Annotated in this window: 108 protein-coding genes, 3 tRNA genes and 1 pseudogene (2 of these 112 running past the window's edge); 80 read left to right on the forward strand and 32 right to left on the reverse strand. The window is 70.8% G+C overall.

Going from position 1 to position 112,140, the window contains the following annotated elements; genetic code table 11:
* The 3 genes from dnaX to recR form a co-directional block, all read left to right on the forward strand.
* Window positions 1–908, forward strand: the 3' end of a protein-coding gene (gene dnaX / locus AACH11_RS14695) for a DNA polymerase III subunit gamma/tau (protein WP_341374991.1). The gene continues 1,654 nt to the left of window position 1, outside the view; only the last 908 of its 2,562 coding nucleotides appear in the window; the start codon falls outside the window, past its left edge; it ends in the stop codon at window positions 906–908.
* Between the two features lie 148 nt (window positions 909–1,056).
* Complete coding sequence (locus AACH11_RS14700) at window positions 1,057–1,383, forward strand: YbaB/EbfC family nucleoid-associated protein (RefSeq protein WP_341374992.1); 327 nt, start codon at window positions 1,057–1,059, stop codon at window positions 1,381–1,383.
* Window positions 1,384–1,411: 28 nt separating this feature from the next.
* Window positions 1,412–1,999 (forward strand): recombination mediator RecR, encoded by a 588-nt coding sequence (recR, locus tag AACH11_RS14705; protein WP_341374993.1) that lies wholly within the window; start codon window positions 1,412–1,414, stop codon window positions 1,997–1,999.
* Window positions 2,000–2,032: 33 nt separating this feature from the next.
* Here recR and AACH11_RS14710 read toward each other — a convergent pair whose 3' ends face one another.
* A complete protein-coding gene (locus AACH11_RS14710; protein WP_341374994.1) occupies window positions 2,033–4,093 on the reverse strand; it encodes a transglycosylase SLT domain-containing protein in 2,061 nt (686 codons plus the stop codon).
* Window positions 4,090–4,887 carry a hydroxyacylglutathione hydrolase gene (gene gloB / locus AACH11_RS14715; RefSeq protein WP_341374995.1) on the reverse strand — a complete coding sequence of 266 codons (798 nt, stop codon included), beginning with the start codon at window positions 4,885–4,887 and terminating at the stop codon, window positions 4,090–4,092. Before gloB ends, AACH11_RS14710 begins: the two co-directional genes overlap by 4 nt.
* On the opposite strand from gloB, the gene AACH11_RS14720 reads away from it, so the two are divergent.
* Window positions 4,886–5,764, forward strand: a complete 879-nt coding sequence (locus tag AACH11_RS14720) for a class I SAM-dependent methyltransferase (protein ID WP_341374996.1) — start codon at window positions 4,886–4,888, stop codon at window positions 5,762–5,764. The genes gloB and AACH11_RS14720 overlap by 2 nt on opposite strands.
* Window positions 5,757–6,197, forward strand: coding sequence for a ribonuclease HI (rnhA, locus tag AACH11_RS14725; protein ID WP_341374997.1), 441 nt, complete (start codon window positions 5,757–5,759; stop codon window positions 6,195–6,197). Before AACH11_RS14720 ends, rnhA begins: the two co-directional genes overlap by 8 nt.
* Before the next feature lie 60 nt (window positions 6,198–6,257).
* Here the strand turns inward: rnhA and moeA are convergent, their stop codons facing one another.
* From moeA to AACH11_RS14740, 3 genes are all read right to left on the reverse strand, one after another.
* Window positions 6,258–7,580, reverse strand: coding sequence for a molybdopterin molybdotransferase MoeA (gene moeA, locus AACH11_RS14730; protein WP_341374998.1), 1,323 nt, complete (start codon window positions 7,578–7,580; stop codon window positions 6,258–6,260).
* A 43-nt stretch (window positions 7,581–7,623) separates the two neighbouring features.
* Window positions 7,624–8,769, reverse strand: a complete 1,146-nt coding sequence (gene moaA, locus AACH11_RS14735) for a GTP 3',8-cyclase MoaA (protein WP_341374999.1) — start codon at window positions 8,767–8,769, stop codon at window positions 7,624–7,626.
* Between the two features lie 113 nt (window positions 8,770–8,882).
* Entirely contained in the window at window positions 8,883–9,500 is a 618-nt protein-coding gene (locus tag AACH11_RS14740) for a C40 family peptidase (RefSeq protein WP_341375000.1), read from the reverse strand.
* Window positions 9,501–9,838: 338 nt separating this feature from the next.
* Between AACH11_RS14740 and AACH11_RS14745 the strand changes: the two genes are divergently transcribed.
* Window positions 9,839–11,767: a propionate--CoA ligase gene (locus tag AACH11_RS14745; protein ID WP_341375001.1), complete on the forward strand. Its 1,929-nt coding sequence runs from the start codon at window positions 9,839–9,841 to the stop codon at window positions 11,765–11,767.
* 177 nt (window positions 11,768–11,944) lie between these two features.
* Here AACH11_RS14745 and AACH11_RS14750 read toward each other — a convergent pair whose 3' ends face one another.
* The 4 genes from AACH11_RS14750 to AACH11_RS14765 form a co-directional block, all read right to left on the reverse strand.
* Window positions 11,945–13,666 (reverse strand): PhoH family protein, encoded by a 1,722-nt coding sequence (locus AACH11_RS14750; RefSeq protein WP_341375002.1) that lies wholly within the window; start codon window positions 13,664–13,666, stop codon window positions 11,945–11,947.
* A gap of 300 nt (window positions 13,667–13,966) precedes the next feature.
* Window positions 13,967–14,449 (reverse strand): peroxiredoxin, encoded by a 483-nt coding sequence (locus AACH11_RS14755; RefSeq protein ID WP_341375003.1) that lies wholly within the window; start codon window positions 14,447–14,449, stop codon window positions 13,967–13,969.
* A gap of 242 nt (window positions 14,450–14,691) precedes the next feature.
* Window positions 14,692–15,072 carry an Mth938-like domain-containing protein gene (locus AACH11_RS14760; protein ID WP_341375004.1) on the reverse strand — a complete coding sequence of 127 codons (381 nt, stop codon included), beginning with the start codon at window positions 15,070–15,072 and terminating at the stop codon, window positions 14,692–14,694.
* A gap of 78 nt (window positions 15,073–15,150) precedes the next feature.
* Window positions 15,151–15,504, reverse strand: coding sequence for a hypothetical protein (locus AACH11_RS14765; protein WP_341375005.1), 354 nt, complete (start codon window positions 15,502–15,504; stop codon window positions 15,151–15,153).
* Between the two features lie 116 nt (window positions 15,505–15,620).
* Here AACH11_RS14765 and AACH11_RS14770 point away from each other — a divergent pair, with 116 nt between their 5' ends.
* On the forward strand, window positions 15,621–15,833 hold the full coding sequence (locus AACH11_RS14770) for a hypothetical protein (protein ID WP_341375006.1): 213 nt from the start codon (window positions 15,621–15,623) through the stop codon (window positions 15,831–15,833).
* Window positions 15,834–16,039: 206 nt separating this feature from the next.
* Window positions 16,040–16,204, forward strand: a pseudogene (locus tag AACH11_RS24885) (hypothetical protein); the annotation flags it as partial.
* On the opposite strand, the gene AACH11_RS24890 reads toward AACH11_RS24885, so the two are convergent.
* From AACH11_RS24890 to AACH11_RS14810, 7 genes are all read right to left on the reverse strand, one after another.
* On the reverse strand, window positions 16,150–16,944 hold the full coding sequence (locus tag AACH11_RS24890; protein WP_479725256.1) for a major capsid protein P2: 795 nt from the start codon (window positions 16,942–16,944) through the stop codon (window positions 16,150–16,152). The pseudogene AACH11_RS24885 and the gene AACH11_RS24890 sit on opposite strands and share 55 nt — an antisense overlap.
* 162 nt (window positions 16,945–17,106) lie before the next feature.
* A complete protein-coding gene (locus tag AACH11_RS14785; protein WP_341375007.1) occupies window positions 17,107–17,253 on the reverse strand; it encodes a hypothetical protein in 147 nt (48 codons plus the stop codon).
* Window positions 17,254–17,303: 50 nt separating this feature from the next.
* Window positions 17,304–17,519, reverse strand: a complete 216-nt coding sequence (locus AACH11_RS14790; RefSeq protein WP_341375008.1) for a hypothetical protein — start codon at window positions 17,517–17,519, stop codon at window positions 17,304–17,306.
* Window positions 17,516–17,647, reverse strand: a complete 132-nt coding sequence (locus tag AACH11_RS14795; RefSeq protein ID WP_341375009.1) for a hypothetical protein — start codon at window positions 17,645–17,647, stop codon at window positions 17,516–17,518. The genes AACH11_RS14790 and AACH11_RS14795 overlap by 4 nt, the downstream gene beginning before the upstream one ends.
* Window positions 17,648–17,921: 274 nt before the next feature.
* Window positions 17,922–18,188 carry a hypothetical protein gene (locus AACH11_RS14800; RefSeq protein WP_341375010.1) on the reverse strand — a complete coding sequence of 89 codons (267 nt, stop codon included), beginning with the start codon at window positions 18,186–18,188 and terminating at the stop codon, window positions 17,922–17,924.
* Between the two features lie 64 nt (window positions 18,189–18,252).
* Complete coding sequence (locus AACH11_RS14805; RefSeq protein ID WP_341375011.1) at window positions 18,253–18,408, reverse strand: hypothetical protein; 156 nt, start codon at window positions 18,406–18,408, stop codon at window positions 18,253–18,255.
* 218 nt (window positions 18,409–18,626) lie between these two features.
* Entirely contained in the window at window positions 18,627–19,439 is an 813-nt protein-coding gene (locus AACH11_RS14810; protein WP_341375012.1) for a hypothetical protein, read from the reverse strand.
* Window positions 19,440–19,478: 39 nt separating this feature from the next.
* Here AACH11_RS14810 and AACH11_RS14815 point away from each other — a divergent pair, with 39 nt between their 5' ends.
* The 19 genes from AACH11_RS14815 (at window position 19,479) to AACH11_RS14905 (ending at window position 31,911) form a co-directional block, all read left to right on the forward strand.
* Window positions 19,479–19,610: a hypothetical protein gene (locus AACH11_RS14815; RefSeq protein WP_341375013.1), complete on the forward strand. Its 132-nt coding sequence runs from the start codon at window positions 19,479–19,481 to the stop codon at window positions 19,608–19,610.
* 116 nt (window positions 19,611–19,726) lie between these two features.
* A complete protein-coding gene (locus AACH11_RS14820; protein WP_341375014.1) occupies window positions 19,727–20,089 on the forward strand; it encodes a hypothetical protein in 363 nt (120 codons plus the stop codon).
* Window positions 20,089–20,433, forward strand: a complete 345-nt coding sequence (locus AACH11_RS14825) for a hypothetical protein (protein WP_341375015.1) — start codon at window positions 20,089–20,091, stop codon at window positions 20,431–20,433. The genes AACH11_RS14820 and AACH11_RS14825 overlap by 1 nt, the downstream gene beginning before the upstream one ends.
* A gap of 3 nt (window positions 20,434–20,436) precedes the next feature.
* Window positions 20,437–21,240 (forward strand): hypothetical protein, encoded by an 804-nt coding sequence (locus AACH11_RS14830; RefSeq protein WP_341375016.1) that lies wholly within the window; start codon window positions 20,437–20,439, stop codon window positions 21,238–21,240.
* A 1-nt stretch (window position 21,241) separates the two neighbouring features.
* Complete coding sequence (locus AACH11_RS14835; protein ID WP_341375017.1) at window positions 21,242–22,000, forward strand: hypothetical protein; 759 nt, start codon at window positions 21,242–21,244, stop codon at window positions 21,998–22,000.
* Window positions 22,000–22,584: a lysozyme gene (locus AACH11_RS14840; RefSeq protein ID WP_341375126.1), complete on the forward strand. Its 585-nt coding sequence runs from the start codon at window positions 22,000–22,002 to the stop codon at window positions 22,582–22,584. Before AACH11_RS14835 ends, AACH11_RS14840 begins: the two co-directional genes overlap by 1 nt.
* Window positions 22,581–22,772 carry a hypothetical protein gene (locus AACH11_RS14845; RefSeq protein ID WP_341375018.1) on the forward strand — a complete coding sequence of 64 codons (192 nt, stop codon included), beginning with the start codon at window positions 22,581–22,583 and terminating at the stop codon, window positions 22,770–22,772. The genes AACH11_RS14840 and AACH11_RS14845 overlap by 4 nt, the downstream gene beginning before the upstream one ends.
* Window positions 22,773–22,774: 2 nt before the next feature.
* A complete protein-coding gene (locus tag AACH11_RS14850) occupies window positions 22,775–23,131 on the forward strand; it encodes a hypothetical protein (protein ID WP_341375019.1) in 357 nt (118 codons plus the stop codon).
* A gap of 107 nt (window positions 23,132–23,238) precedes the next feature.
* Complete coding sequence (locus AACH11_RS14855) at window positions 23,239–23,412, forward strand: hypothetical protein (protein ID WP_341375020.1); 174 nt, start codon at window positions 23,239–23,241, stop codon at window positions 23,410–23,412.
* Window positions 23,405–23,560, forward strand: a complete 156-nt coding sequence (locus tag AACH11_RS14860) for a hypothetical protein (RefSeq protein ID WP_341375021.1) — start codon at window positions 23,405–23,407, stop codon at window positions 23,558–23,560. The genes AACH11_RS14855 and AACH11_RS14860 overlap by 8 nt, the downstream gene beginning before the upstream one ends.
* Before the next feature lie 142 nt (window positions 23,561–23,702).
* Window positions 23,703–24,251, forward strand: coding sequence for a recombinase family protein (locus AACH11_RS14865; RefSeq protein WP_341375022.1), 549 nt, complete (start codon window positions 23,703–23,705; stop codon window positions 24,249–24,251).
* A 107-nt stretch (window positions 24,252–24,358) separates the two neighbouring features.
* Window positions 24,359–25,591 (forward strand): pyridoxal phosphate-dependent aminotransferase, encoded by a 1,233-nt coding sequence (locus AACH11_RS14870; protein ID WP_341375023.1) that lies wholly within the window; start codon window positions 24,359–24,361, stop codon window positions 25,589–25,591.
* 46 nt (window positions 25,592–25,637) lie between these two features.
* A complete protein-coding gene (locus AACH11_RS14875) occupies window positions 25,638–26,954 on the forward strand; it encodes a homoserine dehydrogenase (RefSeq protein WP_341375024.1) in 1,317 nt (438 codons plus the stop codon).
* Between the two features lie 35 nt (window positions 26,955–26,989).
* The gene (gene thrC, locus AACH11_RS14880; RefSeq protein ID WP_341375025.1) at window positions 26,990–28,417 is read left to right on the forward strand and encodes a threonine synthase; all 1,428 of its coding nucleotides are present in this window, start codon (window positions 26,990–26,992) and stop codon (window positions 28,415–28,417) included.
* A gap of 31 nt (window positions 28,418–28,448) precedes the next feature.
* Entirely contained in the window at window positions 28,449–29,822 is a 1,374-nt protein-coding gene (locus tag AACH11_RS14885; protein ID WP_341375026.1) for a molybdopterin molybdotransferase MoeA, read from the forward strand.
* Between the two features lie 151 nt (window positions 29,823–29,973).
* Window positions 29,974–30,225, forward strand: coding sequence for a MoaD/ThiS family protein (locus AACH11_RS14890; protein WP_341375027.1), 252 nt, complete (start codon window positions 29,974–29,976; stop codon window positions 30,223–30,225).
* A gap of 44 nt (window positions 30,226–30,269) precedes the next feature.
* On the forward strand, window positions 30,270–30,845 hold the full coding sequence (locus AACH11_RS14895) for a molybdenum cofactor biosynthesis protein MoaE (RefSeq protein ID WP_341375028.1): 576 nt from the start codon (window positions 30,270–30,272) through the stop codon (window positions 30,843–30,845).
* Window positions 30,846–30,851: 6 nt separating this feature from the next.
* Window positions 30,852–31,256 carry a fluoride efflux transporter CrcB gene (gene crcB, locus AACH11_RS14900; RefSeq protein WP_341375029.1) on the forward strand — a complete coding sequence of 135 codons (405 nt, stop codon included), beginning with the start codon at window positions 30,852–30,854 and terminating at the stop codon, window positions 31,254–31,256.
* Window positions 31,257–31,398: 142 nt separating this feature from the next.
* Window positions 31,399–31,911 carry a flavin reductase family protein gene (locus AACH11_RS14905; protein ID WP_341375030.1) on the forward strand — a complete coding sequence of 171 codons (513 nt, stop codon included), beginning with the start codon at window positions 31,399–31,401 and terminating at the stop codon, window positions 31,909–31,911.
* An 85-nt stretch (window positions 31,912–31,996) separates the two neighbouring features.
* On the opposite strand, the gene AACH11_RS14910 is transcribed toward AACH11_RS14905, so the two are convergent.
* A complete protein-coding gene (locus tag AACH11_RS14910) occupies window positions 31,997–32,563 on the reverse strand; it encodes a hypothetical protein (RefSeq protein WP_341375031.1) in 567 nt (188 codons plus the stop codon).
* Between the two features lie 296 nt (window positions 32,564–32,859).
* Here AACH11_RS14910 and clpB point away from each other — a divergent pair, with 296 nt between their 5' ends.
* Window positions 32,860–35,451, forward strand: a complete 2,592-nt coding sequence (gene clpB / locus AACH11_RS14915; protein WP_341375032.1) for an ATP-dependent chaperone ClpB — start codon at window positions 32,860–32,862, stop codon at window positions 35,449–35,451.
* A gap of 126 nt (window positions 35,452–35,577) precedes the next feature.
* On the opposite strand, the gene AACH11_RS14920 is transcribed toward clpB, so the two are convergent.
* A complete protein-coding gene (locus AACH11_RS14920) occupies window positions 35,578–35,871 on the reverse strand; it encodes a late competence development ComFB family protein (protein WP_341375033.1) in 294 nt (97 codons plus the stop codon).
* Between the two features lie 266 nt (window positions 35,872–36,137).
* Window positions 36,138–37,082 (reverse strand): AraC family transcriptional regulator, encoded by a 945-nt coding sequence (locus AACH11_RS14925; RefSeq protein WP_341375034.1) that lies wholly within the window; start codon window positions 37,080–37,082, stop codon window positions 36,138–36,140.
* 71 nt (window positions 37,083–37,153) lie between these two features.
* Between AACH11_RS14925 and AACH11_RS14930 the strand changes: the two genes are divergently transcribed.
* On the forward strand, window positions 37,154–38,458 hold the full coding sequence (locus AACH11_RS14930; RefSeq protein WP_341375035.1) for an MFS transporter: 1,305 nt from the start codon (window positions 37,154–37,156) through the stop codon (window positions 38,456–38,458).
* A 216-nt stretch (window positions 38,459–38,674) separates the two neighbouring features.
* Window positions 38,675–40,405 (forward strand): thiamine pyrophosphate-dependent enzyme, encoded by a 1,731-nt coding sequence (locus tag AACH11_RS14935; RefSeq protein ID WP_341375036.1) that lies wholly within the window; start codon window positions 38,675–38,677, stop codon window positions 40,403–40,405.
* An 89-nt stretch (window positions 40,406–40,494) separates the two neighbouring features.
* Here the strand turns inward: AACH11_RS14935 and AACH11_RS14940 are convergent, their stop codons facing one another.
* The 3 genes from AACH11_RS14940 to murI form a co-directional block, all read right to left on the reverse strand.
* Window positions 40,495–41,664, reverse strand: a complete 1,170-nt coding sequence (locus AACH11_RS14940) for an ABC transporter substrate-binding protein (protein WP_341375037.1) — start codon at window positions 41,662–41,664, stop codon at window positions 40,495–40,497.
* Window positions 41,665–41,849: 185 nt separating this feature from the next.
* A tRNA-Leu gene (locus tag AACH11_RS14945) sits at window positions 41,850–41,935 on the reverse strand.
* 72 nt (window positions 41,936–42,007) lie between these two features.
* Entirely contained in the window at window positions 42,008–42,904 is an 897-nt protein-coding gene (gene murI / locus AACH11_RS14950) for a glutamate racemase (RefSeq protein ID WP_341375038.1), read from the reverse strand.
* A 222-nt stretch (window positions 42,905–43,126) separates the two neighbouring features.
* Between murI and AACH11_RS14955 the strand changes: the two genes are divergently transcribed.
* The 4 genes from AACH11_RS14955 (at window position 43,127) to AACH11_RS14970 (ending at window position 47,803) form a co-directional block, all read left to right on the forward strand.
* Window positions 43,127–43,876, forward strand: coding sequence for an electron transfer flavoprotein subunit beta/FixA family protein (locus AACH11_RS14955; RefSeq protein WP_341375039.1), 750 nt, complete (start codon window positions 43,127–43,129; stop codon window positions 43,874–43,876).
* Between the two features lie 2 nt (window positions 43,877–43,878).
* A complete protein-coding gene (locus AACH11_RS14960; protein ID WP_341375040.1) occupies window positions 43,879–44,811 on the forward strand; it encodes an electron transfer flavoprotein subunit alpha/FixB family protein in 933 nt (310 codons plus the stop codon).
* Window positions 44,812–44,977: 166 nt separating this feature from the next.
* Window positions 44,978–46,771, forward strand: coding sequence for an acyl-CoA dehydrogenase family protein (locus tag AACH11_RS14965; RefSeq protein WP_341375041.1), 1,794 nt, complete (start codon window positions 44,978–44,980; stop codon window positions 46,769–46,771).
* Window positions 46,772–46,846: 75 nt separating this feature from the next.
* Window positions 46,847–47,803 (forward strand): NAD(P)H-dependent flavin oxidoreductase, encoded by a 957-nt coding sequence (locus tag AACH11_RS14970; RefSeq protein WP_341375042.1) that lies wholly within the window; start codon window positions 46,847–46,849, stop codon window positions 47,801–47,803.
* Between the two features lie 35 nt (window positions 47,804–47,838).
* On the opposite strand, the gene AACH11_RS14975 is transcribed toward AACH11_RS14970, so the two are convergent.
* Window positions 47,839–48,231 carry a hypothetical protein gene (locus AACH11_RS14975; protein ID WP_341375043.1) on the reverse strand — a complete coding sequence of 131 codons (393 nt, stop codon included), beginning with the start codon at window positions 48,229–48,231 and terminating at the stop codon, window positions 47,839–47,841.
* Window positions 48,232–48,484: 253 nt separating this feature from the next.
* Between AACH11_RS14975 and AACH11_RS14980 the strand changes: the two genes are divergently transcribed.
* The 5 genes from AACH11_RS14980 (at window position 48,485) to AACH11_RS15000 (ending at window position 56,117) form a co-directional block, all read left to right on the forward strand.
* Window positions 48,485–51,337 (forward strand): 2-oxoglutarate dehydrogenase E1 component, encoded by a 2,853-nt coding sequence (locus tag AACH11_RS14980; protein WP_341375044.1) that lies wholly within the window; start codon window positions 48,485–48,487, stop codon window positions 51,335–51,337.
* A gap of 240 nt (window positions 51,338–51,577) precedes the next feature.
* Window positions 51,578–52,840 carry a 2-oxoglutarate dehydrogenase complex dihydrolipoyllysine-residue succinyltransferase gene (gene odhB, locus AACH11_RS14985; protein WP_341375045.1) on the forward strand — a complete coding sequence of 421 codons (1,263 nt, stop codon included), beginning with the start codon at window positions 51,578–51,580 and terminating at the stop codon, window positions 52,838–52,840.
* Window positions 52,841–52,972: 132 nt separating this feature from the next.
* Entirely contained in the window at window positions 52,973–54,400 is a 1,428-nt protein-coding gene (gene lpdA, locus AACH11_RS14990; RefSeq protein ID WP_341375046.1) for a dihydrolipoyl dehydrogenase, read from the forward strand.
* A 152-nt stretch (window positions 54,401–54,552) separates the two neighbouring features.
* A complete protein-coding gene (gene zapE, locus AACH11_RS14995) occupies window positions 54,553–55,653 on the forward strand; it encodes a cell division protein ZapE (protein WP_341375047.1) in 1,101 nt (366 codons plus the stop codon).
* 113 nt (window positions 55,654–55,766) lie between these two features.
* A complete protein-coding gene (locus AACH11_RS15000; protein ID WP_341375048.1) occupies window positions 55,767–56,117 on the forward strand; it encodes a hypothetical protein in 351 nt (116 codons plus the stop codon).
* A 55-nt stretch (window positions 56,118–56,172) separates the two neighbouring features.
* Here AACH11_RS15000 and AACH11_RS15005 read toward each other — a convergent pair whose 3' ends face one another.
* The gene (locus AACH11_RS15005; RefSeq protein WP_341375049.1) at window positions 56,173–56,955 is read right to left on the reverse strand and encodes a PP2C family protein-serine/threonine phosphatase; all 783 of its coding nucleotides are present in this window, start codon (window positions 56,953–56,955) and stop codon (window positions 56,173–56,175) included.
* Between the two features lie 43 nt (window positions 56,956–56,998).
* Between AACH11_RS15005 and AACH11_RS15010 the strand changes: the two genes are divergently transcribed.
* From AACH11_RS15010 to AACH11_RS15020, 3 genes are all read left to right on the forward strand, one after another.
* On the forward strand, window positions 56,999–57,211 hold the full coding sequence (locus AACH11_RS15010; protein ID WP_341375050.1) for a DUF465 domain-containing protein: 213 nt from the start codon (window positions 56,999–57,001) through the stop codon (window positions 57,209–57,211).
* A gap of 101 nt (window positions 57,212–57,312) precedes the next feature.
* Window positions 57,313–59,502, forward strand: coding sequence for a DNA repair helicase YoaA (gene yoaA, locus AACH11_RS15015; protein WP_479725257.1), 2,190 nt, complete (start codon window positions 57,313–57,315; stop codon window positions 59,500–59,502).
* Window positions 59,503–59,648: 146 nt separating this feature from the next.
* Entirely contained in the window at window positions 59,649–60,254 is a 606-nt protein-coding gene (locus tag AACH11_RS15020; RefSeq protein ID WP_341375051.1) for a 2-hydroxychromene-2-carboxylate isomerase, read from the forward strand.
* Between the two features lie 45 nt (window positions 60,255–60,299).
* On the opposite strand, the gene AACH11_RS15025 is transcribed toward AACH11_RS15020, so the two are convergent.
* Both AACH11_RS15025 and AACH11_RS15030 read right to left on the reverse strand, forming a co-directional pair.
* Complete coding sequence (locus AACH11_RS15025) at window positions 60,300–60,617, reverse strand: hypothetical protein (protein WP_341375052.1); 318 nt, start codon at window positions 60,615–60,617, stop codon at window positions 60,300–60,302.
* A 238-nt stretch (window positions 60,618–60,855) separates the two neighbouring features.
* Window positions 60,856–61,716: an outer membrane protein assembly factor BamD gene (locus AACH11_RS15030; protein WP_341375053.1), complete on the reverse strand. Its 861-nt coding sequence runs from the start codon at window positions 61,714–61,716 to the stop codon at window positions 60,856–60,858.
* 205 nt (window positions 61,717–61,921) lie between these two features.
* Here AACH11_RS15030 and AACH11_RS15035 point away from each other — a divergent pair, with 205 nt between their 5' ends.
* The 20 genes from AACH11_RS15035 to AACH11_RS15130 all read left to right on the forward strand — a co-directional run bounded on the left by AACH11_RS15035 (window position 61,922) and on the right by AACH11_RS15130 (window position 84,495).
* Entirely contained in the window at window positions 61,922–63,028 is a 1,107-nt protein-coding gene (locus tag AACH11_RS15035; protein ID WP_341375054.1) for an RluA family pseudouridine synthase, read from the forward strand.
* A gap of 469 nt (window positions 63,029–63,497) precedes the next feature.
* Entirely contained in the window at window positions 63,498–64,298 is an 801-nt protein-coding gene (scpB, locus tag AACH11_RS15040; protein WP_341375055.1) for an SMC-Scp complex subunit ScpB, read from the forward strand.
* A complete protein-coding gene (locus AACH11_RS15045) occupies window positions 64,295–66,595 on the forward strand; it encodes a pseudouridine synthase (protein ID WP_341375056.1) in 2,301 nt (766 codons plus the stop codon). Before scpB ends, AACH11_RS15045 begins: the two co-directional genes overlap by 4 nt.
* A gap of 158 nt (window positions 66,596–66,753) precedes the next feature.
* Window positions 66,754–67,182, forward strand: coding sequence for a nucleoside-diphosphate kinase (gene ndk, locus AACH11_RS15050; protein WP_341375057.1), 429 nt, complete (start codon window positions 66,754–66,756; stop codon window positions 67,180–67,182).
* 120 nt (window positions 67,183–67,302) lie between these two features.
* Window positions 67,303–68,460 (forward strand): dual-specificity RNA methyltransferase RlmN, encoded by a 1,158-nt coding sequence (rlmN, locus tag AACH11_RS15055; RefSeq protein WP_341375058.1) that lies wholly within the window; start codon window positions 67,303–67,305, stop codon window positions 68,458–68,460.
* 232 nt (window positions 68,461–68,692) lie between these two features.
* A complete protein-coding gene (gene pilW, locus AACH11_RS15060) occupies window positions 68,693–69,472 on the forward strand; it encodes a type IV pilus biogenesis/stability protein PilW (protein WP_341375059.1) in 780 nt (259 codons plus the stop codon).
* 37 nt (window positions 69,473–69,509) lie between these two features.
* Entirely contained in the window at window positions 69,510–70,472 is a 963-nt protein-coding gene (locus tag AACH11_RS15065; protein WP_341375060.1) for a helix-turn-helix domain-containing protein, read from the forward strand.
* 113 nt (window positions 70,473–70,585) lie between these two features.
* Window positions 70,586–71,872: a flavodoxin-dependent (E)-4-hydroxy-3-methylbut-2-enyl-diphosphate synthase gene (gene ispG, locus AACH11_RS15070; RefSeq protein WP_341375061.1), complete on the forward strand. Its 1,287-nt coding sequence runs from the start codon at window positions 70,586–70,588 to the stop codon at window positions 71,870–71,872.
* 97 nt (window positions 71,873–71,969) lie between these two features.
* Window positions 71,970–73,274 (forward strand): histidine--tRNA ligase, encoded by a 1,305-nt coding sequence (gene hisS / locus AACH11_RS15075; protein WP_341375062.1) that lies wholly within the window; start codon window positions 71,970–71,972, stop codon window positions 73,272–73,274.
* 96 nt (window positions 73,275–73,370) lie between these two features.
* Window positions 73,371–74,069 (forward strand): YfgM family protein, encoded by a 699-nt coding sequence (locus tag AACH11_RS15080; RefSeq protein ID WP_341375063.1) that lies wholly within the window; start codon window positions 73,371–73,373, stop codon window positions 74,067–74,069.
* Entirely contained in the window at window positions 74,066–75,226 is a 1,161-nt protein-coding gene (locus AACH11_RS15085; protein ID WP_341375064.1) for an outer membrane protein assembly factor BamB, read from the forward strand. The genes AACH11_RS15080 and AACH11_RS15085 overlap by 4 nt, the downstream gene beginning before the upstream one ends.
* 80 nt (window positions 75,227–75,306) lie before the next feature.
* A complete protein-coding gene (gene der / locus AACH11_RS15090) occupies window positions 75,307–76,644 on the forward strand; it encodes a ribosome biogenesis GTPase Der (RefSeq protein WP_341375065.1) in 1,338 nt (445 codons plus the stop codon).
* Window positions 76,645–76,850: 206 nt separating this feature from the next.
* Complete coding sequence (gene hfq, locus AACH11_RS15095; protein ID WP_341375066.1) at window positions 76,851–77,093, forward strand: RNA chaperone Hfq; 243 nt, start codon at window positions 76,851–76,853, stop codon at window positions 77,091–77,093.
* Between the two features lie 181 nt (window positions 77,094–77,274).
* Window positions 77,275–78,570, forward strand: coding sequence for a GTPase HflX (gene hflX / locus AACH11_RS15100; protein WP_423228754.1), 1,296 nt, complete (start codon window positions 77,275–77,277; stop codon window positions 78,568–78,570).
* A gap of 169 nt (window positions 78,571–78,739) precedes the next feature.
* A complete protein-coding gene (gene hflK / locus AACH11_RS15105) occupies window positions 78,740–79,963 on the forward strand; it encodes an FtsH protease activity modulator HflK (protein WP_341375129.1) in 1,224 nt (407 codons plus the stop codon).
* 51 nt (window positions 79,964–80,014) lie between these two features.
* The gene (hflC, locus tag AACH11_RS15110; RefSeq protein ID WP_341375067.1) at window positions 80,015–80,914 is read left to right on the forward strand and encodes a protease modulator HflC; all 900 of its coding nucleotides are present in this window, start codon (window positions 80,015–80,017) and stop codon (window positions 80,912–80,914) included.
* Window positions 80,877–81,161 carry a DUF2065 domain-containing protein gene (locus AACH11_RS15115; RefSeq protein ID WP_341375068.1) on the forward strand — a complete coding sequence of 95 codons (285 nt, stop codon included), beginning with the start codon at window positions 80,877–80,879 and terminating at the stop codon, window positions 81,159–81,161. The genes hflC and AACH11_RS15115 overlap by 38 nt, the downstream gene beginning before the upstream one ends.
* A gap of 86 nt (window positions 81,162–81,247) precedes the next feature.
* On the forward strand, window positions 81,248–82,423 hold the full coding sequence (locus tag AACH11_RS15120) for an ATP phosphoribosyltransferase regulatory subunit (RefSeq protein ID WP_341375069.1): 1,176 nt from the start codon (window positions 81,248–81,250) through the stop codon (window positions 82,421–82,423).
* A gap of 136 nt (window positions 82,424–82,559) precedes the next feature.
* On the forward strand, window positions 82,560–83,912 hold the full coding sequence (locus AACH11_RS15125; protein ID WP_341375070.1) for an adenylosuccinate synthase: 1,353 nt from the start codon (window positions 82,560–82,562) through the stop codon (window positions 83,910–83,912).
* A gap of 61 nt (window positions 83,913–83,973) precedes the next feature.
* Window positions 83,974–84,495 carry a phosphoribosyltransferase gene (locus AACH11_RS15130; RefSeq protein WP_341375071.1) on the forward strand — a complete coding sequence of 174 codons (522 nt, stop codon included), beginning with the start codon at window positions 83,974–83,976 and terminating at the stop codon, window positions 84,493–84,495.
* 172 nt (window positions 84,496–84,667) lie between these two features.
* On the opposite strand, the gene AACH11_RS15135 is transcribed toward AACH11_RS15130, so the two are convergent.
* Together AACH11_RS15135 and AACH11_RS15140 are read right to left on the reverse strand one after the other, a co-directional pair.
* A tRNA-Leu gene (locus AACH11_RS15135) sits at window positions 84,668–84,752 on the reverse strand.
* 88 nt (window positions 84,753–84,840) lie between these two features.
* Window positions 84,841–84,925: transfer RNA gene (locus tag AACH11_RS15140), tRNA-Leu, on the reverse strand.
* 277 nt (window positions 84,926–85,202) lie between these two features.
* Here AACH11_RS15140 and rnr point away from each other — a divergent pair.
* Window positions 85,203–87,500 carry a ribonuclease R gene (rnr, locus tag AACH11_RS15145; protein ID WP_341375072.1) on the forward strand — a complete coding sequence of 766 codons (2,298 nt, stop codon included), beginning with the start codon at window positions 85,203–85,205 and terminating at the stop codon, window positions 87,498–87,500.
* A gap of 13 nt (window positions 87,501–87,513) precedes the next feature.
* On the opposite strand, the gene AACH11_RS15150 is transcribed toward rnr, so the two are convergent.
* From AACH11_RS15150 to AACH11_RS15160, 3 genes are read right to left on the reverse strand one after another with little or no spacing between them, the layout of a single operon-like run.
* The gene (locus AACH11_RS15150) at window positions 87,514–89,481 is read right to left on the reverse strand and encodes an NAD(P)H-hydrate dehydratase (RefSeq protein WP_341375073.1); all 1,968 of its coding nucleotides are present in this window, start codon (window positions 89,479–89,481) and stop codon (window positions 87,514–87,516) included.
* Window positions 89,482–89,519: 38 nt separating this feature from the next.
* Window positions 89,520–90,815 carry an FAD-dependent oxidoreductase gene (locus tag AACH11_RS15155; protein WP_341375074.1) on the reverse strand — a complete coding sequence of 432 codons (1,296 nt, stop codon included), beginning with the start codon at window positions 90,813–90,815 and terminating at the stop codon, window positions 89,520–89,522.
* 2 nt (window positions 90,816–90,817) lie between these two features.
* Complete coding sequence (locus AACH11_RS15160) at window positions 90,818–92,230, reverse strand: amidase (protein ID WP_423228755.1); 1,413 nt, start codon at window positions 92,228–92,230, stop codon at window positions 90,818–90,820.
* Between the two features lie 345 nt (window positions 92,231–92,575).
* Between AACH11_RS15160 and rpsB the strand changes: the two genes are divergently transcribed.
* The 16 genes from rpsB to AACH11_RS15240 all read left to right on the forward strand — a co-directional run bounded on the left by rpsB (window position 92,576) and on the right by AACH11_RS15240 (window position 108,683).
* Window positions 92,576–93,322, forward strand: a complete 747-nt coding sequence (gene rpsB, locus AACH11_RS15165) for a 30S ribosomal protein S2 (RefSeq protein ID WP_341375076.1) — start codon at window positions 92,576–92,578, stop codon at window positions 93,320–93,322.
* Window positions 93,323–93,486: 164 nt separating this feature from the next.
* Window positions 93,487–94,395, forward strand: a complete 909-nt coding sequence (tsf, locus tag AACH11_RS15170; protein ID WP_341375077.1) for a translation elongation factor Ts — start codon at window positions 93,487–93,489, stop codon at window positions 94,393–94,395.
* Window positions 94,396–94,710: 315 nt separating this feature from the next.
* The gene (pyrH, locus tag AACH11_RS15175) at window positions 94,711–95,421 is read left to right on the forward strand and encodes a UMP kinase (RefSeq protein WP_341375078.1); all 711 of its coding nucleotides are present in this window, start codon (window positions 94,711–94,713) and stop codon (window positions 95,419–95,421) included.
* A gap of 114 nt (window positions 95,422–95,535) precedes the next feature.
* Window positions 95,536–96,096, forward strand: coding sequence for a ribosome recycling factor (gene frr, locus AACH11_RS15180; protein WP_341375079.1), 561 nt, complete (start codon window positions 95,536–95,538; stop codon window positions 96,094–96,096).
* A gap of 16 nt (window positions 96,097–96,112) precedes the next feature.
* On the forward strand, window positions 96,113–96,868 hold the full coding sequence (gene uppS, locus AACH11_RS15185; protein ID WP_341375080.1) for a polyprenyl diphosphate synthase: 756 nt from the start codon (window positions 96,113–96,115) through the stop codon (window positions 96,866–96,868).
* On the forward strand, window positions 96,868–97,746 hold the full coding sequence (locus AACH11_RS15190) for a phosphatidate cytidylyltransferase (RefSeq protein ID WP_341375081.1): 879 nt from the start codon (window positions 96,868–96,870) through the stop codon (window positions 97,744–97,746). The genes uppS and AACH11_RS15190 overlap by 1 nt, the downstream gene beginning before the upstream one ends.
* A gap of 87 nt (window positions 97,747–97,833) precedes the next feature.
* On the forward strand, window positions 97,834–99,021 hold the full coding sequence (gene ispC / locus AACH11_RS15195) for a 1-deoxy-D-xylulose-5-phosphate reductoisomerase (RefSeq protein ID WP_341375082.1): 1,188 nt from the start codon (window positions 97,834–97,836) through the stop codon (window positions 99,019–99,021).
* Window positions 99,021–100,409 carry an RIP metalloprotease RseP gene (gene rseP, locus AACH11_RS15200; protein ID WP_341375083.1) on the forward strand — a complete coding sequence of 463 codons (1,389 nt, stop codon included), beginning with the start codon at window positions 99,021–99,023 and terminating at the stop codon, window positions 100,407–100,409. Before ispC ends, rseP begins: the two co-directional genes overlap by 1 nt.
* Window positions 100,410–100,418: 9 nt before the next feature.
* Window positions 100,419–102,722, forward strand: a complete 2,304-nt coding sequence (gene bamA, locus AACH11_RS15205) for an outer membrane protein assembly factor BamA (RefSeq protein WP_423228749.1) — start codon at window positions 100,419–100,421, stop codon at window positions 102,720–102,722.
* Between the two features lie 5 nt (window positions 102,723–102,727).
* A complete protein-coding gene (locus AACH11_RS15210; protein WP_423228756.1) occupies window positions 102,728–103,309 on the forward strand; it encodes an OmpH/Skp family outer membrane protein in 582 nt (193 codons plus the stop codon).
* A gap of 8 nt (window positions 103,310–103,317) precedes the next feature.
* Entirely contained in the window at window positions 103,318–104,418 is a 1,101-nt protein-coding gene (lpxD, locus tag AACH11_RS15215; protein ID WP_341375086.1) for a UDP-3-O-(3-hydroxymyristoyl)glucosamine N-acyltransferase, read from the forward strand.
* Window positions 104,419–104,610: 192 nt separating this feature from the next.
* A complete protein-coding gene (gene fabZ / locus AACH11_RS15220; protein WP_341375087.1) occupies window positions 104,611–105,063 on the forward strand; it encodes a 3-hydroxyacyl-ACP dehydratase FabZ in 453 nt (150 codons plus the stop codon).
* 95 nt (window positions 105,064–105,158) lie between these two features.
* Window positions 105,159–105,950, forward strand: a complete 792-nt coding sequence (lpxA, locus tag AACH11_RS15225; RefSeq protein ID WP_341375088.1) for an acyl-ACP--UDP-N-acetylglucosamine O-acyltransferase — start codon at window positions 105,159–105,161, stop codon at window positions 105,948–105,950.
* 7 nt (window positions 105,951–105,957) lie between these two features.
* Window positions 105,958–107,118 (forward strand): lipid-A-disaccharide synthase, encoded by a 1,161-nt coding sequence (lpxB, locus tag AACH11_RS15230; RefSeq protein ID WP_341375089.1) that lies wholly within the window; start codon window positions 105,958–105,960, stop codon window positions 107,116–107,118.
* Window positions 107,119–107,239: 121 nt separating this feature from the next.
* The gene (gene rnhB / locus AACH11_RS15235) at window positions 107,240–107,851 is read left to right on the forward strand and encodes a ribonuclease HII (protein WP_341375130.1); all 612 of its coding nucleotides are present in this window, start codon (window positions 107,240–107,242) and stop codon (window positions 107,849–107,851) included.
* 7 nt (window positions 107,852–107,858) lie between these two features.
* Window positions 107,859–108,683 (forward strand): TrmH family RNA methyltransferase, encoded by an 825-nt coding sequence (locus tag AACH11_RS15240; protein WP_341375090.1) that lies wholly within the window; start codon window positions 107,859–107,861, stop codon window positions 108,681–108,683.
* 72 nt (window positions 108,684–108,755) lie between these two features.
* Here the strand turns inward: AACH11_RS15240 and ppsR are convergent, their stop codons facing one another.
* Window positions 108,756–109,580: a posphoenolpyruvate synthetase regulatory kinase/phosphorylase PpsR gene (gene ppsR / locus AACH11_RS15245; RefSeq protein ID WP_341375091.1), complete on the reverse strand. Its 825-nt coding sequence runs from the start codon at window positions 109,578–109,580 to the stop codon at window positions 108,756–108,758.
* A gap of 316 nt (window positions 109,581–109,896) precedes the next feature.
* Here ppsR and ppsA point away from each other — a divergent pair, with 316 nt between their 5' ends.
* Window positions 109,897–112,140, forward strand: partial view of a phosphoenolpyruvate synthase gene (ppsA, locus tag AACH11_RS15250; RefSeq protein WP_341375092.1) — the 5' portion only. Its footprint extends 153 nt past the window's final position; the window shows 2,244 of its 2,397 coding nt (coding positions 1–2,244); it begins with the start codon at window positions 109,897–109,899; its stop codon lies beyond the right edge, outside the window.

The raw sequence follows: 112,140 nt of genomic DNA on the forward strand, positions 1-112,140 counted from the left end.
CTCCGGTGCCGGGCCGGCGTTCCGTTGACACGCCCGGGGCGCCGGCGCCCCGGCCGGTGCCGGTCGCTGCCGTGAAGCCGGCGCGGGTGGAGGACGACGGCCTGCCGCCCTGGCTGGACGACGAGCTGCCGGCAGCCGCCTACGACGGCCAGGACGCGGCGCTGGAGGACGACACCGATGCCCGGCCGGCGTCCTCGCGTGCCGCAGGCGTGCGCCGCGCACCGGCAGGCGCCCGCAGCGATGCCGTGCCCGCAGCCGCGCCGCGTGCGCCGCTGCGCACCGAGCGACGCCATGACGAGCCGGCCCGTTCTGCTGCGCCTGCTGCGGCCCGTCCGGTACCGGACGACGCCGGTGCCCCGCGGGCGTCCGCCGTCGAGCGTGATGCGTCCACTGGCGACGAGTTGGCCGAAGGCGCTCCGTCCGTCGGGGGTGTCCGCGGCGTCGCGGCGGCACAACCGGCCTGGGAGCCGACGCCGCTCGGCGAGCGCTGGAGCGCGTTGCTGCGCCCGGTGCTGGCCACCGGCAGCCTGGTCGCCCTGGCGCGCGAACTGGCGGTCCAGGCTGAACTGACGGCCGTGTGGGCCCGCGATGACGGTGCGCCGGGCCAGATCTGGACCCTGCGCGTCGAGCGTGAATCGCTGCGCAGCAGCGCCGCCCTGCGCGACAAGCTCTGCACGGTGCTCGGCGAGGCCTGCGGCGAGCCGGTCGAGCTCGAACTGCTGGCCGGCGTGGCGCAGGATTCGATCGCCCGGCGCGACGCGGCCGCCCGCGCGGCGGCCCAGCGTGCGGCCGAGGCCTGCGTGCAGGCCGACGAGGTCGTGCGCGTGTTGCGCCAGACCTTCCGCGGCGCACGGGTCGTGCCCGGCTCCATCCAGCCCGAGGCGCCCGGTCCGGCCAGCGCCGTTTGACACCGCTGATGCGGCGTGCGGCCGGCGGCCCGTGCCCCGGCCCCCGGTCCGGCCGTCGCCGCGATGGGGCCGCGCGGCGCCCCGATTTCCAGTCCACCACCCCACGGCCGCCACCCGCTCCGGGCCGGCCTGACACGAGGAACCCACGATGCTGAAGAACCAACTGGCCGGCCTGATGAAACAGGCCCAGGCGATGCAGGACAACCTGAAGAAGGCCCAGGAGGAATTGGCCACCATCGAGGTCACCGGCGAGTCCGGCGCCGGCCTGGTCAAGGTGCTGATGACCTGCAAGCACGACGTGCGCCGCGTGACCATCGACCCCAGCCTGCTGGCCGACGACAAGGACATGCTGGAAGACCTGGTTGCGGCCGCGATGAACGATGCCGTGCGCCGCGTCGAGACGACGACGCAGGAGAAGATGGGCCGCCTGTCCGCCGGCATGCCCAACATCCCGGGCCTGAAGTTCCCGTTCTGAGCCCGCATCCGCAGCGCCGGAGCGGCCGATGACCGAACGCCGGCTCGAGGGCCTGATCGAGGCGCTGCGGCGGCTGCCGGGCGTCGGGCAGAAATCCGCCCAGCGCATGGCCTATCACCTGCTGCAGCACGACCGCACCGGCGCCGAGCAGCTGGCCGCGGCGCTGCAGTCGGCCGTGCTCGGCGTGCAGCACTGCAGCCGCTGCCACACCTTCACCGAGGCCGAGGTCTGCGACCTGTGCCTGGATCCGCAGCGCGATGCGCGCCAGCTGCTGGTGGTCGAATCGCCGGCCGACTGTGCGGCGATGGAGCGCAGCGCCAGCTACCGCGGCCTGTACTTCGTGCTGATGGGCCGGCTGAGCCCGCTCGACGGCGTCGGCGTGGACGACATCGGCCTGCAGCCGCTGCTGGCGCGGGCGGGTGACGGCGTGGTCCAGGAGGTGATCCTGGCCACCAGCTTCTCGGCCGAGGGCGAGGCCACGGCCCATGTGCTGGGCCGGCTGCTGAAGGCGCGGGGGCTGACGGTCACCCGCCTGGCGCGCGGCGTGCCGGCGGGCAGCGAGCTCGAGTACGTCGATCTGTCGACGCTGGCGCACGCGCTGCACGACCGGCGCTGAAGGGCCGGTCGGCCCCTCCCTGGCGCTCCGCGCTCAGTTGTGCGCCACCCGCGTGCGCTGTGGCTTGTCCTGGGCCTCGGCGCGGCGCTGCGCCGTGTTGGTCGGGGTCTTGGCCTTGGTGGCATCCCGCCGCGAGGCGACCTCGGTGGCCCGGGGGCGTGCCGCCCGGGCCGTTTCGCGGGCGCTGCCCTTGCCGGCGGCGATCTTGCGCCGCGGTTCGCTGGCCTCGCGCCCGCCGCTGCGGCCCGCGGCGTCGGCCACGCGGCGCGTGCCCTTGGCGTTCGCGCCGCGCCGGTCCTCACGCGCGTCGCGTGCTTCCCGTGCGGCCAGTGCCGCGCTGCGGCTGTCCCGGGCCTTGTCGCGGGCGGACGTGCGTCGGTCGTCGGCGTCGTCGTCGCGGCGGGCCGTGGCGACCGGCAGTGGCGCATTGGCCGGCACCAGCACGGTGACGGTCGTGCCGCGGGCGAAGCGGCCGTTGATCCGCGTGTTGTTCCAGCGCGCGACCTGCTCGGCGTTGAGCCGGTAGCGCTTGGCCACCGCCTGCACCGTGTCGCCCTTGCGGCCGGCCACGAAACGCACCCGCTTGACCGGCGGAATGTCGGGTGCCAGGGCCAGCGCGGCGTTGTCGGCGACCTCCTCGGTCACGTCGCGACCGCGGCGCGGGTCGCGCGGCACCAGCAGCACCGAGCCCGACTTGACCAGCATGCGCGGCGGGATCGCGTTGACCTCGCGCAGCCGCTCCTCGCTCATGCCGACCTCGTGCGCGGCGTCGGCCGTCTTCATCGTCTTCGGCGCGACCCAGGCCGTCCAGGTGGCCAGGGCACCACGGTGCGCCGACATCGCCTTGACGAAGGCATTCGCGTTGTCATAGGGCAGCAGCACCTGCGGCGTGCCGGCGGCCAGGATGACCGGCTTGTTCATCTGCGGGTTCAGGTGCTGGAACTCGTCGAGCGGCAGCTGGGCGAAGCGCGCGGCCAGCTCGATGTCGATGTCCCGCTCGATGGCCACCGAGACGAAGTACGGGTGATTGCGCAGCGCGGCCAGCTCCAGCCCGAAGTCCTGCGGCCGTGAGACGATGTTCTTGACCGCCTGCAGCTTGGGGTAGTAGTTGCGCGTTTCCTCGGGCATGCGCAGGCTCAGGTAGTCGGTCGGCAGGCCGGCCTCCTGGTTGCGCTTGATCGCGCGTTGCACATTGCCCTGGCCCCAGTTGTACGCGGCCAGTGCCAGCCGCCAGTCGCCGAACATCTGGTGCAGGCGGCCGAGGTAGTCGAGGGCGGCGCGGGTCGAGGCCAGCACGTCACGCCGGTCGTCGCGGAACAGGTTCTGGCGCAGGTCGAAGTCGCGGCCGGTGGCGGGCACGAACTGCCACATGCCCGACGCCTTGGCGGTCGACATCGCGCGCGGGTTGAACGCGCTTTCGATGAAGGGCAGCAGGGCCAGCTCGGCCGGCATGCCGCGCCGCTCGACCTCGCCCATCACGTGGTACAGGTAGCGGCCACCGCGCTCGGTCATGCGGGAGACGTAGTCGGGGCGGCCGGCGTACCACTGCTCCCACTTGCGCACCAGCGCATCGTCCTGGTCGGCGATGGCGAAGCGCTGGCGCACGCGGGCCCAGAGGTCGCTCTCGGCGGCGGCGCTGTCGAGGTCGAGCGCGGCGTCGGGCTGCAGCGCGTCGAGGGCCAGCGGCGCGCCGGCCATCGCGGGCTCGGCCGTGCGGGTGGCGGGTTGGGCCGATGCGGCCACGCCGCCGCTGAGGCGGCCTGCGTCCGGGCTGTCCCAGGGCGGTGCCAGGCGCTCGCCCTGTCCGGCGGCACCGCGTGCACGGGCCACGGGTGCGGGGGCCACGGCCGTCCGGCCTTCGGCGTCGACGGCCGGTGCGGTGGCGGGGGCGGGCGGGGGCGCGGCTCGGCTGGGGGTCAGGTAGGCGGCGCTGCGTTCAGGCGCAGGCGTCAACTCGGCCAGCGGGGCGCAGGCACCCAGGCCGGCGCTGAGGGCGAGCACCAGCGCGCGCAGGCGCCAGCCATCGCGGTGGCCGGTGGTGGTGGTGGATGGCCTGCCGGCCTCCAGGGAGCAGGGGTGGGGCGGCTGGCTCATCGGAACCGGTTCTTCCATGTCCGCAGCGCGGCCAGAACGGCGGGCGCACTGTCGTCGGTGGCACCCTGGGCGCGGGCCGCGGCGATGACCGCCGGCTGTCCGCAGCGCAGGAACGGGTTGATCGCGCGCTCGCGCCCGATCGTGGACGGCAGCGTCAGCTGCCCCTGCTCGCGCCGCCGCTGCGCGTCATCCAGCGCGGCGGCGATGTCCGGGTTGTCCGGTTCGACCGCGCAGGCAAAGCGCAGGTTCGAGACCGTGTACTCATGGGCGCAGCACACCTTGGTGGCGTCCGGCAGGGCCGCGAGGCTCTGCAGGGAGTCGTGCATCTGCTGTGGAGTTCCCTCGAACAGCCGGCCGCAACCGGCCGAAAAGAGCGTGTCGCCACAGAACAGCAGCGGCGCCGGATCCGCACCGTCCGCGTGCCCGACGACATAGGCGACATGGCCGGCGGTGTGGCCGGGCACGTCCAGCACGCGCAGGCCGTGGGGCCGGGCCAGGCCCGGCAGGGGCAAGGGCAGGACATCGCCCTGGCTGACGGCCGCGCACGGCTCGTTCAGTGGCTCGCGGGCCGGCATGTAGAGGGGGCCGCGCAGATGGGGGCGCAGCGCGTCGAGGCCGCCGACATGATCGCGGTGGTGGTGCGTCACTAGAATGCCGGCGAGCCAGAGGCCGCGTTGCCGCAGGGCGTCGAGCACGGGCAGCGCATCGCCTGGATCGACGACCACGGCAGCACGGCCGTCATCGAGCATCCAGATGCAGTTGTCGTCGAAAGCGGGCAGTGCGGCGAGGTTCATGACGCGCGAATCAGCAATTATAGAGTTGGGGCCCTGGTGGCTCAGCCCGCCGGGCCGGCGCCTGCTGGCCTGGGAGCAGCAGTGCATGGACCGCACGGTGGTGGACCTGTTCGGCTTCCATGCGCTGCAGATCGGCTTGCCCGAGCTGCAGGCGCTGCGGGCCAACCGCATGCCGCACCGCTGGCTGGCGCTCGACGGCGTGGCGCCGGTGCCTCCTGAGCCGACGATGAGCGCGCCGGCGCTGGCGGCCCCGCGCGAGGCGGTGCTGCGGGCCCATTTCGATGCGCTGCCCTTCGCCTCCGGCACCCTCGATCTGGTCGTGCTGCCGCACACGCTGGAGCTGGCGCCCGATCCGCACGACACGCTGCGCGAGGTCGAGCGCGTGCTGCGGCCCGAAGGCCGCGTGCTGCTGGCCGGCTTCAATCCGCTGTCGCTGTGGGGGCTGCGCCATGGGCTGGGCCGGCAGGCCGGCCGCATCGGTCTGGGCGGCACGCCGCTGCTGCCCGGTGCGGGCGAGTTCATCGGCTACGGCCGGGCGCGTGACTGGCTGCGTCTGCTCGGGCTGGAGATCGAGCGCAGCCAGTTCGGCCTCTGGTCGCCGCCCTGGCACAGCGAGCGCTGGCTGCAGCGCTGCGCCTGGATGGAGCGCGCCGGTGCGCTGACCTGCCCGCGGCTGGGCGGCGTCTATCTGCTGCAGGCGGTCAAGCGGGTGCGCGGCATGCGTCTGGTCGGGCTGGCGCGGCGCCAGCGCGCGGCCTCGGCGCGGGCCGTGCTGACGCAGCGCGCCGCACCGGCCGAGGAGGCGACAATGCGCGCGCCGCAGGCGCTCGACAAGGCAGCGCCGGCCGCTTTCGCTGGAGGACAGACGATTGAGTGAACAGGTGGTGATCTACACCGATGGCGCGTGCAAGGGCAATCCGGGGCCGGGTGGCTGGGGTGCCTGGCTGCGCTGGGGCGCGCACGAGAAGGAGCTGTGGGGCGGCGATCCGTCGACCACCAACAACCGCATGGAGCTGACGGCCGTCATCGAGGCGCTGGCCCTGCTCAAGCGCCGCACGCCGGTGGCCGTCTACACCGACAGCAGCTATGTCAAGGACGGCATCACCAGCTGGATCCACGGCTGGAAGAAGCGCGGCTGGCGCACCGCCGACGGCAAGCCGGTGAAGAACGTCGAGCTCTGGCAGCGGCTGGAAGCGCTGGTGCAGGCGCACGAGGTGCAATGGCACTGGGTGCGCGGCCACAACGGCGACCCGGGCAACGAGCGCGCGGACGCGCTGGCCAACCGCGGCGTCGAGACGCTGCGGCGCTGAGCCTGCACGGGCGCCGTGCCGGGCGCCCTCCGCCGGAACCGGGGTCGGTCCCGGGCCCGGTCAGACCAGGCCGTGGAACGGCCAGACCTCGACGATCTCGCCGGCCGCCACCGAGCCCTGCTCATGGCCGAGCACGACCAGGCCGTTGGCCTCGCTCATGCTGCGCAGGATGCCCGAGCCCTGGGCGCCGGTGATGCGCACATGCCAGCGGCCGTCGGTGCCGGGGCTCAGGATGCCGCGCTGGAACTCGGTGCGGCCCGGCTTCTTGCGCAGCGGCGTGTCGCAGACCGCGTGCAGCGCCGGCAGCGGCGCTGCACGGGCGCCCGACATCGCCAGCAGCGCCTCGCGCACGAAGGCGTAGAAGGTGACCATCACCGCCACCGGATTGCCGGGCAGGCCGAACAGGATGGCGCCGGGCGCGTGGCCGTCGCTGGAGGCTTCCGGGTTGCCGCCGATGCGGCCGATGGCCATCGGCCGGCCCGGTCGCATCGCGATCTTCCAGAACAGCACCTCGCCGAGCTCGCGCATCACCGCCTTGGTGTGATCGGCCTCGCCGACGCTGACGCCGCCGGAGGTGATCACCGCATCGGCATCCCGCGCGGCCGTCGTGAAGGCCGCGCGCAGGGCCTGCGGATCGTCCCGCACCACGCCCATGTCGATCAGATCGACGCCCAGGCGCGTCAGCATGCCGTGCAGCGTGTAGCGGTTGCTGTCGTAGACGCAGCCGTCGTCGAGCGGCTCGCCGATCGAGCGCAGTTCGTCGCCGGTCGAGAAGAAGGCCACGCGCAGGCGGCGGCGCACCGGCACCTCGGCGCAGGCCAGCGAGGCCAGCAGGCCGAGGTCCGCCGGGCCCAGGATGTGGCCGGCCTGCAGGGCCGGCTCGCCGCGGCGCAGGTCCTCGCCGCGCAGGCGGCGGTTGTCGCCGGTGCGCAGCAGGCCGGCCGGGATGCACAGCCGGCCCTGCGCGTCCAGGCGGGTGAGCTCCTGCGGCACCACGGTGTCGAGCCCGGCGGGCATCGGCGCACCGGTCATGATGCGCACCGCCTGGCCGGGGCCCACGGGGGTGTCGAGGCGGCCGCCGGCCAGCACGGTGCCGCAGACCTCCAGCACGGTCTCGCCTTCGGTGCGCAGTGCGTGGCCGTGCAGCGCGTAGCCGTCCATCGCCGAGTTGTCGTGGGCCGGCACGTCGATCGGCGAGACGATGTCGCGTGCGAGCACGCGGCCCAGCGCCTGGCGCAGCGCCACCCGCTCGATGGTGCGCACCCGCGGCACCAGCTCGGCGATGAAGGCGCGGGCCTGGGCCACCGCGAGCGCCTCGGGGTCGTAGCCGGCGATGCGGGCGGCGATCTCGGACAGGCGGGGGGAGGCGGGCAGGTCGCTCATCGGGGTCGGGTGTCGTGCGGGGCGGTGCGCAGGCGAGGCCCGCTCAACCGCCGATGTAGCTCATCTCGATGCGTCGCCGTGCGCCGCCGCCCGCATCGGCGGCCGGCGGCAGGCTGGCGCGCAGCTCGGAATAGCGGTCGTCGCGGCGGCTCCACAGCGCGTCGATGACGCTGGTCAGCGTGGCATCGCTGGCGGCGTCACCGGCCTCGCCACGCAGCAGCGCGCGCAGGTCATGGCCGGACGAGGCGAACAGGCAGGTGTAGAGCTTGCCTTCGGTCGACAGCCGCGCGCGGTTGCAGTCGCCGCAGAAGGCCTGGGTGACGCTGGAGATCAGGCCGATCTCGCCCTGGCCATCGGCATAACGCCAGCGCTGGGCGGTCTCGCCGGGTGCCGTGGCCTCCAGCGGCTGCAGCGGCCAGTGGGCCTGCAGGCGCGCCTGCACCTCGGCCGAGGGCAGCACCTCGTCCATGCGCCAGCCGTTGCTCGCGCCGACGTCCATGTACTCGATGAAGCGCAGCACCGCGCGGCCGCCGTGGCGTTCGCGGAAGTGGCGCGCCATCGGCACGATCTCGTGCTCGTTGGTGCCGCGCTTGACCACCATGTTGACCTTGACCGAGGCGAAGCCCGCGTCGAGTGCCGCATCGATGCCGGCCAGCACGTCGGCCACCGGGAAGTCGACGTCGTTCATGCGGCGGAACACCGCGTCGTCCAGGCCGTCGAGGCTGACCGTCAGGCGCGTGAGGCCGGCGGCGGCCAGGCGGCGGGCCTCGCGCACCAGCAGCGAGCCGTTGGTCGTCAGCGTCAGGTCCAGCGGCTCGCCCTCGGGCGTGCGCAGCGCGGCCAGCATCGCCACCAGTTCGTGCAGGTGGCGGCGCAGCAGCGGCTCGCCGCCGGTCAGCCGGATCTTGCGCACGCCATGGGCGACGAACAGCCGGGCCAGCCGCGTGATCTCCTCGAAGCTCAGCAGCGAGGACTGCGGCAGGAACACGTAGTCGCGGTCGAACACCGCCTTGGGCATGCAGTAGCTGCAGCGGAAGTTGCAGCGGTCGGTCACCGAGATGCGCAGGTCGCGCAGCGGCCGGCCGCGTGCGTCATCCAGCCGTCCGGTGGCTGGCCGCAACACGTCCGGGATCACCGGCACGGCGGCCCGGTGTCGCAGATCGGCCAGTGGAATGATGGTCTCGCCCATGGTGGGTCGATTGTGCCCGTTGTGCCTGTGGCCGCCGTCCTGGCATCGGCCGGTGCCGGCCGGCCCGGGTGTGCCGGCCTGGAACGCAGGCGCAGGGCGCCGGCCGGAGCGCCTCAGCGCGTGGCGGTGGCCGGCCGCGGCGTGGCGGCGGCGCTCAGGTCCGCCCGGCGGGCGCCGTCGAAGCGGCTGGCCCAGTAGGACTGGCGCATGTCCTCGATGCGCACGGCCGCGCCGGTGCGCGGCGCGTGGATGAACTTGCCGTCGCCGACGTAGATGCCGACGTGCGAGAAGGCGCGCTTCATCGTGTTGAAGAACACCAGGTCGCCCGGCTTGAGCTCGGTGCGGTTGATGTCGAGCAGGCCGGCCGAGCGGGCCTGCTCCTCGGCCCGGCGCGGCAGCACCAGCCCGACGCTGTTCTCGAAGATGTGGCGGGTGAAACCGCTGCAGTCGAAGCCCGACTCCTCGGTGTTGCCGCCGAAGCGGTAGGGCACGCCGAGAAAGTTCATCGCCTGCATGACGAGATCGGAGGCCGTGTCGCGCACCGAGTCACGCAGGGATTGGATGGCCGCCACCGACGCACCGAGCGGGCGCAACAGGCCGCTCTCGTTCAGCAGGGACATCACCGGGGTGCCGGGCAGGGCCGGGGCGACGGGCGCCGGCTCGGTGGCCTCGGGCGCCGCCTGGACGGCGAAGGCGGCCAGCAGCAGCGCGGCGGCACCCAGTCGGCGCAACGAAGAAGCTCGCGGCGTGACAGGGTGCGCGAGACCGGCGATGGGAGGGGCGGACTTCGACATCGGCCGCGAGGATAGCAGGCTTTTTTGTGGGGAATTCTTGACGATCGTCGGTGTGGCATCAAGGATCGCCTTGATCGGCTCTTTGGATTGCCGATTTCGACCATCCCTGGAACGTGGGGGGGTCAGGCTGCGTCCAGCCAGCGTCAGTGTGCTGTCAGAGCCTGGGCCTGCAATCACGCTCCAGTCGCCGCCAGGCTGTGGGGACGCATGCCCGTCCGTCAGGCCTGCGCCCCACGTCGGGTCCGGCGAGCCCCGGTCAGCCCAGGAGACAAGCGATGAGCCAACCCGCACCGACCGCCACCGGCGGTCAGACGTATGCCGACTTCTACCGCCGCTCGATCGAGGACCGCGACGGCTTCTGGCGTGAGCAGGCCGCGTTGATCGACTGGGAGCAGCCGTTCGACCAGGTCTGTGACGACAGCCGGGCGCCGTTCGCACGCTGGTTCGTCGGCGGGCGCACCAACCTCTGCCACAACGCCGTCGATCGCCATGCGCTGGCGCATCCGGACCGGGCGGCCCTGATCTGGGTCTCGACCGAGGTCGACCGCGAGATCGTCTACAGCTTCGCCCAGCTGCAGGCCGAGGTCGAGCGCATGGCCGCCATCCTGGTCAGCCAGGGGGTGCGCCAGGGTGACCGGGTGCTGGTCTACATGCCGATGATTCCCGAGGCGGCCTTCGCGATGCTGGCCTGCGCGCGCATCGGCGCCTTGCATTCGGTGGTCTTCGGCGGCTTCGCCAGCCACAGTCTGGCCAGCCGCATCGACGATGCCGAGCCCACCGTCATCGTCAGCGCCGACGCCGGCAGCCGGGGCGGCAAGGTCGTGCCCTACAAGCCCTTGCTCGACGACGCGATCGCGCTGGCGCGGCACAAGCCGGCCGCGGTGCTGATGGTCGACCGGGGGCTGGTGCCCTTCGAGCGCGTGGCCGGCCGCGACCAGGACTACGCGGCCTTGCGCGAGCAGTTCCGTGAGGTCCGCGTGCCGGTGACCTGGCTGGAGAGCAGTGCGCCGAGCTACACGCTCTACACCAGCGGCACCACCGGCAAGCCCAAGGGCGTGCAGCGTGACACGGGCGGCTACTGCGTGGCACTGGCGGCCTCCATGCGCCACATCTATCAGGCCCGCCCGGGCGAGACCTTCTTCTCGACCAGTGACATCGGCTGGGTCGTCGGCCACAGCTACATCATCTACGGCCCGCTGATCAACGGCACCGCGACCGTCCTGTACGAAGGGCTGCCGACGCGGCCGGATGCCGGCATCTGGTGGCAGCTGGTCGAGAAGTACAAGGTGACGGTGATGTTCAGCGCGCCCACGGCCGCGCGCGTGCTCAAGAAGCAGGATCCGGCCTTCCTGACCAGGTACGACCTGTCCAGCCTGCGCTCGCTGTTCCTGGCCGGCGAGCCGCTGGACGAGCCCACCGCCACCTGGATGGCGCAGGCCATCGGCAAGCCGGTGATCGACAACTACTGGCAGACCGAGACCGGCTGGCCGATCCTGGCCGTGTGCAACGGCGTGGAGCCGGCGCCGACCAAGTTCGGCTCACCCGGCAAGGCCGTCTACGGCTTCGACGTGCGCCTGATCGACGAGACCACGGCCGAGGAGATCACCGAACCCGGCCGCAAGGGCGTGATCGCGGTCGAGGGCCCGCTGCCGCCGGGCTGCCTGCAGACGGTGTGGCGCGATGACGAGCGCTACGTGAAGACCTACTGGTCGAGCATCCATGGCCGCACCATGTACTCGACCTTCGACTGGGGCGTGAAGGATGCCGATGGCTACTTCTACATCCTCGGGCGCACCGACGACGTGATCAACGTCGCCGGCCACCGCCTGGGCACCCGCGAGATCGAGGAGAGCATCTCCAGCCACGCGGCCGTCGCCGAGGTGGCGGTGGTCGGCGTGGCCGATGCGCTCAAGGGCCAGGTGGCGGTGGCCTTCGCGGTGCTGAAGGATCCGTCGCGCGCGGCCGGCGACGAGGCGGCACGCGCCCTGGAAGCCGAGATCCTGAAGGTCGTCGATGGGCAGCTGGGCGCGGTGGCGCGGCCGGCGCGCGTGCGCTTCGTCCACGTGCTGCCCAAGACGCGCTCGGGCAAGCTGCTGCGGCGCGCGATCCAGGCGGTCTGCGAGGGGCGTGATCCGGGGGATCTGACGACGATGGAGGATCCGGGCGCGCTGCAGCAGGTCAAGGATCTGGTGCAGGCGGGCTGAGCCCTCCCGCGGTCATCGTCAGCGGCGCGCCAGAACGCCGCGGCGTCTGCTCGGGGACTCCTCCGCCTCCGTCGGCGGGGCTCGACAACGACGAAGGCCGGGCAGATGCCCGGCCTTCTTGCTTTTCGAGGTGACTGCGCCCGCCCCGGCATCGGCCGGGCGGGCGCAGGCCCTGCGTCAGAGCACCTCGGAGGCGTAGTCCGCCAGCCGTGAGCGCTCGCCGCGCGCCAGCGTGACATGGCCTGAGTGCGGCCAGCCCTTGAAGCGGTCGACCAGGTAGGTCAGGCCCGACGAGCCCTCGGTCAGGTAGGGCGTGTCGATCTGCGCCAGGTTGCCCATGCAGATGATCTTGGTGCCCGGGCCCGCACGCGTGACCAGCGTCTTCATCTGCTTGGGCGTCAGGTTCTGCGCCTCGTCGATGATGACGAACTTGTTGAGGAAGGTGCGCCCGCGCATGAAGTTCAGGCTCTTGATCTTGATCTTCGAGCGCACCAGATCCTGCGTGGCGGCGCGGCCCCACTCGCCGGCCGAGCCATCACCCTTGGCCAGCACCTCGAGGTTGTCGTCGAGCGCGCCCATCCAGGGGCCCATCTTCTCCTCCTCGGTGCCGGGCAGGAAGCCGATGTCGTCGCCGACGGGCACCGTCACCCGGGTGACGATGATCTCGGTGTAGCGGCGGTCATCGAGCACCTGGGCCAGGCCCGCGGCCAGCGTCATGAGCGTCTTGCCGGTCCCGGCGGTGCCGGTCAGGCTGACGAAGTCGATGTCCGGATCCAGCAGCAGATTGAGCGCGAAGTTCTGTTCGCGGTTGCGCGCGGTCACGCCCCAGGCGGCGTTCTTGGCGTGCGTGTAGTCCTTGAGCGTGCGCAGCACCGCGGTCTTGCCGGTGATCTCGGTGACGCGGGCGTAGAGCGCGGCCGCGCCCGGCTGCTCCAGGTAGACGAACTGGTTGATCATCAGCGCCGGGACCAGCGGGCCGCTGATGCGGTAGTAGGTGTGGCCTCCCTGCTGCCAGCTCTCCATGGTCTTGCCATGGCGCTCCCAGAAATCGGCCGGCAGCGGCAGCAGACCCGTGTAGAGCAGGTCCGAGTCCTCGAGCGTCTTGTCGTTGAGGTAGTCCTCCGCCGCCAGGCCCAGTGCGCGGGCCTTGATGCGCATGTTGATGTCCTTGGACACCAGCACGACCTCGCGCTCCGGCTGCTGCACGCGCAGGGCCTGCACCACGCCCAGGATCTGGTTGTCGGCCTTGCCCTGGGGCAGGCCCTCGGGCAGCTTGATGTCGATCAGCGTGGTCTGGAAGAACAGCTTGCCGGCGGCATCCTTGTGGCCGGTCTTGGCCAGCGGGATGCCGTCCTTGGGATCGGTGCCGCCGGCCGACTTGTCGAAGGCGGCCAGCGCATCCAGCTCCCGGCTGACCTGACGCGCATTGCGGGCGACCTCGCTCATGCCCTTCTTGTGGCCGTCGAGCTCTTCCAGCGTGATCATCGGCAGGAAGACGTCGTGTTCCTCGAAGCGGAACAGGCTCATCGGGTCGTGCATCAGCACGTTGGTGTCGAGCACGAAGAGCTTGGCCGGGCCGCTGTGGCGCGGCTTGCGGCTGCGCGGGGCGGCCGCCGTGCGCGTGCCCTGTGCCTCGACCTCGACCTTGGGCAAGGGCGGCATCTCGCGCGCCGGGGCCTTGGTCGGCAGGCCGCTGGTCGGACGCGCCGCCGGGGCCGGGGGCGTGATCGCGGGCATGGCGTCGGCCTGCGGGTCGCGCAGCTCCAGGGCATCGCTGGCCGCCTGGGCCTGGGCACGCGGTTTGGCGGCCTTCTTGCGGCTGCTCGGTGCGGCCTGGGCCTCGAAATCGGCGGTCGTCAGCAGGGCGGCCTTGGTGGCGGGCGGCTTGGGCAGGGGCATGAGCGGTCGGTCCGGCTGGATCAGGCGCCCGGTCCGGCCGCAGCACCGGACGCGTGCGCCAAACAAAAAGCCGCCCGGGTTGGCGGGCGGCTTCGGCGGGGCGGAGGCGTCAGACAGGCCGATCCGGAGGGATCCGGTTGCGGGGTGCCTGGGCGCGACAGCATGTGGACCATTATGCACAGCCGGATGACCCGTGCATGTCCGCGCGTGGTGCGGGGTCGTGGCCCCGGCACGAGGGGTGCCGGGTGATCATCGAGGGTCAGGCTGACCGGGCGCCGAGGCCCGGTCGGCGGGCCGGGTTCAGGCCGCCTTCAGGCTGTCGAGCGACTGCACCGCTTCGAGGACCTCGTCGACATGGCCGGCGACCTTGATGCCGCGCCATTCGGCCCGCAGCACGCCATTGCCGTCGATCAGGAAGGTGCTGCGCTCGATGCCCTTGACCTTCTTGCCGTACATGATCTTGTTCTTGACCACGCCGAACATGTGGCAGAGCTTCTCCTCCGTGTCGGCGATCAGCTCGTAGGGCAGCTCCAGGTTCTGCTTGAACTTGTCGTGCGAGACCATGTTGTCGCGCGACACGCCGAAGACCACGGCGCCGGCGGCCAGGAATTCCGGGTGCTTGTCGCGGAACTGCATGGCTTCCGTCGTGCAGCCCGGGGTGTGATCCTTGGGATAGAAGTACAGCACCACAGCCTTGCCGGCGAAGGCCTGCGGCGTGAACTTCACACCGCTGGTGGCGGATGCTTCAAAATCGGGCAGGGACTTGTTGAGGACAGGCGTCATGAGCGGGCCATCGGGTAAGCTCGGCCGAGCATGGTGCGGGGGTGGCGCGGCGCGCTCGGCGCGCGGGCGGCCCCGCGGGACAGCGGCCGGTGTCAGGGGGCAGCACCCCGGACACGCGGGCGCTGCATGCAGGCTCAAACGACGATTATAAAACCCTGGCCGCGGGGCTGTCGCCGGGCGGGCTTGCACGGTTGCCGCATCGCACCACGGCGTGTGGCACGCGGTGGTCTCGGACGGTCACTTCAGGCGGTCGGTACGCGCAGCAGCGCGGCCACCACCGAGCGGCCCTCGCTGGCCAGCACGTTGTAGGTCCGGCAGGCGGCGGCGGTGTCCATCGTCTCCACGCCGATGCCCGCACCGATCAGCCCGCGCAGCAGCGCCGGAGCGATGAAGCGCTGTCGCGGTCCGCTGCCGAAGATCACCACCTCGGGGCGCAGCGCCAGCACCGCGTCGAAGTGCGCGGCCTGCAGATCCTCGGGTACGGACGCGGACCAGGGCAGGGTGTCGCCGCGCCAGGGCACGATCAGGCTGTCGGTGTGGCGTGTGGCGCCGACCCAGATCTCGCCAGGACCCTGGCGCGTGATCACGTTGGTGCCGGGCAGGCTGTCGGGCTGGAATTTCAAGGCTGGGGTTCCGGAAGGCGGGCGGTCGCGCCGCGGTGGCGGCGGCGCGTGCGGGGCGCGGCGTTTAGCCGGCTAAAATTATTCATTGTGCCGTGCAAATGTCGGCAATTCCCTCTTACCACCGCGCAAAAGGTCAGCCGGCGCGGCTATCACGGGCAAGAGGGCCGTGACTTTTCGCGACCAGGCCTCCAGCGCTGCCCGCACAGCCGGGTCTTTCTCGCGCTCCAGACGAGCAGCCATCAACACCTGACCCGCGTCGATCTTGAGCACGTCGGCCAGGAGCAGCGCGAGCGGGTCGGACATGTTCCCGTGCTTCGCTGCGGCTATCGCCTGCTGCGAGTAGCCGAGCCGCTCGCCCAGTTCCCGATCGGACATCCGCCCCTCGGACATTGCCGCTTTCGCTGCGGCTATGTAGTCGCTACAGGTCTGCATGATTCCCTTTCAAGGTGGGTCAAGTTTACCAACGAAGACATGGTAGAGTCCGCTTTACCAATGTTTCATTGGTAAAGCGGGAGGGGCCTACTGTGACAGGATCAACGCAGATTGTGGTGCCGACGTTCTCAGCACTGCAGGGGACAGCTCAAGAGTCCGGGACCGGACTGTGGCGCGTCACCGTCCGGGTGCAGCGCCTGGCCATCGTCCACGAGTGGACCGGCTTTGCATCCAGCGCTGACCAGGCCAAGGGCCGCGGCATGACCGCTGCCCGTGCGGCCTGGCCGGGCTTCAGCTTCGTGCTGTCGAGCGCGGAGCGTGTCGCGTGAAACAGGCGATCGACACCCGCACGGCCGAGCTGTCCGGCCTGAGCTTTGATGAAACCGGCAACGCGCACCCGACCCCCAAGAAGGCCCGCGGCCCCTACCGCGGCGCCGTGCGGGTCGGATCGTCGAACCAGGCCGACCGCGCCCGCGCCGGCCTGACGCAGGAGGCGTGCGCCGCGCTGGCCGGCGTGAGCGTCCGGGCCCTGCGCATGTGGGAGCACTCGCGCAACCCGTCCCGGGAGTGCCCGAGGGTGCACGCCCGGGTGATTCACGTCCTGCTGCCGGCCCTGCACCGCGCCGGCCTGCGGACGACACCGCGCTACAGGGACAGCGCCACCGGCCAGACGTGGGCCGGCAAGGGGCTGATGCCCGCATGGCTGCGCCAGCGCCTGGACGCTGGCGCGCAGCTGTCCGACTTCGAGGTGAACTTCTTGTGCTCCAGCTGGATGAAACGGTTGTCCACGCACGAGATGCGGTCCCACACGGCCGTGCCGTTCTTGCGGACCTCGACGCGCTGGACGTTGCCGTTCACGCCGGCCGCCCAGTCGCTGCCGGCGTACGAGAAATGGATCCGCTGGACGATGGCGCCCTTGAAGTCGGGCATCCAGGTGACGGCCGTGCCGCCGCTGGTCGGGATCTGGTAGGCCAGCACTTTGCGGATCAGCTGCTGATCCGTGGCGGGGTTCTTCGGGTCGTACTGCAGGCCGGTGAAGCCACCCAGCGCGTACAGGGCCGGCGTTCCGGCGGAGGCGTTGTTGACGACCTCGACGAACACGTCTTCGTCGCCCAGCGCCGGCAGGTCGATGCCGCCGATTTCCTTGGCGACGACGGACAGCGCGTCACGCTCGGTCAGGTCGATGGTCAGGTGATCGGCCTGGTCGTAGACCCCGCGGTACTTGTTGAGCTTGTCCAGCTCGGTGCCGCTGATCGGGCCGAACACGACACGGGCGCCGACCTTGACCACGATTTCCGTGATGCTGGCCTTCGTGATGCTGTTCGCGCCCAGGAAGGCCAGCACGATGCGACCAAGGGTCATCTGCCAGCGCTGCACCTGCGTGGTCGAGCGCACGCCGTTGGCCACGGGATTGAAGGGGGGGAGATTCAGGTAGATCATTTGCCGGTTTCGCGCTGGGTGGATGGGCGGGCGGGGCCCTTACTTCGGCAGGAACTCGCCGACGACGGGGACGGCCATGACCTTGCGTTGGATGAACGCGGCGACGGCGAACGCGGCCAGGCTGACGCCTGCAATCTTCAGGTAAGCATTCACGGGTGGACCTCAGACAGGTGAAGGGACGGTGTTCGACTGCACCAGGCGCTTGAACGCTGGCACCTTGCTGATCACGTAGCTGGCCAGCAGGGTGGCCGCCAGGATCGTGATCAGCTCGCGGGACACCTCGGGGAGGGTGGGCAGGTAGCGGCTCACGGGGTGTGACTCTGTGCGGGGGCCTGCAGGGTGTGAAGGGCTGGCCGGGCCTACAGGCCGCGGGCCGTCTTGCCTGTAGGCGTGCGGCTCGCTTTGCCGGTTTGGCCTGCAGGCGATCGGCGCGGCGACCGACTGCCGGGGATTGACACCCGGCCCCAGGTGCGCAGCTTCTCGGCCTTCACGTACTCGATGAAATCGCCTTGCTTGAGCGCGTCGATGTCGTCGGCCGTGCACCCCATGTGAGCGGCGGCGGCCTGTCGCGTCATGTCGGGTCGATCCTCTGTTCCCGCTGCTGGCGGGTGGCCTCTGCGGCCTGGCGCTGCTCCAGCTCGGCCGCCAGGCGGCGGGCGCGGAACTCGCTGCGGATGTCGTCCAGGTGCAGGACCGCGGGCATCGCGACAGCTGCCACCAGGCCGACGACGGGGTGTGATGCCGTCTCGTGCCAGGTCCAGCTGCCGGGGGCTGCGGGCCGTCCGCGGGCGCTGCAGCGGGCCGCTCCGGCCGCATGCCGGCCAGCAGCATGGCTTCCTGGTTGCGGTTGCGGGCCGGGGCCATGTAGCCGCACCCGGGGCAGTGGTGAAACGCGAACTTGGCGTCATTGCGCTTGACATGTGCGCCCTCGAACTTGCACCAGGGGCAGGCGCGGCGGCCCAGCAGCTGCGCCATGGTCAGGACCCGGCCGGCATCGGCAGGCGGTCGGCGACCATCACCGCCAGGCGGTCGACCTTCTCGGCCAGGTGGCCGAACTCGGCCGCACCCGGCGGCAGCGCTGCAGCGGGGCCGTTCGCGGCCTCATCGGCCGCCAGGTTGCGGGCCTGTTCGATGCTGGTGCGCAGGCTCTGCCAGTGCGGCCAGCCCTCGTCACGGATCACGCCGCGCTGCTGCAGGTCTTCGGCCTGGTGCATCAGGGCGGTCAGGGTGTCGGTCAGGGTCAAGGGGATCTCCTACAGGGTGGGTTTCTGTAGGCGCCTCTGTAGAGCCGCCTACAGGGGGGACGGGTCAGGCCGACGGCAAGCCGGCGGCCTTCTCCAGGGCCGCCAGCCGGCGTTCTGCGGACTCCAGGCGGCGTTCTGCGGACTCCAGGCGGTCCAGCACGGCGGACAGCGGGGCCCGCAGGTACGCGGGGGCCAGGGCGATCAGGGCACGCAGGTTCATGACGCGCAGGTTGAGCGTCCAGGCGCCCCGCGGCCAGTGCCTGCAGGGTCGACCCGGGCCCGTCTGTGCAGACCGGGCCCGTTCTGCTAGCCGGCCCGATTCCCGGGCCTCTGGCGCGTTTTCTCGGCCGGGTCAGGGGTCAGGTGCCACCAGGGCCGAAAACGCGCGCCGTGGGTCGTTCTGGCCGATCCTGGCGCCCCTCAGTGGCGGGTAGGCGATCAGCCCGGGGCCAAGCTCCCACACTCAAGAGCCAACCCCTGCAGGCCGGCCGCCGTGATCGCCGGGCGCATCCCCGGTGGCAGGGGTAGGGGCCCCGCCTCCCCCCTTGGGGGGCTTGTGATGCCTTCGGCGGGTGAGGCATCCGCCTGAGCGGAGGCCGGGGGGCGCAGCCCCCGGGGGGCGTGCCCCGCAGGGGCGATGGACTGGCCCCCTTGGGGGCCCTCGATTCCCCCCGCGCCGCGGACCCGCGCCAGCAGCGCACGGGCCGCCGCACGGCCAGCGCCGGGGGCTGTGGACGGTGGGGGATTAGGGGGATGAATTTCCTCTTGAACCCCCTGTTGCTCCGTCTGTTGCTCCTCTGCGGCCGTCGGAGTGCAAACCGTTGTCGCGGCTTGTTTTTTTGGCTTCTCGGGTCTGTTGCTCCGTCTGTTGCTCTCGGCTGCGGGCGCACTGATGCCCACCCGGGTCGCGACTCGCAAAAAAAGCCCCTTACGCTTCTCGTTAGCGATGCGGTCGACGGTCACAAGGCGCATGCTCACCAGCTCGTCCAGGGCCGTGCGCAGGCGCTGCGCAGTCGGCCGGATAGCGCTGTGCGCCCCGGGCGCCTGGTCGAAGTCCGCCAGGGCTTCCAGCACGGCATAGCTCGTGCTGATCCGGCCCGTGGCGTGGTCAGCCATCGCCAAGAGCTCGATGTAGACGACGCGGGCCAGCCATCCCAGCTTGCGCAGCTGCATCAGCTCCAGGCCGGCCACCATGACGAAGTCCGGCGCGCTGTGGCGCGACAGGGCGACGGTGCGGACAGTGCGGCCCATCAGCGGATCCCGCAGTCCAGGTTCCACACGCTGGACTTCGTGCACGACAACGTGCACAGCTCCGCGCTGTCGACGATCGACGCCCGCGCGCTGGAGTTCAACCTGACGCTGGGCACCACGGACACCGTGCGCGCCATCGTCGAGTGCCTGGACCTGCCGCGCAACCTGTGACCCATTTCGTGTGATCGCGGGCAGGCCCCCGCCCTGTCAATCAGGGGGCCGCCGCAAGCCTTGCCGGGTCGGCGTCATAGACCCGGCACCCTTTCCACTCACACGACCAGGTCAACATGGACGAAGACGAAATCGTCGCCAGGATCAACGCCATGAGCCAGCCCGAGGAGGATTCGGGCGGCCTGCTGCAGGCGATCACGGCGACCGGCTCAAAGTACGTCGGGAGCGCGTTCGAGCAGGGTTCCTCCCTGCTGAGCGGCTACCTGTCCCGACGCATCGACATCGACCTGAACGCCCGCGCGCTGGCGACCGGCGGCACGTCGACGATGCGGGGCGATCAGCGCCCCATCAACGTGACCGCGACCGGCGGCCAGGTCGGCGCCGGATCGGTCACGGTCGGCTACAACTTCAAGGCCATGATGCCGTATCTCATCGTCGGCGCCGTCGTCTGGCTGGCGACGAAGAAGCGGGCCGGCTGATGGCTGCGGCGCAAAACGCCGCGCTCGCAGCGCAGCTCATGGGCGGTCCGGCGGCGGCCGCCAATCCCTATGCAGCGGCCGCAAGCGCTGCCGTGCAGCTGGGGTCCGCAGCGCTGGCGGGCCCCAACGAATCGGGGTCCGGCCAGTTCGACCTGCGGTCCAGCATGGACGGCAGCGGCTGGACGATCAGCACCGGCGGCAGCACGAGCAAGGCCGAGCGCACCACGACCGAGACGAGCGGGGCCACCGGCCAGGCGCAGCAGTTTGCCGGTTTGGGACTCGACAGCGGCATGGTTATGCCTGCCGCTTTCGGGCTGGTCCTGTTTCTCATCCTGAGGGGCTGAACCGTGGGCATCTTCTCCAAAAAAACGACGACGAACACCGCGTCGACGAACAACTACAACGACAACCGCACCAGCACCGTGAACGATGCCGGCGGCGGCATCGTCGGCTCACGCAACCAGTGGGACCAGTCCGTCAGCATGATGGACGGATCCGACAACAGCACGAACTACTCGGACAGCAGCACCACCAACAGCAGCAGCTGGGCCGACAACAGCCTGACGGACGCGAGCGTCCGCAGCAGCAGCACCAGCAGCCGGACCGACAACAGCCTGACGGACGCGAGCGTCCGCAGCAGCAGCACCAGCTGGTCCGACAGCAGCACCAGCAACAACAGCAGCAGCACGGTGAACAACGTGCAGGCGCTGGACGGCGGCGCCATTGCGGCCATGGGTGCCAGCGCTGCGGCGCAATCCGAGACGGCCCGCGCGATCACGCTCGCCGGCCTGGCCGCCGGCCAGGATGCGAACCGACAGGCCGTCGGCCTGGCAGTGCAGGCGCAGACCGACGCCGCCGGCTACAACGCCGCGGCGTTGGATCGGTCCTTCGGCCTGGCGCAATCCAGCCTGGCGCAGGTGGCGAAGAGCAGCGCGGATGCCATCGGCATGCAGCGCGAGAGCTTCGGACAGCTGCTGGACGTGTCGTCGCGCCTGGTCGACCAGGCGAACGAGCAAGCGGCGGCCGCGGCCAGCACGTCCGCGGCCGCCTACAGCACGGCGGCCGACTCCAGCACCGGAAACCGCACCGTCATCCTGGCGGGCCTGGCCGTCGTCGGCCTGGCCGCCGCTTTCGCATTCATGAGGCGCTGACATGCTCCAGAGCTACACCTTCAAGGGCGGCCGCCAGATCGATGCACGGGCCAACAATGTGCGCATCGAGTCCGTATCAGCTGCCGGCCGTGACGAGTCCGTCAACGTGCGTGCCGACGGTCAGGACCTGGGCATTTTCCTGCCTGGCGATGGTGTCGAATTGCCGGTTTCGGCGAAGTGCTGGCAGATCACGCCCGCAACGTCGGACGCCGTGGTCACCGTCCGCATCGGCGCCGGTCGGATCAATACCAACCGGGTGACGGGATCCGTTTCCGTCATCGACACGACCCGGATGATGGTGATGCAGAGCCGGCATTTCGTGAACTCCGCCAGCATCGCCCCGATCGCTGGGAAATTCGCTCAGGTGCAGCTGCGCAACGACTCGCAGAACCTGGGCGTTGCCATCAACTCGATCACGATCAACCCTCAGGCCACCGGCATGTGGGTCTCGGTGCACCAGCACACGGAAAAGCTCACCGGGCAGGCGGCCGGCGTCACCAGCAAGCGCATCACGAACCCTCCCGAGCAGCCCCACACGACCATCATGACCGTCAGAGAGACGTCGGCAGATTCGGAGACGCCGCGGGGCGGATCGTCCGTCCTCATGATGAACGTTATTGTGCCGGCGAACCAGTCGGCCTCCGTGCCCCTGGGTGGCGGGCCGATCGTCGTGGGCCCCAACTCAGCGCTGACGCTGTCGGCGACCGTTACTGGTGTCGTGCTGTCCGCCATCTTCGACGGCGAGATTTTCCCGTGGTGATGCGTCCGGGCTACGTGCTGGCCGCGCTGTCCGCGCTGGTGGCCCTGGCCTGGATCCGTCGTGAAACTGCAGATGAGGCAACGATGATCGACCGAGCTGAAGCCGCGCTGCGCGCGCTTTTCCCGTCCCCCGTCGACGATCTGACCACGAGCCCCGAGGGCCTGGAGCTGATTGCCGGTTTCGAGGGCCTGCGCCTGACCCCGTACCGCCTGGGCGACGGCGGCTGGACCCTCGGCCGCGGCCGCTACTTCCCCGACAGCGGCCCGCCGCCGCCGGCCCGCATCGACCTGGCGACGGCCGATCAGTGGTTCGCGGAAGACGTGGCCGACAAGGGGGAACGCTGGGTCCGCGCCTACGTCACCACGCTGGTGACGCAAGCCCAGTTCGACGCCCTGGTGTCCCTGGCCTTCAACCTTTCCCCGAGGTCGTTCCGCACCATCGCCGCAGAGGTGAACGCCGGCCGCGACCCTGAGGCCGCCGCGCTGCGCTACGTGCGCGCCGGCACCAACCTGGAACGCGGCCTGCGCCGGCGCCGCGCGGCCGAGCTGGCGATGTACCGCAGCGGATCGGAGACCCTCGCATGACCTTCAAGCCTGAACACCTGCTGTACGGCGCCGCCGGCCTGGCGGCCCTGGTGCTGGTGCTGAAGCCCAAGGCCCAGACCATCCCGACCAGCGCGGCCAACCGGGCCGCCCAGCAGCGCATGGACGCCGCCGCCCCGGCGTTCCGCGACAAGCTGTGGAAGAACTTGGACCCGGGCTTCTACATCTGACCATGGAACTGAAACCGGCATTTCTGCTGTACGGGGCCGCCGGCCTGGTCGTGCTCGGCCTGGCGGTGTACGTCGCAAAAAAAGGGGTGGCCGGTGTGGCTGTGGATGTGGTGGATGCGGCGGCTGATGCCGCTGCAGCGGTCGGCGGCAAGGCCGTGGACCTGGCCGCCGAATCCGTCAACCGCACCGGCGAAGCCCTGGGCATCCCGCGCACCGATGAGACCGAGTGCGAGCGCGCCATGCGCGAGGGCCGCACCTGGGATGCGTCCTTCGCCTGCCCGGCCGCCACGTTCCTCCGCTACGCCGTCACCGGCCAGGCCCCAGACGCCGGGCCCTATGGACAGACCGCCAAGCCCTGACACCATCCCGCCATGCTCAAGCACCGCCTACTGATGAACAGCGCCCGGAAGGGCGTCCCGCCGCGCCTGCCGGATACCGTCCGGCAGATCCTGAAGAAGGGGACCTGATGCGCTACGTTCTGTCTCGCCTGCGCGAGCCCTCCAGCTGGGCCGCGCTGGCCGCCATCATCGCGGCCGGCGCCGACGCCGCCGCCACCCGCGACCCGCAGGCCATCGGCGTGTGCGTCGCCGCTGTCCTCGGCCTGGTGCTGCCCGAGCGCCAAGGGGCCCGCCATGCATGACCCGATGACCTGGCTGAATCTGCTGCTGGTGCCCGCCGTCGGGCTGCTGCTGCTGATCCGCGACGAGCTGTCCACGCTGACCGCCATTCAGGCCACGCACACCGACCGGATCCGGAAGTTGGAGCGGGCGCAGCCCTGGCCCCGCTGACCTTCACAAACCGGCAATGCCCGTGTGCTAGGGGCGCGCATGTCGGGGAGCGGCAGCGGGCCCGCCAGGCCGTCACACATAGGATGCCCGCAGGGCCAGCCGATCACGCTGGCCGTTATGCTTTGTAGGGGGGATTCAATGTATGGCGCTGGTGGGGTACGCCCGGGTTTCGACGCAGGATCAGGACACGCGGGTGCAGTCGAGCGCTCTCCGCGCTGCCGGCGTGCGCGATGTGGTCAGCGAGACCCGCAGCGGGGCCGAAGCGCGCCCGGCGCTCGAAGCGCTGCTGACGCGTCTACAGCCCGGGGATGTCCTGATCGTCTACAAGGTGGATCGGCTGGCCCGCAGCCTGGCCGATCTGCTGCGCGTGCTGCAGGCCGTCACGTCGGCCGGTGCCACGTTCCGGAGCCTCACCGAGCCGCTGGAGACCGCCACGCCGGCCGGTCGCATGATGGTGCAGATGCTGGGCGCATTTGCCGAATTCGAGCGGGCCATCATCAGGGAGCGCTGCGCGGCCGGGATGGCCGAAGCGCGACGCGCTGGTGTGCGGTTCGGGCGGCCGCCGATTCTCACGTCCGCGCAGCGCGCGGAATGCGCCGATCTGGCCCGTCAGGGGGCCACGCTGAGCGCCATTGCTCGGCGGTTCGGGATCCATCCGGACACGGTCCGGCGCGCCATCGCCAAGGCCTGAAAGATCAGGCCCTGCGATGCTGGCAAAATCCATAGGTTTGCGGTCGTGCCCCAGTTTCCCGGTGCCGGCCGGTGTATGCCCCCGTTGCGAGCCGGAGCCCACGAGCCGTGAAGCCGATTGTCAAGTCCGCCAAGCTGTCCAACGTCTGCTACGACATCCGTGGCCCGGTGCTCGACAAGGCCCGCCAGATGGAGGACGAGGGCCACAAGATCATCAAGCTGAACATCGGCAACATCGCCGCGTTCGGCCTCGAGCCGCCTGACGAGATTGTGCAGGACATGATCCGCAACCTGCCGTCGCAGACGGCGGCCGGCTACACCGACAGCAAGGGCCTGTTCGCGCCGCGCAAGTCGGTCGTCCACTATTGCCAGGAAAAGCGCATCGCCGGCGTCACCGTCGATGATGTCTACCTCGGCAACGGCGCCTCCGAGCTCATCACGATGAGCATGAACGCGCTGCTCAACAGCGGCGACGAGATCCTGATCCCGGCGCCCGACTACCCGCTCTACACCGCCAGCGTCGCGCTGTCCGGTGGCACGCCGGTGCACTACCTGTGCGACGAGGGCAGCGACTGGTTCCCGGATCTGGCCGACATCCGCCGCAAGATCACGCCCGCCACCAAGGGCATCGTGATCATCAACCCGAACAACCCGACGGGTGCGCTCTATCCAGAGTCGCTGCTGCGCGAGATTGTCGAGATCGCGCGCCAGCACCAGCTGATCATCTTCGCCGACGAGATCTACGACAAGACGCTGTACGACGGCGAGCAGCACGTGAGCATCGCCTCGCTGGCCGAGGACGTGCTGTGCCTGACCTTCAACGGCCTGAGCAAGAACTACCGCTCGTGCGGCTACCGTGCCGGCTGGATGGTGGTCTCGGGCGACAAGCGCCACGCGCAGGACTACATCGTGGGCCTGAACATGCTGGCCAGCATGCGGCTGTGCGCGAACACGCCGGGCCAGCTGGCGATCCAGACCGCGCTCGGCGGCTACCAGAGCATCAAGGATCTGGTGGCGCCCGGCGGCCGTCTGGCGCGTCAGCGCGACCTGGCCTACGACCTGCTGAGCCAGATTCCGGGCGTCAGCGTGGTCAAGCCCAAGGGCGCGCTCTACATGTTCCCGCGGCTGGACCCGAAGATGTACCCGATCGCCAATGACCAGCAGTTCGCCTATGAGCTGCTGGCCGAGGAGAAGGTGCTGATCGTCCAGGGGACCGGTTTCAACTGGCCCTACCCGGACCACTTCCGCCTCGTCTTCCTGCCCAACTCCGACGACCTGACCGAAGCCGTCGGCCGCATCGAACGCTTCCTCGGCGGCTACCGCAAGCGCCACGGCGCCTGATCCGGCGCGCCCACCCTCTGACCGAACCACACTGGTGAACGATTCCATGAAACCCCTGAACGTGGGCCTGATCGGCCTGGGTACCGTCGGCTCCGGCGTCTTCCAGGTGCTCACCCGCAACCAGGCGGAGATCCGCCGCCGCGCTGGCCGCGGCATCGCGCTGGCCGCCGTCAACCGCCGCAACCTGGAGCAGGCGCGCGCCATCGTCGGCGACCAGGTGCCGGTGGTGGCCGACCCGATGGCCATCGTCAACGACCCGTCCATCGACATCGTGGTCGAGCTGATCGGCGGCACCACGCTGGCCCGCGAGCTGGTGCTGGCGGCGATCGCCAACGGCAAGCATGTGGTGACGGCCAACAAGGCGCTGCTGGCGGTGCACGGCACCGAGATCTTCGCCGCGGCCTCGGCCCAGGGCGTGATGGTGGCCTTCGAGGCCGCGGTGGCCGGTGGCATCCCCATCATCAAGACGGTGCGCGAGGGCCTGACCGCCAACCGCATCGCCTGGCTGGCCGGCATCATCAACGGCACCACCAACTTCATCCTGTCGGAGATGCGCGACAAGGGCCTGGACTTCGCCACCGTGCTGGCCGAGGCCCAACGCCTGGGTTACGCGGAAGCCGACCCCACCTTCGACATCGAGGGCGTGGACGCCGCGCACAAGGCCACCATCCTGTCGGCGATCGCCTTCGGTGTGCCGGTGCAGTTCGACAAGGCCCATGTCGAGGGCATCACCCAGCTGCAGGCGGCCGACATCCGCTACGCCGAGCAGCTGGGCTACCGCATCAAGCTGCTGGGCATCAGCAAGCGCCGCGACGACGTCGGCGGCATCGAGCTGCGTGTGCATCCGACGCTGGTGCCGGCCAAGCGCCTGATCGCCAACGTCGAGGGCGCGATGAACGCCGTCGTCGTCAACGGCGACGCCGTGGGCACCACGCTGTACTACGGCAAGGGCGCCGGCAGCGAGCCGACCGCCTCGGCCGTGGTGGCCGATCTGGTCGACATCGTCCGTCTGGCCACCGCCGATCCGGACCACCGCGTGCCGCATCTGGCCTTCCAGCCCGACGCGCTGTCCGACACGCCGATCCTGCCGATCGACCAGGTCGTCACCGCCTTCTACCTGCGCCTGCGCGTGGCCGACCAGACCGGCGTGCTGGCCCGCATCACCGCCATCCTGGCCGAGCACGACATCTCGATCGATGCCGTGCTGCAGCGCGAGAGCGCCGATGGCGAGAAGCAGACCGACCTGATCATCCTGACGCACGACACCGTCGAGGGCCGCATGCGCCAGGCGCTGGTGCAGATGCAGGCGCTGCCGACGGTGCTGACGCCCATCGTCAGCCTGCGCAAGGAAGAACTGAACTGATCCCGGAGGCCCGCCGCCGAGGCGGCCGCACGACCATGAAATACATCAGCACCCGAGGCGACACCACCCAACGCGGCTTCGCCGAGATCCTGCTGGAGGGCCTGGCGCCCGATGGCGGCCTGTACCTGCCCACGCACTATCCGAAGGTCGATGCGGCGACGCTGGCGCGCTGGCGTGGCGTCTACGGCGGCGGCCGTGCCGGCGGCTATGCCGACCTGGCCTTCGAGATCCTGTCGCTCTACATCGACGACATTCCGGCGGCCGACCTGAAGGCCCTGGTCGACAAGACCTACACCGCCGCCGTCTATGGCAGCGACGCCATCGTGCCGGTGCGCCGCCTCGATGGCGATCTGCACATCGAGGCCCTGTCCAACGGCCCGACGCTGGCCTTCAAGGACATGGCCATGCAGCTGCTGGGCAACCTGTTCGAGTACGAACTGGGTCGCCGCGGCCAGACGCTGAACATCCTGGGCGCCACCAGCGGCGACACCGGTTCGGCCGCCGAGTACGCGCTGCGCGGCAAGCGCGGCGTCAACGTGTTCATGCTGTCGCCCTACGGCCGCATGAGCCCGTTCCAGCAGGCGCAGATGTTCAGCCTGCAGGACGCCAACATCCACAACCTGTCGGTCGAGGGCGTGTTCGACGACTGCCAGGACATCGTCAAGGCGGTGTCCAACGATCTGGCCTTCAAGCGCCAGTACAGGATCGGCACCGTCAACTCGATCAACTGGGCCCGTCTGCTGGCCCAGGTGGTGTACTACTTCGCCGGTTATTTCCAGGTCACGACCGCGGACAGCCAGCAGGTCTCGTTCACCGTGCCCTCGGGCAACTTCGGCAATGTCTGCGCCGGCCATGTCGCGCGCATGATGGGTCTGCCGATCGCGCAGCTGGTGGTGGCCACCAACGAGAACGACGTGCTCGACGAGTTCTTCCGCACCGGCACCTACCGGGTGCGCGGCAGCGCCGAGACCTTCGAGACCTCCAGCCCCTCGATGGACATCAGCAAGGCCAGCAACTTCGAGCGCTTCGTGTTCGACCTGCTGGGCCGTGACGGTGCCCGCACCGCCGCGCTGTTCGGCCCGGCCCTGACGAAGGACGGCGGCTTCACGCTGACGGCCGAGGAGACGGCCCGCATCGCGTCCTACGGCTTCGTCTCCGGCCGCAGCAGCCATGCCGACCGTCTGGCCACGATCAAGGCCACCTGGGAGGCGCACCAGGACATGGTCGACACCCACACGGCCGACGGCCTGAAGGTGGCGCGTGAGCATCTGCAGTCCGGCACGCCGATGCTGGTGCTGGAGACGGCGCTGCCGGCCAAGTTCGCCGCCACCATCCAGGAAGCCCTGGGCCGCGATCCGCTGCGCCCGGCCGCGCTCGACGGCATCGAGGCCCTGCCCAAGCGCTTCACCGTGATGCCGGTGGACGCCGCCCGCGTGCAGGACTACATCCGCCAGCACGGCTGATCCCACCGCGCGTACGACCCAGGACCCGCCGATGGCCGAGCGCAGCCCCGATCCGTCCTCGCCCCGGCCCGCGGCCCGTCCGCTGCAGAGCCTGGCCGAGGTGATGGCGCAGATGGCGCCGGCGGCGAGCGCCCGCCGCATCCGCGACACCGAGGTGCTGCCGACCGCCCAGGCGCTGGGCCGGGTGCTGGCCCGCGCACTGGTCTCGCCGCTGGACGTGCCGCCGGCCGACAACGCCGCGATGGACGGCTACGCGGTGCGCAGCGCCGACGTGGCCGCCGCCACCGAGGCGCAGCCGCTGTGTCTGCCGGTCAGCCAGCGCATCGCCGCCGGCCATCCGGGCCAGCCGCTGCGCCCGGGCACGGCCGCGCGCATCTTCACCGGCGCCTTCCTGCCGGCCGGCGCCGACGCCGTGGTGATGCAGGAGGACGTGCAGACCGTGGCCGCAGCGGCCGGCACGGAGGGGGCCGCCGACGCGGCCTTCGGCCAGGTGCGGCTGAGCCGGCCGGTGCCCGCCGGCCAGTGGGTGCGCCGCCAGGCCGAGGACCTGCGCCACGGCGCCGAGGTGCTGGGCGTCGGCCGCCGGCTGACGCCGCAGGCCCTCGGCCTGGCCGCCACCGCCGGCGCGGCCGAGCTGTGCGTGGTGCGTCGTCCGCGGGTGGCGCTGCTGTCGACCGGCGACGAGCTGGTGATGCCGGGCCAGCCGCTGCGCCCCGGCGCGATCTACAACAGCAACCGCAGCACGCTGCAGGCGCTGGCCCTGGCCGCCGGCTGCGAGGTCACCGACCTGGGCATCGTGCCCGACCGCCTGGAGGCCACCCGCGCCGTGCTGCGCGAGGCGGCGCGCGACCACGACCTGATCCTGAGCTCGGGCGGCGTCTCCTTCGGCGAGGAGGACCACATCCAGCCCGCCGTCGCCGCCGAGGGCTGGCTGCACCACTGGCAGGTGGCGATGAAGCCGGGCAAGCCCATGGTCTTCGGCGCGGTGCGGCGGGGTGCGGCCGAGGCCGCCGCTGCCGGGCCGGCCGCAGGGCCCGCCGATCACGGTGATCCCCTGTCCGAGGCGCTGTTCATGGGCCTGCCGGGCAATCCGGTCTCCAGCTTCGTCACCTTCCTGATGGCGGTCGCGCCGGTGCTGCGTCTGCTGCAGGGCGCAGCGGCCGAAGGCCCGGCGGCGCTGGGCGTGCGCGCCGGTTTCGACTGGCCGAAGCCCGATCGCCGGCGCGAGTTCCTGCGCGGGCGCATCGAGGCCGACGGCACGGTCAGCCTCTACCCGAACCAGAGCTCCGGCGTGCTGACCTCGGCCGCCTGGGCCGACGTGCTGGTCGATCTGCCGGCGCTGCAGCCGGTGCGCCGTGGCGACATCGTGCAGGTGCTGCCGCTGGCGGCGCTGATCGCCTGTTGATGCGTCAGGTGGCCCATCCGCCGCCCGGCCCGCGGCCGAAGGTCCGCCATGCGGCGCCCGGCGCAGCGGGTGCGCCACGGCATCGGCCGCCGCGTGCCTGCGGTTTCCCGCGCGCCTGCGCCTCCTCCTCCACCCGCCCGAGCCCGCGCCGATGAGCCTGCAGATCCGCTACTTCGCTTCCCTGCGCGAGGCCCTGGGCCCGGGCGAAGCCGTCGCCCATCACGAGGGCCTGACCCTGGGCGCGCTGCGTGACGCGCTGATCGCGCGTGGCGGCGTTCATGCGCAGGTACTGGCCCGCGGCCGCGTGCTGCGCTGCGCGCTCGACCAGGTGATGGCCGACGAATCGGCCGTGGTGCGCGACGGCGCCGAGGTGGCCTTCTTCCCGCCGGTGACCGGCGGCTGAACGCGCGCCGCCCGCCCTCGCCACGCCGCATCGAGCCGCCGACCATGACCCAGACCGCCGACCCCGTCGCCCGCGTGCGCATCCAGCAGGCCGACTTCGACCTCGGGGCCGAGGTCGCCGCGCTGCGGGCCGGTGATCCGGCCGTCGGTGCGGTCTGCAGCTTCGTCGGCACCGTGCGCGACCGCCACGCGCCGGGCGATCCGGGCGCGGTGCAGGCGATGGCGCTCGAACACTATCCGGGCATGACCGAGCGCGCGATCGAGGCCATGATCGACGAGGCCCTGCGCCGCTTCGACATCCGCGCCGCCCGCGTCATCCACCGCGTCGGCGATCTGCTGCCCGGTGACCAGATCGTGCTGGTCGTCGTCAGCTCGGCCCACCGCGGCGAGAGCTTCCGCGCCTGCGAGTTCCTGATGGACTGGCTCAAGACCGAGGCGCCGTTCTGGAAGAAGGAGACGGCGGCCGACGGCTCGGCGCAGTGGATCGACGCCCGCGTCAGCGACGACGCGGCGCTGGCGCGCTGGGGGATCCGGTCGGGCAACGCAGGCGCGTGCGCGTCGGACGCCACGTCGCCGCTCCCGGCCCCGAGCGCAGCCCCGATCACGCCGCCGACCGCCTGAGCCGCGATGTCGCCCGACTGGACCGCCTCCCTCACGCCGCTGCACGCACTGGCCGTCGCGGCCGGCGCGGCCGGCGGTGCCCTGCTGCGCTGGGTGTGCTCGACCGCGCTGAACGCGCTGTGGCCGGCGCTGCCGCCCGGCACGCTGCTGGTCAACCTGATCGGCGGCGCCGGCATCGGCACGGCGATGGCGGTGTTCGCCCGCTGGCCGGACGAGACGCTGCGTCTGCTGATCGTCACCGGGCTGCTGGGCGGGCTGACCACCTTCTCCAGCTTCTCGGCCGAATCGCTGGGCCTGCTGCTGCGCGGCGACTGGGCGGCGGCCGTCCTGCACACCCTGGTCCACGTGCTGGGCGCGCTGGCCTGCACCGCCGTCGCCTTCCACCTGACCCGCACCTGGCTGGGGGCCTGAGGCCCGTGCACCCCTGCCACAGGACGACGCCCGCGTGCACCCTGCGCGGACATGCCCACCGGCCGCGGACGGACGCAGCGCGCCGTGGCGCCTCCATCGTTTACCCTAGTCCATGCTTTCCGTCGTGACGCCGCTTCCTCCGATGACCGAACCCGTGCTGCAGGCGCCCGATGCCACCACGCTGCGCCAGGCCCTGGGCCGCTACGCGACCGGCGTGGCCCTGGTCTGCTGCCGACCCGACGGCGCCGCGCCGCTGGGCCTGACCGTCAACTCCTTCGCCGCGCTGTCGCTGCAGCCGGCGCTGGTGCTGTGGTCGCTGCGCTGCGAGAGCACCGCGCTGCCGGCCTTCGACGCCGCCGGGCACTTCAGCGTCAGCGTGCTCGGCCTGGCGCACCAGGGCCTGTCGCAGCGCTTCGCCTCGCGCGAGCCGGACAAGTTCGCCGACGGCGCGTGGTTCGACGCACCGAACACCGGCGCGCCGCTGCTGGCCGACGCGCTGGCGCTGTTCGAGTGCCGCACCGTCTCGCGCCAGGTCATCGGCGACCACGTGCTCTACGTCGGCGAGGTGCTGGGGCTGAGCCAGCGGGCGGGCGAGCCGCTGCTGTTCCAGGGCGGCGGCTACCAGCGGCTGGCGCTGCCGGGGCAGGGCGGCTGAGGTCCGCCGACGGTTCCGCGCCGTCCTGAGCGGCCCGACATGGTCCGCCCCGGCGGGCGGGCGCTGGTGCGGCGCGCGGCCCGGCTCAGTTCAGCCAGACCGCGCCGTGCGGCGCGTCGGCCGCCGCCACCGGGGCGGCGGGCGCCACGGGCAGTCCCCAGTCGGCCTGCCGCAGCGCCTGTTCCAGCAGGCGCAACAGGGCGCTGGACAGGTCCGGATCCAGTTGCAGCGCCAGTGCGCGGCCGCCGCCGTCGCGCAGGCGGATCGCCAGCCCGCCACCTTGCGGGCGCGGCCCCAGGTCCACGGTCTGCGGCAGCAGCGGCTCGGCGCCCAGCGGTTCGCTCGCCGGCATCGAGCGGTCGAAGGGCTGGCTGAAATCGGCGCCGGGCAGCTCGCGCGTGCGGGCGACCTCGGCCATCAGCGCCCGGGCCTCGGGCACCAGCAGCGGTGGCGGGGTGCCGGCGGCCGCCAGGGTCGACGTCGTCGGCGCCAGCTGGGCGCGGCCCACCAGGTCGACGAAGGGCGCCCAGATCATCGACAGCAGGCGGCGCGTCAGCCACACCGACAGCAGCTCGCCGCCGCGGGTGCGCACCTGCCAGAGGATGCGGTCGGCCGGCGCGTCGTAGCGCAGATGCATCTGGTGGATGTCCATCGCCGGATTCTAGGAAGCGGCTCCGGTGCGCCGGCAGCCGCCGCGGCGGCCAGCGTGCAGGCCCGGTGCGACGGATGCCCCGGATCGGCCTGCGGTGGCGGCCGATCCGCCGCTGGGTGGGGTCCGTCCGTGGCCGCCGGGCCCGGATCCACGCGAGCTTGCGCCAGCGCAATCCGGCCGCTTTCGGCCGCATCCGGTCGCCATCGTCGGCCGTTCCGCCCCGCGCCGCGGGCTTGAAATGCGCGGCCCGCCGCCCCATGTGCCGCTTCAGTTGACGATCCCCACGGAGGCACCCGATGCGTCTCGACAAGCTCACCACCGCGTTCCAGCAGGCCCTGGCCGAGGCCCAGAGCCTGGCCGTCGGGCGTGACAACCCCTACATCGAGCCGGCCCATCTGCTGGCGTCCATGCTCGACCAGACGGACGGCCCCAAGGCCTTGCTGGAGCGTGCCGGGGCCAACGTGGCCGCGCTCAAGACCGCGATGGACACCGCCATCCAGGGCCTGCCGCAGGTGCAGGGCGGTGGCCAGACCCAGGCCGGCCGTGATCTGGTCCAGCTGCTGCAGGCGGCCGACAAGGAGGCCACCCGCCGCGGCGACAGCTTCATCGCCAGCGAGATGTTCCTGCTCGCCCTGGCCGACGCCAAGAGCGACATCGGCGGCGTGGTGCGCGGTCACGGCCTGACCCGCAAGTCGCTGGAGGCCGCGATCGAGGCCGTGCGTGGCGGCCAGAAGGTCGATTCCGCCGAGGCCGAGGGCCAGCGCGAGGCGCTCAAGAAGTACACGCTCGATCTGACCGAGCGCGCCCGTCTGGGCAAGCTCGACCCGGTGATCGGCCGCGACGACGAGATCCGCCGCGCGATCCAGGTGCTGCAGCGCCGCAGCAAGAACAACCCGGTGCTGATCGGCGAGCCGGGCGTGGGCAAGACCGCCATCGTCGAGGGCCTGGCCCAGCGCATCGTCGCCGGCGAGGTGCCCGACACCCTGCGTGACAAGCAGGTGCTGGTGCTGGACATGGCCGGCCTGCTGGCCGGCGCCAAGTACCGCGGCGAGTTCGAGGAGCGGCTGAAGGCCGTGCTCAAGGAGGTGGCCGCCGAGGAGGGGCGCATCATCCTGTTCATCGACGAGATCCACACCATGGTCGGCGCCGGCAAGGCCGAGGGCGCGATCGACGCCGGCAACATGCTCAAGCCCGCGCTGGCCCGAGGCGAGCTGCATTGCATCGGCGCCACCACCCTCGACGAGTACCGCAAATATGTCGAGAAGGACGCGGCCCTGGAGCGCCGCTTCCAGAAGGTGCTGGTCGACGAGCCGACGGTGGAGGCGACGATCGCCATCCTGCGCGGCCTGCAGGAGAAGTACGAGGTGCACCACGGCGTGGAGATCACCGACCCGGCCATCGTCGCCGCGGCCGAGCTGTCCCACCGCTACATCACCGACCGCTTCCTGCCCGACAAGGCGATCGACCTGATCGACGAGGCCGCGGCCAAGATCAAGATCGAGATCGACTCCAAGCCCGAGGTGATGGACAAGCTCGATCGCCGCATGATCCAGCTGAAGATCGAGCGCGAGGCGGTCAAGAAGGAGACCGACGAGGCCTCGATCAAGCGCATGGGCCTGATCGAGGAGGAGATCGCCAAGCTCGAGCGTGAATACGCCGATCTTGAGGAGATCTGGAAGGCCGAGAAGGCGCAGGCCCAGGGCTCGGCCCAGGTCAAGGAGGAGATCGACCGCACCAAGTTCCAGATCGAGGAGCTCAAGCGCAAGGGCGACTTCAACCGCGTGGCCGAGCTGCAGTACGGCAAGCTGCCCGAGCTGGAGAAGAAGCTCAAGGAGGCGCAGGACAAGGAGGCCGGCAAGAAGGCGGGCGGCGCCGGGCCGCAGCTGCTGCGCACGATGGTCGGTGCCGAGGAGATCGCCGAGGTGGTCTCGCGCGCGACCGGCATTCCGGTGTCCAAGCTGATGCAGGGCGAGCGCGACAAGCTGCTGCAGATGGAAGACCGGCTGCACCAGCGCGTGGTCGGCCAGGACGAGGCCATCGTGGCCGTCTCGGACGCCATCCGCCGCAGCCGGGCCGGCCTGTCCGACCCGAACCGCCCGCTGGGCAGCTTCCTGTTCCTGGGCCCCACGGGCGTGGGCAAGACCGAGCTGTGCAAGGCGCTGGCCGGCTTCCTGTTCGACTCGGAAGACCACATGGTGCGCATCGACATGAGCGAGTTCATGGAGAAGCACTCGGTCAGCCGGCTGATCGGGGCGCCCCCTGGCTATGTCGGTTATGACGAGGGCGGCTACCTGACGGAAGCGGTGCGCCGCAAGCCGTACTCGGTGCTGCTGCTCGACGAGGTCGAGAAGGCCCATCCGGACGTGTTCAACGTGCTGCTGCAGGTGCTCGACGACGGCCGCCTGACCGATGGCCAGGGCCGCACCGTGGACTTCAAGAACACCGTCATCGTGATGACCAGCAACCTGGGCTCGCACCAGATCATGGCCATGGCCGGCGAGGACAGCGAGCTGATCCGCGAGGCGGTGATGGGCGAGGTCAAGCAGCACTTCCGGCCCGAGTTCCTCAACCGCATCGACGAGACCGTGGTCTTCCACGCGCTGGGCGAGGCCCACATCGCCTCGATCGCGCGCATCCAGCTCAAGGGGCTGGAGGCCCGCCTGGCGGCGATGGACATGCGGCTGGAGGTGTCGGAGGCCGCGCTGGCCGAGATCGCCAAGGTCGGCTTCGATCCGGTGTTCGGCGCCCGCCCGCTCAAGCGCGCGATCCAGGCCCGCATCGAGAACCCGGTGGCCAAGCTGATCCTGCAGGGCCGCTTCGGCCCCAAGGACGTGATCCCGGTCGACATCGTCGACGGCGCCTTCAGCTTCGGCCGCACCGTCCACTGACGCGGTCCGCCGGACGCCACGCCAGCGGCGTGGCCGTCCCCTTCCAGCAGACGCCGTGGAACCGGCTCCGCCGGGCCACTGGCGTCGCCCCCCTCGGGGGGAGCGGCCTTGGCCGCTTCGGGGGGGTTACCTTCTCGCGGCCATGATGTGCCGCGCCTGCACATAGCCGAACGCGAAATCCACGCTCTCGGCGATGTCGCGCGCGGTCGCCGCGCGCTCCTTCTCGGTCATGAAGAAGGCCAGATCGGCGGTGTGGCGGATGTAGCGTGGCACCAGTCGGTTCAGCGCCACGCAGGCCACGTCGGCCAGCAGATCGGCGTTCTCGCCGATGGCCGGATAGCGCGGAGCCATCGCCACCACGGCGTCGAAGACGGCCTTCTCGTGGGCGTTGTGGACAGAGGAGAAATCCAGGTCGGGCATCGTCGTGGGCTGTGAAGGCGGTACTGCTCCGGCATTTCGGCAGGCCTGCGGCTGGCTTGAATCCGCGGGCGGCCGCTCCCGTGGGTCCGGTGTGCGGCCGGTCACGCCGTGGCGCTGTCCGTCGGTCGGAGGGGCTGCGGTGCGCGGCCAGTGTGGGGGGGCGATCGGCTGGCCGTCCGTTACAAGTTGTGCGGATGCCGGGCCTGGACCTCGACCGGGCGGCGGCGCGCGCCGGATGGTGACACGCCACGAGGCGGCCTCGGCCTTCAGCGCGCCTGCCGTCCCCCTGCGGATGCGGGTGTGACCGCCGCGCCGGCGAAGAAGCGGCTGGGCGGCATGCCGACCTGGCGGCGCACCATGGCCGAGAAGGCGCTGGGATGGGCGTAGCCGAGTTCGGCCGCGATCCAGGCCATCGGCCGGCCCTGGGCGGCCAGGCTCAGGGCCTGAGCCAGCAGCACCTGCTCGCGCCAGAGGCCGAAGCGGGTCGACAGCTGCTGCTGGAACAGCCGGGCCAGCGTGCGCGGGCTGGCACCGACATCGCGTGACCAGTCGGCCAGTGTCGCGTGGCGGCAGGGTGCGTCCAGCACGGCCTGGCACAGCGCGCGCAGGCGCTTGTCCTGCGGCATCGGCACGCCCAGTGGCACCGGGGCGGCGCGCCGGAGCTCATCGCGCAGCAGGGCAGCCAGCAGGTCCTCGCGCCGCCGGCTGCGGGCGTCGGGCGCGGGCGGCGGCGGGGTCTGCGGGCCTTCATCGCCGCGCAGCGGCCGGTCCGCCTGCGGATCGAGCTGCTCGACCAGCGCCCGTGTCAGCGCGCTGACCTCGAGCACGCGGCACTGGTGCCAGGCGGTCAGGTCGGGCGGGCCGGCCTCGGTCATGGCGGCGGCCAGTTCCGGCGCGGTCCAGGGGCCGCAGACGCCGGCCTCCTGGTGCAGGTAGAGCGTGACCAGCGTGACCGGCTCCAGCACCGTCACCGCATGTTCGACGCCGGGCGGGATCCACAGTGCGCGCGATGGCGGCACCAGGTAGGTGCCGTGCTCGGCCTGCAGCCGGGTCACGCCCTCCAGCGCGAAGGCGAGCTGGGCCCAGTCGTGGCGGTGGGCGTCGACCCGTTCATGCGGATCCAGCCGGCGCAGGCGGGCGCGCAGCGGCCGTGCGGCCGTCGGCTGGTGGACGCTGGCGGTCAGCGGGGCAAGGGCGCGGGCGGTCGACATTGGCCGTTTCTCGACAGGACTTGGCTTGTCATCGTAAATCTGCCGCGGGTCACCCGCCTAGCATCGGGTCCATGCATGACACCTCCGACCCCGCGACCGACCCCGCGGCCCTGCGCCAGGATGCCCGCACCATCGGCCTGATCGGCCTGGCCCACGGCAGCTCGCACTTCTTCCACCTGCTGCTGCCGCCGATGTTCCCGTGGCTGATCGAGGCCTTCGGTCTGAGCTACGCGCAACTGGGTTTTCTGGTCTCGTTGTTCTTCGTCATCTCGGGCGTGGGGCAGGCGCTGTCGGGCTTCCTGGTCGATCGCATCGGCGCGCGGCCCATCCTGTTCGTCGCGCTGGGCTGCTTCGTCGCCTCGTCGTTGGTGGCGGCCACGGCCCAGGGCTATGGCGCGCTGATGCTGGCGGCCGCGCTGGCGGGCTGCGGCAACGCACCGTTCCATCCGGTGGACTTCACCATCCTCAACAAGCGGGTGTCGGCGCCGCGCCTGGGCCATGCCTTCGCGGTGCACGGCATCAGCGGCAATCTGGGCTGGGCGACCGCGCCGGTGTTCCTGGCCGGGCTGACGGCGGCCAGCGGCTCCTGGCGCGTGGCCTATGTCGGCGCGGCGGTGCTCGCCCTGGTGGTGATGGGCCTGCTGTGGTGGCAGCGCGCGGCGATCGACGACCGCGCCGGTGCCTGGGCCCACGAGCGGCCGGCCGCCGCGCCCGCCAGCGGCGCGGCCGCGCCGGTGCCCGCTGCCGAGCATCCGATGGCCTTCCTGCGCCTGCCCTCGGTCTGGCTGTGCTTCTCGTTCTTCTTCTGGACCACGGTCGCGTTGTCGGCGATCCAGAGCTATGCCGGACCGGCGCTGCGCCAGATGTACGGCCTGCCGCTGGGCTGGACCACGCTGGTGGTCACCGGCTACATGTTGTGCGGGGCGGCCGGCATGGTGGCCGGCGGCTTCCTGGCGGCACGCGCGCAGCGGCTGGAACGCATCATCGCCGCCGGCATGCTGGCCTGCGCGCTGGCCATGCTGCTGGTGGCCAGCGGCCATCTGCCGGGCGGTGTGGCGCTGGTCCTGGTCGCGCTGTCGGGGCTGGGCACGGGGCTGGCCGGGCCGTCGCGCGACATGCTGATCCGCCGCGCCTCACCGCCGGGGGCCACCGGCCGGGTCTACGGCACCGTCTATTCGGGGCTGGACCTGGGTTTCGCCAGCGCGGCGCCGCTGCTGGGCCGGCTGATGGACGAGGGGGCCGCGCCCTGGATCTTCGGGGTCTCGGCGCTGGCGCTGCTGGCCGGGGTGGCGTCGGCGGCGCTGGTCGGCCGCGGACTGGCGGCGCGCCAGCGCCAGGCGCAGGCGGGCACGGCTGCCAACGTGCGGGCGGCCTGAGGCACACGGACCGATGTTCCGGCCCGATGTCCCGGGCCAGAGAGGTGTCGTGCCGGTGGTGCCGGGCCAGAGGTACGGGGCCAGAGGTACGGGGCCCGATGCGCCGGGCCCGACGGCCCTGTTCCGTTCGGCCCGACGGCCGATGCCCCACGGTCCTGTGTCGACCGGACGTGCGCGGCCGGGGCTGCCCGCCGCGCGCCGCTACAGTCGGGCGTCATGACTGACGCACCGATCCGCCCGGCCGGCCATCTGCTGGTCGAGGCCCTCATCGCCCAGGGCGTGGACACCGTCTTCGGCGTGCCGGGCGAGAGCTATCTGGCCGTGCTCGACGGCCTGTACGAGCACAGCGAGCGCATCCGCTTCATCACCTGCCGCCACGAGGGCGGCGCGGCCTTCATGGCCGAGGCCCAGGGCAAGCTCGGGCCCTTGCCGGGCGTGTGCTTCGTCACCCGCGGACCCGGTGCGGCCAATGCGGCCATCGGCCTGCACACCGCGTTCCAGGATTCGACGCCGATGGTGCTGCTCGTCGGCCAGGTGGCGGCCGGCCAGCGCGACCGCGAGGCCTTCCAGGAACTCGACTACCGCCAGGTCTTCGGCCCCGGCACGCTGGGCATGGCCAAGTGGGTGGCCGAGGTCGGTTCCGCCGAGCGCCTGCCCGAATACGTGGCCCGCGCCTTCCACACCGCGCAGCAGGGCCGCCCCGGCCCGGTGGTGCTGGTGCTGCCCGAGGACATGCTGCGCCAGCCGGTGGCCGTGCCGGTGCTGCCGCAGGCCCGCCCGGCCCAGGCCTGGCCGGCACCGGGCGCGCTGCGCGACCTGCGCCGCCTGCTGCTCGACAGCCAGCGGCCGCTGGTGATCGCCGGGGGCAGCGGCTGGACGGCGGGCTCGGCGCGTGCGCTGCAGCGCTTCGCCGAGGCCTGGCAACTGCCGGTGGCCTGCGGCTTCCGTTTCCAGGACACCTTCGACAACCACCACCCGAACCATGCCGGCGACGTCGGCATCGGCCTCTCGCCGGCACTCGCGCGCCGCGTGCGCGAGGCCGATCTGCTGATCGCCCTCGGCGTGCGCCTGGGCGAGATGACGACCGGTGGCTACCAGCTGATCGAGGCCCCGCGCCCGGCGCAGCGCCTGGTCCACATCCAGGCCGGTGCCGAGGAGCTGGGCCGGGTCTATGCGGCCGATCTGATGCTGCACGCCGGCATGGACGCCGCGGCCCGCGCGCTCGAAGGCCTGAGCCCGCCGCCGCAACTGCCCTGGGCGGACTGGACCGCCGGCGCGCGTGCCGATGCGCTGGCCCACCGCGCCGCGCCGGCGCAGGCGGTCGAGCCGCTGGATCTGGCCCGCGTGCTGCAGACCGTGCAGGCGATGGCGCCGGCCGACACGGTCTACACCAACGGGGCCGGCAACTTCAGCGTCTGGCTGCACCGCCACGTGGCCTACGCCGGCCTGCAGCACCACGGTCGCACCCAGCTGGCCTGCACCAGTGGCGCGATGGGTTACGGCCTGCCGGCCGCGGTGGCCGCGGCCTTGTTGCAGCCGCAGCGCACGGTGGTCAACGTCGCTGGTGACGGTGATGTGCTGATGACCAGCCAGGAGATGGCCACGGCCGTCGCCCATGGCGCCAATGGCGGGGCCGGGCGGCTGGTCGTGCTGGTGGTCGACAACGGCGGCTACGGCACGATCCGCATGCACCAGGAGCGCCACCATCCGGGCCGCGTCTGCGGCACCACGCTGCACAACCCGGACTTCGCCGCGCTGGCCCGCGCCTACGGCTGGCGGGCGGCCCGGGTCGAGCGCACCGCGGACTTCGCCGCCGCCTTCGCCCAGGCGCTGGAGCCCGGCGCGCCGATGCTGATCCACCTGCCGCACCCGGCCGAGATCAGCACGCCGCGCGCCACGCTGAGCGCCATCCGCGAGGCGGCGCTGCAGGCCCGGTCAGCGGCCTGAACGGACGGCCTGAACGGGTGGACTGACCGGCCGGCCCGGGCGGTCGGGTGGGGCGGGGCGGGCGCTCGGCCGGCCGGCCCGTGCGCCGCTCAGATCACGACCTTGCCGCCGGTGCCCAGCATCGCGAAGTCGACATAGCTGGAGACCCCGCGGCTGCGGTTGCTGAAGTCCAGCGCGTAGCCACCGAGATCGACCTGCAGCCGCTCGACCGTGCTCGACAGCCGGGCCGCCGACGGCGTGCCGACGACCGCCTCGATCGCCCGCACCAGCGCCTTGGCCGCGACATAGCCTTCGATCGAGCGCCCCGACAGGTCGGCGTCGTCGCTGGCCAGGCGCAGCGCCTGGTATTCGTGGGCCACGCTGCGGTAGCGGCCGCGGGTCAGCGGCAGCACGGTGGTGAAGGCATAGCCGCGGGCCTGCTCGGGGCCGAGGGCGCGCAGCAGTGCATCGGTGTCGATCACCGAGCTGCCGTAGACCAGCGTGCCGTTGGCCGGGCCCGCGCGCAGCTGGCGCATGACCTCGATGCCCGCCGCGGTGGTGGCGGCCAGGAACAGCACCTGGGGCTGCGCCCGCTGCACCTCGGCCACGGCCTTGGCCACGTCCAGCGTGTTGCGGGCATAGCCGGCCTTGACCGTGAGCTGCAGCTCGTAGCGCTGGGCCGATTCGGCGGCGCCGGCCAGCACGTCGCGGCCGAAGCCGTCGTCCTGGTAGAGCACCCCGACGCGCTCCAGGCCGAGCGCCGCCATCTGGCGGAACAGCCGCGAGACCTCGGCCCGGTAGCTGGCCTTGACCGGCCAGATGTGCGGTGCGGCCAGCACCGTGGTCGCACCGGAGGCCGCGCCGATCATCGGCATGTCCTGGCGCTGCAGCACGCCGTCACGGGCCAGCGCCTCGATGTTGGCCGTGCCCACCGAGCCGAGCAGGGCGACGGGCGCGTGCTCGTCGATCAGCGCGCGCACCTGGCGCACGGTCTCCTCGGGCCTTTGCTGGTCGTCACGGCTGACGAGCTTCAGCGGGCGGCCGCCGATGCCGCCGCGGTCGTTGACCGCCTCGATCATCAACCGGGCACCGGCGCGCAGCGCCTTGCCGGTGACGGCCTGGGTGCCGCTGTAGGGCGCGACCTGGCCGATCACGATCGGCCCCTCGGCGGCATGGATGCGCTGGGCGAAGGTGCCGCCCAGGGCCGCCGGCAGCAGGCGCAGGCAGTCCCGGCGTGTGAAGGCGGAGGGGGGCGACGGCAGACGGGTCGGCGATGACATCGGGGGGCGGGAGCTGGACAAGGCAGGGGGGCGATCCGGGTCCGAGGCGGCCTGGATCGTGCATTTCGTCACAGCTTAGTCATTCACCCTGGATGATGCATGGGTTTCAACCCGTATCCGGGGGGCTTTGCCGCCTCCCCGCACGACCTGCGCGCCGAACGCACGAGGCCTGCGTCATCCGTGGGTGGTGCGCAAGACGGGAATCGAACCCGTACGCCCGAAGGGCGGCGGATTTTAAGTCCGCTACGTCTACCAGTTCCGTCACTCGCGCGCCACTGGCGATGATACGCGGTGCCTCGCCACGGAACCCGCGTGGGCCTCTGGATCGGGCGGGTGTGGCCGATCAGCCGTGAACGCGGCCCGCCGGTCCGGCCTCGGGGCCGGCCTGCGCCACCGCTTCGGGCGCCTCACCGGGTTCCGGATCCGGCAGGCTCAGCAGGTGCACCGGTTCATGCAGGCCCAGCCAGTGGCCGGCGGCCCGCGCCAGCAACCGGCCGTCACCGGTCGTCAGCAGTTCGACCTGACCGCCCGGTGCGCCGTGGCCATCACCGCCGCAGGCCAGGCCCAGCAGGTCGGCACAGCGGCGCGCGACGGCCTCGCCGGTGTCGATCAGCCGCACCTGCGGGCCCAGGCGTCGCTGCAGCAGCGGCGCCACCAGCGGGTAGTGCGTGCAGCCGAGGGCGACCGCATCGACATCGGCCTCGCGCAGCGTGCGGGCATGGCCGTCGAGGGCGGCCTCCAGCGGCGTCGGGTCCAGCGGGGCCAGCTCGATCGCGTCGGCCAGGCCGGGGCAGGGCAGGCGCAGCATCTGCACATGCGGCGGGGTGTGCTCGTCGAGCAGGCGCTGCACCCGCGGGCTGCGCAGCGTGCCACGGGTGGCCATCACCGCCACGCGGCCGTTGCGGCTGGCCGCCACCGCCGGCTTGATGCCGGGCTCGACGCCGACCAGCGGCAGTGTCGGCCAGCGCTGGCGCAGGCTGGCGATGGCCTGCGTGGTGCCGGTGTTGCACGCCACCAGGATCAGATCGGCGCCGCGCGCCAGCAGCGCCTCGGCCAGCTGCAGGCAACGGGCCTCGATCCAGTGTGCGGGCCGGTCGCCCCAGGGTGTGTGGCGCGAGTCGGCAAGGTAGCTGCAATCCACCGCGGGCAGACTGCGCCGCAGGGCCGCCAGCACCGACAGCCCGCCGACACCGGAATCGAAGATGCCGATGCGGGGGGCCGTGGCGCGGTCAGAAGACATCCGTGCAGTCTACGGGCAGCCGTGCCGGGGCCGGTGGCCTGCGGGTCTGCCCCAGGGTGTGGGCATCGGCCAATCCTGCAAAATAGAACGATCGTTCGTTTTGTTTTGGGGCCCTGCACGCATCCGGGCCGCGACGGCCTGCACGGTGGCCGGGTACCCCCCCGCATAGAATCCGCAGATTTTCTGCAGACCTGACAGACAGCCTCCGAGGAGCCGCTTCCCATGAAGATCCTGGTCCCCGTCAAGCGGGTGGTCGACTACAACGTCAAGGTGCGCGTCAAGAGCGACGGCACGGACGTGGACATCGCCAACGTGAAGATGAGCATGAACCCCTTCGACGAGATCGCCATCGAGGAGGCGGTCCGGCTGAAGGAAAAGGGCGTGGCCACCGAGGTCATCGCCGTGTCCTGCGGCGTCACGCAGTGCCAGGAGACGCTGCGCACCGCGCTCGCCATCGGCGCCGACCGTGCCGTGCTGGTCGAGACCGATGTCGAGCTGCAGCCGCTGGCCGTGGCCAAGCTGCTCAAGGCGCTGGTCGAGCAGGAGCAGCCCGGCCTCGTCATCCTCGGCAAGCAGGCCATCGATGACGACTGCAACCAGACCGGCCAGATGCTGGCCGCGCTCGCCAATCTGCCGCAGGCCACCTTCGCCAGCAAGGTCGAGGTGGCCGATAGCGCCGTGGCCGTCACCCGCGAGATCGACGGCGGCCTGGAGACGCTCAAGCTGGCCCTGCCGGCCGTGGTCACCACCGACCTGCGCCTGAACGAGCCGCGCTACGTCACCCTGCCCAACATCATGAAGGCCAAGAAGAAGCCGCTGGCCGTGGTCAAGCCGGCGGACCTCGGCGTGGACGTGGCCCCGCGCCTGACCACGCTGTCGGTGACCGAGCCGCCCAGGCGCGGCGCCGGCATCCAGGTGCCCGACGTCGCCACGCTGGTCGACAAGCTCAAGAACGACGCCAAGGTGATCTGAACATGCCCGTCCTCGTCATTGCCGAACACGACCACGCCAGCCTGAAGCCGGCCACGCTGAACACGGTGACGGCGGCCGCGGCCTGCGGCGCCGAGGTCCACGTGCTGGTGGCTGGATCGAACGCCGGTGCCGCCGCCGCCGCGGCCGCGCAGATCGCCGGCGTGGCCCGCGTGCTGCAGGTCGACGACGCCAGCCTGGCCCACGGCCTGGCCGAGAACGTCGCCGCCACCGTGCTGAGCGTCGCCCGCGACTACAGCCATGTGCTGTTCGCGGCGACCGCCGGCGGCAAGAACGCCGCCCCGCGCGTGGCCGCGCTGCTGGACGTCGCCCAGATCAGCGAGATCACCAAGGTCGTCGCCGCCGACACCTTCGAGCGCCCGATCTACGCCGGCAACGCGATCGCCACCGTGCGCAGCGCGGATGCGGTCAAGGTCATCACCGTGCGCACGACGGCCTTCGATGCGGCCGCTGCCACCGGCGGCTCAGCCGCCGTGACGACGGTGCCTGCCGCCGCGGCCGACGCCCGCTCGGCCTGGGTCAGCGCCGAGCTCGCCAAGAGCGACCGGCCCGAGCTGACGGCCGCCAAGGTCATCGTCTCCGGTGGTCGCGCGCTGGGCTCCAGCGAGCAGTTCAACGCCGTGCTCACGCCGCTGGCCGACAAGCTGGGCGCAGCACTCGGCGCCAGCCGGGCGGCGGTGGATGCCGGTTATGCGCCCAACGACTGGCAGGTCGGCCAGACCGGCAAGGTCGTCGCCCCGCAGCTCTACGTGGCCGCCGGCATCTCCGGCGCCATCCAGCACCTGGCCGGCATGAAGGACTCCAAGGTGATCGTCGCGATCAACAAGGATCCCGAGGCGCCGATCTTCAGCGTCGCCGACTACGGCTTGCAGGCGGATCTGTTCATGGCCGTGCCCGAGCTGGTGTCCAAGCTCTGATGTTGCCGTGGCTGCCGCGCACCGGACGCCGGTGCGCCGTGGCCTGACCTCCGGACGCGGCCGCCGTGGCGGCCCGTCCCACCCGCAAGGCGTCCGCAGAGACGCCTTTTTTGTGCCCGCCGGACGGCGCCGCGCCGCCGCGACGGAACCCGACAGGAGACCCGCGATGCACTACCAGGCCCCGATCAAGGACCAGCTGTTCGTCATGCGCCATCTGGCCGGACTCGATGCGCTGGCCGCGCTGCCCGGCTTCGAGGACGCCGGCAGCGAGACGGCCCAGGCCGTGCTCGAGGAGTGCGCACGCTATGCGCAGGACGTGGCCGCCCCGCTCAACCGCGACGGTGACCGTCAGCCGGCACGGCTGGTCGATGGCCGGGTGACGACCACGCCCGGCTGGTCCGCCGCCTTCCGCCAGTACGTCGATGGCGGCTGGCAGGGCCTGCCGCATCCGCCGGCCGTCGGCGGCCAGGGGCTGCCCAAGCTCCTCCATGCGGCCTGCATCGAGATGGTCAACAGTGCCAATCTGTCCTTCGCGCTGTGTCCCTTGCTGACCGATGGCGCGATCGAGGCGCTGCTGACCGCCGGCAGTCCGCAGCAGCAGGCCACCTGCATTCCGCCGCTGATCGACGGCCGCTGGACCGGCACGATGAACCTGACGGAGCCGCAGGCCGGCTCCGATCTGGCGGCGGTGCGCACGCGGGCCGAGCCGCAGGCCGACGGCAGCTACCGCCTGTTCGGCACCAAGATCTTCATCACCTACGGGGATCACGATCTGGCCGACAACATCCTGCACCTGGTGCTGGCCCGCATCGCCGGTGCGCCCGAGGGGGTCAAGGGCCTGTCGCTGTTCCTGTGCCCGAAGTGGCGCTTCGGCCCCGACGGCGCGCGCGGCGAGCGCAACGACGTGCAGTGCGTGAGCCTGGAACACAAGCTGGGCATCCAGGCCAGCCCGACCGCGGTGCTGCAGTACGGCGACCAGGGCGGCGCCTGGGCCGAGCGCATCGGCGAGCCGGGCCGTGGCCTGGAGTACATGTTCATCATGATGAACGCCGCCCGCTATGCGGTGGGCGTGCAGGGCATCGCGTTGGCCGAACGGGCCTACCAGCAGGCCGTGCGTTATGCCCGCGACCGCGTGCAGGGCCGGCCGGTGGACGGCAGCGTGCGCCACGGCGTGCCCATCATCCGCCACCCGGACGTGCAGCGCCTGCTGCTGACCATGCGGGCGCAGACCGAGTCACACCGGGCGATGGCCTTCGTGGCCGCGGCCGCCCATGACCAGGCCGTGGCCCATCCGGAGGCGGCCGTGCGCGCCGGCGCCCAGGCCCGCTACGAGCTGCTGGTGCCGATCCTCAAGGGCAGCGCCACCGAGATGAGCCAGTGGGTGGCCAGCCAGGCCGTGCAGGTGCATGGCGGCATGGGTTTCATCGAGGAGACCGGTGTCGCCCAGCACTACCGCGATGCCAAGATCCTCAGCATCTACGAGGGCACGACGGCGATCCAGGCCAATGACCTGATCGGCCGCAAGATGGTGCGCGACGGCGGTGCGGCCGCCCTGTCCCTGGCCGACGACGTGAGGCTCACCGAACAGGCGCTGGCCGGGCGCACCGACAGCGCTGACGCGCAGGCCGTGCTGCGCCCTCTGCGCACCGCGCGCGAGGCCTGGCAGCAGGCCGTCGCCCATGTGCTGGCCCAGGCGGCCGGCGCACCGGCGGCGGTGCATGCGGGCAGCGTGCCCTGTCTGTTGCTGGGCGGGCTGCTGGTCGGTGGCTGGCAGATGGCGCGTGCGCTGCTGGTGGCCGAGGACCGGCTGGCCGCCGGTGAGGATCCGATCTTCATGCGCGCCAAGATCGCCACCGCCCGCTGCCATGCCGACCAGGTGCTGAGTCAGGCGCCTGCGCTGCTGACGGCCATCGTCGACGGGCCGGCCGCGATCGCCGCCATGCCCGAGGACGCGTACTGACCGACACCGATGGCCGTGGCCGTCCCGGACCGCGGCCCGACACCCGCCGCCCTGTGCGGCCTCAGGAGACTTGCCATGACCGTTCCCGCCCGCTGGCCGATCCAGCCCGCGTCTCTGCGCCTGCCGGTGATCGCCGCGCCCATGTTCATCGTCTCGACGCCGGCGCTCGTGATCGCGCAGTGCCGGGCCGGCATCCTGGGCTCGCTGCCGGCGCTCAACGCCCGACCGGCGGCCCAGCTCGACGACTGGCTGGCCGAGATCGATGCCGCGCTGGTCGATCCGGCCGCACCCGGCGGCCGCCTGCCCTATGCGGTCAACCTGATCGTCCACCGCAGCAACGAGCGGCTGGAACAGGATCTGGCCGTGCTGGAACGGCACCGCGTGCCGCTGGTCATCACCAGCCTGGGGGCGCGCCCCGAGGTCAACCAGGCGGTCCATGGCTGGGGCGGCGTGGTGATGCACGACGTGATCCACGACGCCTTCGCCCGCAAGGCGATCGACAAGGGTGCCGATGGCCTGATCGCCGTGGCCGCCGGTGCCGGTGGACATGCCGGCACGCTCAGTCCCTTCGCGCTGCTGTCGGAGATCCGGCGCTGGTTCGACGGCCCGCTGGCGCTGTCGGGCAGCCTGGCCACCGGCGGTGCGATCCTCGCCGCACAGGCCGCCGGTGCGGACTTCGCCTACATCGGCTCGCCCTTCATCGCCACCGATGAGGCACGCGCCACGCCCGCCTACAAGCAGTGCATCGTCGATTCGGCCAGCGCCGACATCGTCTACACCGATCTCTTCACCGGCGTGCACGGCAACTACCTCAAGGCCAGCGTGCGCGCGGCCGGGCTGGATCCGGAGGCCTTGCCGCGCAGTGATCCGTCCCGCATGGATTTCGGCGGCGACACTGCCGCCAAGGCCTGGAAGGACATCTGGGGTTGTGGCCAGGGCATCGGCGTGGTCGACCGCGTGCAGCCGGTCGCCGCCCTGGTCACGCGGTGGGCCGACGAGTACGCCGAGACCCGGGCGCGACTGCGGGTCTGACTCCGGCCGGATCCGGTGCTCAGGCGTTCAGGCGCTCAGGTACCGTCGCCGTCGGGCGTGACCCGTTGCAGCGTGCAGTCGCAGCCCTCGCCGGCCGCGATCCAGCGACGGACCCACCGTGTGCGCAGGCCGATGAGCAGGCGTGCCGGTGACCTGTGCGCGGATGCACTGCGGGCGGTCGGCCGGTCGGCTGCGGGGGCGGCCGTCGGGGCGAGCGCACCGCAGTGATAACGCCCGGCCTCGGCGTTCCAGCGCAGCATCCGGCAGCGCCCCCGCAGGCGCAGGCTCAGCAGCACGCCCAGCGGGCAGGGCGCCCAGGTACAGCACACGCCGCAGCCGTTGCAGGGCGCGCCGGGCCGGGGTTGGGGCGGGGCCGCGGGCTCCAGCAGGATCACGCGGCGCTCGTCCGCATCGGGCGTGCGCCACATCAAGTCGCGCGCCCGATGGCCGACAAGCACCTGTCGGCGGGGGTCGGCAAGGTGGGCGCCGGATCCGCGGTGCCGCGTGCGGGAACAACGGTGTTACAGTGCCGCCCCATGAATTAAGGTCCTTTCGTGCCCCTCGTCGACGTTCTCCGCGTCGCCGAGGCTGGTCGCTAATCCGCCAACCGGTGAAGCCGTGCCGCGGAAGGTTTTTCAACCCATCGGAGTCCTGGAAACCGGGACGGAAGGTGAGCGCAAGATGATGCAGCAAAGCAGGTCCAACTCGTACCTGTTCGGGGGCAACGCCCCGTATGTCGAGGAACTCTACGAGGCCTACCTCGACAACCCGGGCAGCGTGCCCGAGCAATGGCGCGATTATTTCGACGCCCTGCAGCACGTGCCGGCCGTCGACGGCACGGACGGTCGCGACGTGGCCCATGCGCCCGTCGTCGAGTCCTTCGCCCAGCGCGCCAAGTCCAACGCCTTCGCCGTCAAGGCGTCGTCGACGGATCTCGCGGTCGCCCGCAAGCAGGTCCACGTCCAGTCGCTGATCGCCGCGTACCGCAACGTCGGCGCCCGCTGGGCCGATCTCGATCCGCTCAAGCGCACCGAGCGTCCGAAGATCCCCGAACTCGAACCGGCGTTCTACGACCTGTCCGAGTCCGACATGGACATCACGTTCTCCGCCGCCAACACGTATTTCGGCAAGGAGAACATGAGCCTGCGCGACATGCTGCAGGCCCTGCGCGAGACCTACTGCGGCACCATCGGCGCCGAGTTCAACCACATCACCGACCAGACGCAGAAGCGCTGGTGGCAGCAGAAGCTCGAAGGCATCCGCTCCAAGCCGGCCTTCAACGCCAGCCAGAAGAAGCACATCCTCGACCGCCTGACCGCGGCCGAAGGCCTCGAACGCTACCTGCACACCAAGTACGTCGGCCAGAAGCGCTTCTCGCTGGAAGGTGGCGAGTCGTTCATCGCCGCGATGGATGCGCTGATCCAGCAGGCCGGTGAGAAGGGCGTGCAGGAGATCGTGATCGGCATGGCCCACCGCGGCCGTCTGAACGTGCTGGTCAACACCCTGGGCAAGATGCCCAAGGACCTGTTCGCCGAGTTCGACCACACCGCGCCGGAAGACCTGCCCGCCGGTGACGTCAAGTACCACCAGGGCTTCAGCTCGGACATCTCCACCATCGGTGGACCGGTGCACCTGAGCCTGGCCTTCAACCCCTCCCACCTGGAAATCGTGAATCCGGTGGTCGAGGGCTCGGTGCGCGCCCGCATGGACCGCCGCGGCGACAAGCAGGGCGCCCAGGTGCTGCCGGTGCTGGTGCACGGCGACTCGGCCTTCGGTGGCCAGGGCGTGAACCAGGAAACGCTGATGCTGTCGGAGACCCGCGGGTACTCCACCGGCGGCACGGTGCACCTGATCATCAACAACCAGATCGGCTTCACCACCAGCGACCCGCGCGACCTGCGCTCGACGCTGTACTGCACCGACATCGTCAAGATGGTCGAGTCGCCGGTGCTGCACGTCAACGGTGACGATCCGGAAGCCGTCGTGCTGGCCACGCAGCTGGCGCTGGAATTCCGCATGACGTTCCGCAAGGACGTCGTGGTCGACATCATCTGCTTCCGCAAGCTGGGTCACAACGAGCAGGACACCCCTGCGCTGACCCAGCCGCTGATGTACAAGAAGATCGCGGCCCATCCCGGCACCCGCCGTCTGTACGCCGACAAGCTGGCCACCCAGGGTCTGGGCGACACGCTGGGCGACGACATGGTCAAGGCCTATCGCGCCGCCATGGACGAGGGCCGCCACACCGTCGATCCGGTCATCAGCAACTTCAAGAGCAAGTACGCGGTCGACTGGTCGCCGTTCGTCGGCAAGAAGTGGACGGACGCCGCGGACACCGCCATTCCGCTGACCGAGTGGAAGCGCCTGTCCGAGCGTCTGACGACCTTCCCGGCGTCGGTCAATCTGCACCCGCTGGTCAAGAAGGTCTATGACGACCGCGCGGCCATGGGCCGGGGCGACGTCAACGTCGACTGGGGCATGGGCGAGCACATGGCCTTCGCCTCGCTGGTGGCCTCGGGCTACGCGGTTCGCCTGTCGGGCGAGGACTGCGGCCGCGGCACCTTCACCCACCGCCACGCGGTCATCCACGACCAGAAGCGCGAGAAGTGGGACGAAGGCACCTACGTGCCGCTGGAGCACGTGGCCGACAACCAGGCGCCGTTCGTCGTCATCGACTCGATCCTGTCGGAAGAGGCGGTGCTGGGCTTCGAGTACGGCTATGCCGGTTCCGAGCCGAACGCGCTGGTGATCTGGGAAGCCCAGTTCGGCGACTTCGCCAACGGCGCGCAGGTGGTGATCGACCAGTTCATCGCCTCGGGCGAGGTGAAGTGGGGTCGCGCCAACGGCCTGGTGATGATGCTGCCGCACGGCTATGAAGGCCAGGGCCCCGAGCACAGCTCGGCGCGTCTGGAGCGCTTCATGCAGCTGGCCGCCGACAACAACATGCAGATCGTGCAGCCGACCACGGCCAGCCAGATCTTCCATGTGCTGCGTCGCCAGGTGGTGCGCCAGTTCCGCAAGCCGCTGGTCATCATGACCCCGAAGTCGCTGCTGCGGAACAAGGAAGCCACCTCGCCGCTGGCCGACTTCACCAAGGGCGGTTTCCAGACCGTGATCCCGGAGCAGAACGACACGATCGCGGCCGACAAGGTCAAGCGCGTGATCTGCTGCTCGGGCAAGGTCTACTACGACCTGGTCAAGAAGCGCGAGGACAAGAAGGCCTACGACACGGCGATCATCCGGGTCGAGCAGCTCTACCCGTTCCCGCACAAGGCCTTCGCCGCCGAGCTCAAGAAGTACCCGAACGTCACCGACATCGTGTGGTGCCAGGACGAGCCGCAGAACCAGGGCGCCTGGTTCTTCGTGCAGCACTACATCCACGAGAACATGCTCGACGGTCAGAAGCTGGGCTACGCAGGACGTGCGCCGTCCGCGTCGCCGGCGGTCGGCTACGCCCATCTGCACCAGGAGCAGCAGAAGGCCTTGCTGGACCAGGCCTTCGCCAAGCTCAAGGGCTTCGTCCTGACCAAGTGACCGGAATCCGTGCCGGATGCGGCGCAGGCCTCGTGCCATGCGCCGTTCCGGCACCGGGACGTGCCGGGTGCACGTCCCTTCCGCCTCCGCTGATCCCCCTCATTTTTCCAGACACTCCGCGCTCGCGAGGCCTGATCCGGCCCGGGCGTGACGGCCACACGCCGCCGTCGCACCCCTTCAGCCGGTCCTGCATGACCCTCCGGCAGGCTGCCGCGCGCGCTCACCGATACCGAGAACATCATGGCAATCGTCGAAGTCAAGGTTCCCCAACTGTCCGAATCGGTGGCCGAGGCCACCCTGCTGCAATGGAAGAAGAAGCCCGGCGAAGCCGTGGCCGTCGATGAGATCCTGATCGAGATCGAGACCGACAAGGTCGTGCTCGAAGTGCCGGCCCCGTCGGCCGGCGTGCTGGCCGAGCTGGTCGTCGCCGACGGCGGCACCGTGGTCAGCGACCAGCTGATCGCCCGCATCGACACCGAAGGCAAGGCCGGCGCCGCCGCCCCGGCCCCGGCCGTCGCCGCCCCGGCCGCTGCGCCCGTCGCCGCGGCTGCGGCCCCGGCTGCCACCGGTGGCAGCAAGAGCGACGTGGCCATGCCCGCCGCCGCCAAGCTGATGGCCGACAACGGTCTGGCCGCCGGCTCCGTCGCCGGTACCGGCAAGGATGGCCGCATCACCAAGGGTGACGTGCTGGGTGCCGTCGCCACCGGTGCCGCCGCGCCGAAGGCCGCTCCGGCACCGGCACCGGCCGCCGCGCCCAAGCCGGCGCTGCAGCAGGTCGCCGCACCCGTGGCCAACCTGGGTGACCGCCCGGAGCAGCGCGTGCCGATGAGCCGCCTGCGCGCCCGCGTCGCCGAGCGTCTGCTGCAGTCGCAGTCGACCAACGCCATCCTGACGACCTTCAACGAAGTGAACATGGCCCCGGTGATGGCCATGCGCAAGAAGTTCCAGGACAAGTTCGAGAAGGAACACGGCGTCAAGCTGGGCTTCATGAGCTTCTTCGTCAAGGCCGCGGTCGCCGCGCTGAAGAAGTTCCCGGTCCTGAACGCCTCGGTCGACGGCAACGACATCGTCTACCACGGCTACTTCGACATCGGCATCGCGGTGGGTTCGCCGCGCGGTCTGGTGGTGCCCATCCTGCGCAACGCCGACCAGATGACCTTCGCCGAGATCGAGAAGAAGATCGCCGAGTACGGTCAGAAGGCGCGTGACGGCAAGCTGGGTCTGGAAGAGCTGACCGGCGGCACCTTCTCGATCTCCAATGGCGGCACCTTCGGCTCGATGCTGTCGACGCCGATCATCAACCCGCCGCAGTCGGCCATCCTGGGCGTGCACGCGACCAAGGACCGCGCCGTGGTCGAGAACGGCGAAGTCGTCGTCCGTCCGATCAACTACCTGGCGATGAGCTACGACCACCGCATCATCGACGGCCGCGAAGCCGTGCTGGGCCTGGTGACGATGAAGGAAGCGCTGGAAGACCCGGCGCGCCTGCTGTTCGACATCTGAGCGGCACCGGCGTCAGCGCCTGCTGACGCCTGATCCGAGGGGCCTGGCCGGTGGCCGGCCCCGGGTGATCCATGCGACGCGCGGCCCGGCAGGGGCTGCCGCGTCCGGCTTCCGTCCCACCAGGAATTTCCCATGTCCAAGTCATTCGATGTCGTCGTGATCGGTGCCGGTCCCGGCGGCTACATCGCGGCCATCCGTGCCGCCCAGCTGGGTTTCAACGTCGCCTGCGTCGACGCGTGGAAGAACGACAAGGGCGGTCCCGCCCCCGGCGGCACCTGCACCAACGTCGGTTGCATCCCGTCGAAGGCGCTGCTGCAGTCGTCCGAGCACTACGAGCACGCGCTGCACCACTTCGGCGACCACGGCATCACCGTCGGTGACGTCAAGATGGATGTCGCGAAGATGGTCGGCCGCAAGGCCAACGTCGTGAAGCAGAACAACGACGGCATCCTCTACCTGTTCAAGAAGAACAAGGTCAGCTTCTTCCACGGTCTGGCGAGCTTCACCAAGGCCGTCGACGGTGGCTACGAGCTGGCCGTGGCCGGCGACAAGCCCGAGACGCTGACGGCCAGGCAGGTCATCATCGCCACCGGCTCGAACGCCCGCGCGCTGCCCGGCACCCCGTTCGACGAGGAGAAGGTGCTGTCCAACGACGGCGCGCTGCGCATCGGCGCGGTGCCGGCCAGGCTGGGCGTCATCGGCTCGGGCGTGATCGGCCTGGAGATGGGCTCGGTCTGGCGCCGTCTGGGTGCCGAAGTCACCGTCCTCGAAGCCATGCCCACCTTCCTGGGCGCGGCCGACGAGGCCGTGGCCAAGGAGGCGCTCAAGTGCTTCCAGAAGCAGGGCCTGAAGTTCGAGTTCGGCGTCAAGGTCGGCGAGATCCAGACCGCCGGCGAAGGCGTCTCGATCGCCTACACCAACGCCAAGGGTGAGGCGCAGACGCTGGCCGTCGACAAGCTGATCATCTCGATCGGCCGCACCGCCAACACCAACGGCCTGAACGCCGAGGCCGTCGGCCTGAAGCTCGACGAGCGCGGCGCCATCGTCGTGGACGACGAGTGCCGGACCAACCTGCCGGGCGTCTGGGCCGTCGGCGACGTGGTGCGCGGCCCGATGCTGGCGCACAAGGCCGAGGAAGAAGGCGTGGCGGTCGCCGAGCGCATCGCCGGCCAGCACGGCCATGTCGATTTCGCGCTGGTGCCGTGGGTCATCTACACCTCGCCCGAGATCGCGTGGGTGGGCCGCACCGAGCAGCAGCTCAAGGCCGACGGCGTCGCCTACAAGGCCGGCCAGTTCCCCTTCCTGGCCAACGGCCGCGCCCGCGCGCTGGGTGACACCACCGGTTTCGTCAAGTTCCTGGCCGATGCCAAGACCGACGAGATCCTGGGCGTGCACATCGTCGGTCCGTTCGCCAGCGAGCTGATCGCCGAGGCCTGCGTGGCCATGGCCTTCAAGGCCAGCGCCGAGGACATCGCGCGCATCTGCCACGCCCATCCGTCGCTCAGCGAGAGCACCAAGGAAGCGGCGCTGGCCGTGGACAAGCGCACGCTGAACTTCTGATCGTCCCCGCGTCGCCGTGCGCCGGCCCTGTGCCGGCGGCGGTGGCCGGCCGACAACCGGGTCAGACCCGGCGGCCTCCGCACACCCAGGAAAGGGGCGGCCTTCGTGCCGCCCCTTCGTCCGCCCGGGCCTTCCCCAGACGCCTTCCCGCGATGACCTCCGTCACCGAGCTGTACCACCAGACCCTGGCCGAACGCGGCTACACGCCCGACGAGGCTCAGTTGCGTGCCGTGGCCGCCCTGCAGCGCTGCCAGGACGAATGGGCCGCCTACAAGGCCCGCCGCGGCAACGCGATCACCAAGATGCTGGTGCGCCCGCCGATTCCGCGCGGCGTCTACATGTACGGTGGCGTCGGGCGCGGCAAGAGCTTCCTGATGGACTGCTTCTTCCAGGCCGTGCCGCTGCAGCGCAAGACCCGGCTGCACTTCCACGAGTTCATGCGCGAGGTGCACCGCGAGCTGCAGGAGCTCAAGGGCACGGTCAACCCGCTCGACGAGCTGGGCCGCCGCGTGGCGCGCCGCTACCGCCTGATCTGCTTCGACGAGTTCCACATCGCCGACGTCACCGACGCGATGATCCTGCACCGCATGCTGGAGGCGCTCTACGCCAACCGCGTGTCGATCGTCACCACCAGCAACTTCCACCCCGACGAGCTGTATCCGAACGGCCTGCACCGCGACCGCATCCTGCCGGCCATCGCGCTGCTCAAGGACAAGATCGAGGTGCTCAACGTGGACGCCGGCACCGACTACCGCCGGCGCACGCTGGAGCATGTGCAGCTCTACCACACGCCGCTGGACGAGGCGGCCGAGGCCGCGCTCAAGGCCACCTTCGAGGAGCTGGCCGAGGCGCGTGAGGAGGATCCGGTGCTGCACATCGAGCACCGTGAGCTGCCGGCGCGCCGGCGGGCCGGCGGCGTGGTCTGGTTCGACTTCCGCACCCTGTGCGGCGGCCCGCGCTCGCAGAACGACTATCTCGAGATCGCGCAGCAGTTCCATACCGTCATCCTGAGCGGTGTGCCGCACATGCCGCCGCGCATGGCCAGCGAGGCGCGCCGCTTCACGCTGCTGGTCGACGTGATGTACGACCGCCGCTGCAAGCTGATCCTGTCGGCGGCCGTGCCGCCCGAACAGCTCTACACCGAGGGGCCGCTCTCGCACGAGTTCCCGCGCACGATCAGCCGCCTGCAGGAGATGCAGTCGGCCGAGTACCTGGCGCTGGAGCGGCGCGAGGTCGACACCCGCATCACCTGAGGGCCGTGCCGGTGGACAGAGACGGAACGAGTCCCCTCGTGGCCGCTGCCGGGCCACGGGCGCGTGCGGGCGTCCGCGGCGCGGTCGTGGAGGCGGGCAGGGCGGTGGGTGCGGTGGGTGCGTCAGGTCGCTCGCCGCTGCGGCTGGGCTTGCTGCTGGCCGCCGTGCTGGCCGCGTCGCCGGTTCTGGCCCAGGGGGCGCTGGACGACGAGCTCACCCTGCGCCAGCGCGCCGAGATCCACGAGACACGCGAGCGCGCGCGGGCCGACCATGAGCAGGTGCTGGCCGACTGCGCCCGTCGCTGGGCGATGAACGACTGCGTGTCGCGCGCCCGTGAGCAGCTGCGCGGGCTGCTGCGGCCCTTGCAGGAGGCCGAGCAGGTGCTCGACGACGACCGGCGCCTGCGTCGGGCCGCCCAGCGTCAGCGCGCGGCCGACCGCCGCCGCATCGACGGCACGCCCTGAGCCGGGTGCGGCCTGCCGTGGCCGGCACCGCGCCGCGGCGGACCGGCCTTCGGCCTCAGGGCAGGGCCTCGATGCGCACCAGCGCGATCGAGATGTTGTCGCCGGCGCCACCGGCGCGCTGACGGGCGCGTGCCACCAGGTTCTCCGCCGCCTCGCGCGGCGGCAGGCGGTCCAGCACCATGCCGAGCTCGCGCGTCGTGTAGTAGTGCCACAGACCGTCGCTGCAGACCATCAGCGTGTCGCCGGGCCGCAGCTCGTCATAGTGGGCCAGCACCACCGGCGGATCGACCGGCGTGCCCAGGCAGCCGGTCAGCAGATTGGCCTGCGGGTGGTTGGCGGCCTGCTCCTCGGTCAGCTTGCCTTCGTCCATCAGGCGCTGCACATAGGAGTGGTCGATGCTGCGGGTCAGCATCTCGGCGCCACGGAAGTGGTAGATGCGGCTGTCGCCCGCATGCACGCCGACACAGCTCATGCCCGGCCCCAGCAGGAAGGCGGCGATCGTGCTGTGCGGCTCTTCCTCGGTGGCGATGGCCGTCAGCTTGATCATCAGGTGCGATTCCAGCACCAGCTGGCGCAGCAGCTCACCCGCATCGTCCTTGCCGGGCAGGTGGCGCTCGAACAGCTGCCGTGCCGTCAGCAGCACCTGGTCGGCGGCCTTGCGGCCGCCGCTCTTGCCACCCATGCCATCGGCGAGCACCGCCATCAGGCAGCCCTTGATGCGGGCGTGCTGGAAGATCTCGACCTGGTCCTGCTGATAGGCCCGGTCACCGCGGTGCAGGGCGGTGGCGGCCTGCAGACGGTAGGCCGCGGGGGCTTGTGTGCTCAGGGGCAGGTTCATGGCGCGCGACTATAAACTCCGGGTCATGGACGGCGGTGTGTCGATGGACGGGAACCTGCATTCGCCACAGCGACGGCTGATCGAGCTGCGCATCGCGCATGCCGAGCTGGACGCCCGCATCGACGGCTGGGCCGTCACGCCGGACGAGGCTCGTGAGGACGATCTGGCGCTGCGCCGGTTGAAGAAGCGCCGCCTGCGCCTGCGCGACGAGATCGCCTGTCTGGAGCGGCTGATCGAGCCGCGCGAGCCCGCGTGAATCCCGTGGATCGTCCGTCCGACGCACCGGCTCATGGCGTCGATTCTGCGTCCGTCGAGGCGTCGGCACCGGTCGTCCCCCCGCGGCAAGGGGAGGGGGTCGTGGCAACGGTGCAGTCCACCACGCCCACCACGCCCACCACGCGTGAGGCCTTCCACCGCCTGGTCGACAGCCTGATGGGTGCGCCGGCCCTTCAGGTGTGCGAGCCGCCGGCCCGCATCGGTGCCGAAGCCGATGCCGTGGCCGACGACGCCCTGTGGGGCGAATCCTCGACCGATCCGCAGGCCGCGGAGGCCGTGGCCGACGATGCCCTCGACGAGGCCACGCTGTGCGCGGCGGTGGCCACCGCGCTGGCGCCCGGCGGGCTGCTGTCGCAGGCCGATGCCGGCTTCGTCGAGCGCGAGCCGCAGCAGCGGCTGGCCGCGGCGATGGCGCGCGCCATCGTGCGCCGCGAGCCGCTGGTGGCCGAGGCCGGTACCGGCGTCGGCAAGACCTTCGCCTACCTCGTGCCGCTGCTGCTGTCGGGCCGCCGTGCGCTGGTCTCGACCGCCACCAAGAGCCTGCAGGACCAGCTCTTCCTGCGCGACCTGCCGCGCCTGCGTGACACGCTGGGCAAGCCGGTCAAGCTGGCCCTGCTCAAGGGCCGCACCAGCTATCTGTGCCTGCACCGCATGGCCCAGGCGCGCGAGAGCGGCAGCTTCCCCGACCGCCAGTCGATCCGCGCGCTGGCCCGCATCGAGACCTGGGCCGCGGCCACCCGCAGCGGCGACCTGGCCGAGATCGACGGCCTGGACGATCGCAGCCCGGTGATCCCGCTGGTCACCTCCACCCGCGACAACTGCCTGGGCCAGGAGTGCCCGCGCTGGCGCGACTGCCACGTCGTCAAGGCGCGGCGTGAGGCGATGGCCGCCGATCTGGTGGTCGTCAACCACCACCTGTTCTTCGCCGACCTGTCGCTGCGCGATTCGGGCGTGGCCGAGCTGCTGCCCAGCGTCGACGCGGCGGTCTTCGACGAGGCCCACCAGCTGGTCGAGACCGGTCTGCAGTTCCTCGGCCAGCAACTGGGCAGCAGCCAGCTGCTGGACTACGCGCGCGATCTGCTGGCTGCCGGCCAGAGCCTGGCCCGCGGTCTGGCCGACTGGCCACGCGTGGCCGGTGCGCTGGAGCTGGCGGCGCGGGATCTGCGGCTGGCCAGTGCGGGACCGCTGCGTGAGCTGCGCGGCGTGGTCAAGCTGCGCTGGGACGAACGGGCGGGTCAGGCCGCGTTCCAGCAGGCCCTGGAAAGCCTGGCCCAGGCGGCCGACGCGGCGCAGGATGCACTGGTCGCGGTCGAAGGCGCGGCCCCTGAGTTCGGCCGTCTGGCCGAGCGTGGCGAGCTGCTGGCCCGTCGCGCCCGGGCCTTCGCCGCGCCACCGGCGCTCGAGCGCGTGCGCTGGATCGACGTCGGTCCGCGGGATGCACGGCTGATCGAGTCGCCGCTGCACATCCGCGACCTGTTCACCGAGCAGCGCGCACTCGCGCCGCGGGCCTGGATCTTCACCTCGGCCACCCTCGGCAGTGATGATCGACTCAGTTGGTTCACCGAGGCCGCGGCGCTGGAGGACGCGCCCACGCTGCGCGTGGACAGCCCCTTCGACTATCCGGCCCATGCCCGCACCTGGGTGCCGCGCCATTTTCCCAAGCCGGCCGAGCCCTCGCATCCGGCGGCCGTCGGTGCGCTGGCCGCACGGCTGGCCGGCCGGCTCGGCGGCCGGACCTTCGTGCTGACGACCACCTTGAGGGTCCTGCCGGTGATCGCCCAGGCCTTGCAGGATGCGGCTGCGGCGGCGGCCGAGCCGCTGTCGGTCTGGGTCCAGGGCCAGCACCCCAAGCGCACGCTGCTGCAGCGCTTTCTCGACACGCCGCGCTCGGTGCTGGTCGGCTCGGCCAGCTTCTGGGAGGGCATCGACGTGCCCGGCGAGGCGCTGCAGTGCGTGCTGATCGACAAGCTGCCGTTCCCGCCGCCCGGTGATCCGCTGGTGCAGGCCCGCAGCCAGGCGCTGCAGGCCGAGGGCCGCGACCCCTTCGACGCCTACTACCTGGCCGAGGCCGCCATCGCGCTCAAGCAGGGCGCCGGCCGTCTGATCCGCAGCGAGGACGACCTCGGCCTGCTGGTGATCGCCGACCCGCGCTTGCGGCAGATGCCCTACGGACGCCGCCTGCGTGCGGCGCTGCCGCCGATGGGCGCCCTCGATACCGAGGACGATGCGATGGCCTGGCTCGACGAGATCGTCAGCCGGCGCTCCGGCTGAGGCCGCGGCGGCCATGGCCTGCAGGCCGCCCGCTGCCAGATTCCGACCGCCGTCCACCGTCCACCGCGCGCGGCGCGCCGACGCCACCCGCCGTCGCTCCGCCGCTGTTGTCCACCGTTTCCTGACCCTGTCCGCCGACCCTGCCCATGCCCAACGCCATCGACTTCTACTTCGACTTCGGCTCGCCCTACGGCTACTTCGCCAGCACCGTGATCGATGACCTGGCCGCCCGCCACGGCCGCGGCGTGGACTGGCATCCGGTGCTGCTGGATACCGTGTTCAAGACGACCGGCGCGACGCCGCTGCCGCTGATCCCGCTGAAGGGCGCCTACAGCGTGCGCGACGTCGAGCGCACCGCGCGCTTCCACAAGATCGCCTTCCGCAAGCCCGACAACTTCCCGGTGCCGACGCAGAACGCCGCCCGCGCGATGCTGTGGGCGCAGAGCGCCAAGGGCGACGAGATGTCGGTGCGGCTGGCGCGCGCGATCTTCCAGGCGGCCTTCGTCGACAACCGCAACATCAGCGACACGGCCGTGCTGGCCGAGCTGGCCAGCGGCCTGGGCCTGGATGGCGCGGCCCTGCTCGACGGCGTGCAGAGCGCCGCGATCAAGGAACAGCTGCGTGCCGAGACCGATCTGGCCATGGCCAAGGGCGTGTTCGGCTCGCCCTTCGTCATCGTCGATGGCGAGCCGTTCTGGGGCTTCGACCGGCTGGATCAGGTCGAGGCGCTGCTGCGCGACGGCCGGGTCTGAGTCGCCCCCGCGCCGCGGGCAGGCCGGGCCGTCGTCGGCCGGCGTTCAGCGCAGGCCGCCGACGTAGGTCCGCGCGCCGTTGACCAGATCGGCCAGTGGCTGGCGCACCGGGCGGCGGGGCTCGACCGGCTCCGTGGCCTGGGCCTCGACCAGCGGCCGGCTGCGCGGCGGAAACAGGGCGGTCTGCAGCTTGCGGGCCCGCTCCTGGACATCCTCGTGGCCGCAGCCCATCGCGATGTCGATCATCGCGCGGGCATAGGCCGGGTCCTGCACCATCCATTCGACGTCGGTCACGCGACCGATCCGGCGCCGCATCACGACATGCAGATGGGCGGCCAGGGCCAGCTTCTCGCTTTCGGTCATCGTCGGGTGCCTCCTGTCGTCCACTCGCGCTGCCGATGATCCGGCAACGCGACACACCTGGACACATCCAAGCAAGGGGCGCACCTGCATGCCGCGTCCGCTTCCGGCGCCGGCGTGGTACCGACCGGAGTCGCGCTGCACGGATCCGGGCCCGGCTGGCACCACGGCCGTGCACCACGACGGGACACGGGGCGGCCGGACGCTCAGATGACGGTGTCCGATGTCCGTCGCCGGTGACTCACCAGAACTGCCACCAGGCCTTCTCGGGCAGCCGCACGCCGTCGCGCATGTGACGGGTGTCGGGGAAATTGCGCAGCAGCACGCGCTCGGCATCACGCGCCAGTGTCTCCAGGCCCAGCTTGTCATAGCTGGCGGCCAGGATGTAGAGCGCCTCTTCCAGCGCCGGTGCGCGCTGGAACTCGCGCAAGGCCGACTGGGCCCGGTTGGCCGCCGCCAGGTAGGCGCCACGCCGGTAGTAGTAGCGCGCCACCAGCACCTCGTGCTCGGCCAGCAGGTTGACGATGTAGTCCATGCGATAACGCGCATCGTCGGCGTACCGGGACTGTGGATGCTGCTCGATCAGCTGGGCGAAGGCCTGGTGCGCGTCACGCGCGGCCTGCTGGTCGCGTTCGGCCAGGTTCTGGCGCGACAGCCCGCTGAGCAGGCCCAGGTTGTCGGCGAAGTTGATCAGGCCCTTCAGGTAGAGCGCGTAGTCCATCGCCGGGCTCGACGGATGGAGCTTGATGAAGCGATCGACGCTGGCCAGCGCCGATGCCCGCTCGCCGAGCTTCCACTGCGCCCAGGCCATGTCCAGCAGCGCCTGCTGGGCGAGCAGGGTGCCGGCGCCCCGGCCTTCGACCCGCTCAAGGGTCTTGACGGCCTTGTCGTAGGCGCCGGCCGTCAGGTCCTCGCGGGCGTCCGCATACAATTTTTCGGCCGACAGGGTCGGATCGTTGGCCGGATCGGGGGTCGATGCGCAGCCGGCCAGCGTCAGTGCCAGCAGGATGCCTGCCCACCCAGCGCGGTGGCGCGAAGCCCGCGGTGCAGTGGCGGCCGGCGTGGCAGGGGCGTGCAGGGACTGTCGGTCGGGCTGGTTCATCGGTCGGTCGTCGGGCTGCGCGTGCAGCGGGCTCGGGCTGGGCGACGGGGTGGTGCCGGTGCGCCAGGGCCCGGGGCCGTCCTCGGTCCGCCACGCGCCTGCTGTGCGCGTGCCCGTCGCCGATGTCCGTCGTCCATCACCGTAGCGCTCCGGTCCGCGCGCTGGCATCGTGCTGCCGCGGCCCCATCTGTCCCGAACGATTCTAATGGCCGCCTCCAGACCGTCTCCCGCCTCCGCCCACCCTGAGACCGCTGCCCGCCCCGATGAGGCGCTGGCCGACGACCTGCTCGACGATGAGGACGGTGTGTCGCCGGGGGGCGCACCGTCGCCGCGACCGGACCTGCCGTCGCCGGTCATCCGGCACATCGTCGATGCGGTCGGTCATGGCCAGCGTCTGGACCGGGTGCTGGTCGGCCTGGCGCCCGAGCACTCGCGCAGCCATCTGCAGCAGCTGGCCGAGCGTGGCCATGTCCGGCTGGACGGCCAGCCCGTGACCACCCCGTCACGCAAGCTGCGCCAGGGACAGCACATCGCGTTGGAGCTGGTGCCGCCCGATGAGGTGCTGGCCTGGGTGCCGCAGTCGATGGCGCTCGACATCCGGCATGAGGACGCTCACCTGATGGTGCTGCACAAGCCGGCCGGCCTGGTCGTTCACCCGGCGGCGGGCAACTGGAGCGGCACGCTGCTCAACGGCCTGCTGGCTCACCATGCCGCGGCGGCCACGCTGCCGCGTGCCGGCATCGTGCATCGGCTGGACAAGGACACCAGTGGCCTGATGGTGGTGGCGAAGTCCTTGCCTGCCCACACCGCACTCGTGCGGGCCATCGCTGCACGCGAGGTGCGTCGCGTCTATCTCGCGTTGGCCCACGGCGCACCCGTCTGGGACGCCCAGGCGATCGACGCGCCGATCGGCCGGGATCCCGTCTCTCGCCTGCGCATGGCGGTGGTGGCCGGGGCCAAGCCGGCCCGCACCGACGTCGAGGTGCTGGCGCGTGCCCGCCTGCCCGAGGGGCAGTGGCTGGGTGGCCTGCATCAGGGAGCCGTCAGCGCCCTGCGTTGCCGGTTGCACACCGGCCGTACCCACCAGATCCGCGTGCATCTGGCCTCACGCGGGCTGCCGCTGCTGGCCGATGCGCTCTACGGAGGGCGGCCCGCGTTGGGGCTGCAGCGCCAGGCGCTGCATGCGGTGGCGCTGTCCTTCGTGCACCCGCACGACGGACGCACGCTGGCGTTACGTGCCGCGCCACCGCCGGACTTCGGCGCGGCCTGGGCCGCCGTTGCAGGCGCCCTGGCGCCCTGGAACGAGGGCTGACGGACGGTCTGCGGCCTGTCGGGATGCCGCTCATGCAGGCGACCGGGTTTTGCCGGCTACAATGCCGGTCCATGCAGCGCCAGGAGGCCCGAGGGGTCCGCCAGCGTCGATCAGGTTGAAGACCGGATCGGTGTGGCTGCACAGGGTCCGGCCGCTCGGCCGTCCCGCCCGAAGGTTCCGTCGCTCCCGTGTCCGCGCACCTCGCGGGTCGGGGTCGGTGCTCCGGGTCAACGGGCGCACCGCGGGTGCGGTCCGCACCGAGTCCTTCACCGAACTTCGAAGTCGTGTCCGCCGTGGTCATCGAGGTTGCCGTGCCGGCACCTCTGATGTCCGTCCAGACCGTCCCAGCGCCCGTCCTCCGCCTCCGGCGTGGCCGGTGCGCGCACCCAGCAGCCGCCGCAGTCGTCCGCTCGATGCGTCCCTTGCGTGCCACCGGCCGATCGCCGGCCCACGGTTCCACCGCCGCTCCATGAACACCCACGAGGCCAAGCGCGTCCTCGAGACGGCCCTCATCTGTGCCCAGCAGCCCTTGCCGCTGCGCGAGTTGCGTGCGCTGTTCGACGACGCGGTCGGCCCCGACACGCTGCGCGGCCTGCTGGACGAGCTGGTGCAGGACTGGCGCGGCCGCGGCGTCGAGCTCGTCGCGCTGGCCAGCGGCTGGCGATTCCAGAGCCGGCCCGAGATGCGCGTCTACCTCGACCGCCTGCACCCCGAGAAGCCGCCCCGCTATTCGCGGGCCACGATGGAGACGCTGTCCATCATCGCCTACCGCCAGCCGGTCACCCGCGGCGACATCGAGGACATCCGCGGCGTGACGGTCAGCACCCAGATCGTCAAGCAGCTCGAGGAGCGGGGCTGGATCGAGGCCATCGGCTACCGCGAAGCCCCGGGCCGGCCCGCGCTGTACGCGACCACGCGCCAGTTTCTGGATGACCTCGGTCTGAAGAGCCTGGACGAACTGCCGCCGCTCGAGGCACTGCCCGACGCCGCCCGCTTCGATCCGGGAACCGCGCAGGGCAGTCTGCTGCCGCTCGACGGCGAGCAGGTGCCCTTGCCGCTGGACGAGGCCGTGACGGGTGCTGCGACCGTGCTCGCCACGGCCGCGCCGGCCGACGATCTTTCCCTGGCGTCCGTGACCGCGGATGCCGTTCCCGAACTTTCTGCGGTGGCCCTGTCGGCTGCCGCCACCGATCCGGCCTCCCGTGCCGGCTCCGAACCCCCAGCCGCGCCGCAGCCAGGCGAGGCATCTTCCCCTGACGTGCACGCATGAACGCATCCGACACCCCTGAGAACCCGGTCGAGCCGACCGCGGACGCCGCCGACGCCGGCGCAGCAGCGCCCAAGCGCCGCCGCAGCCCGGCCCGCAAGACCGTGGTCGAGGCGGCCGTCGAGGCACCGCCGGTCGCCGCCGAGGCGCCCGCCGCGCCGGCCAAGCCGCGGACCCGTCGCCGCAAGGTCGACGAGGTGAGCGCCGAGGGGGCCGAGTCCGCAGCGCCGGCGGTCGCCGAGCCCACGCCGGCCGCGCCCGCGGTCGAGCCGGCCGCCGAGCCGGTCGCCGAGGCGCCGGCCCGCAAGCGTGCGCCACGCCGCAAGGCGGCTGAGTCCGTCGTCCCGTCGATGGGGGTCGAGTCCGCGGAGGTCGTCGAGCCGGCCGCGCCGGTCGCCGAGCCGGTGTCGGCTCCGGTCGACGCCGCCGAAGGCGCGCCGCAGGCCGAGGCCCGGCCGGCGGGCCGGGGCCGCCGCCGGCCCGCCCGTGCGGACGCCGCCGTCACGTCGACCGACGCCGCGCCGACGCACGCCGCAGCCGATGCTCCGGCCGAGCCGGCCGTCGACGGTGATGCCGGTGATGCCGGCGACGATTCCGCCGATGCCCGGGGTGACGGTGCCGGTTCGCGCCGCCGCGAGCGCCGCGAACGTCTGCACCGCGAGCGTCCGGACCGGGTGCCCGACGAGGACTTCCACGTCGTCACCGTGCCGGCCCGCGACGACGAGGCCGAGGAAGAGGCCGTCGAGGCCCCGGCCGGCCGTGTGATCGTCGGCGATGTCGGCGAGACCTTCGCCTCGGTGCTGTCGGGCGACTACGACGCCGAGCCGGCGGCCGATGTCGATGCCGAGGTCGAGCGCCGCGTGCTGGCGCCCGAACCCGATGCGCCGAAGCTGCACAAGGTGCTGGCCCAGGCCGGCATCGGCTCGCGCCGCGACATGGAGCAGCTGATCGTCGACGGCCGCGTGACCGTCAACGGCCAGGTCGCCCACACCGGCCAGCGCGTGTCCTTCGGCGACCGCATCGCCGTCGGTGGCAAGGTCATCAAGGTCCGCATCAATCCGCTGCCGGCCCGTGTCATCGCGTACCACAAGGTGGTCGGCGAGGTCGTCACCCATGACGATCCGCAGCACCGTCCGACCGTCTTCCGCCGCCTGCCGCGTCTGCCGCAGGGCAAGTGGCAGTCGGTGGGTCGGCTGGACATCAACACCGAAGGCCTGCTGCTGTTCACCAACTCGGGTGAACTGGCCAACCAGCTGATGCACCCGCGCTTCGGCGTCGAGCGCGAGTACGCCGTGCGCACGCTGGGCTCGCTCGACAGCGAGGCCCGCGAGAAGCTGCTGGCCGGCGTCGAGATCGACGGCCAGCGCGCCGGCTTCAAGTCGATCGAGGACGGCGGCGGCGAAGGCGTCAACCGCTGGTACCGCGTCGTCATCACCGAAGGCCGCAACCGCGAGGTGCGCAAGCTGTTCGACAAGGTGGGTCTGGGCGTCAGCCGCCTGATCCGCATCCGCTACGGTTGCGTGGTGCTGCCGCGCGGCCTCAAGCGCGGTGTCTGGGTCGACCTGAGCCGCGACGAGGTTGCCGACCTGCGTTATCTGGCCAGTGCGCCGCAGCGCGGCGGTCGTCCGCAACCGGTCGAGAGCGACGGCGAGCGCGAGGCGCTGCCGCCGCGTGGCCCGGCCAAGGGCCGTCACGGCAACAAGCCCGCCCGGGGTCCGGGTGCGGTCGGCCGGGGTGACGGTGCGCCCATGGGGGCCGCGCCGCAGGGCAAGGGCCCGCAGGGCGGTGGCCAGAACCGGGGTGGCAAGGGACCGCGCCAGGGTGAGGGTCGTCCGGGTGAGCGCCAGGGCGAGCGTCCGGTCGACCGCATCCAGGCCGACCGCAAGCCGCAGGAGCCGCGTGCGCGTCGCGAGCCGCGCGAGAGCGACGAGTTCGCCCGCATCCCGAACCCGTTGATGCAGACCTTCGACAAGCGCGCGATCCGCGAGGCGCACCAGCCGCGCCGGCAGTGGGACGAGGATGGTCCGATCCCCAACCCGCTCGAGCAGACCTACGACAAACGCTTCGTCCAGAAGGCCAACCCCTTCGGCGGCAAGCGCAAGGGAGGCGGTGGCGCTGGCGGCAACGGCGGCCAGCCGGACCCGATGAAGACGGCTGTCGGCTACATCGGTGCCGATGCCTTCGTCCGCAAGTTCCAGGGCTTCGGCAGCGGGGGCAACGGCGGTGGTGGTGGTGGTGGCAACGGTGGCGGCGGTGGTGGTGGCAACGGCGGCAACAAGCGCCGTCGCGGTCCGCGCTGACCCTCGACGCCGCAGGCGGGCGGCGCTCCGGCTGCGCCCGTGGCGGCCGCACCGTCCGCCGTGCGTCATTCCTTCACCCGGGCTGACCGGGGCCTGACACGGGCCCCGGCTAGAATCCCGGGTTTTTCCTTCAAGATCCGTAGCAAGGAGCAATCCACATGGCCATCGAACGCACCCTCTCGATCATCAAGCCCGACGCCGTTGCCAAGAACGTCATCGGCCAGATCTACGCCCGCTTCGAAGCGGCCGGCCTGAAGGTCGTCGCCGCCAAGATGGTGCACCTGTCGCGTGGCGAGGCCGAGGCCTTCTACGCCGTGCACAAGGCGCGTCCGTTCTTCAACGACCTGGTCAGCTTCATGATCTCCGGCCCGGTGATGATCCAGGCCCTGGAAGGCGAAGGCGCCATCCTGAAGAACCGTGAGCTGATGGGCGCCACCGACCCGAAGAAGGCCGACAAGGGCACCATCCGCGCCGACTTCGCCGACTCGATCGACGCCAACGCCGTCCACGGCTCCGACGCCGCCGAGACCGCCGCTGCCGAAGTGGCGTTCTTCTTCCCGGGCATGAACGTCTACGCCGGCCGCTGAGCCGACGTCGACGTCCTGATCCGACGTTCCCCCTGAGGTGACGGTCCTCATGTGCCGCCCGCTGTCGACGGCCCGCCTCGTGCGGGTTCTCGCACGGGCCGGCGCCCGTCCGGAGTGCGCATGACGACCGTCAACCTCCTCGATTTCGACCTCGACGGGCTCACCGCCTGGTGCGAGGCGCGCGGCGAGAAACGCTTCCGCGCGGTGCAGCTCTTCCGTTGGCTGCACCAGCGCGGCGAGGCCGATTTCGCCCGCATGACCGATCTGGCCAAGTCCTTGCGGACCACGCTGGCCGCCGAGGCCACCGTGCAGGGCCTGCCGGTGCTGACCGCTCAGAACTCGTCCGACGGCACGGTCAAGTGGCTGTTCGACGTCGGTGCCGGCAATGCCGTCGAGAGCGTCTTCATCCCCGAAGATGACCGCGGCACGCTGTGCGTGAGCTCGCAGGCCGGCTGTGCCGTCGGCTGCCGTTTCTGCTCGACCGGCCACCAGGGCTTCAGCCGCAACCTGAGCACCGGCGAGATCCTCGCCCAGCTCTGGTACGCCGAGCACCAGCTGCGCGAGCGCCTCGGTCCGGCCGGTGGCCGCGCGGGTGCGGCGGTCGCCACGCCGCGCGTGATCACCAACGTGGTGATGATGGGCATGGGCGAGCCGCTGCAGAACTACGGCGCCTTGCTGCCGGCGCTGCGCGCGATGCTCGACGACCATGGCTACGGCCTGTCGCGCCGCCGGGTGACGGTCTCGACCTCCGGCGTGGTGCCGATGATCGAGCGCCTGCGCGAGGACTGTCCGGTCGCGCTCGCCGTCTCGCTGCACGCGCCCGATGACGCGCTGCGCGACCAACTGGTGCCGCTGAACCGCAAGTACCCGCTGGCCGAACTGATGGCCGCCTGCGCGTCCTACCTGGACCGTGCGCCGCGCGACTTCATCACCTTCGAGTACTGCATGCTCGATGGCGTCAATGACCAGGACGAGCACGCGAAGCGCCTGATCGCGCTGGTGCGCGGTCAGGCCGGCACCGCCGCCGTGCCGTGCAAGCTCAACCTGATTCCGTTCAATCCCTTCCCGGCCTCGGGGCTCAAGCGTTCGTCGCGGGAGCGGGTGCTGGCCTTCGCGGCCCGGCTGCAGGACGCCGGCATCGTCACCACCGTGCGCAAGACGCGCGGTGACGACATCGACGCCGCCTGCGGCCAGCTGGCGGGCGAGGTGCAGGACCGCACCCGCGTCCATGAGCGGCTGACCCGGCCGGCGATCTCCATCGTCGCCCGCGACGCCTGATCCCCATGGCCGTACGCAGGCCGTCACCCTGGCACGCGGGTGTGCAGCGCTTGACGCCATGCGCCTGCCGCTGCCGCGGATGCCCGGTGTCACAGTGGTTAGGATCGGAGACTGCCTTCGCCACGGGTCCGTCTGCATGAAGTCGTCCGTCCTGTCCCGTTTCTCCTCTGTCCCGAGACCGATCCAGCCGAGCCCCGGCCGCCCGTACGCCGTCCGGCGTGGTGCGTGCCTGGTGCTGTGGATCGCGCTGTCGACCGCCGGTCCGGCCCTGCTCGGCGGCTGCGCGCCGCTGCCTTCTGCCTCCCAGGGGCCGCAGACCGATGTCGATCGCACGGACGCACAGAAGCGTGCGCGCAGCCGGCTGGAGCTGGCGGCCGCCTATTTCGGCCGCGGCCAGTTCGACACCGCGCTCGATGATGTCAAGCGTGCGCTGCAGATCAGCCCCGATCTGCCCGAGGCCTACAACCTGCGCGGCCTGATCTATGCCGCCATCGGGCAGGACCGGCTCGCCGACGAGAGCTTCCGCCAGGCGCTGCAGCTCAGCCCCGACGACGGGGCCATCATGCACAACCGGGCCTGGACGCTGTGTCAGCGCGGCGCCTACGCCGATGCGCAGACCCAGTTCGAGGCCCTGCTGCGCCTGCCCGGCTACCGGGATGCGCTGCGCACCTGGCTGGCGCGCGGCGTGTGCTACGGCCGCGCCGGGCAGTGGCCGGCGGCCGAGCAGGCGCTGATGCGGGCCTACGAGCTCGATCCGTCCAATCCGGTGGCCGGCTACAGTCTGGCCGAGGTGCTGCACCGTCGCGGTGACGACGAACGGGCACGCTTCTACATTTCGCGCGTCAACCAGAACGCCGATGCGGTCAATGCCCAGTCGCTGTGGCTGGCCTTGCGCATCGAGCGCCGGCTCGGCCAAGGGGCCGCCGAGCGGGTGCTGGGCGAGCAGTTGCGCACGCGATTCCCGCAAGCACCCGAGACTTCGCTGTATGAAGGGGGGCGATTCGATGACTGAGCCCACGCGACCTGCGGCGGAGTCCGCCGCATCTGCCGTGCCGAGTGCCGGTGCCCTGCTGCGCGCTGCGCGGCTGCGCCAGGGACTGCAACTGCCGGCGCTGGCGGCCATCGTCAAGGTGCCGCCGGCCAAGCTCGAGGCGCTGGAGGCCGACCACCACGAGGTCTTTCCTGACGCCACCTTCACCCGTGCGCTGGCCAAGACGCTGTGCCGGGTGTTGAAGATCGAGGCGGCGCCGGTGCTGGCCCTGCTGCCGCAGGGCGGCGCCGCGACGACCATGCAGTGGCAGGACACCAGCCTGGGGCGGCCGTTCAAGGACCCGCGCGTGGCCGGTGAGCCGCTGCGTTGGGCGCCGTGGCAGCGCCCGGTGCCCTGGGCCGTGGCCGTGCTGCTCGCCGCCGCCGCCGCCTTCGTGCTGGTGCCGACACCCCAGCCGGTCCTCGAGGCGGCCGACGAGGCGGCTTCGGCCGCGGCCGCGGCTGCGGCCGAGGCACCGCCCGAGGCGGCCTCCGCGCTGGCCGGCCTGCCGGCGGTTGCGGCCTCCGCGGTGGCCGCACCGGTGGCGGTCGCGGCTTCGGCGGCGGGCGGCATGGTGGCCCAGGCCGCGTCGTCGGTGGCATCGGCTGTCGGTGTGATCGCCGGAGCCGTCGCGCCGGCCGCTGCCGGGGCGGCCTCTGCCGCGGCGGTGTCCGCGCCGGTCGCGGCCGGCGTCGCCTCCGCGTCGGCCTCGGCCAGCGTGATCGCGGTCGCGGGGGCCGATCCGGCGGACCGCGCCGTGCTGCGCGTCACGGCCGATGCCTGGATCCAGGTCAGCGATGGTCGTGGCAAGGTGCTGGCGGGGCGCCTGTTCAAGTCGGGCGAGGTGGTCGAGTTCAACGCGCCGCTGCCGCTGCGCGTGCGCGTCGGCAACGTGGCCGGCACCGAGCTGGCCTTCCGCGGCCAGCCGGTCGATCTGCGCAGCGGTGCCCAGGGCAACGTGCGCACCGTCGTGCTGCAGTGAACCCCGGTGCCGCTCGCGGCATCGGACTGTGAGCGGCGGCCTGCCCACCGAGTCGCCCCGACGTCCGCCCGCCTGTCCGCCAGCCCGTTTCTGACACCGTCTCCGAATCCACCATGTCCGCTGACCCGTCCTTTCCCGCCAACCCGGTCGAGCCGCTGCTGATCGACGTCGCACAGCCGGCGCCGCGGCGCAGCCGCCAGGCCCGTGTGACCTGGGGCGACCATGTGGTGACCATCGGCGGCGATGCCCCGGTGCGCGTGCAGTCGATGACCAACACCGACACGGTCGACGTCATCGAGACCGCGATCCAGGTCAAGGAGCTGGCCCAGGCCGGCTCCGAGCTGGTGCGCATCACCGTCAACACGCCGGAGGCGGCCAAGGCCGTGCCGGCGATCCGCGAGCAGCTCGACCGCATGGGCGTGCCGGTGCCGCTGGTCGGTGACTTCCACTACAACGGCCACACGCTGCTGACCGACTACCCCGAGTGCGCGCAGGCGCTCAGCAAGTACCGCATCAACCCGGGCAATGTCGGCAAGGGTGACAAGCGCGACCGCCAGTTCGCCCAGATGATCGAGGCCGCCATCCGCTGGGACAAGGTGGTGCGCATCGGCGTCAACTGGGGCAGCCTGGACCAGGAGCTGATGGCCCGGCTGATGGACGAGAACGGCCGCCGTGCCCGGCCCTGGGACACCAAGCAGGTGATGTACCAGGCGCTGGTGCAGTCGGCCCTCGACAGCGCCGCCTGGGCGCGCGAGGAAGGTCTGAATCCGGACAACATCATCATCAGCTGCAAGGTCAGCGGCGTGCAGGACCTGATCTCGGTCTACCGCGCCCTGGCGCAGCGCTGTGACCACGCGCTGCACCTGGGGCTGACCGAGGCCGGCATGGGCACCAAGGGCACGGTGGCCTCGGCGGTGGCGCTCGGCCAGCTGCTGCAGGAGGGCATCGGCGACACCATCCGCGTCAGCCTGACGCCGCAGCCCGGCGAGGCCCGCACGCAGGAGGTCGTCGTCGCGCTCGAGATCCTGCAGTCGCTCGGCCTGCGCGCCTTCAATCCCAGCGTGACGGCCTGCCCGGGCTGCGGCCGCACCACCAGCACCACCTTCCAGGAGCTGGCCAAGCAGATCGACGACCACCTGCGCATGATGATGCCGGTCTGGCGCGACCAGTACCCGGGCGTCGAGAACATGAAGGTGGCCGTCATGGGCTGCATCGTCAACGGTCCTGGCGAGAGCAAACATGCCGACATCGGCATCAGCCTGCCGGGCAACGGCGAGAGCCCGGCCGCCCCCGTCTTCATCGACGGCGAGAAGGCGATGACGCTGCGCGGCGAGGGCATCGCGCGCGAGTTCCACCAGATCGTCGAGCGCTACATCGAGCGGCGCTACGGCGCGCGCTGATCGCCGGCTTCGGGACCACCGTCCATCGATTCCGCGGCCGGCGCGCCCCTGACGCCGGCCGTTTGCTTTTCATCCTCACGCAGAAGAACACAGACCCATGGCCGAGATCCTGCAAGCCGTCAAAGGCATGAACGACCTGCTGCCGCCGGAATCGGCGCGCTGGGAATGGTTCGAGGACCAGGTGCGCGCGCTGATGCGCCGTTATGGCTACGCCAACATCCGCACCCCGATCGTCGAGCCGACCGCGCTGTTCGTGCGCGGCCTGGGCGAGGTCACCGACATCGTCGAGAAGGAGATGTACTCCTTCGAGGACAGCATGAACGGCGACCAGTTGACGCTGCGCCCGGAGAACACCGCCGGCGTGGTGCGCGCGGCCATCGAGCACTCGATGCTCTATGACGGCGGCAAGCGCCTGTACTACATCGGCCCGATGTTCCGCCACGAGCGTCCGCAACGTGGCCGTTATCGCCAGTTCCACCAGGTCGGTGTCGAGGCCCTGGGCCTGGGCGGGCCGGAGGTCGACGCCGAGGTCATCCTGATGGCGCGCAGCCTCTGGCGCGATCTGGGCCTGAAGCCCGAGGACGTGCGCCTGGAGCTCAACAGCCTGGGCGTGCCGGCCGAGCGCAACGCGCATCGTGCGGCGCTGATCGCCCACTTCGAGGCGCACATCGACCAGCTCGACGAAGAGGCCAGGCGCCGCCTGCACAGCAACCCGCTGCGCATCCTCGACACCAAGAACCCGGCCATGCAGGCCCTGGTCGAGGCGGCGCCGAAGCTGGCCGACTACCTCGGCGAGGACAGCCGCCGCCACTTCGACGCGGTCAAGGCGGCGCTGGACGCCGTCGGCCAGGCCTACACGGTCAACCCGCGCCTGGTGCGCGGCATGGACTACTACACCCACACCGTCTTCGAGTGGATCACCCCGCGCCTGGGCGCGCAGGGCACGGTCTGCGGCGGTGGCCGCTACGACGGCCTGATGGCGATGATGGGCGGCAAGCCGGCGCCGGGCGTGGGCTGGGGCCTGGGCATCGAGCGCGTGATCGAGCTGCTCAAGGAGTGCGCGGTCGAGGCGCCATCGACCGCGCCCGATGCCTATGCCGTGATCCCGGATGCCGCCAGCCTGCAGCAGGTGGTGCCGGTGATCGAGCAGCTGCGCGCGGCCGGTGTGGCCGTGCTGATGCACGCCGGTGGCAAGGACGGCTGGGGCAGCATGAAGTCGCAGTTCAAGAAGGCCGACGGCAGCGGCGCGCGCTTCGCGCTGATCTTCGGCGGCGACGAGCTGGCCCGCGGCGAAGTGGCCGTCAAGCCGCTGCGCGCCGCAGCCGACGGCCAGCCCGCGGCGCAGACGCTGCAGCCCCTGGCCGCGGTGGCCGGCTGGGCCGCGATGCTGCGCGACGCATAATCGCGCGCTTTGGCGTCGGCCCTGGGTCGCACTCTGCTGGGCAGGGGCGGGCCGGGCCGGCGTAGGCAGATTTCCGGAACACGACGAGCGGCATCCATGGCCAACACCCTCGACCTGCAAGAGCAGGAACAGATCGACGAGCTCAAGGCCTTCTGGGCCCGCTGGGGCAATGTCATCACCTGGACGCTGACGCTGGTGCTGTGCGCCTTCGCCGCGTGGAACGGCTGGAACTGGTGGCAGCGCGAGCAGGCGGCCAAGGCCGCCGGCCTGTACGACGAGCTGGACAAGGCCGCGGTGACGGCCGATGTCGAGCGCGCGGGCCGGCTGTTCGCCGATCTGAAGGACCGCTACGCCGGCACCACCCAGGCCGCCCAGGGCGCGCTGCTGACCGCCAGCCTGCAGGCCGACAAGGGCCAGGCCGAGGCCGCCCGCACCACGCTGGCCTGGCTGGCCGACAAGGGAGACGACCAGTACCGCACGATCGCCCGTCTGCGCCTGGCCGGTCTGTTGATCGCCGAGGCCAAGCATGACGAGGCGGCCAAGGTGCTGGACGCGGCCACCGATCCGGCCTTCGCGGCCCTGGTGGCCGACCGCCGCGGTGATCTGGCGATGGCCCGTGGCCAGCGCGACGAGGCCGTCAAGGCCTGGCAGACGGCCTGGGCCGGCATGCCCGCCACGCTGGACTACCGCAATCTGGTCGAAGCCAAGCTGACGGCCGCCGGTGCGGCGCCGGGCGCGGCCGCGGCTGTGGCGGCAGGGGCTGCCGCGTCAACCGCTGCGGGGTCGGCCAAGTGAGCCTGCACCCCGCGCCGATCGCCGCGCCGCTGCACCGCCGCACCTTGCTCGCAGGCCTGGCTGCGGCGGGCGGCTCGGCCGTCCTGGCGGGCTGTTCGTCGGATGCCCCCAAGCCGGCCGCGCTCGAGGCCTACACGCCGAAGCTGCCGGTGCGCGAGCTCTGGCGGGCCCGCGTCTCGGCCCTGCCGCATCCGCTGCAACCGCTGCTGCGCGGCGACCAGTTCATCTGTGCCGGCGATGACGGTCGGGTCGTGGCCTGGCAGACCGCCAGCGGCGCCGAGCAGTGGCGCGCCGAGTTCGGCGCGCCGCTCTCGGCGGCCGTCGGCCACGATGGCCGCTTCACCGCCGCCGTCACCCGCGACAACGAGCTGCGCGTGCTCGACCGCGGCCGGCTGGCCTGGAAGGCGGCGCTGAAGTCGGCCGTGGCCACCGCGCCGCTGGTCGCCGGTGAGCGCGTGTTCGTGCTCGGCGTCGACCGCGAGGTGCTGGCCTTCGACGCGCTGGATGGTCGTCGGCTGTGGAGCTACCAGCGCAGCGGTGGCGAACTGCTGACGCTGTCGCAACGCGCGGTGCTGATGCCCTGGCGCGACACGCTGCTGGTCGGGCAGGGCGCCAACCTGGTCGGGCTCGATCCGACCCGCGGCAGCACCCGCTTCGAGCTGCCGCTGACGCCGCCCCGCGGGACCAACGAGGTCGAGCGTCTGAACGACCTGGTCGGCCCCGCGCTGCGCCTGGACGACAGCCTGTGCGTGCGGGCTTTCCAGAGCGCCATCGGCTGCTTCGACGTCGCCCGCATCCGGCTGCGCTGGAGCCGCCTGGCGGCCGGCGTGCAGGCGCTCGGCGGCGATGCGGTGCTGCTCAGCGGTGCCGACGCGGCCGGCCGCGTCAGCGCCTGGAAGACCGAGACCGGCGAGATCGCCTGGACCAACGAGCGCCTGACCTACCGCGGTCTGGGGGCGCCGCTGGTGCTGCCGCAGGCCGTGCTCTACGGCGATGCGCAGGGCCAGCTGCACTTCCTGTCGCGCGACGACGGCCAGACCCTGCAGCGACTGGCCACCGACGGCAGTGCGGTGGCCGTCGCTCCCTTGCGTGCGGCCGACGGCACGGTGCTGGTGAGCACCGCGCGCGGCCTGCTGCTGGCGCTGAGCGTCGGCTGATGTCCCGTCCCGCGGCGGACCGGCCTCCAGGGCCGCGTCCGCCGCGGGGATACCGAACGAACCGAGAGAGTCCCACGACCATGAAACCGGTGATCGCCCTCGTCGGGCGGCCCAATGTGGGCAAGTCCACCCTGTTCAACCGGCTGACCAAGAGCCGGGATGCCATCGTCGCCGACTTCGCCGGCCTGACCCGCGACCGTCACTACGGTGACGCGAAGCAGGGCGGCCGCGAATTCATCGTCATCGACACCGGCGGCTTCGAACCCGAGAAGCCGACCGGCATCGTCGCCCAGATGGCGCGCCAGACCCAGGCCGCGGTGGCCGAGGCCGATGCGGTGATCTTCGTCGTCGACGCCCGCCTCGGCGTCTCCGGCCAGGATCATGACATCGCCCGTTATCTGCGCACGGCCAACAAGCGCGTGCTGCTGGCCGTCAACAAGGCCGAGGGCATGCAGGACTCGCCGGTGCTGGCCGAGTTCCATGAGCTGGGCATCGGCACGCCGCATCCGATCTCCTCGGCCCACGGCCAGGGCATCCGCAGCCTGATCGAGGCGGCGCTCGACGACTTTCCCGAGGACGAGGAAGACGAGGCCGCGGATGATACGGATCGTCCCATCCGTCTGGCCGTCGCCGGCCGGCCCAACGTCGGCAAGAGCACGCTGATCAATACCTGGCTGGGTGAGGAGCGCCTGGTCGCCTTCGACATGCCGGGCACCACGCGCGACGCGATCAGCGTCGACTTCGAGCGTGACGGTCAGCGCTTCGAACTGATCGATACCGCCGGCCTGCGCCGCAAGGGCAAGGTCTTCGAGGCGATCGAGAAGTTCTCGGTCGTCAAGACGCTGCAGGCCATCGCCGATGCCAACGTCGTGCTGCTGCTGCTGGACGCGACCCAGGGCGTGTCGGAGCAGGATGCGCACATCGCCGGCTATGCGCTGGAAAGCGGCCGTGCGGTGGTCGTCGCCGTCAACAAGTGGGACGCGGTCGACAGCTACCAGCGCGAGCGCTGCGAGCGGTCGATCGAGCAGCGTCTGGCCTTCCTGAAGTTCGCCGAGGTGCTGCAGATCTCCGCCCTCAAGCGCCAGGGCCTGGGCCCGGTCTGGAAGGCGATCGCCGAGGCCCACCGTTCGGCCACCACCAAGATGCCCACGCCGGTGCTCACGCGCCTCATCCACGAGGCGGTCGAGCATCAGGCGCCCAAGCGGGCCGGGCTGTCGCGGCCGAAGCTGCGCTATGCGCACCAGGGCGGCCAGAATCCGCCGATCGTGGTCGTGCACGGCACGTCCCTCGAACACGTCAGCGATGCGTACAAGCGCTACCTCGAAGGCCGCATCCGGACGCACTTCAAGCTCGTCGGCACGCCCATGCGCATCGAGATGCGCTCGGCCGGCAACCCCTTCGCCGACGGCAAGGACTGAGGCTCGCGCGCGCCGGTGCGCGCGCTGCCCGTCGGACGGTCCGGAATGAACTTTTTCCGCTCGTCCGGGTCGATGCAGGCGGTCCTGCGGCGCGGCACATCGCCGCCTCCGGGCACCTCGGTCCGCAGGCCATCAGGCCTTTCCCCGATGTGTTAGGCTGGCTCTTCCAACACCTTTCCATTTCCGAACAAACACGGAGCCATATCGTGAGCAACAAAGGGCAACTCCTACAAGACCCCTTCCTGAACCTGCTGCGCAAGGAACACGTGCCGGTGTCGATCTATCTGGTCAACGGCATCAAGCTGCAGGGCCACATCGAATCGTTCGACCAGTACGTCGTGTTGCTGCGCAACACGGTGACGCAGATGGTCTACAAGCACGCGATCTCCACCGTCGTGCCCGGCCGCCCGGTGAATTTCCACCCGAACGAGCCGACCGAACAGGTCTGACCGTTCCCGGCGTCCGTCCCGCACGGACGCCGCCCCCGGATCCTGAACGTGGCGGGCTGCGTGCCCGCCACCGCACAACGGGCCGCCCATCCTCCGGCCCCATGCCTTGAGCACACAGACGCCCTCCGACGCTCACCGCGCGAACGCCGATGACTCCGCCAGGAACCCACCGCTGCCGGTGGTGCTGGTCGGTGTCGATCTGGGCGATGCCCGCCACTTCGACGCCACGCTCGACGAGCTGGCCCTGCTGGCCGACACGGCCGGTGACCGGGCCGTGGCCCGCGTGATCGCCCGCCGCAAGGCCCCGGATCCGGCGCTGTTCGTCGGCAGCGGCAAGGCCGACGAGATCAAGGAACTGGTGCTGGCCCACGGCGCCCAGGGCGTGATCTTCGACCAAGCGCTCGGTCCTGCGCAGCAGCGCAACCTCGAACGCCACCTGGGCGTGCCGGTGGCCGATCGCACCGCGCTGATCCTGGAGATCTTCGCCCAGCGGGCCCAGAGCCATGAAGGCAAGCTGCAGGTCGAGCTGGCCCGGCTTCAGTACGTGGCCACCCGTCTGGTGCGCCGCTGGAGCCACCTGGAACGCCAGCGGGGCGGCATCGGCACCCGTGGCGGCCCGGGCGAGGCCCAGCTCGAACTCGACCGCCGGATGCTCGACGAGCGCATCAAGAGCGTCAAGGCACGGCTGCAGAAGGTCAAGCGCCAGCGCGACACCCAGCGCGGCCAGCGCCACCGAAGCGGCACCTTCCGTGTCTCGCTGGTGGGCTACACCAATGCCGGCAAGAGCACGCTGTTCAACGCCCTGGTCAAGGCCCGTGCCTATGCGGCCGACCAGCTGTTCGCCACGCTCGACACCACCACCCGCTCGCTCTGGCTGCAGGAGCTGGGTGCCAGCATCTCGCTGTCCGACACCGTCGGCTTCATCCGCGATCTGCCGCACAAGCTGGTCGAGGCCTTCGAGGCCACGCTGCAGGAGGCGGCCGATGCCGACCTGCTGCTGCACGTGGTCGATGCCTCCAGCCCGGTGCTGCAGGAGCAGCGCGACGAGGTCGAGCGCGTGCTGCGCGAGATCGGTGCCGGCGAGGTGCCTCAGCTCATCGTCTACAACAAGCTCGACCGCATGGATCCGGCGCCGCGTCAGGCGCAGGACTGGGTTCAGCGTCCGGACGGCCGCTGGGTGCCGCGCGTGTTCGTCAGCGCCCATGACGGTCGCGGTCTGGATCTGCTGCGCCGTCTGATGGCCGAGGCCGCGCGCCCCGAAGGTTGGGCGGCCGTGCTCAGCCCGCCGCCGGTCGACCTGGGGACGCCGCCAGCCGCGTTGACCGACGACGTGCGTTTCCTGCCCCTGCCAGAGCCCGGGTCCGACGCCGGGCCGTCTGTCGGCGAGGCGTGGGCCGATCACGGGCAGACGGCGGCTTCGGCCGCTGATCCGGCCCTGGGCCCCGTCGACCTCACGTTACCATCCGCACACCCCTGAACGCCGTGTCCGGCCCGTACCGCACACCGTCCGCTGCATGAGCACCTACGACGCCCCTGATCGCCACACCCCGGCCCGTTCGCCGGCGCTCACCCATCGCCTGCAGGCCCTGGCCGTGGCCGCACGTGCGCTGTGCGGCGGGCTGGCCGCCCGCCTGCGGCCGCTGGCCATGTCCGGCAATGGTCGCAACGATGGTCCGCCCGACCTGGACGAACTCTGGCGCGACTTCAACCGCAAGCTCAGCGGCCTGATGGGCGGCAAGGGCGGTGGCCGCCAGGACGGTCCGCGCAGCGGCGGGGAGGGCGGCGGCCCCTCGTTCCAGCCCGACATGAAGAGCGCCGGCGTCGGTGTCGGCCTGATCGCGCTGGTCGTCGGCCTGGGTTGGGCGGGCAGCGGCTTCTTCATCGTGCAGGAAGGCCAGCAGGCCATCATCACCACGTTCGGCCGCTACAGCCAGACGGTCGATGCCGGCTTCCAGTGGCGTCTGCCCTATCCGTTCCAGGCCCACGAGACGGTCTCCGTCACCCAGTTGCGCTCGGTCGAGGTCGGGCGCAGCGGTGTCGGCCAGGTCACCGGTCTGCGTGAATCGTCGATGCTCACCCAGGACGAGAACATCGTCGACATCCGCTTCACCGTGCAGTACCGGTTGAAGGATGCCCGCGCCTATCTGTTCGAGAACCGCGATCCCGATCTGGCGGTCGAGCAGGCCAGCGAGTCGGCCGTCCGCGAGATCGTCGGTCGCAGCACCGTCGACTCGGTGCTCTACGAGGCGCGCGACGCGATCGCGGCCGATCTGGTCAAGAGCATCCAGTCGCAGCTCGACCGCCTGAAGGCCGGGGTGCTCGTGGTCAACGTCAACGTGCAGAACGTGCAGGTGCCCGAGCAGGTGCAGGCCGCGTTCAACGATGCCGTCAAGGCCGGCGCCGATCGGGACCGTCTGAAGAACGAGGGTCAGGCCTATGCGTCCGACGTCATTCCGAAGGCCCGCGGTACGGCCGCCCGGTTGAAGGAAGAGGCCGAGGGCTACTCGCAGCGCGTGGTGGCGCAGGCCGAAGGTGATGCCGGGCGTTTCCGCGCGGTGCTCACCGAGTACCAGAAGGCGCCGGCCGTCACCCGCGACCGCATGTACCTGGACACGATGCAGCAGATCTACGCCAACGCCACCAAGGTCATGGTCGACAGCCGGGCGGGCGGCAATATGCTGTACCTGCCGCTGGACAAGCTGCTGCAGCAGGCCACGCCGGCCGCCACGAGTCCGGCCGGTGCCACGGCGGTCGCTCCCGCCAGTGGCACGGCCCTGCCGGCCGATGCCGCCAACGGCGCCAGTGCCGTGACCAGCACGGATCCCCGTGCGCGCGACAACTCGCGCACCCGCGACCGCGAGTCGCGCTGATCCGACGGCCCACCCCGACCGTCCATCGAGCCACCCCGCCCGTCGCACGCCATGAACCGTATCGGATTGATCGTCGCCAGCGCTCTGCTGGCCCTGATGCTGGGCTCCTCGACGCTGTTCGTCGTCGACCAGCGCCAGCTCGCCGTCGTCTACGCCCTCGGCGAGATCAAGGAAGTCATCAATGAGCCCGGCCTGAAGTTCAAGCTGCCGCCGCCGCTGCAGAACGTGGTCGTTCTGGACAAGCGTGTGCAGACGCTCGACAGCCCCGAGACCCGCCCGATCTTCACCGCCGAGAAGAAGAGCCTGGTCATCGACTGGCTGGTCAAATGGCGCATCGCCGAGCCCCGTCAGTTCATCCGCAACAACGGCACCGACATGCGCAATCTCGAGACGCGCCTGAGTCCGGTGGTGCAGGCCGCGTTCAACGAGGAAATCACCAAGCGCACCGTGCGCGGGGTGCTGGCTGCCGAACGCGACAAGGTCATGCAGGACGTGCGCAAGCGCTTGACCGAGGAGTCCAAGGCCTTCGGCATCGAGATCGTCGACGTGCGCATCAAGCGCGTGGACTTCGTGGCTGACATCACCGAGTCGGTCTATCGCCGCATGGAGTCCGAGCGCAAGCAGGTCGCCAACGAACTGCGTTCGCAGGGCGCGGCCGACGCCGAGAAGATCCGGGCCGACGCGGACAAGCAGCGCGAGGTCATCATCGCCGAGGCCTACCGCGATGCGCAGAAGGTCAAGGGCGAGGGCGATGCCAAGGCCAGCGCGCTGTATGCCGATGCCTTCGGCCGTGATCCGTCCTTCGCCAAGTTCTACCGCAGCCTCGAGGCCTATCGCACCACCTTCCGCAGCCGCGGCGACGTGATGGTGGTCGATCCGGCATCGGTCGAGTTCTTCGGCGCGATGCGCGGCAATGGTGCCGCCGCTGCACCGGCTGCCGGCCGCAAGTGAGGTCCCGCTCCGCGCGGTGGTCCATGGCGGGCGCCAGCGGCTGCTGATGGACAGCCCTGCCGTATCGGACCTGCTGCTCGGTGCGCTCGGGCTGATGCTGGTCGTCGAGGGGCTGATGCCCTTGCTCCAGCCGCGTGTCTGGCGGGGCGTGTTCGAGCGGATGCTGCAGCTCAGCGACGGTCAGCTGCGCTTCGTCGGTCTGGCCAGCGTGCTCGTCGGATGGGTGCTTCTCGTCATCTGGCGCTGAGGTCGGCCGGGCGGCGCGTGCGGTTGTGGCACGCGCTGTCGCGGACGACCAGTACAATCCGGTTTTTAATCCCCCCGGATACGTCCATGTCTTCTGCTTGGCTGCTGCCCGAGCACATCGCCGACGTGTTGCCTGCCGAGGCGCGTCGCCTCGAGGAACTGCGCCGTCGCCTGCTGCAGACGGCAGCCGGTTACGGCTTCGAGCAGGTGATGCCGCCGCTGATCGAGCATCTGGAGTCCCTGCTCAGCGGGCAGGGCAGTCCGCAGGACCTGCGCACCTTCAAGCTGGTCGACCAGTTGTCCGGTCGCATGGTCGGCGTACGGGCCGATGCCACGCCACAGGTCGCCCGCATCGACGCCCATCTGCTCAACCGTGAGGGTGTGGTGCGCCTGTGCTATTGCGGACCGGTGCTGCATGCGCGGCCGGCGTCGACCCAGGCCACGCGTGAGCCGCTGCAGCTCGGTGCCGAGCTCTACGGTCATGCCGGCATCGAGGCGGATCTGGAGATCCAGGAACTGGCCCTCGACTGCCTGCGCACGGCCGGCCTCGACCGCCTGGTGATCGATCTGTCCGACGCCCGTGTGCTGCGTGGCGTGCTGGCCGGTGCCTCGTGTGATGCGGCACGGCTGCAGGCGCTGGCCGAGGCCCTGGCCGCCAAGGACGCCCCGCGCGTGCAGGCTCTGGCCGCTGGTTTGCCCGACGATGTCCGGCGTGCGCTGCAGGCCTTGCCCAGCCTCTACGGCGGTGACGAGGTGCTCGAGCGGGCTGCTCAGCTGCTGCCCCGTCATCCCCAGATCCAGGCGGCGCTGGCTGACCTCGCAACCCTGGCCGCTCATCTGCGGCGCAGCCAGGGCGCGGGCCTGCAGGTCGGCTTCGATCTCGCCGATGTCGGCGGCTACGGCTACTACACCGGTGCCCGGTTCGCGGTCTACCGCCATGGCGTGGCCGATGCCGTGCTGCGTGGCGGCCGCTACGACGAGGTTGGCGCGGTGTTCGGCCGTAACCGGCCGGCGGTGGGCTTCTCGACCGATCTCAAGACGCTTGCCGCATGTCTGCCTGCGGCGCCGCGCCGTGCCGCCGTGCGTGCCCCCTGGGGCGAGCAGGCGGCCCTGCGTTCGGCGATCCGCGCGCTGCGCGACCAGGGTCATGTCGTGGTCTGCAGCCTGCCCGGCCACGGCCATGAGACCGAGGAGTTCGCCTGCGACCGTGAACTGGTCGCGCAAGGCGAGGCCTGGGTTCTGCGGCCCTGCGAGCTGGCCTGATCGCTCCGGCGTCACCGACCGGTACGCGTCCCGGGCCCTTTCCACAGTCCATCCTTTTCCGTACCCGGCCGCCCGTGCAGGGCGGCCTGAGCCGGCGTGCGCCGGCGATATCCACAACTTCTGTATCCAGCACAACATGCAACAAGCCAACGCTACGGGCGCCGCCCAATCGGGCCGCAACGTCGTCGTCGTCGGCACCCAGTGGGGTGACGAGGGCAAGGGCAAGGTGGTCGACTGGTTGACCGACCACGCGCAGGGTGTCGTGCGCTTCCAGGGCGGCCACAACGCAGGCCACACGCTGGTGATCAAGGGCGTGAAGACGGCGCTGCAGCTGATTCCCAGCGGCATCATGCGCGACGGCGTGCCCTGCTACATCGGCAACGGCGTGGTGGTCGATCCGGTGCATCTGCTGTCCGAGATCGAACGCCTGGAGAAGATCGGTCTGGAGGTGCGCTCGCGCCTGTTCATCAGCGAGAGCTGCCCGCTGATCCTGCCCTTCCACGTCGCCGTCGACAAGGCGCGCGAAGCGCTGCGCGAGGCCACGCCGGCCGGCAAGATCGGCACCACCGGCAAGGGCATCGGCCCGGCCTACGAGGACAAGGTGGCCCGTCGCGCACTGCGCGTGCAGGACCTGAAGCATCCGGAGCGCTTCGCGCACAAGCTGCGGGACCTGCTGGCCCTGCACAACGAGGCTCTGGCCGGCTACCTGAAGTCCGAGGCGCTGGCGTTCCAGCCGATCTACGACCAGGCGATGCTGGTGGCCGAGCAACTCAAGCCGATGATGGCCGACGTGGGCTACGGGCTCTACAAGGCCAGCAAGGCCGGCGCCAACATCCTGTTCGAGGGCGCGCAGGGCACGCTGCTGGACATCGACCACGGCACCTATCCGTTCGTCACCAGCAGCAACTGCGTGGCCGGCAATGCCGCCGCCGGTGCCGGCGTCGGTCCGGACATGCTGCACTACATCCTGGGCATCACCAAGGCCTACACGACGCGCGTGGGTTCCGGTCCGTTCCCGACCGAACTCGACATCAACGCCGAAGGCACGGTCGGCCATCATCTGTCGACCGTCGGTCAGGAGCGTGGCACCGTCACCGGCCGGGCCCGTCGCTGCGGTTGGCTGGATGCGGCGGCGCTCAAGCGGTCGGTGGTGATCAACGGCATCTCGGGCGTGTGCATCACCAAGCTCGACGTGCTGGATGGTCTGAAGGAGATCCAGGTCTGCGTCGGTTACATGCTGCACGGCCGACCGGTCGACATCCTGCCGCTGGATGCCGATGACATCACCGCCTGCGTGCCGCAGTTCGAAACTTTCCCGGGCTGGACCGAAAGTACCTTCGGTGTGACCGAATGGGACAAGCTGCCGGCCAATGCCCAGGCCTACCTGCGGCGTGTCGAGCAGCTGATCGCTGCGCCGATCGACATGGTTTCGACCGGGCCGGATCGTGATCACACGATTCTGTTGCGCCACCCGTACGCCGGCCGCTGATGTCCTGACGCGTGCCTGGCGGCACGCGCGCACCTGAATACGCCCCCCGAGGAGAGAACCGATGCTGACCGACGATGGCAAGCACCTGTATGTGAGCTGGGACGAGTACCACGCGCTGATCGAGCGTCTGGCACTGAAGGTGGCCGCCGATGGTTGGGCCTTCGACCAGATCCTGTGTCTGGCCCGTGGCGGCATGCGTCCGGGTGACGTGCTGTCCCGCGTCTTCGACAAGCCGCTGGCGATCATGAGCACCAGCAGCTACCGCGCGGAGGCGGGCACCATCCAGGGCCGGCTGGACATGGCCAAGTACATCACCATGCCCAAGGGTGAACTGGCGGGTCGCGTGCTGCTGGTCGATGACCTGGCGGATTCTGGCGTCACGCTCAAGGCGGTGGTGGATCGGCTGCGAGGACTGCCCTCGATCAGCGAGCTGCGCAGTGCCGTCATCTGGGTCAAGGGCGTGTCGACCTACACGCCCGACTATTTCGTCGACAGGCTGCCCACCAGCCCCTGGATCCATCAGCCCTTCGAGGAATACGACGCACTGCGACCCGACGGCCTGGCGCGTAAACACGCGGGCTGAGGCGTCATGGATGGTGGCCTGCCGTTCCGGTGGGTCACAGTGGAAAAGGGCGCTGAGCGCCCTTTTTCTTGGTGATCTGTTGTCGAAAGTCGAAAAGCAGGGACGAAAAAAAGCCGGCACATTGTGCCGGCTTTTCAATGCTCGCCATCGTTTGACAGCTGAACTTCTGATTTGGTGCCCAGGAGAGGACTCGAACCTCCACGCCTCTCAGCGCTAGTACCTGAAACTAGTGCGTCTACCAATTCCGCCACCTGGGCATTTCAGGATTTTTGCCTAATCAGTGATTTAGGCAGATTCTAACTATATCAGATCATTTCCGTTTTTCAAGCAGCTTCCTGCTTTGTTTGGTGCCCAGGAGAGGACTCGAACCTCCACGCCTCTCAGCGCTAGTACCTGAAACTAGTGCGTCTACCAATTCCGCCACCTGGGCATCTCAGGATTTGATCTGCAGTATATCAGAACTTGTTCTGATGTTGAAGCTGTTTATCGATTTAACCAAGTGCGAGAAAAACGCCTATGATCAATCGACATCCAGCCGCCGTGACATCCGAGCGGGCTGCGAGGCAGAAGAAGCAGGGTGTCGGACCCGTGTTCCTTCGTTTGTGCTTTGCATCCCCGCTCAAGCGCTACGGCTCTCAAGCAGAAGCTAGGAGTATAGCATCATCAAGAAGCAAGACGCAAGCACTCCCGCACTCGGTGCGGCGCTGATGAGCGAGATCGAGGGCATGGTGCTCGGTCACCGAGACGGCCACGGTTTCGTCCGTCGCGTGACGCAGGGCGGTGAGCGTGAGCCCGACATCTATCTGAGCGCGCAGGAGATGCGCGCCGTGCTGCATCGCGATCGCGTCCGCGTGCGGGTCGTGCGCTACGACCGCAAGGGGCGGCCGGAGGGGCGCGTGCTCGACATCATCGAGCGCCCACGCTCGCCGATCATCGGTCGGCTGTTGCACGAGAACGGCGTCTGGCTGGTCGCGCCCGAGGATCGGCGTTATGGCCACGACATCATGATTCCCAAGAACGCGACGGCCGACGCCGCGGTGGGGCAGGTCGTGGCGGTCGAGCTGACCGAGCCGCCGTCGATGTACAGCCAGCCCGTCGGCCGCGTGACCGAGGTGCTGGGCGAGATCGATGATCCTGGCATGGAGATCGAGATCGCGGTGCGCAAGTACGAGGTGCCGCATCGTTTCTCGGCCCAGACGCTGGCGCAGGCGGCGGCTTTGCCGGAGAAGCTGCGTGCCGCGGACATGCGCCAGCGCATCGACCTCACCGACGTGCCGCTGGTGACCATCGATGGCGAGGATGCGCGTGACTTCGACGATGCGGTCTATTGCGAGCCTTACGCGTCCGGTCGCGGTCGCAATGCCCGCAAGGGCTGGCGGCTGCTGGTGGCCATTGCCGACGTCAGCCACTATGTGAAGCCCGGTGATCCGCTGGATGACGACGCCTATGAGCGGGCGACCAGCGTCTACTTCCCGCGGCGTGTCATCCCGATGCTGCCCGAGAAGCTCAGCAACGGGCTGTGTTCGCTGAACCCTCAGGTCGATCGTCTGTCCATGGTCTGCGACATGGTCGTCGATGAGGCTGGCGAGATCGTCGCCTACCAGTTCTTCCCGGCCGTGATCTGCTCGCACGCGCGCTTCACCTACACCGAGGTGGCGACCATCCTGGCCAATACGCGTGGGCCCGAGGCTGCGCGACGGGCTGAACTGGTGCCGCACCTGCTGCACCTGCACGAGGTCTACCGCGCGTTGCTGCGGCGGCGGGCGCAGCGCGGCGCCATCGACTTCGAGTCGACCGAAACGCAGATCGTCTGTGACGACAACGGTCGCATCGAGAAGATCGTGCCGCGTCAGCGCACCGAGGCCCATCGCCTGATCGAGGAGGCGATGCTGGCGGCCAATGTCTGCGCCGCCGAGTTCATCGCCAGCCATGAGCATCCATCGCTGTATCGGGTCCATGAAGGGCCGACGCCCGAGAAGCGGCAGACGCTGCAGAACTACCTGAAGGCGATGGGCATCGGCGTGGCGTTGAGCGACGCGCCGACCCCGGCGGAGTTCCAGGCGCTGTCGGTGGCCACGCGTGATCGTGTCGATGCCGCGCAGATCCACACCATGCTGTTGCGCTCGATGCAGCAGGCGATCTACACGCCCGCCAACTCCGGTCACTTCGGTCTGGCCTATGCGGCCTACACCCACTTCACCAGCCCGATCCGTCGTTACCCGGACCTGCTGGTGCATCGCGTGATCAAGGCCCTGCTCGTCGGCAAGCGCTATGCGCTGGTGCTGCCGCAGGCTCCCGATGCAGGCAGTGCCTTGTCGCAGGTGCCGGCGCCGGTCACGCGTGCGCGACCCGTGGCCCGCACCGGCGCCCGCGGCGCCTCCGCCCGTCAGGCGGTCGCTTTGCAGGAGGCGCAGGCCTGGGAGGCCGCCGGCGCCCATTGCAGTGCCAACGAGCGTCGGGCCGACGAGGCGTCGCGCGACGTGGAGGCCTGGCTGAAGTGCCGCTACATGCGTGACCATCTTGGCGAGGAGTACGCGGGCACGGTCAGCGCGGCCACCAGCTTCGGTCTGTTTGTCACGCTCGACGAGTTGTACGTCGAGGGCCTGGTCCACATCACCGAGCTCGGAGGCGAGTACTTCCGCTTCGATGAGGCCCGCCAGGAACTGCGTGGCGAGCGCTCGGGCGTGCGCTACACCGTGGGCTCGCGGGTCCGGGTGCAGGTCAGCCGTGTCGACCTGGATGGCCGGCGCATCGAGTTCCGCTTGATGCGTGACGATGAGGACGGGTTGTCGGCGCCGCGCGGCCGGCGGGCGGAGGCCGCGTCGGGGCCGGCCGAGCAGGCCTTGAAATCGGTGCAGTCGCGGGATCGTGCGGTCAAGGCCGCGAAGGCGGCCAAGGCGGCCAGCCGACCGCGTCAGGCGGCGGCTGAAGGGGCGACGCGAGGCCGTGCGGCGGCGGGCAAGAAGTCGCGCAGCGGCGGTCCGGCGGCCAAACGTCGGCGTTGAGGGGCGTCGCGCGTCAGTCGAGGGGACCGGCTGACGGAAGCTGCTGGCCGCTCAGCGCGGCCATGGCGCGTGCCAGCTCGCCGGCGCGCAGCGGCATGCCCAGCGGGGGGCTCTCGCCCGCCCTGCCGTGCAACCAGGCGCAGGCGGCGGCCACCGCCAGTGTCGGATCCTCTGCAGGATGACGCGCGTGGCCTGGCTGCGGTCCCGTCGAACCGGGCCGCTTTTCGTCGGTGTCGGGTGGTGCGGCCCAGAGCTGTGCCGCCGCGGCGTCGCCGCAGGCTGACCAGGTTCCGCCGATCCAGCCGGCCAGCACGTCACCGCTGCCCGGCGTGGCCAGTCGGGCGGATCCGCGTGGGTTGATCCAGGCCGTACCGTCCGGCGTGGCCACGACCGTGCCACTGCCCTTGAGCAGCACGACGGCGGAGCAGCTCCGTGCCAGCTGGCAGGCCGAGGCCACGCGGTCGGCCTGTACGGTCGCTGTGTCGGTGCCGAGCAGACGGGCCGCCTCCAGGGGATGTGGCGTCAGCAGCGTCGGCCATCGCGTCGGGCCTGTCGACCGTTGCGCGCGGGCGTGCAGCAGATGGCGCAGGGCCTCGTCGGCGGCCACCGCGTTCAGGGCGTCGGCATCGAGCACGAGCCGGTGGGCGTGACGCAGCACCTCCGCCAGCCAGCGGTGGAGTGCCGTGCCGCCGCCACAGCCGCAGACCACCGTCGAGCGGGCCAGCCGCTCGGCGCTGCACAGCTGGTGCATCGAGGTCTGCATGAGTTCGGGGGGAAGGGGCTGCGGCAGCGGGGGCGGATCGACCGGCCGGTGATCCGTCGTGCACCCGTCGCCGTGGCCTTCCGGGCGGCCGATCCAGACCCGTCCCCCGCCGGCCTGCAGCGCGGCATCGGCCGCCAGCAGCGCGGCGCCACCCATGCCCTCGGCTCCGCCGAGCACCAGCACGTCGCCATAGCTGCCCTTGTGGCGGTGGGCTTGGCGTGGTGACCAGCGCGGCGCGGGGATCCGCCAGGCCCTCGGCAGCGGTGCGCAATCCATGGGGGAGGCGGATCCGGCCGCCGGAGGGGCCGTGTCGGCGCCTGCCGCGGGTGCCGTTGGCCTGCTCCGGGCTGCGGGACGGCGGCAGGTGTCGCCGGTCTCCGGGGCCGCGGTCGGATCATCGCGGTCGGTCCTGTCCGGTGCCGGCACCACGCCCAGGCCATGCCACCAGAGCTGGCCGGCATGGTGCGGGCCCTCGCCGGTGCACAGGCCGGGCTTGAGCGTGAGCAGGCTGAGCGTGTGGTCGGCCACGACGGCCAGCGGGGCCTGCTCCGGTGTCGATCCCTCGCGGTAACCCGGTCGGCCGGTGTCGGCATCCAGGCCGCTCGGCAGATCGACCGCCAGCACCTGGCAGTCCCGCGTGCGACGCAGGTGTTGCAGATGGTGGATCAGCGCCGTGAGCGTGTCCGTGCAGCTGTCATCCCGCGGCGCGGGCGTGCGGCCGAGACCCTGTCCCAAGCCCAGGCCCAGCAGCGCATCGATGATCCACGCGCCCTGGGGCAGGGCGGGGCATGCGGCGGCGATCCGTGCGGATGTCAGCCTCGGCTCCAGCTCCGTGATCGGTACGCCGGCCTCCTCGGCGCGGCGCAGAGCCCATGCGGCATCCTCGGGCAGCCGTCCGCGTCGCACGCACAGGCTGACCCGGACGGGTTGTCCCCAGCGGTGGAGCCAGGTAGCGGCCACCAGACCGTCGCCGCCGTTGTTGCCCGGGCCTGCGACGACCCAGAACGTGCAGCCCGGCTCGGCCAGCGACAGCGCCAGACGGGCCACCGCCAGGCCGGCGCGCGCCATCAGCTGGTGCGCAGGCCGGCTGGCGAGGGCGGCCTGCTCGATCGTGCGGGTCGCCGCCCGGTCGTACAGCGGCCAGGCGTCATGGGGTGTGCCCGGGCGTTCGCGGGCATCGACGCGCCGCGGGGGCGTGCAGGCGGGTTCGATGGGCATGCGGGCATTGTGCCGCCCGATGCCGCCTGCATCGGCGCTCAGCGCAGCCGTGCTGCCTCGAGCGTCGGCAGGTCGACCGCCGACGGCCGGCCGCCGATCTGGTCGGCGAGGGCGCGGGCGGCGCCGGCCGCCAGGGCCCAGCCGCTGCAGCCGTGGCCGAGGTTCAGCCACAGCCCCGGTGCCGGGGTGGCGCCGACCAGTGGCAGCCCGTCGGGCGTCTGGGTGCGGCTGCCTTGCCAGAGCTGCGCCTGGGCCGTGTGGGTGGCCCCCGGATACCAGTCGTGCAGGACGCCGTAGAGCCGGCGCAGCAGTGGCGGTGGCGGCTCGGCGGCAGGGCGGGCGCCGAGAACCGCACCGCCGGCCACCCGCACGCGCTGACCCAGCCGGGTCAGCGTGATGCGGTCCCGCTCATCGAAGGCCGCACCGCGGGGGCCGAGGTCCGGATGGCCTTCGAGGATGCGCAGCGGCACCGTCAGCGACCAGCCGTGCAGTCCCATCAGCGGCGGTTGCCAGCCCAGTGGCGCCAGCAGTTCTCCGGCGCCCTGGGCCGCACACACCACCACCGCGTCGTAGCGGCCGTCTTCCGGGTCGACCAGGCCTTGCGGTGCGACAGCGGCATGCCGTACGCGCCAGCCGCTGCCCTCGGTCTGCAGCGACAGCACCTGGCGATGGAAGCGGAAGGCCGCACCCCGTTGACGGGCCTGCAGGCGCAGGCCCTGCGCGAACTGCCGGCCGTTGCCCGACTGCGCGCCGCGCAGCCAGATCGCCGCGTGCAGCGGGGTTCTCGGGTTCAGCCCGGGCTCTGCCTGGCGGGCCTGGTCGGCGTCCAGCGTCACCGCGTCCAGGCCCTCGGCCTGCAGCAGGTGCAGCAGCGGCTGCGCCGCCTGCAATTCCTGGGGCTGGCGCAGCAGCACCAGACAGCCGCGCCGGCCCTCGTGCTCCAGGCGCAGCTCCTGCTCCAGCGTCAGCAGCCGGTGCTGGCTGTAGCGGGCCAGGGGCAGCAGCGTCTGCAGGCGCCCGAGCTGGGCGGCCGGCTGGCCGGCGCCGATCCAGCGGCGGCGCCAGCGCGCCGGCACCGCACCCGGCCGGCCGCGGCGCAGCAGCGCGGCGGCCCCCAGTCCCAGGCCCAGCCACTGCCGCCAGGCGGCCAGGGGCGCACCCGGCAGCAGGCCCACGCCTTGCCAGCCGGGCGCCACCAGACCGCCGTGGCCGAAGCTCGCTTCCTCGGCGACGCTGGCCCGCCGTTCCAGCACGTCCACCGCATGGCCGTCGGCGGCCAGCTCGAACGCGGTCGTGACGCCGACGATGCCGGCGCCGATCACGGCCACCCGCATGCTCAGGACTCCTCGTCGAGCAGTGCGGACGGACCGAAGTCCGACGGCGGGCCGGCCGCGTGCGTGCGGTGCAGCAGGGCCTCGATGGCCAGACTGACCGACAGCACGCGGTCATCGGCCCCTGCCGGCCCCCAGACCATCAGGCCCACCGGCAGCTGGTCCGGCGCATGGCAGGGCAGGCTGGCCGCGCAGCCGTCGAGCAGATTGATCACCGAGGGGTTGCGCAGCAGCAGCGCGTTGATCGCGAAGAACCGGGGGTCCGAGCTCAGCAGGGGCGCCATCACCGGCGCGACCATCGGCACGGTCGGCGACAGCAGCGCGTCGCAGCCGGCGATCGCCCGTTCGACACGGGTGATCCAGTCACGGCGCTGGTGGCCGAGATCGATGTAGTCGGCCGCGCTGATCGATTCGCCGCGCCGGATGCGCTGGGCCACGCGCGGGTCGTAGCGTTCGGCCTGCCGCGGGTCGGCCAGGCGGGCGCGGTGCCAGGCCCAGCTCTCGGCCGCCGCGAAGCCGCCCTGGGCCTGCAGACCTGCGAGCTCGCCGAGCTCGGGCAGCGCGATCTCGTGGAGATGGGCGCCGGCGTCGCGCAGCAGCTGCAGCGTCTGCTCGAAGGCCTGTGCAACCGTGCTGTCCAGCCCGTCGAGCATCAGCGTGTGGGGCACGGCCAGGCGCAGCGCGGCCAGGGGCTGCACCGACAGCCGGGGCCGCCGATCGGCCAGGATCGCGTGCAGCAGCACCGCGTCGCGAACGCTGCGGGTGATCGCGCAGGTGGTGTCCAGGGTGGGCGACAGCGGAATGCAGCCGTCGCGCGGCGTCAGTGCCTGCGTGTTCTTGAATCCGACCAGACCTTGCAGTGCCGCCGGGATACGGATCGATCCGCCCGTGTCCGAGCCCAGGGCCGCCCAGGCTGCGCCGCAGGCCACCGAGACCGCACCGCCGGACGTGCTGCCGCCGGGCACGCGCGGCGTCGGGTTCAGCCGGGCCGTGGTCGGGTTGGCCGGCGTGCCGTGGTGCGGGTTCAGGCCGATGCCCGAATAGGCGAACTCGCTGAGGTTGGTGTGGCCGACCAGGGCGGCGCCGGCGCGCCTCAGGCGGGCGACGGCGGTGCAGTCCGCCGTCGCCGTGGGGGCATCCGCCAGCACCTGTGCGCCGGCCGTCGTCTGCTGGCCTTGCACGTCGAACAGGTCCTTGATCGAGACCGCCAGACCGGCCAGCGGGGGCAGCGGCCCTCCGGCCTGTCGCAGCAGGTCCGTGCCCTGGGCGGTGGCGCGTGCCTGCGCCGTGAAGCGGCGGATGAAGGCATGGGCGCAGGCGGGGTCGTCGGCCGCGGCCTCGCTGGCCTGCAGCAGTTCCGAGGCCCGTGCACGACCCTGGCGGATCGCGCTGACGGCGGAGACCAGGTCCGGGGTCAGGCCAGGTGCTATACTCTCTGGGTTTATCTGGATGTCCATCGGTGTCCGGCGCTCCAGGCGGCCGGGCAAAGCCGGTCCATCTGGGCGGTGTCGATCGTTTGGCGAGCGGCGTCCGCGGGGTTCCCTGACGTCCGCGTCGGGGCCGCGGTCCTCGATGCAGGCGTCGACATCGTCGGTGTGACTGTTGTCGACACGGGCGTCGGGCATCTCATCGGTGTCCGCCAGATGAATCAGCCACGAACCGGCTTCAACGAGGTGTTCCGCCGTGTGTCGGTGCCCGCTTCAGGGTGCCCGCCGTGCGGGATTCGTGCCGGATTCTAGACCCAACCTTCGGAGTGTTATTCCATGTCCGTGACCATGCGCGAAATGCTGGAAGCGGGTGTCCATTTCGGACACCAGACCCGCTTCTGGAACCCCAAGATGGCCCCCTTCATCTATGGCCATCGCAACAAGATCCACATCATCAACCTCGAGAAGACGCTGCCGAAGCTCGAGGAAGCGCTGAAGTATGTCCGTCAGCTGAGCGCCAAGCGCGGCACGATCCTGTTCGTCGGCACCAAGCGCCAGGCCCGTGATCTGGTCGCCACCGAGGCCGCCCGCGCCGGCATGCCCTTCGTCGACCAGCGTTGGCTGGGCGGCATGATGACCAACTTCAAGACCGTCAAGGGTTCGCTGAAGAAGCTCAAGGACATGCAGGCCCAGCGCGAAGCCGGCCTGGAGACCATGACCAAGAAGGAAGGCCTGATGTTCGAGCGCGAGATCGCCAAGCTCGAGAAGGACATCGGCGGCATCGGTGACCTGACGGCGCTGCCGGACGCGATGTTCGTCATCGACGTCGGCTACCACAAGATCGCCGTCGCCGAAGCCAAGAAGCTGGGCATCCCGGTCGTCGGCGTCGTCGACACCAACCACTCGCCCGAAGGCATCGACTACGTCATCCCCGGCAACGACGACTCGGCCAAGGCCGTGGCGCTGTACGCCAAGGCTGTCGCTGATGCCGTGCTGGAAGGCAAGGCCAGCGCCGTGCACGAGGTGGTGACCGCCGTCGCCGCGGCTGGCGACGAGTTCGTCGAAGTCGCCGACGAGGCCTGATCCGCCTGACGCCGCTTCACGGCTGACCGGCAAGGGGGCTCGCGAGCCCCCTTTTCACACGCCCGTCAGCCGCGGCGTCGACATTGATCGTTGCCGCCCGCCGCCGCACCGCCTCGTGCGGGGCCGCCGCCGGCGACCGATACCGAACCGAACGGAGAACACAGATGGCTGCGATTACCGCCAGCATGGTGGCTGAACTGCGCGCGAAGACCGACGCGCCGATGATGGAATGCAAGAAGGCCCTGACCGAGGCCGACGGCGACATGGCCCGCGCGGAAGAGATCCTGCGCGTCAAGCTGGGCAACAAGGCCGGCAAGGCCGCTGCCCGCATCACCGCTGAAGGCGTCATCGCCTACGCCGTCGCCAACGGCGTCGGCGCGCTGATCGAGATCAACTGCGAGACCGACTTCGTCTCGAAGAACGACAGCTTCCTGGGCTTCGCCAACGCCGCCGCACGCCTGGTGGCGGAGGCCAACCCGGCCGACGTCGCCGCGCTGTCGGCCCTGGCTCATGAGCAGGACGGCTTCGGCCCGACGCTGGAAGAGGTCCGCAAGGGCCTGATCGGCAAGATCGGCGAGAACATGTCGATCCGCCGCTTCCAGCGCTTTGCCGCCGGCAACGGTCTGGCCAGCTACCTGCACGGCACCCGCATCGGCGTGGTCGTCGAGTTCGCCGGCAACGGCGACGCGCAGGCCGTGGCCGCCAAGGACGTCGCGATGCACATCGCCGCGATGAAGCCGGCCGCGCTGTCGAGCGCCGACGTTCCGGCCGACCTGGTCGAGAAGGAACGCAAGATCGCCGCCGAGAAGGCGGCCGAGTCGGGCAAGCCGGCCGAGATCATCGCCAAGATGGTCGATGGCTCGGTGCAGAAGTTCCTGAAGGAAGTCTCGCTGCTGGACCAGGTCTTCGTGAAGGCCGCTGACGGCAAGCAGACCGTGGGCGCCTACCTGAAGAGCACCGCCACCGACGTCAAGGGCTTCACCCTGTACATCGTCGGCGAAGGCATCGAGAAGAAGGTCGACGACTTCGCTGCCGAAGTCGCGGCCCAGGTCGCTGCCGCCAAGGGCCAGTAAGCCCCCCTTGGATGTGCCGTGCGCGGCCGGGTCCACCGGTCGTGTGCGCGTACACTGCGCGGCGCGCGTCGGGTCCTGCGGGGTCTGGCTGCGCGCCGTTTTCACGTGCGCGGCGCCGGGTCCTGCCGGACCTGCCGCGCACCGGACACGCCCGACGGGGCGATGTCCACGGCACCGAGGTGCCGACCGGTGCCCGCTGCCGCCTGCGGTGGCGGTGCCGGAACCCGATTCCGGTGGTGCTTCAGGGTGCACCGCCAGCGCGGCGTGACGGCGCGGCGTCCTTCACCAATCACCCGGCCCAGGGAATCTGTCCGCATGCCAGCCTACAAGCGCATCCTTCTGAAACTCTCCGGCGAGGCCCTGATGGGCGACGATGCCTATGGCATCAACCGCGATGTCATCGTGCGCATGGTGCGCGAGGTGCGCGAGGTCACCGAGATGGGCGTGGAAGTCGCGGTGGTGATCGGTGGCGGCAACATCTTCCGCGGCGTGGCCGGCGGCGCCAAGGGCATGGACCGGGCCACGGCCGACTACATGGGCATGCTGGCCACGGTGATGAACTCGCTGGCTCTGGCCGACACGATGCGCCTCGAAGGCATGACGGCCCGCGTGATGTCGGCCATCAACATCGAGCAGGTCGTCGAGCCGTACGTGCGGCCGAAGGCGCTGCAGTACCTGGAAGAGGGCAAGGTCGTCGTCTTCGCCGCCGGCACCGGCAACCCCTTCTTCACCACCGACACCGCGGCCGCGCTGCGTGGCGCCGAGATCGGTGCCGAGATCGTGCTGAAGGCCACCAAGGTCGACGGCGTCTACACCGCCGACCCGAAGAAGGATCCGTCGGCCACGCGTTATGCGAGCGTCAGCTTCGACGAGGCGATCGCCCGCAACCTGCAGGTGATGGACGCCACCGCCTTCGCGCTGTGCCGTGACCAGAAGCTGCCCGTCAAGGTGTTCTCGATCTTCAAGCCGGGCGCCCTCAAGCGCGTGGCGCTCGGCGAGGACGAGGGCACGCTGGTCCACGTCTGATCTGATTCCGTATCCAGGCCGGCCGCGGCGCTCCGCTTCCTGCGATGGGGCGGGGGCCGTGGCCGGTCACCGTTGTTCCATCGCGTTCCGTTTCCTCTCTCCGCGAGCTGCACCATGACGATTGCCGACATCAAGAAGACGGCCGAAGCCAAGATGGGCAAGTCCATCGAGGCCCTGAAGGGCGAACTGCAGAAGATCCGTACCGGCCGGGCCCATCCGGGCATCCTGGATCAGGTGCAGGTCGATTACTACGGCTCGCTGGTGCCGGTCAGCCAGGTCGCCAACGTCAGCCTGCTCGATGCCCGCACCATCAGCGTCCAGCCCTGGGAGAAGGGTCTCGGCGCCAAGATCGAGAAGGCCATCCGCGAGAGCGATCTGGGCCTGAACCCCAGCAGCCAGGGCGACCTGATCCGCGTGCCGCTGCCGCCGCTGACCGAGGAGCGCCGCAAGGAGCTGACCAAGGTCGTGCGCCACGCCGGCGAGGACACCAAGGTCGCGGTGCGCAACCTGCGCCGCGAGGCCAACGACCAGCTCAAGAAGCTGCTCAAGGACAAGGCCATCGGTGAGGACGACGAGCGCCGTGCCCAGGACGACGTGCAGAAGCTGACCGACCGCACCATCGCCGAGGTCGACAAGGTCGTGCAGTCCAAGGAAGCCGAGGTGCTGGCCGTCTGAGGCCACGCGTCGCGCGATGACTGCTTTCTCCGCCGCACCGGCGTCCGGTGATCCCCATCTGCCCCGTCACGTCGCCATCGTGATGGACGGCAACGGGCGCTGGGCCAAGAAGCGTTTCATGCCGCGTGTCTACGGCCACAAGGTCGGGGTCGACACGCTGGTCAACACGGTCAACGCCTGCATGGCCCGCGGCATCGAGTACCTGACGGTCTATGCCTTCTCGTCCGAGAACTGGAAGCGGCCGCAGGACGAGGTGTCGGGCCTGATGGGTCTGGTGCACGTGGCCGTCGCGCGTTATCTGCGCAAGATGGCGCAGGATGGGGTGCGCGTGGTCATCGTCGGTGACCGCGACAACGTCTCCGATCGTCTGCGTGCGGCCTGGGCCGAGGTCGAGTCGACCACGCGCCACAACACCCGGCTGACGCTGTCGGTGTGCTTCAACTACGGGGGCCGCTGGGACATCGCCCAGGCCGCGCGGCGGGCGATCGCCGACGGCGTGACCGCCGCACAGCTCGACGAGCAGCGCCTGTCGGCCTACATGGCGATGGCCCATGCGCCCGATCCGGATCTGCTGATCCGCACCGGCGGCGAGTTGCGCATCAGCAACTTCCTGCTGTGGCAGGCGGCCTATGCCGAGCTGCTCTTCACGCCCTGTCTGTGGCCGGACTTCAACGAGGCGGAGCTCGACCGTGCGCTGGCCGATTACGCGCGGCGTGAGCGGCGCTTCGGTGGCGTGCCCGCGCCCGCGCCGATGACCACGGCGGCGCACTGATGCTGCGTCAGCGCGTGATCACCGCGGTGCTGCTGCTGGCCGTGCTGCTGCCGTGCCTGTTCGCGCCGGTGACCCTGCCCTTCGCCCTGTTCACCCTGCTGGCCATCGCGGCCGCGGGTTGGGAATGGGCGCGCTTGAACCCGCTGGCGGCGGCCATGGCGCAGCGCCCCGTCGCGGCCTGGGCCAGCGGTGCGCTGCTGGGTGGCCTGTGTCTGCTGTGGCTGGCCCGCTGGCCGATGCCGCCGCGCGCGGCCCTGGCCGGTGGCACCGATCCGCGGCTGTGGCAGGCCGGTCTGCTGCTGTGGGTGGTCGGCCTGGTCATCGCGCTGCGCGCCGGCCCGACCGGCTGGCCGCGGCTGCCGACCGCCTTGCGCTGGCTGCTGGGCCTCTCGCTGCTGGGCCTGGCCTGGTTGGCGTTGGTGCAGGCCCGCGGCATCGGCGTCAATTTCCTGTTGTCGGTGATGGCGGTCGTCTGGACCGCCGACATCGCCGCCTACTTCTCCGGCCGCGCCTTCGGCCGTCGCAAGCTGGCGCCGCAGATCAGCCCCGGCAAGAGCTGGGAGGGCGTCTACGGCGGCGTGCTCGGCGTGGCCGTGCTGGCCTGCGTCTGGTTGCTGCTGATCGATCCACGGCTGCCGGTCGACTCCCCCAGCCTGTTCCGACTGCTGTTGCAGCGTGGCGGTGCCGGCCTGCTGCTGGTCGGCGTGCTGCTGCTGACGGCGCTCGGCGTGTGCGGCGATCTGTTCGAATCGCTGGTCAAGCGCTCGGCCGGGGTCAAGGACTCCAGCCAGCTGCTGCCCGGCCATGGCGGCGTGCTCGACCGCGTCGATGCCCTGCTGCCGGTGCTGCCGGCCGCGCTCGCACTGATCAGTTGGTGAGCGGTGCCGCGGCAGGTCTTGCCGTGACGCCCGGCGGCACCCGCCGCCGCTGGAACCCCTGTGCATCTTCCTGAATCCGAGAACCCCATGACCCAGCGCCAGCGCGTCTGCATCCTCGGTGCCACCGGCTCGATCGGCCGCAGCACGCTCGACGTCATCGCGCGTCATCCCGACCGTTACGTCGTCCAGGTGCTGACCGCGCACCAGCGCGTCGATGACCTCGCCGTGCTGTGCCGCGACCATCGCCCGGCCACCGCCGTGGTGGCCGACGCCCGGCAGGCCGAGCGCCTGCAGGCGCTGCTGCGTGCGGACGGCCTGGCCACCGAGGTGCTGCATGGCCCGCAGGCGCTGTGCGACGTGGCCGCCGCCGCCGATGTCGACAGCGTGATGGCCGCCATCGTCGGTGCCGCCGGCCTGTCGCCGTGTCTGGCCGCCGCGCGCGCCGGCAAGCGCCTGATGCTGGCCAACAAGGAGGCCCTGGTGGTCGGCGGCCGGCTGTTCATGCAGGCCGTCGAGCAGGGCGGGGGCGCGCTGCTGCCGGTCGACAGCGAGCATTCGGCCATCTTCCAGTGCCTGCCGGAGGACCGTTCGAGCTGGGCCCGGCGCATCGACCACATCGTGCTGACCGCCTCCGGTGGCCCGTTCCGTGAGCGGGCGCCGCACACGCTGCACGAGGTGACGCCCGAGCAGGCCTGCGCCCATCCGAACTGGGTCATGGGTCGCAAGATCTCGGTGGACTCGGCCACGATGATGAACAAGGCGCTGGAGGTGATCGAGGCGCGCTGGCTGTTCGACCTCGCGCCCGAGCGCATCCGGGTCGTGCTGCATCCGCAGAGCATCATCCACTCGATGGTCGTCTGTCGCGACCACAGCGTGCTGGCCCAGCTCGGTACGCCCGACATGAGGGTACCGATCGCCGTTGGCCTGGCCTGGCCCGAACGGGTGGTCAGTGGTGCCGAGTCGCTCGATTTCCTGAAGCTCTCCGCGCTGACCTTCGAGGACGCCGATGCCCGCCGTTTCCCCGGCCTGCAACTGGCCTGGGAATCCCTGCGCGCGGCCGAGGGCACGACCGCGGTCCTGAATGCGGCCAACGAGGTGGCCGTGGCCGCCTTCCTGGAGCGTCGCATGCGCTTCACCGACATCCATCGCGTCAACGCCGCCACGCTGGACGCCGTGCTGCCCGAGGCCGACGAGACGGCCTCGGTCGACGGTCTGCTGGCGCTGGATGCCCGTGCGCGGCGTGCGGCCGAGCGCACCGTGCTGGAGCTGGGCTGATGTTGTCGACCGTCGGCGGTTTCCTGCTCACGCTGGGCGTGCTGATCCTGGTCCATGAGTGGGGCCACTACCGGGTCGCACGGGCCTGTGGCGTGAAGGTGCTGCGGTTCTCGATGGGCTTCGGACGGGTGATCTGGCGCCGCCAGGCCTCGCCGCAGGACACCGAGTTCGTGCTTTCGTGGCTGCCGTTGGGCGGTTATGTGCGGATGCTCGATGAGCGGGAGGCGCCCGTGCCGCCGGCCCTGCTCGACCAGACCTACAACCGCAAGCCCTTGTGGCAGCGCTCGGCCATCGTCGCGGCCGGGCCGCTGGCCAATCTGGTGCTCGCGGTGCTGCTGTACGCGGCCTCGCACTGGATCGGTGTGCAGGAGCCGCTGCCGGTGCTGGCCAGTCCGGTGGCCGGCAGTCTGGCCGAGCGGGCCGGGCTGCGTGCCGGAGATGCCGTTCAGGCCTGGCGCACCTCGGGCGGCGATGCCGACGCCTGGCAGCCGGTGCCGTCGCTGACGGATCTGCGCTGGCAGCTGACACAGGCGGCGATGGAGGGGCGCTCGCTCGATCTGCGCATCAACGCGACCCAGCCGGGGGCCGCGCACGGCACGCGCGAACTGACCCTGCGCCTGGATGACCTGCGTGGCGAGGAGGTCGATGCCGCGCTGTTGCGTCGCATCGGGCTGGTCGGTGCCTACAGCGAACCGGTCCTCGGCGAGGTCAAGGCCGACGGTCCTGCGGCGCTGGCGGGTGCCCGTCAGGGCGACCGCGTGCTGCGGGTCGACGGCCGTCCGGTGGCCGACGCGGTCGCGCTGCGCGAGCTGATCCGACAGTCGGTCGACGGCCTGCGCGGCCGCACCCAGCGCTGGGAGGTCGAGCGCGGCGGCCGTACCCTGACTCTGGAGGTCACGCCGCGCGTGCTCGAAGATGGCGACCGCCGCATCGGGCGGGTCGAGGCCTACATCGGCGAGCCGCCGCGCATGGTGCTGGTACGCGCCGATGCGCTCGACGGTCTGGCCCAGGGCCTGCAGCGCACCTGGGAGGTCTCGCAGCTGTCGCTGAAGATGCTCTGGCGCATGCTCACCGGCGAGGCCTCGGTGAAGAACCTGAGCGGGCCGCTGACCATCGCCGACTACGCCGGCCAATCGGTGCAGCAGGGCCTGGGCTACTACCTGGGTTTCCTGGCCATGGTCAGCGTGAGCCTGGGGGTGCTGAACCTGCTGCCGCTGCCGATGCTCGACGGCGGACACCTGATGTACCATGCCTTCGAGGCCGTGACCGGTCGACCGGTCTCCGACCTGTGGCTGGCACGGCTGCAACGCGGTGGTCTGGCGGTCCTGCTGCTGATGATGTCGGTGGCCCTCTACAACGACGTGGCCCGGCTGCTGGGCCTGCACTGACCGCTTCCGATGTCCCGATATCCTGATTCCGTGCGGCGCCCGATCGCCGCGCTGTGCGCCGGCCTGGGTCTGCTGGCCGCCACCTTCCCGGCCCTGGCGGTCGAGCCCTTCGTGCTGCAGGACATCCGCATCGAAGGCCTGCAACGCACCGATCCGGGCACCGTCTTCGGCGCGCTGCCGTTCCGCGTCGGCGACAGCTACACCGACGAGAAAGCGGCCGCCGCGCTGCGTGCGCTGTTCGCCACCGGCCTGTTCAAGGACGTGCGCATCGAGATCGACGGCCGCGTGGCGGTGCTCGTCATCGAGGAGCGCCCGGTCGTCGAGTCGGTCTCCTTCGCGGGTCTGCACGAGTTCGACAAGGAACAGCTGCTGAAGTCGCTGAAGGACTCCGGCATCGGCGAAGGCCAGCCCTTCGACCGCGCACTGATCGAGCGCGCCGAGCAGGAGATCAAGCGGCAGTACCTGGCGCGCAGCCTCTACGGCGCCGAGGTCGTCACCACCGTGACACCGACCCAGCGCAACCGTGTGGCCGTGACCTTCACGATGAGCGAGGGCGAGTCCGCGCGCATCCGTGGCGTGCGCATCGTCGGCGCCCGGGCGTTCGACGAGGACACGCTGACCAACCTGATGGACCTGGCGCCCAGCAACTGGCTGAGCTGGTACACCAAGAACGACCGTTACTCGCGCGCCAAGCTCAACGGCGACCTGGAGTCGCTGCGCAACTGGTACCTGGACCGCGGCTACCTGGAGTTCGCGATCGAGTCCACCCAGGTCACGATCTCGCCGGACAAGCAGGACATCGCGATCACGGTCACCGTCCGCGAGGGTCAGCGCTACACGGTGACCGGCGTCACCCTGGCAGGCGACCTGCTGGGCAAGGATACGGATTTCGAGCGTCTGGTGACGGTGCGTCCCGGCCAGCCCTACCGTGCCACCGACGTCACCGAGACGGTCAAGGCCTTCACCGATCTGTACGGCAGCTACGGGCATGCCTTCGCGCGCGTCGAGCCTCGCACCGAGATCGATCGCGAGAACGCACGCGTGGCCATCACGCTGCAGGCGGACCCCCAGCGCCGCGTCTCGGTGCGCCGCATCGACATCTCCGGCAACGCCCGTACCCGCAACGAGGTGATCCGGCGCGAGTTCCGGCAGCTCGAATCGTCCTGGTACGACAGCCAGCGCATCAAGCTCTCGAAGGAGCGCATCGACCGTCTGGGCTACTTCAAGGACACCAGCGTCGACACGAACGAGGTGCCCGGTGCGCCCGATCAGGTCGATCTCGATGTCAGCGTCAGCGAGAAGCCCACCGGCAGCCTGATGCTGGGCATGAGCTTCTCCAGCGCCGACAAGCTCGCCTTCACGGCCTCGGTCAAGCAGGACAACGTGTTCGGCTCGGGCAATTACCTCGGGGTCGAGCTCAACACCAGCAAGACCGCGCGCAGCCTGGTCTTCAGCACCGTCGATCCCTACTTCACGATCGACGGGGTCTCGCGCGCGCTCGATCTGTACTACCGCACCTCGCGCCCCTACAACAGCCTGGGCGACCAGTACCAGATCGCCACGCCGGGCGCGGCGGTGCGTTTCGGCATCCCGTTCTCCGAGTACGACACGGTCTACCTCGGTGTCGGTGTCGAGCAGACCCACATCGGGTCGGACGCCGGCATCCCGAACCAGTACTTCGACTACCGCTTCCACTACGGGGCCCGCTCGACCGCCTTCCCGTTGACGCTGGGCTGGTCGCGCGACAGCCGCGACAACGTGCTGGCACCCAATGCCGGTCGTTATCTGCGTGCCAATGCCGAATGGAGCCTGGCCGGCGACGTCCGCTATCTGCGCACCAATTTCCAGGCCCAGCAGTACATCCCGTTCTGGCAGAAGTTCAGCCTCGGCCTGAATGCCGAGGTCGGTCTGGGCTACGGCCTGGGCAGCCGCGACTACCCGGTGTTCAAGAACTTCTACGGCGGTGGCCTGGGTTCGGTGCGCGTGTTCGAGCAGAACTCGCTGGGTGTCATCGACCCGACCGGCGCCTACATCGGCGGCGCCAAGAAGGTCAACCTCAATGCCGAGCTCTACCTGCCGATCCCCGGCAGCGGCAACGACCGGTCCTTGCGCGTGTTCCTGTTCGGCGATGCGGGCAATGTCTGGAAGGCCTCCGACCCGATCGAGCTGTCGTCGCTGCGGGCGTCGGTCGGTGTCGGTCTGTCGTGGGTCTCGCCGGTGGGGCCGCTGCGCCTGAGCTGGGGCCGTCCGGTGCGCTACGAGCCCACGGATAGAATCCAGCGCGTTCAATTCCAGATCGGGACCGTGTTCTGATGACCATGTCTGCCAGCCGCCCCCTGCATCCGCGCCCTGCGCGTCTCGGCCGGGGTGCCCCGGTCCTCTCCTGTCGTGGTCTGGCCGCCGCCGCCGTGCTGGCGCTGTCGGCCTGCGCGCCGCTGCTGGCCCAGGCCCAGGACGCCCTGCGCATCGGCTATGTCAACAGCGAACGCGTGCTGCGCGAGGCCGCTCCGGCCAAGGCCGCGCTGGCCCGCATGGAAGCCGACTTCAGCAAGCGCGACAAGGAGCTCAACGACGTGGCCGCGCGTCTGAAGTCCGTGGCGGACAAGCTCGACAAGGACGCGCCCACGCTGTCCGAGAGCGAACGCACCCGTCGCCAGCGCGACCTGCAGGAGCAGGGCCGCGAGCTCGAGCGCAAGCGCCGCGAGTTCCAGGAGGACCTGAACCAGCGTCGCAACGAGGAGACGCAGGCCATCGTCGAGCGCGCGAACAAGGTGATCAAGTCGATCTTCGAGAACGAGAAGTACGACCTGATCCTGCAGGACGCCGTCTTCTTCAGCCCGCGCGTCGACATCACCGACAAGGTGATCAAGGCGCTGGGTGCGGCGCCGGCCGCCAAGTAAGGCCGCCGATGTTGACGCCGCCCCGGCTGGCCGACATCGTGGCCGCCCTGGCGGCCAATGTCGACGCGGACACCGCTGGCGCCCTGCCGGCCGAGATCATCGGTGACGATGCGCTGACGATCAGCCGGCTCGCACCGCTGGAATCCGCCGGACCACAGGCGCTGGCCTTCCTGGCCCAGGCCCGCTATGCCTCGCAGCTGACCACGACCCAGGCCGGAGCGGTCATCGTCGGTGCCGCGCTGCGCGAGCAGGCTGTCGTCTGGCAGCAGGCCGCGCCTGGGCGCGCCTTGTTGCTGGTCGCCGATCCTTACCGTTATTTCGCACGGCTCACCCGCTGGTGGGCGGGCCGTGTCCGGCGCGCACCGGCCATCGGCGTGCATCCCTCGGCCGTGGTGGGCGAGGGCGTCCGCATCGCGCCCGACGCGAGCATCGCCGCCGGCGTGGTGATCGGTGCCGGCGTGTCGATCGCCGCCGGCGTGGTCATCGGTGCGCACAGCGTGATCGGCGACGATGCCGTCATCGGTGAGCGCACCCGGCTGGCCGCGCGCGTCGGCTTCGGCGACGGCTGCCGCATCGGCGCGCGCGGGTTCATCCAGGGTGGCGCGGTCATCGGCGGCGATGGCTTCGGCTTCGCGCCGGCCCGCCAGGGCGACGGCATGGTCTGGGAGAAGATCGAGCAGCTCGGCGCGGTGACCATCGGCGACGATGTCGAGATCGGCGCCAACACCTGCGTCGACCGCGGTGCGCTGGACGACACCCGCATCGACGATGGCGTCAAGCTCGACAACCTGATCCAGGTCGCCCACAACGTCCACATCGGCGCCCACAGCGCGATGGCCGGCTGCGTCGGCATCGCCGGCTCGGCACGGATCGGCCGGCACTGCACGGTTGGCGGCGGTGCGATCATCCTCGGCCACCTCGAACTGGTCGATCATGTCCATGTCACGGCGGCCACCGTGATCACGCGGTCGGTGCTCAAGCCGGGCCAGTACAGCGGCCTGTTCCCGTTCGACGACAATGCGTCGTGGGAGAAGAACGCCGCGACCCTGCGTCAGCTGCACACCTTGCGTGAGCGGCTGCGGGCGCTGGAGCGAGCCGCCCGCGCCTGAATCCCTGTCTCCCTTCCGTTGCCGGCCGCAAGGCCTGCGGCCCTGAGGCCCGGCGCGGCGCCCTGCGGGTGCCGTGCACGTGGCGCCCTCGTGCGATGGTTCCAGTCACCCGATGTCGGGTGTTTGCGCCGCGCGGACAGGCCGCCAGCGGTTGCCCCTCACATTCCATCCACCGGCCCGAAGAAGACCGCCATGACCAAGCCCGTGATCGACATCCACAAGATCCTGAAGCTGCTGCCGCACCGCTATCCCATCCTGCTGGTCGACCGCGTGGTGGAGTTCGAGAAGGACCAGCGCATCAAGGCGCTGAAGAACGTCACGATCAACGAGCCCTTCTTCGTCGGCCACTTCCCGAACCGGCCGGTGATGCCGGGCGTGATGATGCTGGAAGCGCTGGCGCAGACGGCCGCGCTGCTGTCCTTCGAGTCCATGGGCCAGCAGCCCGACGAGAACACCGTCGTCTACTTCCTGGGCATCGATGGCGCGCGCTTCAAGCGGGTGGTCGAGCCCGGCGACCAGCTGGTGCTGGAGGCCTGGATCGAGCGCGCCAAGGCCGGCATCTACAAGTACAAGGCGCGCGCCAGCGTCGACGGCGAGACCGCCGTCGAGGCCGAGCTGATGTGCACGATGCGCAAGGTCGCCTGAGGCGCTCCGCCCGTCCGTACCGCGCGATCCCATCCGTTTTCCGCACAGGCCGCGCTGCCGCGGCCTGTGCAGTCCCAGTCAGGAGAGACGCCACCATGGCGCTGATCCATCCGACCGCCCTGGTCGATCCCCAGGCCGAGCTGGCCGCCGACGTGCAGGTCGGCCCCTACGCGATCATCGGTCCGCAGGTGCGCATCGGTGCGCGTACCCGCATCGGCGCGCACTGCGTGATCGACGGCGACACCACGATCGGCTGCGACAACGTCTTCCATCCCCACGGCTCGATCGGCGGCATGCCGCAGGACATGAGCCACGGCGGCGAGGTGACGAAGCTGGTCATCGGTGACCGCAACACGGTGCGCGAGTTCTGCACCTTCAACACCGGCACCTTCAAGGAAGAGGGCGTGACCCGGGTCGGCGACGACAACTGGATCATGGCCTACGTGCATCTGGCGCACGATGTGCGGCTCGGCAGCCATTGCGTGCTGGCCAACAACGCGACGCTGGCCGGCCACGTCCATGTCGGCGACTGGGCGGTGATCGGCGGGCTGTCCGGCATCCACCAGTTCGTGCACGTGGGCGCCCACGCGATGATCGGTTTCCAGGGCCATGTGTCGCAGGACGTGGCACCGTTCATGACGGTCGACGGCCATCCGCTGGCCACGCGTGCGGTCAACCTGACCGGTCTGAAGCGGCGTGGCTTCGGCCCCGAGCGCATCGCCATCATCCGCCAGATGCACAAGCTGATCTTCCGCGACGGCCTGACGCTGGAGCAGGCCAAGGCCGCCATCGCCGCACTGCGCGGCAGCGACGCGGGTGTGGCCGACGGCGACATCGACGGCATGCTCGACTTCCTGGCCGCGTCCACGCGCGGTCTGGTGCGCTGACGCGGCGATGATGTCGGCGGCGCCGCGGCTCGCACTGGTGGCTGGAGAGGCCTCGGGCGATCTTCTGGCCGGTCTGCTGCTGCAGGGCCTGCGCACGCGCTGGCCGGGCCTGCAGGCGGCCGGCATCGGCGGGCCGCGCATGGCGGCCCAGGGCTTCGAGTCCTGGTGGCCGCATGAGCGGCTGAGCGTCTTCGGCTATGTCGATGCGCTCAAGCGCCTGCCCGAGTTGCTGCGCATCCGCCGCCAGCTCGGCGACCGCCTGCTCGACGAGCGCCCCTCGGTCTTTATCGGCGTCGATGCGCCCGACTTCAACTTCGGGCTCGAGACCCGGCTGAAGGCCGCCGGCGTGCGCACCGTGCACTTCGTCTGCCCGTCGATCTGGGCCTGGCGCGGCGAGCGCGTGCACAAGCTCAAGGCCGCGGCTGACCACGTGCTGTGCCTGTTCCCCTTCGAGCCGCCGCTGCTGCAGCGCCACGGCATCGCCGCCACCTTCGTCGGCCATCCACTGGCCGACGCGATCCCGCTGGAGGTGCCGCGCGCGGCCGCCCGCCAGGCGCTCGGCCTGGCCGCCGATGCCACCGTGGTCGCGCTGCTGCCCGGCAGCCGGCGCAGCGAGATCGCCCACATCGCCCCGCGCCTGATCGCGGCGGCTGCCCGCATGGCGCGCCAGCGGCCGCAGCTGCAGTTCGTGATGCCGGTGGTGCCGGGGCTGCGCGGCCTCGTCGAGCCCCTGTTGGCCCGGGCCCAGTCCGAGGGCGACTACCCGGCCACGCTGCGTCTGCTCGACGGCCAGTCGCATGCCGCGCTGGCCGCCTGCGACCTGACGCTGGTGGCCAGCGGCACGGCCACGCTGGAGGCGGCCCTGTTCAAGTGCCCGATGGTCATCACCTACCACCTGAGCGCGCTCAACTGGTGGCGGATGAAGCGCATGCGCTACCAGCCCTGGGTCGGCTTGCCCAACATCCTCAGCCAGGGCTTCATCGTGCCCGAGCTGATCCAGGATGACGCCACGCCCGAGGCGCTGGCCCGTGAAGGTCTGGCCTGGCTGGACGACGCGCCGCGCGTCGACCAGCTGCGCCAGCGCTGCGTCGGGCTGCACCAGCAGCTGCGGCGTGACACCGCCAACCAGGCCGCCGATGCCCTCGCGCAAGTCCTCGCTCTCGCTTGAGTCGCGCCAGCTCGGCCTGCTCGATCTGCCGGTGCCGCTGCCGGTGCCCGCGCTGCTGACGGCGCGTTCGCGCGCGGCCGTGCGGCGGCGCCCGCGGCCCACCGGGCTGCCGCCGCTGCAGATGGACTGGCTGCAGCCGGCGCCGGGCATCGGCGCGCTGGTGGCCGGCGTCGACGAGGCCGGCCGCGGACCACTGGCCGGTCCGGTGGTGGCCGCCGCCGTCATCCTCGACGAGCTGCAGCCGATCGCCGGCCTCGGCGACAGCAAGGTGCTGACGCCGCGTCGACGCGAGCGCCTGTTCGACGAGATCCGCGCCAAGGCCCTGGCCTGCTGCATCGCCGAGGCCACGGTTGAGGAGATCGACCGCCTGAACATCCTGCAGGCCACGATGCTCGCCATGCAGCGCGCGGTGGCCGGCCTGCGCCTGCCGCCGCAGCAGGTGCTGGTCGATGGCAACCGGGTGCCGGATCTGCCGATGGCCGCGCATGCCATCGTGCAGGGCGATGCCCGCGTGCCCTCGATCTCGGCGGCCTCCATCCTGGCCAAGGTCCACCGCGACCGGCTGTGTGCCGTCCTGCACGCGCGCTGGCCCGACTACGGTTTCGCCACCCACAAGGGCTATCCGACGCCCGAGCATCTGAACGCGCTGCGTGTGCATGGTGCGTGCCCCGAGCACCGGCGCAGCTTCGCCCCGGTGCGCCTGGCCATCGCCCAGGCCGGCATCCAGCCCTGATCCGCGCATGACCGCCGCATCCATTCCGTCCGGGGCCGCTCCGGGCCAGCCCGACGTCCAGCGCCTGAGCTCGCGCGACAACCCGCTGCTGGTGCAGCTGCGCCGCCTGGCGCGGGATCCGGCGGCCTACCGCAAGGCCGGTCGGGTCTGGCTGGAGGGCGAGCATCTGTGCTCGGCCCTGCTGACGCGCGGACTGAGGCCCCTGCAGGCCGTCATCACCGAAGCGGCCTGGGAGACCGGCGGTGCGCTGCACGACCTGGCGCGTGCGGCGCCGCAGGTGCGGGTGCTGCCCGCGGCGCTGTTCGATGGCCTGAGCGGCCTGGAGTCACCTGCGCCGCTCGGTTATGTGTGGGCGCTGCCCGAGGCCGGGGCGATCGCGCCGCAGGCGGCCAGTCTGGTGCTCGACCGGGTGCAGGATGCCGGCAACGTCGGCAGCATGTTGCGCAGCGCGGCGGCCTTCGGCGTGGGTCAGGTCCTCGCGCTCAAGGGCACGGCCGCGCTGTGGTCGCCCAAGGTGCTGCGCTCGGGCATGGGTGCCCATTTCGGCCTGCGGCTGATCGAGGGTCTGGCGCCCGAGGCGCTGCAGGCGCTGGCCGTGCCGCTGATCGGCACCAGCCTGGGCGACGACAGCGTGGCGCTGCCGCTGGCCCGCGTGGCCCAGCCCTGCGCCTGGGTCATGGGCCACGAGGGGCAGGGCGTGGATGCCGCACTGCTGGCACGCTGCGCGCAGCGCGTGCGCATCCCGCAGCCCGGCGGCGAGGAGTCGCTCAACGTGGCCGCGGCGACCGCGATCTGCCTGTACGAGTCGGTGCGACAGGGCGCTGCGGACTGAGGCCTGCGGTGCGGGCCGGCCGGGTGCCCCTCCGGCGGGCCAGGGCGCACACCCGGCCGCGCCTCCCGTGGCTCAGTAGATGAGCCGGTCCGGGCGGATGTCGCGCAGGATGGTGGTGGCGATCTCCTCGATCGACTTGTGCGTCGAGCTCAGCCAGGAGATGCCCGAGCGGCGCATCATGGTCTCGGCCTCGCGCACCTCATGTCGGCAGTTGTCGAGTGCGGCATAGCGGCTGCTCGGGCGCCGCTCGTTGCGGATCTGGGACAGGCGCTCCGGGTCGATCGTCAGGCCGAAACACTTGCGGATGTGCGGCACCAGCGCCGGTGGCAGCTTGTTGCGCTCGAAGTCCTCGGGGATCAACGGATAGTTGGCGGCCTTGACGCCGTGCTGCATCGCCAGATACAGGCTGGTCGGTGTCTTGCCACAGCGGCTGACGCCCAGCAGGATCACGTCGGCGGCATCCAGGTTGCGTGAGCTCTGGCCATCGTCATGCGCCAGCGAGAAGTTGATCGCCTCGATCCGTTCGTTGTACTCGTCGCTCTTGGCGGCGTCGGAGAAGCGGCCCACGCGGTGGTTGCTCTTGACGCCGAACTCGGCTTCCAGCGGTTCGACGAAGTGGCGGAACATGTCCATCACCATGCCCTGGCATTCCGGGCCGCTGATGATCTCGCGCACCGTGTCGTCGACCAGCGTGATGAAGACCACCGGCCGGCGCCCCTCGGCGGCGGCGACCTGGTTGATCTCGACGAGCACCGCCTGGGCCTTGGCCACGGTGTCGATGAAGGGGCGCCGCACGTGGCGGGGCTTGATCGAGAACTGCGCGAGGATGGAGTTGCCGAAGGTCTCGGCGGTGATGCCGGTTCCGTCCGAGACAAAGAACACGCTGCGTTGGGGCATGACCGTGTGGATGAGGGGATCAGGGTAATCAACAGGCGACGTCTGCACGATCATAGGCGCGAAAGCGCCGCGGTTCGTCCTTAGAATGGCGCGAGTTTCAAAGCGGTTTCGGCGAGGCCCGATCGGCCTGCCGGGGCTTCGCACCCCTGTTTTCCGCCTGTCCTTCCGCCCTCGTCCGGTTTCCCGTCGTGTCGATCGATGCCCGCCTCCAACCCCGTGATGCCGCGCTGCGGCCGGGGTGCGTGCGTCTCCACCGCGGACGTCCGGAATCGCGCGCCGACAGGCTCCCGGTTTTTCAACCCTACGGAGCTTTCCCATGTCTTCCAGCCCTCTGGCGACCGCCCTGGTCGTCCCGTTTGAACATCTGAGGATGGGTGATGTCGAGGTGGTCGGCGGCAAGAACGCCAGCCTCGGCGAAATGATCAGCCAACTGGCCGCCAGCGGCGTGCGCGTCCCCGGTGGTTTCGCGACCACGGCCCACGCCTTCCGCGAATTCCTGAGCCACGGTGGTCTGACCGCGAAGATCAACGCGCGCCTGTCCGCGCTCGACACCGACGACGTCAAGGCGCTGGCCGTGGCCGGCGCCGAGATCCGCCAATGGGTGATCGACGCGCCGTTCCCGGCCGATTTCGAGGCCGCGGTGCGTGCCGCCTTCGTCCAACTGACGGCCGACAGCCCCGAGGCCAGCTTCGCCGTGCGCTCGTCGGCCACGGCCGAGGATCTGCCTGACGCGTCGTTCGCCGGCCAGCAGGAGACCTTCCTGAACGTCGTCGGCATCGAGGACGTGCTGCACAAGATGAAGGAGGTCTTCGCCTCCCTGTACAACGACCGCGCCATCAGCTACCGCGTGCACAAGGGCTTCGCCCATGCCGACGTGGCCCTGTCGGCCGGTGTGCAGCGCATGGTCCGCTCCGATCTGGGTGCGGCCGGCGTGATGTTCACCATCGACACCGAGTCGGGCTTCCAGGACGTGGTCTTCATCACGTCCAGTTACGGCCTGGGCGAGACGGTGGTGCAGGGCGCCGTCAATCCGGACGAGTTCTACGTCCACAAGCCGCAGCTCAAGGCCGGCAAGTTCCCGGTCATCCGTCGCACGCTGGGCAGCAAGCTGATCCAGATGACCTTCGCCACGCCCGAGGAGCGTGTGGCCAGCGGCAAGCTGGTCAAGACCGAGGACGTGCCGGTCGAGCAACGCAACCGCTACAGCCTGAACGACGCCGACGTGGTCGAGCTGGCGAAGTACGCGCTGATCATCGAGCAGCACTATGGCCGCCCGATGGACATCGAGTGGGGCAAGGACGGCCGTGACGGCAAGCTCTACATCCTGCAGGCCCGCCCGGAGACCGTGAAGAGCCAGGCCGAAGGCCAGGTCGAGCACAAGTACAAGCTCAAGGGCAGCAGCGCCGTGCTGGCCGAGGGTCGTGCCATCGGCCAGAAGATCGGTACCGGCCCGGTGCGCCTGGTCAGCTCGATCGCCGAGATGGACCGTGTGCAGCCCGGCGACGTGCTGGTCACCGACATGACCGACCCGAACTGGGAGCCGGTGATGAAGCGCGCCAGCGCCATCGTCACCAACCGCGGCGGTCGCACCTGCCACGCGGCCATCATTGCGCGCGAGCTCGGCATCCCGGCCGTCGTCGGCTGCGGTGACGCGACCGAGAAGCTGACCGACGGCCAGCTGGTCACGGTGGTCTGCTCCGAGGGCGATACCGGCATGATCTATGACGGCCTGCTCGAGACCGAGGTGGTCGAGGTGCGCCGCGGCGAGATGCCGTACTGCCCGGTCAAGATCATGATGAACGTCGGCAACCCGACGCTGGCCTTCGACTTCGCCCAGGTGCCGAACTCGGGCGTGGGTCTGGCGCGGCTGGAATTCATCATCAACAACAACATCGGCGTCCACCCGAAGGCCATCCTCGACTATCCGAACATCGATGCCGACCTGAAGAAGGCCGTCGAGTCGGTGGCGCGCGGTCATGCCTCGCCGCGTGCCTTCTACGTCGACAAGCTGGTCGAGGGCGTGGCCACCATCGCCGCCGCCTTCTGGCCGAAGACCGTCATCGTGCGCCTGTCGGACTTCAAGTCCAACGAGTACAAGAAGCTGATCGGTGGTTCGCGCTACGAGCCGGACGAAGAGAACCCGATGCTGGGCTTCCGCGGTGCCTCGCGCTACATCAACGCCGAGTTCGCCGATGCCTTCGCGATGGAGTGCGAGGCGCTCAAGCGCGTGCGCAACGACATGGGTCTGACCAACGTCGAGATCATGGTGCCGTTCGTGCGCACGGTCCGTCAGGCCGAGCGGGTGGTCGGTCTGCTGGCTGACAAGGGCCTCAAGCGGGGTGACAACGGCCTGCGCGTGATCATGATGTGCGAGGTGCCGAGCAACGCCATCCTGGCCGATCAGTTCCTGCAGCACTTCGACGGCATGTCGATCGGCTCGAACGATCTGACCCAGCTCACGCTGGGCCTGGACCGCGACTCCGGCCTGGAGCAGCTGGCCGAGGACTTCGACGAGCGCGACCCGGCCGTGCGGGCGATGATCAGCCGTGCCATCACCGCC

Origin of the sequence: Pseudaquabacterium rugosum, from assembly GCF_038066575.1 — a bacterium.
Lineage (GTDB): Bacteria > Pseudomonadota > Gammaproteobacteria > Burkholderiales > Burkholderiaceae_C > Pseudaquabacterium > Pseudaquabacterium rugosum.

Bases quoted from the DNA above. Each gene is read 5' to 3' on its own strand.
- AACH11_RS14700 (WP_341374992.1), top strand. From the start codon at position 1,057: ATGCTGAAGAACCAACTGGCCGGCCTGATGAAACAGGCCCAGGCGATG.
- recR (WP_341374993.1), top strand. From the start codon at position 1,412: ATGACCGAACGCCGGCTCGAGGGCCTGATCGAGGCGCTGCGGCGGCTG.
- AACH11_RS14710 (WP_341374994.1), bottom strand. From the start codon at position 4,093: ATGAGCCAGCCGCCCCACCCCTGCTCCCTGGAGGCCGGCAGGCCATCC.
- AACH11_RS14720 (WP_341374996.1), top strand. From the start codon at position 4,886: ATGACGCGCGAATCAGCAATTATAGAGTTGGGGCCCTGGTGGCTCAGC.
- gloB (WP_341374995.1), bottom strand. From the start codon at position 4,887: ATGAACCTCGCCGCACTGCCCGCTTTCGACGACAACTGCATCTGGATG.
- moeA (WP_341374998.1), bottom strand. From the start codon at position 7,580: ATGAGCGACCTGCCCGCCTCCCCCCGCCTGTCCGAGATCGCCGCCCGC.
- moaA (WP_341374999.1), bottom strand. From the start codon at position 8,769: ATGGGCGAGACCATCATTCCACTGGCCGATCTGCGACACCGGGCCGCC.
- AACH11_RS14745 (WP_341375001.1), top strand. From the start codon at position 9,839: ATGAGCCAACCCGCACCGACCGCCACCGGCGGTCAGACGTATGCCGAC.
- AACH11_RS14750 (WP_341375002.1), bottom strand. From the start codon at position 13,666: ATGCCCCTGCCCAAGCCGCCCGCCACCAAGGCCGCCCTGCTGACGACC.
- AACH11_RS14755 (WP_341375003.1), bottom strand. From the start codon at position 14,449: ATGACGCCTGTCCTCAACAAGTCCCTGCCCGATTTTGAAGCATCCGCC.
- AACH11_RS14765 (WP_341375005.1), bottom strand. From the start codon at position 15,504: ATGCAGACCTGTAGCGACTACATAGCCGCAGCGAAAGCGGCAATGTCC.
- AACH11_RS24890 (WP_479725256.1), bottom strand. From the start codon at position 16,944: ATGATCTACCTGAATCTCCCCCCCTTCAATCCCGTGGCCAACGGCGTG.
- AACH11_RS14790 (WP_341375008.1), bottom strand. From the start codon at position 17,519: ATGACGCGACAGGCCGCCGCCGCTCACATGGGGTGCACGGCCGACGAC.
- AACH11_RS14795 (WP_341375009.1), bottom strand. From the start codon at position 17,647: ATGCCCGCGGTCCTGCACCTGGACGACATCCGCAGCGAGTTCCGCGCC.
- AACH11_RS14805 (WP_341375011.1), bottom strand. From the start codon at position 18,408: ATGAACCTGCGTGCCCTGATCGCCCTGGCCCCCGCGTACCTGCGGGCC.
- AACH11_RS14810 (WP_341375012.1), bottom strand. From the start codon at position 19,439: ATGGGCCGCACTGTCCGCACCGTCGCCCTGTCGCGCCACAGCGCGCCG.
- AACH11_RS14820 (WP_341375014.1), top strand. From the start codon at position 19,727: ATGGACGAAGACGAAATCGTCGCCAGGATCAACGCCATGAGCCAGCCC.
- AACH11_RS14825 (WP_341375015.1), top strand. From the start codon at position 20,089: ATGGCTGCGGCGCAAAACGCCGCGCTCGCAGCGCAGCTCATGGGCGGT.
- AACH11_RS14835 (WP_341375017.1), top strand. From the start codon at position 21,242: ATGCTCCAGAGCTACACCTTCAAGGGCGGCCGCCAGATCGATGCACGG.
- AACH11_RS14840 (WP_341375126.1), top strand. From the start codon at position 22,000: ATGCGTCCGGGCTACGTGCTGGCCGCGCTGTCCGCGCTGGTGGCCCTG.
- AACH11_RS14845 (WP_341375018.1), top strand. From the start codon at position 22,581: ATGACCTTCAAGCCTGAACACCTGCTGTACGGCGCCGCCGGCCTGGCG.
- AACH11_RS14850 (WP_341375019.1), top strand. From the start codon at position 22,775: ATGGAACTGAAACCGGCATTTCTGCTGTACGGGGCCGCCGGCCTGGTC.
- AACH11_RS14855 (WP_341375020.1), top strand. From the start codon at position 23,239: ATGCGCTACGTTCTGTCTCGCCTGCGCGAGCCCTCCAGCTGGGCCGCG.
- AACH11_RS14860 (WP_341375021.1), top strand. From the start codon at position 23,405: ATGCATGACCCGATGACCTGGCTGAATCTGCTGCTGGTGCCCGCCGTC.
- AACH11_RS14865 (WP_341375022.1), top strand. From the start codon at position 23,703: ATGGCGCTGGTGGGGTACGCCCGGGTTTCGACGCAGGATCAGGACACG.
- AACH11_RS14875 (WP_341375024.1), top strand. From the start codon at position 25,638: ATGAAACCCCTGAACGTGGGCCTGATCGGCCTGGGTACCGTCGGCTCC.
- thrC (WP_341375025.1), top strand. From the start codon at position 26,990: ATGAAATACATCAGCACCCGAGGCGACACCACCCAACGCGGCTTCGCC.
- AACH11_RS14885 (WP_341375026.1), top strand. From the start codon at position 28,449: ATGGCCGAGCGCAGCCCCGATCCGTCCTCGCCCCGGCCCGCGGCCCGT.
- AACH11_RS14890 (WP_341375027.1), top strand. From the start codon at position 29,974: ATGAGCCTGCAGATCCGCTACTTCGCTTCCCTGCGCGAGGCCCTGGGC.
- AACH11_RS14895 (WP_341375028.1), top strand. From the start codon at position 30,270: ATGACCCAGACCGCCGACCCCGTCGCCCGCGTGCGCATCCAGCAGGCC.
- crcB (WP_341375029.1), top strand. From the start codon at position 30,852: ATGTCGCCCGACTGGACCGCCTCCCTCACGCCGCTGCACGCACTGGCC.
- AACH11_RS14905 (WP_341375030.1), top strand. From the start codon at position 31,399: ATGACCGAACCCGTGCTGCAGGCGCCCGATGCCACCACGCTGCGCCAG.
- AACH11_RS14910 (WP_341375031.1), bottom strand. From the start codon at position 32,563: ATGGACATCCACCAGATGCATCTGCGCTACGACGCGCCGGCCGACCGC.
- clpB (WP_341375032.1), top strand. From the start codon at position 32,860: ATGCGTCTCGACAAGCTCACCACCGCGTTCCAGCAGGCCCTGGCCGAG.
- AACH11_RS14920 (WP_341375033.1), bottom strand. From the start codon at position 35,871: ATGCCCGACCTGGATTTCTCCTCTGTCCACAACGCCCACGAGAAGGCC.
- AACH11_RS14925 (WP_341375034.1), bottom strand. From the start codon at position 37,082: ATGTCGACCGCCCGCGCCCTTGCCCCGCTGACCGCCAGCGTCCACCAG.
- AACH11_RS14930 (WP_341375035.1), top strand. From the start codon at position 37,154: ATGCATGACACCTCCGACCCCGCGACCGACCCCGCGGCCCTGCGCCAG.
- AACH11_RS14935 (WP_341375036.1), top strand. From the start codon at position 38,675: ATGACTGACGCACCGATCCGCCCGGCCGGCCATCTGCTGGTCGAGGCC.
- AACH11_RS14940 (WP_341375037.1), bottom strand. From the start codon at position 41,664: ATGTCATCGCCGACCCGTCTGCCGTCGCCCCCCTCCGCCTTCACACGC.
- murI (WP_341375038.1), bottom strand. From the start codon at position 42,904: ATGTCTTCTGACCGCGCCACGGCCCCCCGCATCGGCATCTTCGATTCC.
- AACH11_RS14955 (WP_341375039.1), top strand. From the start codon at position 43,127: ATGAAGATCCTGGTCCCCGTCAAGCGGGTGGTCGACTACAACGTCAAG.
- AACH11_RS14960 (WP_341375040.1), top strand. From the start codon at position 43,879: ATGCCCGTCCTCGTCATTGCCGAACACGACCACGCCAGCCTGAAGCCG.
- AACH11_RS14965 (WP_341375041.1), top strand. From the start codon at position 44,978: ATGCACTACCAGGCCCCGATCAAGGACCAGCTGTTCGTCATGCGCCAT.
- AACH11_RS14970 (WP_341375042.1), top strand. From the start codon at position 46,847: ATGACCGTTCCCGCCCGCTGGCCGATCCAGCCCGCGTCTCTGCGCCTG.
- AACH11_RS14975 (WP_341375043.1), bottom strand. From the start codon at position 48,231: ATGTGGCGCACGCCCGATGCGGACGAGCGCCGCGTGATCCTGCTGGAG.
- AACH11_RS14980 (WP_341375044.1), top strand. From the start codon at position 48,485: ATGATGCAGCAAAGCAGGTCCAACTCGTACCTGTTCGGGGGCAACGCC.
- odhB (WP_341375045.1), top strand. From the start codon at position 51,578: ATGGCAATCGTCGAAGTCAAGGTTCCCCAACTGTCCGAATCGGTGGCC.
- lpdA (WP_341375046.1), top strand. From the start codon at position 52,973: ATGTCCAAGTCATTCGATGTCGTCGTGATCGGTGCCGGTCCCGGCGGC.
- zapE (WP_341375047.1), top strand. From the start codon at position 54,553: ATGACCTCCGTCACCGAGCTGTACCACCAGACCCTGGCCGAACGCGGC.
- AACH11_RS15005 (WP_341375049.1), bottom strand. From the start codon at position 56,955: ATGAACCTGCCCCTGAGCACACAAGCCCCCGCGGCCTACCGTCTGCAG.
- AACH11_RS15010 (WP_341375050.1), top strand. From the start codon at position 56,999: ATGGACGGGAACCTGCATTCGCCACAGCGACGGCTGATCGAGCTGCGC.
- AACH11_RS15020 (WP_341375051.1), top strand. From the start codon at position 59,649: ATGCCCAACGCCATCGACTTCTACTTCGACTTCGGCTCGCCCTACGGC.
- AACH11_RS15025 (WP_341375052.1), bottom strand. From the start codon at position 60,617: ATGACCGAAAGCGAGAAGCTGGCCCTGGCCGCCCATCTGCATGTCGTG.
- AACH11_RS15030 (WP_341375053.1), bottom strand. From the start codon at position 61,716: ATGAACCAGCCCGACCGACAGTCCCTGCACGCCCCTGCCACGCCGGCC.
- AACH11_RS15035 (WP_341375054.1), top strand. From the start codon at position 61,922: ATGGCCGCCTCCAGACCGTCTCCCGCCTCCGCCCACCCTGAGACCGCT.
- scpB (WP_341375055.1), top strand. From the start codon at position 63,498: ATGAACACCCACGAGGCCAAGCGCGTCCTCGAGACGGCCCTCATCTGT.
- AACH11_RS15045 (WP_341375056.1), top strand. From the start codon at position 64,295: ATGAACGCATCCGACACCCCTGAGAACCCGGTCGAGCCGACCGCGGAC.
- ndk (WP_341375057.1), top strand. From the start codon at position 66,754: ATGGCCATCGAACGCACCCTCTCGATCATCAAGCCCGACGCCGTTGCC.
- rlmN (WP_341375058.1), top strand. From the start codon at position 67,303: ATGACGACCGTCAACCTCCTCGATTTCGACCTCGACGGGCTCACCGCC.
- ispG (WP_341375061.1), top strand. From the start codon at position 70,586: ATGTCCGCTGACCCGTCCTTTCCCGCCAACCCGGTCGAGCCGCTGCTG.
- hisS (WP_341375062.1), top strand. From the start codon at position 71,970: ATGGCCGAGATCCTGCAAGCCGTCAAAGGCATGAACGACCTGCTGCCG.
- AACH11_RS15080 (WP_341375063.1), top strand. From the start codon at position 73,371: ATGGCCAACACCCTCGACCTGCAAGAGCAGGAACAGATCGACGAGCTC.
- der (WP_341375065.1), top strand. From the start codon at position 75,307: ATGAAACCGGTGATCGCCCTCGTCGGGCGGCCCAATGTGGGCAAGTCC.
- hflK (WP_341375129.1), top strand. From the start codon at position 78,740: ATGTCCGGCAATGGTCGCAACGATGGTCCGCCCGACCTGGACGAACTC.
- hflC (WP_341375067.1), top strand. From the start codon at position 80,015: ATGAACCGTATCGGATTGATCGTCGCCAGCGCTCTGCTGGCCCTGATG.
- AACH11_RS15115 (WP_341375068.1), top strand. From the start codon at position 80,877: ATGGTGCCGCCGCTGCACCGGCTGCCGGCCGCAAGTGAGGTCCCGCTC.
- AACH11_RS15120 (WP_341375069.1), top strand. From the start codon at position 81,248: ATGTCTTCTGCTTGGCTGCTGCCCGAGCACATCGCCGACGTGTTGCCT.
- AACH11_RS15125 (WP_341375070.1), top strand. From the start codon at position 82,560: ATGCAACAAGCCAACGCTACGGGCGCCGCCCAATCGGGCCGCAACGTC.
- AACH11_RS15130 (WP_341375071.1), top strand. From the start codon at position 83,974: ATGCTGACCGACGATGGCAAGCACCTGTATGTGAGCTGGGACGAGTAC.
- rnr (WP_341375072.1), top strand. From the start codon at position 85,203: ATGAGCGAGATCGAGGGCATGGTGCTCGGTCACCGAGACGGCCACGGT.
- AACH11_RS15150 (WP_341375073.1), bottom strand. From the start codon at position 89,481: ATGCCCATCGAACCCGCCTGCACGCCCCCGCGGCGCGTCGATGCCCGC.
- AACH11_RS15155 (WP_341375074.1), bottom strand. From the start codon at position 90,815: ATGCGGGTGGCCGTGATCGGCGCCGGCATCGTCGGCGTCACGACCGCG.
- rpsB (WP_341375076.1), top strand. From the start codon at position 92,576: ATGTCCGTGACCATGCGCGAAATGCTGGAAGCGGGTGTCCATTTCGGA.
- tsf (WP_341375077.1), top strand. From the start codon at position 93,487: ATGGCTGCGATTACCGCCAGCATGGTGGCTGAACTGCGCGCGAAGACC.
- pyrH (WP_341375078.1), top strand. From the start codon at position 94,711: ATGCCAGCCTACAAGCGCATCCTTCTGAAACTCTCCGGCGAGGCCCTG.
- frr (WP_341375079.1), top strand. From the start codon at position 95,536: ATGACGATTGCCGACATCAAGAAGACGGCCGAAGCCAAGATGGGCAAG.
- uppS (WP_341375080.1), top strand. From the start codon at position 96,113: ATGACTGCTTTCTCCGCCGCACCGGCGTCCGGTGATCCCCATCTGCCC.
- AACH11_RS15190 (WP_341375081.1), top strand. From the start codon at position 96,868: ATGCTGCGTCAGCGCGTGATCACCGCGGTGCTGCTGCTGGCCGTGCTG.
- ispC (WP_341375082.1), top strand. From the start codon at position 97,834: ATGACCCAGCGCCAGCGCGTCTGCATCCTCGGTGCCACCGGCTCGATC.
- rseP (WP_341375083.1), top strand. From the start codon at position 99,021: ATGTTGTCGACCGTCGGCGGTTTCCTGCTCACGCTGGGCGTGCTGATC.
- bamA (WP_423228749.1), top strand. From the start codon at position 100,419: ATGTCCCGATATCCTGATTCCGTGCGGCGCCCGATCGCCGCGCTGTGC.
- AACH11_RS15210 (WP_423228756.1), top strand. From the start codon at position 102,728: ATGTCTGCCAGCCGCCCCCTGCATCCGCGCCCTGCGCGTCTCGGCCGG.
- lpxD (WP_341375086.1), top strand. From the start codon at position 103,318: ATGTTGACGCCGCCCCGGCTGGCCGACATCGTGGCCGCCCTGGCGGCC.
- fabZ (WP_341375087.1), top strand. From the start codon at position 104,611: ATGACCAAGCCCGTGATCGACATCCACAAGATCCTGAAGCTGCTGCCG.
- lpxA (WP_341375088.1), top strand. From the start codon at position 105,159: ATGGCGCTGATCCATCCGACCGCCCTGGTCGATCCCCAGGCCGAGCTG.
- lpxB (WP_341375089.1), top strand. From the start codon at position 105,958: ATGATGTCGGCGGCGCCGCGGCTCGCACTGGTGGCTGGAGAGGCCTCG.
- rnhB (WP_341375130.1), top strand. From the start codon at position 107,240: ATGGACTGGCTGCAGCCGGCGCCGGGCATCGGCGCGCTGGTGGCCGGC.
- AACH11_RS15240 (WP_341375090.1), top strand. From the start codon at position 107,859: ATGACCGCCGCATCCATTCCGTCCGGGGCCGCTCCGGGCCAGCCCGAC.
- ppsR (WP_341375091.1), bottom strand. From the start codon at position 109,580: ATGCCCCAACGCAGCGTGTTCTTTGTCTCGGACGGAACCGGCATCACC.